Raw genomic sequence first — 81,548 nt, forward strand, 5'->3', positions numbered from 1 at the left:
GCCAATGCCCTTGGCCACCGAAATCACGTCCGGACGGATGCCATACCATTCATGCGCGAATAGCTTGCCCGTCCGGCCAACACCGGTCTGGACTTCATCAAAACCCAGATACAGCCCGTATTCATCACAGACGGCGCGCAGCCCTTCCATGAACTCGCGGGTCGCAGGCTTGATGCCGCTCTCGCCCTGAACGGGCTCGACGATAATGCCCGCCGTGTGCGGCGTAATGACCTCACGCAGCGTGTTGGTGTTGTTGAACGGCGCATGGTCGAACCCCTCCACCACAGGGCCGAAGCCTTTCTGATAAGCGGGATTGCCCGTCGCCGAGATCATGGCGAGCGTCCGGCCGTGGAAGGCTCCGTCGAAACACAGGATGCTGGTCCGTTCCGGGTGCCCGTTCTCGAACTGGGCGCGGCGGATCATCTTGACCATGCCTTCATTGGCTTCGGCGCCCGAATTGCAGAACAGCACGGAGTCCGCGAACGTGTTCTGCACCAGCAGTTCTGCCAGTTTTTCGGCCTGCGGAACCCGGTATAGGTTCGAGACATGCATGACCTTTGCGGCCTGTTCCGCAATGGTTTTAACCAGTTTCGGATGGGCATGTCCCAGCGAGGTCACGGCAATTCCGGCCCCGAAATCCAGATATCGTCGCCCGTTCGTCGCCGTCAGCCAGACGCCTTCGCCCTGCTCGAAAGCGAGGTCGGCACGTTTGTAGTTCGGCATCAGCGCGGGGATCATGATGGATCTCTGAATATCTGGTTGAAAACGAAACGGTTTATGCGGAATCGCAAAACCCTGCTCCGGTTGCCCGGAGCAGGGCTTCAAATTCCGCCAGCGCATAGTGAAGCGCAGAACGGGGTTCCGTCAAACCCCGGCGTGCTGGAATGTGGCGGTCAACCCGGCAGATCAGACCCGCTGATACAGCAGATCCCGCGCCAGCCAGCACCCGACCCGTACCGCCGTCACGCTGCCGCCCTGCCGCTCGAACGCTAGGCTCCAGTCTCCGGGAGCCGTATGATCCAGCGCGCGCGGGCAGGGCAGAACCCACACATCCTTTGCCAGACGCTGGAGCATTTCCATCCGTCCATCGCCCAGAATTCCCGAAAAACCGCCATAAACCACGCCACCCGCCAGTGTGATGGTGACTTCGGCCTCGTCCAGCTCCTCGCAGCGATAGACGCCCGCCAGTTCGGCAATATCCTCGCCGGGCGTTTCGTTGCAGCACGTGAGGATGCTCGTCCGGTTTTCGCCCGGACGCTCCACTACGACTTCCGGACCTTCCGCAGTCTCCTGCGCTTTTACGACGACCGATCCTGCTTCGGCCCGGGTTGCCGAAATCCCTTCCAGAGCCTCCGGCACCATCAGATAGCGCAGCGTTGCTCCACCGAATGCGGGTTCGATTCGGGCCGACAGACCCGTCTCCCGCTCCAGATAGGTCCCATACAGCGCGGTCGGAGGCTGCGTGCTGCGGTCAGGCTCGTAAGGCACGCCCAGAGCCGCGGCTAGAATCTGCGCCGCCGCAACCTGTGCCGCGCTCATGTGATTGAACATCACCACGACCGACAGGCGGTCGGACGCGACATGCAGCCGATGGGAGCGCCAGCCCCGCAGCGCGCCGCCATGCATCGTGACGTCCCGCCCGAACATCGTGCTCCGTTGCAGGCCGAATCCATAAGGCGCGGCCTGACCGTCGCTGAACGTCACCGGCGCGGTCAGACGCCGGTACAGACTGTCCGGCGCGTCGCGTGTGGCATCAATGAACCGCTCCCAGGCGATCATGTCGTCCAGAGACGCCCCAAGCCCGGCATCCCCCGTCCAGATGACATTGTTGACCGCCGGGCGGAAGCCACTCTCCACGTTTCCTTCATAGCCGACTGTTCCATCCGGCATGGCGCGCGTATCGGCGGCCAGAACGGCCCGTTCCATGCCAACCGGATTGAAAATGTATGTCTGAAGCAGTTCGGCGAAACTGCGCTCCGTTCGATCCTGAAGAATATCGGACATCAGCCGGAAATTCTGGTTCACATAGGAATAGGACGTGCCGGGCTGAAACTGGAGCGTCCGCGTTCCCTCAATAACGCGCCGGGCCTCGCGGTCTCCGAAGTCGCCTTCGATGGGCGCGCCATGCAGCATCGCCACGGCCCAGTAATCCCTAAGCCCCGACTGGTTATGTGCCAGATGCAGCATTCCCGGCGAAGGCTCGTCGAGCTGTGGCAGGCGCGCATCCACATCCGCGTCCAGCTCCGACGGATCGTCATACAGATCGAGCAGCGTCCCGCAGGTGAACTGCTTGGTGATGGAGCACATGCGGAACAGTGTGGAGGGCGTGAACGGAATGCGGCGCTCCACATTCGCATAGCCCCAGCCATGCCGGATCAGAACCTCGCCGTCCTTCAGAACGGCCACAGCCCCGCCGGGGCCGGGAAAGCGGGCAGGGAGGGCGGAGACGGCCGCTTCAAGACGGGTCAAAAGTGAATCGCTCATGGATGGAATGATGGCTCCAGACCGTCTTGCCGTAAATGCCTTTCACCCGGCATAATTGTCCGATCATGGAGGACAATCCCGCCCCGCCCCCCGTTCCGGATGCCGCGTCCCTGCGTGAGGCCGCGCTGGCGCATCTCGCCCGTTTCGCCACGACCGAACAGGGGCTGCGTCAGGTGCTGGACCGTCGCCTGCGCCGCTGGGGCGTGCGTGCGTCGCATGCAGGTCTGCCGAACGAAGATATCGAATCCGCCATCGCCGCCCTGCGCCCCGCCATCGATGGAATCGTCGCGTCCATGACCGATCTGGGCGCCGTGGACGATGCTGGGTTTGCCCGCAGCCGTGCCACCAGCCTGACCCGCACCGGCCGCTCCCGGCGCGCAGTGGAAGCGCATCTCGCCAACAAAGGCGTCGATCAGGAGACTGTCCGCGACGCCCTCAACGACTCGCTGGGCGAACGCTCGGACAGCAGCGCACGAGAGGCGGAACTCGCCGCCGCCCTCGTTCTGGCCCGCAAACGCCGGCTCGGCCCGTTCCTGCGGCCTGATCGCGAAGACGACGATCCTCTCAAGACCCTTGGAATCTTTGCCCGGAACGGCTTCTCCCGCGATGTCGCGCAGAGCGTGCTCGACATGGACCCCGAAGAGGCGGAAGACCGCATCATCGCCTTTCGGAGTCTGTGAGCATGACATCTCGCTTTCTGCCGCTCGGTCTTCTCGTGATGCTCGCGGCCTGTGGCAACCGCTACGAATACAGCCGTGCCAGCTTCAACGGCCCGCTGCAATGCGCGCCCTATGCCCGTGAACGCACCGGCCTGAAACTGAGCGGAAGTGCGGCTTCATGGTGGGGGCAGTCCAGTGGACGCTATGCCCACACCCATACGCCCCGTCCCGGAGAAGTGCTGGTTTTCCGCGCCACGTCCCGGGTTCCCAGCGGCCATGTCTCCATCGTGCGCAGACAGGTTTCAGACCGCACGATCCTCGTCGATCACGCCAACTGGGAGCCGGGACGCATCGACCGTGCGGTGCCCGTCACGGACGTCTCCGCCCGCAATGACTGGACGCTGGTGCGGGTCTGGTGGGCGCCGGTTCACGGTCTGGGAAGGCGCGCTTATCCGACCTATGGCTTCATTTCATCGCATGACAGTGACGATGCTTCCTGAGAGGAATGCTTGCACAATCGTCCAAGCCTTGCCACATGATGAGGCCTCGGGTGGATCCCCTCGCTTTTCGGAGTAACACACTATGGGTAGCATGAGCCCCGTTCACTGGCTGATTCTGGCGGTTGTCCTGCTCGTCGTGTTTGGCGGCGGCGGCAAGATCAGCGGCCTGATGGGAGACTTTGCGAAGGGCATCAAGTCCTTCAAGAAGAACATGGCCGACGATGAATCCATGACCGCGACGGACGCTCAGCAGGCTCCGGGTCATATTTCGCCGCCGAACCAGAACCCCGGCTACAGCCAGACGACCAACAGCGACACACACCGCAATCAGGTCTGATGCAGAACCTCAAGGTTGATGAAAGCTGGGGCAATGCCAGCCGCCAGATCGTACGCGCTGGCCAGCGGATGGACCAGCGCGGCTGGGTTCCGGCAACGGCGGGCAACCTGTCATGTCGCCTGCCGGATGGCCGGATCGCCATTACCCGCTCCGGCGGCCACAAAGGCTTTCTGACGGACAGCGACGTCATCGAGATCACGCCGGACGGCGTGCCGGTCGATCCCGCCAATCGCGCGAGTGCGGAAACGCTGCTGCACACGCAGCTTTACGCCCATGATCCCGCGATCGGCGCCGTTCTGCATGGCCATTCCGTCGCCGCGACCATCCTCTCCATGGATGAACCCTCCGACGCGATCACGCTGGCAGGCTATGAAGTCCTCAAGGTTTTCGAGGGCCAGACAACCCATGACACAAGCCTTGAACTACCCTTGTTCCACAACGATCAGGATATCGCCCGGCTGGCCACGGTCGTCGCACCAAAGCTCGGGGACATGCGCCTTGGCTATCTGATCCGTGGCCACGGCGTCTATGTCTGGGGCAAGGACATGTTCACGGCCTTGGCCCGTCTCGAAGGGCTTGAGTTCCTGCTGGCCTGCGAACTCGCCCGTCTGCAGAGAAAGGCCTGACCATGAGCCGCCTGACCGTCTATCGCGACGATGCACCCGATACGATCCTGCTGGACGTCACCACGCCCGGCGAGATCGCGGAGACCCTGCGACCGCACAACATCCGCTTCGACCGCTGGTCGGCGCCCGTCACACCGGCTCCCGACGCTCCGGCGGAAGAGGTTCTGGAGGCTTATCGCCCCTATCTCGACACGCTGATGGGCGAGACGGGCGCAGGCAGTGCGGACGTGGTGCGGATCAACGCGTCCACGCCAAACCTTCCGGAACTCCGGAAAAAATTTCTCTCCGAACACACCCACAGCGAAGACGAAGTCCGCTTCTTCGTGCATGGGCAAGGCGCTTTCGTCCTACATATCCGTGGGCGCGTCTATTCCGTTTTATGCACCCAAGGGGACCTGATCTCCGTTCCCGCAGGCATCCCGCACTGGTTTGACGCCGGGCCGAATCCGGACGTGGTGGCCCTGCGCGTCTTCACCGACACGACCGGCTGGATCGCGCAATATACCGGCGATGACATCGCCAACCGCTTCCCCGCTGAAGTTCCCTGAAAGTCTCCCATGATCCGTCTCGTCCTGCTTGATATCGAGGGCACAACCCTGCCGATCTCTTTCGTGCGGGACGTCATGTTCCCCTATGCCGCGAAAGCCCTTCCGGCCCTGATACAGGACCACACGAACCCGACGGTCGTGGCGGCGCGGGCGGATATCGTCATGGAATATCCGGGGCAGGACCCTTTGAAGGTCTGCGAGGACTGGATGAAGACGGATGTGAAGGCAGCCCCTCTCAAGACGCTTCAGGGCCTGACCTGGCGTCAGGGTTTCGAGGACGGCACCCTTCAGGCCGATCTGTACCCGGACGTCCCGCCTGCCTTGAAAGCATGGTCGAAAGGCGGCCTGCGTCTGGCTGTCTATTCGTCCGGCTCCATCCCGTCGCAGAAACTGCTCTACAGCCATACAGCACAAGGCGATCTGACGCCTCTGTTCGAAGACTTCTTCGATCTTTCGACCGGCGGAAAAAAAGACGCGGCCTCCTACGAAAAGATCACGGCCGCTGTCGGTCTGCCCGCAGACGACATTCTGTTCCTGTCCGATATCGGCGCCGAACTGGATGCCGCCCGGATGGCGGGTATGAGCGTCTGCCAGCTCGTTCGCGAACAGGACGGCACTGTCCCGCATCCGGGTGTTGCACAGGCGCCGGACCTGACCTCGGTCTCTAGCCAGTTCGGCCTGCCCGTCGCATGATCCTGCACACGGACTGGCGCCATATCCCTGCCTCCGCCCGCAATACGGTGGCAGCGCTTGGCAATTTCGACGGCGTGCATCGCGGTCATGTCCACCTGCTCGATACATTGCGGATGGCTCGTCCCGATCATCCGCTGTCAGTCGTTACGTTCGACCCGCATCCCCGCACGCTGTTCCGCCCGCAGGACCCGCCGTTCCGCCTGATGCTGCCGGATGTCCGCGCCGCAGCCCTCGGGGGGCAGGGCGTTGAACATGTCTTTCAGATCCCGTTCGATGCGGAATTCTCCCGTCTGAGTGCCGACCGGTTCGTGAACGATGTTCTCGTGAAAAGCCTAGGGGTGGCGCATGTCGCCTGTGGTGCAGATTTCGCCTTCGGCCATCGCCGACACGGCAACATCGACCGTCTTGAGGCTCTTCTCGTGCCTCATGGAATCGGCCTGACCATCGTGCCCCAGCTTGTCGATGACGGCGGTCCGATCTCCTCCAGCCGCATCCGTCGCCTGTTGCAGGAAGGTTATCCAGAGCGCGCCGCCGAGGAACTCGGTCGTCCGTGGAGCATCACCGGTCCCGTCATGCACGGAGACCAGCGCGGGCGGCTCCTCGGCTTCCCGACGGCCAATATTCCTCTGACCCAGCATCTCGAACCCGCGCGCGGTGTTTATGCCGCCCGCGTTACGCTGCCGGATGGCCGGGTGATCCCCGGCGTTGCCAATATCGGCCGTCGTCCCACGATCAATGATGGTCGGGAAAGCCGCCTCGAAGTCCATCTCTTCGATTTCAACGAAGACCTGTACGGCCAGATCCTCAGCGTCGCCCTGATCGCACTGCTGCGTGAGGAAAAGCGTTTCTCTGGTCTGGACGAACTCAAAGCCCAGATTGCCGCCGATGCCGCGCAGGCTCGCGCCATTCTGGCCAACTGAGCCTTTTTCTCAATCCCCTGAACCTCGATGGACCGCGGCCCTTCTCCGTTTTCGGGGAAGGGCTTTTTCTGTATGACATTGTGTGTCATTTCGGTCACTTCTTTAAAGAGAGAATGAGAATCCTTCGCATTTTTGCGAAATCTGTATTGAGAATAGTTCTCAATAAATCTTTAAGGACAGCATCAGTTTTCGTTTGCAGGATCGTGATCCGATGTCGTCCAGAATACCTCGCCCTCCTCTGGGCCCGCTCTCTCTGGCCGCTGGTCTGACGCTTGTCTGTACCGCAGCCCATGCCCAGCAGACTGATGCCCGGCATCATCACAAGGGTCGCCGTCAGCCCGTTCCCAAAAATACCGTACTCCCGCCGCAGGCCGCCAAATCCGCAGCCCCGAAGAGTGCAACACCCACTCCGAAAACGGCGGATAACAGCGTCAGCGCCGCCCCCGGTGAGGACGAGCATCTTCAGGTTCTGGGCTCGCCCATGAACATCCTGCACGAGACCATGGGTCTGAGCCGGATGCCGGAAGATGCCCTGCACACCCCGCAGACGATCAACATCGTCCCTCAGTTGCTGATGCAGCAGCAGAACGTCAAATCCCTCGACGAAGCCCTGCGCAACGTGCCGGGCATCACAGCCTCCGTCGGTGAGGGCGAGGGCGGCATGGCGGGCGACCAGTTCCTCATCCGTGGCTTTCAGGCCCAGAACGACATTTACGAGAACGGCCTACGCGATTTCGGCGTCTATACCCGCGACAGCTTCGATTACGATCATGTCTCGGTCATCAAGGGGCCGTCTTCCGAGGTCTTCGGTAATGGCACCACGGGCGGAGCCATCAACATCACCACCAAGGTCGCCCATCTCGGCGACAGTTATGGCGGCAGCTTCTCAGGAGGCTCCGCTGATTATTACCGCGGCACACTAGATTTCAATAAACAGATCGGGGACTCCACGGCCGTCCGCATCACCGGCATGGGCAACGAGAACAACACGGTTGGCCGCGACAACGTCTATTCGCATCGCTGGGGCATCGCGCCGTCGATCGCATTCGGTCTGGGCAAGCGCACGACGTTTACGCTCGAATATTTCCACCAGACGGACAACCGCGTGCCGGACTATGGCGTGCCGGTCGTGACCAAGCCGGGTACGCGGATTGCAAAGCCCCTGACGGAATACGGCCTGAACCGCAACAACTGGTACGGCACGACCTACGATCAGGATGCCTCGAACGTGGACATGCTGACAGGCCGCCTGAAATTCGATCTGAACAAGCATATTACGCTGTATGACGACCTGCGCGGCGGCATGTACAGCCGGTATTTCTCCGCTTCACAGCCTGGCTGCGATACGACCTGCGTGGCCAATTACTTCAATAATCCCGAGGCGGCGACCATCAACCGGCGCGGCCATCTGGGCGGCCCGGAGCCCTATCAGCAGGACGACTGGTCCGTGCAGAACGTCTTTTCGGGCGTTGCAAAGTTCTCTACAGGCAGCATCCGCCATCAGATCATCGCAGGCGTCGACGTCGCGCATATCTATGACCGGCGCACCAACTACGCCTATAATTTTAATGGCCAGAACGGCACGCGGACCGATACGACAAGCCTGACCAATCCTTCCGCCACGCAGCCCGGCCTGCTGCTCGGAACGCTTGGTCAGTATAGCGGGAACCTCGTGAACATTTCCGGTGTTGGTCATGCCATGTACAAGACGGGCGATGCCACGGATGTCGGTGCGTTCTTCTCCGAACAGATGTGGCTTCTGCCGGAATTTTCGATCCGTGGTGGCTTCCGCTGGGACCATTGGGACAGCCATTACTCTGCCAACGGTGGAACCACAGGCGCCGGGGTATCGTACGGACAGCAGCAGGACACGTTCAACCCGACCGTCAGCCTGATGTACACACCGACCAGCGATCTCATGGTCTATTTCAACTGGGCGCAGTCCACCACGCCGCTCGGTCTGTATGTGACGAACAGCTCCGAACCTTTGAAGTCCTCGACGCAGGGGTTCAGTCCCGAACGCAGCAGCCTGTACGAACTGGGCGCGAAGTATAACGCCTTCCACGGCCGCATGGGCTTTACGGCCTCCGTGTTCCGTCTGGAGAAGGGCAACGCCCTCATGACCGATCCTTCGACCGGGGATGTGTCGTCCTCCAGCGATCGCCAACGAAATCAGGGTGTCGAACTCAGCGTCTCGGGCGAGATTCTGAAGAACTGGACGATGATCGGCACCTACGCCTATTACGACGCTACGACCGTCTGGTCCCAGACGGCGGCCGATCTCGGCAAGCGTATCCAGTACGCCCCGAAAAACTCGGCCACGATCTGGTCCACCTACACGATCGCGCCCAACCGCCCGTGGAATGTCACGTTCGGTGGTGGCCTGACATGGCGTGATGGCGTGTATCTGAATGCCGCCAATACGGGCTGGGTGCCTGCGACCATGGAGTGGGATGCCGTCGTCTCGCATAATTTCGGCAAGCACTGGCGCGTGGCCATGAACGGCTACAACCTGGACAACCGCCTGAACTACAGCAACCTGTTCAGCGACCGCGCCACCCCTTCCGTCGGCCGCTCTTTCCTCTTCAATCTTTCGGCGAATTACTGAGCCGAAACAGTCTTGCCTGAAGGAGAAATTCCCATCTCCCTCAGGCGCTCGCGGACCCGCTCCAGCAGGTCCGCATCGCCTTGCGGCTCCAGCGCCGTGAGCTTCTGGTCCATCGCCAGCAGGATGTCGGACGTCGCATCCACAACAGCCTGACGCCACCAGCCCAGCGCCTCTTCGACCTTCCCGGCATCCACGAGCGCCGTCGCGTAATTATGCTGCCCCCGGTAATCGCCGCCCTCGGCTGACTTGCGGTACCAGTCCAGCGCCGCTGCCCGGTCCTGCGGCACGACCCAGCCTTCTTCCAGAAACCGCGCATAGAGGTTCATGGATTTCGCATGACCATGACCGGCGGCCGTGCGGAACAGATCCAGAGCCCGCGGCAGATCCGCTTCCATGCCGATCCCGCGCATGGTGAGGATGCCCAGATTATACCGGCCCCATTCGTCGCCCGCAGCAGCAGCGGCGGCGTAACATTGCGCCGCCTGTTGCAGATCCTTCTCGCAGCCCCAGCCGAACTGGAAACACCGACCGCGCATGTTGTGCCCCGGCCCGAACCCGGCACTGGCTGCGATTGTAAACCACTCCAGCGCACCAGTCGGATCGCGCGGAACATGCACGCTGTTCAGCAGCACCTGCCCCCACTGCACGATCTGAAGGTGCTGACCTTTCAGCGCTCCCTGCCGGATTTCCTCGATCTGCGGCGGCAGCACAGGAGCCTCGGGACGACGGGGACGGGATTTGCGCCCCAGAAATTTCCGAACGATTCGCTTCATCAGAGTGCCGGCACGATCTGCTGGACCGTGAACCCGTCCTTCCGCAGAAGAGCGGGCAGTCCTTTCGGCCCCGCCATATGAAGGGAGCCCACCGCCACGAACAGCGAGGTTCCGCTTTCATGGATTTTCGCAATTTTCGTGGCCATGCCGACATTCCGATCGTCCAGAAGCCGCGACATGAAGCGCCGTTCCTGCGCGGTGTTCAGACAGTCACACCAATCCCGGTACGCATCCAGCCGCTTCACGTCACTGGACGCCCACATTTCCGCAAGCCGCCGGTTTTCGGCCTGTGTCTTGCCCGATGATACGCCCTTGACGATGTCGTCGATGAACGCATCTTCATCCGCCTGATCCGGTCCGATCAGCAGGTCACGCTGCATCTGCACCGTCTCCAGCCCGATCAGCGGTTTTTTCAGACTGCCCGCCATGCCTTGAAGCACCGCATCCACAGCATAATCCGGATAATATCCATCCCCGCGCGCCGAAAGCGCTTCGACGCCCGCCGCTTCTACGCCCACAGCCACATGCGCAAACGCCGCACTCGGCACGCATTGCTGATCCATGAGGGCATCCACCTTCGCCTTGCGTCCGGACTGCACGAGATGCGCCCAGCGCGCCGCATCTTCGGGTTGGCGCAGGCTGGTCGCGGTCTCGGGGGCGTTCAGATCAAGCTCCAGCGCGACCTCGCTGCTCTGCAAGATCGCAGCCCGCGTCAGCGGACCGGGCATCAGCCAGTCCTGCTTCGCGACATGCAGCGTTCCGTACAGCCAGGATGAATGCCCGTCCTTCGTCACTTTCCACAAAAAGCCCCGGTCCGGAGCTGTCCTGAACATCTGCCCCATCCGGGCCCTGTCCGGCATGCTCGCGGCGGCCGGGCAACGGGGGGCCTGTGCCTGCGCGGCGATGCCGAACCCTGTCCAGACAGCCAGAACGGCTCCTGCAACGGACCGGAAGAAACGAAATGCGTTCACGGACCTGCCTTCTGAAAAAAGCGTCATATCCTGCATCATCCGCCAGTCCCGCTGTCCCGGCAACCCGCTTTGAGGCGGCCCCGCATTGCTGCCGCCCTCAACCCCGGACTTGACCGGATTGGCTCCCGATCTCCATATGGTCCCCCTTAGTGTGAATGACCGAAACTGGCCCGTCCCCCATGTCCGATAAGACTCCCGATCCTTCCGTCGCCGCATTCAAGGAACAGCAGGACCGCTACCGCGACACTGTGTTCCTCCCCCGTACCGGCTTTCCGATGCGCGGCGGTCTGCCCAAGCGCGAGCCCGAGACGCTCGCCCGCTGGGCCGAGACGGGACTGGACGACCGGATCCGCGAAGCCGGGAAGGGACGTCCCGTCTTCACGCTGCATGACGGCCCTCCCTACGCCAACGGTCATATTCACATCGGACACGCCCTGAACAAGGTGATGAAGGACGTGGTCAACCGCGCCCATCGCATGTCGGGCTACGAGGTCCGTTATCTTCCGGGCTGGGACTGTCACGGCCTGCCGATCGAATGGCGGATCGAGGAACAGTACCGCAAGGCGGGCAAGGACAAGGACCAGGTCCCCCTGCTCCAGTTCCGCGCCGAGTGCCGCCAGTACGCTGCCGAATGGGTCCAGAAACAGGCCGAAGACTTCAAGCGCATCGGCGTACAGGCCGAATGGGCCAACCGCTACGTGACGATGGACTTCAGCTCCGAAGCCAAGATCGTCGACGAAATCGGCAAGTTTCTGCTCAATGGCAGCCTTTATCGCGGCCTGCGCCCCGTCATGTGGAGCCCGGTCGAGAAGACCGCCCTGGCCGAAGCCGAGATTGAATATCACGACATCGACTCCACCACGATTTTCGTGGCCTTCCCGGTCATCAAGGACCCGACACCCGCCCATGCCCTGAGCGGCGTCTCTGCGGTCATCTGGACGACCACCCCTTGGACCATCCCGGCCAACCGCGCGCTCGCTTATGGCCCGGACATCACCTATGTCGTCCTGCGCATTGACGAGACCAACGAAAACAGCATCGTCCCGCAGGGCGCAAAGCTGCTGGTGGCCGAAGACCGTGTGGAAGCCTTCTGCACGGAAGCGGGCATCATCGCCCATCACACGCTCTACACCCTTCCGGGCACGGCCCTCGAAGGCGCGGTCTGCGCCCATCCGCTGCGTGGCCGTGGGTATGAATATGACGTGCCGATGCTACCGGGCGAGTTCGTCACGACCGATGCCGGTACGGGCCTCGTCCACATGGCGCCGTCGCACGGTCAGGACGACTTTGCACTCTGCCGCCAGTACGGCATCGAAGTCCCCGAACTGGTGGAAGACGACGGGCGTTACGCGCCGTGGGTTCCGCATCTGGCCGGCATCCATGTTTTCAAGGCTGCCGATCCGGTTTGCGACCTGCTGACGGAAGCCCGCCAGTCCGCCGAACATGACGACGCACCCGCCACCGGCCTCATGGCCCGCGGCTCGGTCCGCCATTCCTACCCGCATTCCTGGCGCTCCAGAGCCCCGATCATTTTCCGCGCCACGCCGCAATGGTTCATCGCGATGGATGGTGAGACGAAGCTGCGCGAAAAATCCCTGAGCGCGCTGGATAACGTTACTTTCGTCCCCGAAGCGGCCCGTCGTCGCCTCACGTCGATGATCGAACAGCGTCCGGACTGGTGCATCTCCCGCCAGCGCGCCTGGGGCGTGCCGATCGCGGTGTTCGTCGAGAAGCGCACCGGCGAGGTCCTGCGCGATGCCGCCGTCATGCAGCGCATCGTCGACGCCTTCCGCGAGAAGGGGGCTGATGTCTGGTATGAAGCCGACCCGGCCGTGTTCCTTGGCGCCGACCGTAATCCGGCCGATTACGAACAGGTCTTCGACATCGTGGACGTCTGGTTCGAGAGCGGCTCGTCCCATCGCTTCGATCTGGGGCAGGAGGGGCTGAACTTCCCAGCCGATGTCTATCTTGAAGGCTCGGACCAGCATCGCGGCTGGTTCCAGTCCTCCCTGCTGGAAAGCGTCGGCACGATGGGCGTCGCGCCCTACAAGGCCCTCGTGACCAACGGCTTCGTCATGGACGAGCAGGGCCGCAAGATGTCCAAGTCTCTGGGCAATGTCGTGGCCCCGTCTGACGTGACCGACAGCCTCGGCGCGGACATCCTGCGTCTGTGGGTCCTGAACTCCGACACGAACGAAGACCTTCGCATCGGGCAGGAAATCCTCAAGCAGCAGGGCGAGCTCTACCGCCGCCTGCGCAACACGCTGCGCTGGCTCCTCGGCGCGCTCGATGGCTTTACGCCCGAAGAGGCCGTGCCCTATGCCGATCTGCCGCCGCTGGAGCAGTATATCCTGCACCGCCTGTCCGAACTGCGCGGCCTGATTTCCAGCGCGGTTGAGACGCATCAGTGGGTTGGCGTCTATCCGGCTCTGCACGGCTTCTGCACCACCGATCTCTCGGCGTTCTATTTCGACATCCGTAAGGACGCGATCTACTGTGACGCCAAATCCGATCCGACGCGCCGCGCGGCCCGCACGGTTCTGGACGTCCTGCACCGTGCGCTCTGCACCTGGCTGGCACCGGTCCTTGTCTTCACGGCGGAAGAAGCCTGGCAGGCCCGTTTCGGCGAGGACGACAGCGTGCATCTCGCACAGTTCTTCGAGCCGGACGTTGAATGGAACGATCCCGAACTCGGCAATCGCTGGGAAGACATCCGCGCCTATCGCCGCCTTGTCACGACCGAGTTGGAAACGGCCCGCCGTGACGGCACGATCGGCTCCTCGCTCGAAGCCAGCGTCACGCTGCCGCTGTCGCAGGAAGAAGCCGGAATTCTGGGGGGTCTCGACTGGGCCGAACTTCTCATCACGTCCCATGCCGAAACCGAACTGCTGCCGGGCGACACGGCCCATGGTGGCCCGCAGGTCGAGCGTGCACCGGGCCATAAATGCGCCCGCTGCTGGAAGGTCCTGCCGGAAGTTGGGGAAGACGCCGAACATCCTGCCCTGTGCCGCCGCTGCATCGATGCGGTGAGCGCCTGATGTCCCTGTGGCATGACGGCATGAGCCGTACAGGGCGTATGGTTCTGGGCTTCGCCCTGTTGGTTCTGGTTCTCGTTCTGGATCAGGCCAGCAAGGACTGGATTCTGTACACCTATCACCTGCCGGATCGTGGTTCGGTCGAGATCCTGCCGTTCCTGAACTTCACGATGGTCTGGAACCATGCCGTGACCTTCGGCATGTTCGGCGGCCTCGGCAGCCGGGGGCCGTGGATTTTCTGCGCGGTCTCGCTGATTGCGGTGGGGCTTCTGGTCTGGACCCTGACGCGGACGAAGCGCACGCTGGTTGCGGCGTCCTGTGGGGCGATCGCCGGAGGCGCCATCGGCAATGTCATCGACCGCCTGCGCTATGGCGCGGTCGTGGATTTCCTGCACGCCCATGCGTTCGGCTGGTCATGGTATGTCTTCAACGTCGCGGATTCCGGGATCGTCTGTGGCGTCATTGTCTGGCTGATCGACTCCCTTCTTGCCGAACGTCAGGCCGCCAGAGCGTCGAACGCGAAGTGATACGCTGGCGGAACTTGTTTCCACGCTCCGCTCCGGCCTTGCTCCCGCGCCGCGCGGACTGTAGGAGTGTTCCAATCATGATCGCGTCCCAGGGGCCCTCCATGCGTCGTAACCGTCTTTTCGTTGCCCGTCTCAGTGTCCAGATGGGTGCCATGGCTTCCGTCGGCCTGCTGCTTTCGGGCTGCTCGGGCGCCGATGTCTCCCGCGCGATCGGTCTCGAACGGGCCATGCCCGACGAGTACACCGTCACAACCCGCGCCCCGCTCTCCATGCCGCCTTCCGAGCAGATGCAGCTCCCCGGCGCGGCGGATGCCCATCGCCCGGACGAAAGCCCGCGGATGCAGGCGCTCGAAACGCTTTCGCCGGACACGGCCCTGCATCCGGATTCCGGCAAGGGCAGCACCGGGCAGACCGCGCTGGTCGGACAGGTGGATAAGTCCGCCAATGCGCCGAACAACGCCGAACTCGGTGCGGCCGATGCCGGTTTTGTGGACAACCTGATGTTTTGGAAAGGCGGCAATGCCGGGTCCGTCGTCGATGGTGACGGCGAAAACCGTCGCATCCGCGAGAACTCGGCTCTGGGCCGCAACCCCGCAACGGGCGCCACCCCGACGGTCCGCAAGAAGAAAGCCTTCCTCGGCGTTCTCTGAGTATGCTTGTTCCTTCCGCTCCCTGATGGGGCGCAAGGAACGGCCCTGTCTGCCGTCCGGCTCCAGTCCGGACGATGAGGAGGCATCGTGACCGAGGCCCCGTCCATGTCCCGCCCCACAATCCGTCGCCTGTCCGGTCATGTCATCGACCTGATCGCGGCGGGCGAGGTCATCGAACGTCCCGCCGCCGCGCTCAAGGAACTGGTCGAAAACGCCATTGATGCCGGTGCAACCCGCATTGTGGTCGCGCTGCGTGCAGGCGGGACGGACCGGATCGACGTTACGGATAATGGCTGTGGCATGAGCCCGGTCGAACTGGAACTGGCTGTCGAGCGGCACTGCACGTCCAAACTTCTGGACGATCATCTCGTCCAGATCCGCACGCTCGGGTTCCGGGGCGAGGCGCTGCCCTCCATCGGCGCCAGCGCGCGGCTCTCCATCACGTCCCGTACGCCAGAGTCTGACACCGCCTGGTGCATCCGCGTGGACGGCGGTGTCATCACCCCGCCGCAGCCCGCCTCCGGCCCGGTCGGCACGCGCATTGTCGTAACGGACCTGTTCTTCGCCACTCCGGCGCGGCGCAAGTTTCTCAAGAGCGCGCGCGTCGAGAGCGGCCATGCCGAATCCGTCATGCGGCGGCTGGCTTTGTCCGCGCCCCATTGCGCCATGCGTGTGCTGCTGGACGACAAGGTTCTGTTCGACCTCCCCGAACAGAGTCCGATCAGTCGTGCGGCGTCCATCCTTGAGACCACGCCCGATACGCTGATCCCGCTGGACGAACAGCGCGGGGCCGTGCGTCTGTCGGGGTTCGCCTGTGGTCCGGCCCGAACCCGCGCCACCGGATCGGGTCAGTTCATTCTGGTCAACAACCGCCCGGTGACGGACCCGATGCTCCGGACCGCCATTCGCGTAGCCTATCGTCCCGTCATCGAGCGCGGCCGCTTCCCGGTCATGGCGCTGCATCTGAAAGTGCCGCTGGAACGGTTGGACGTGAACGTCCATCCCGCCAAGACGGAACTGCGTTTCGCCGATGAAGCCGAAATCCGCTCTCTCGTCATCGGCGGTCTGGGCCGGGCGCTGGGGCATGGCTCGAAGGGCGGAGGCGGCATCCATGCGAGTTTCGCCCCGCGGTCTTCCATCGTCTATCCGCCCCGCCCGCCGGAACCCGGGGAGACGATGACGTCGCTCCCGTTACAGACCACTCTGCCCACGGCCTCAGCGCCCCAAACCCCGCAAACCGTCCCTCGTCAGGGCTTCGCAGAAACGGACCCGGCTTTCGCTCCCGCCGCCCGCGCCCCTCAGCAGCCCGAGGCGCTCGATCCGGCATTTCCACTCGGCGCGTCCATCGCGCAGGTTTTCGACACCTACATTCTCGCGCTCGCACCCGATGGCGACCTGATCCTCGTGGACCAGCATGCGGCCCATGAACGCCTGACCCATGAGCGCCTGCGCGAACAATATGCGAGCGGCGGCACCCTGCGCGCGCAGGCCCTGCTCCTGCCCGAAGTGGTGGACCTGCCTCGCCGTGAGGCCGAGGCCCTCATGGCGCGGGCGGAGGATCTCGCCAAACTCGGGATCGACCTCGAATCCTTCGGCCCCGGCAGTGTTCTGCTGCGCTCGGTTCCAGCCCTTTTGGGCGCGAAGGACATTCAGGGTCTCCTGAAAGACGTTGCCGACGAACTGGCTGGCGATCCGGATCTGGATGCCGCCAGTACGGGAAGTTTTGCCCATCATCTGGACGCCATTCTCGCTCGGATGGCCTGTCATGGCAGTATTCGTGCAGGTCGTCGGCTCAAGCCTGAAGAAATGGATGCCCTGCTGCGGGAGATGGAACGCACACCGCGGGCCAATACCTGTTCGCATGGACGGCCGACATGGCTTCGATTGACACGACGGGAACTTGAACGTCTCTTTGGGCGCGTAAAATAACACGCAGGGTTGAAGAGTGGTTTCTTGCAGCCCCATGTTAGGACCAGCGGCGATCACGTTGCCGGCAGGAAAGACAAGAGAATGTCAGCGTCACTACAAGGCAGTTCCGAGGCCAGCTCAGAAGTCAGCGATGCCTCGCTCATCCACTCCCTCCGCGCCATTCTCGGAGCGCGACATGTCCTGACGACCCCTTCGGCGACCTATCGCTTCCGCAAGGGGTTCCGTTTCGGCATGGGAGACGTGGTGGCGGTGCTTCAGCCGGGCAGCCTTGTCGAATTGTGGCGTGCCGCAAAGCTCTGCGCCGAGTCCGGTCGGATCATCATCATGCAGGCCGCCAATACGGGCCTGACGGGCGGCTCCACTCCTGACGGCAACGACTATGACCGTGGCGTGGTCATCATCAGCACAAACCGTCTGGACGGCATCCACCTGATCGGCGAAGGGCGGCAGGTAGTCTGCCTGCCCGGCTCCACCCTGCATGATCTGGAAGACAAACTCGCTGCCATCGACCGCGAACCGCATTCCGTGATCGGCTCGTCCTGTATCGGCGCGTCGGTTCTGGGCGGTGTCAGCAACAATTCCGGCGGCGCGCTGGTTCAGCGCGGCCCCGCCTTCACCGAAATGGCGCTGTTCGGCCAGATGGGCGCGGACGGCAAACTGCATCTCGTCAACCATCTGGGCATCCGTCTGGAGGGTAATCCCGAGGAAATCCTCGCTGCCGTGCAGGCCGGACAGCTTCCCGAAGCCGCCATCGACTGGAACGCCGGACGCGGTCACGACGAAAATTACGCCACCCATGTCCGGGACGTAGACGCCGACACGCCCGCCCGCTTCAATGCCGATCCCAACCGCTGGTACGAAGCCGCGGGATGTGCGGGCAAGCTGGTCGTGTTTGCGGTGCGTCTGGATACGTTCGAGGCGAACAAAAATCCGGCTGTGTTCTATATCGGGACGAACAGCACGTCCGATCTTGAAGACCTCCGCCGTCACGCCCTGACCCATTTTGATGAACTGCCGATCGCCGGTGAGTATCTGCATCGCGATGCGTTCGATATTGCCGAGAAATACGGCAAGGACACGTTTGCGGTCATCCGTTATTTCGGCACGAAATACCTGCCGAAATTCTTCTCCATGAAGTCCCGCTTCGACGTTTTCGCGCAGAAACTACCGTTCCTGTCCGATCATTTCAGCGATCTGGCGATGCAGGTCCTCAGCCGCTTCCTGCCGAAGCAGCTTCCCAAGCGCATGTGCGAGTACCGCGATCGTTTCGAGCACCACCTTATGCTCAAGGTCTCGGCTCCCATGACCGCACCGGTTCGGGCCTATCTGGAACAGTGGGCCTCAGGCACGGGCGGGGCTTTCTTCGAATGTACGCCCGAAGAAGGCAAGCTTGCCTTCCTGCATCGCTTTGCCGCGGCCGGTGCTGCCGTGCGGTACCGCGCAATCCATACGAAAACCGCCGAAGACATCGTGGCGCTTGATGTCGCGCTGCGCCGCAATGATCGTGAGTGGTTTGAGGTCCTGCCGAAGGAGATCGAGGACAAGATCATCGTCAAACTCTATTACGGCCATTTCTTCTGCCACGTGATGCACCAGGATTACGTGATCAAAAAGGGCTACAACGCCATGCAGGTGGAGCACGACATGCTCCCCGGACTGGACGCCCGTGGCGCGCGCTATCCGGCGGAACACAATGTCGGGCATCTCTACAAGGCACCGGACGAGATGGTCGCCCATTACCGCAGCCTCGATCCGTGCAACTGCTTCAATCCGGGCATTGGTCTTGCGACCAAGACCCGGAACTGGGTTGCCGAGAGCGTCTGACGCTCTCGGTTCTGTTGCGGCCCGACCCCTGTTAGAATGCGGCGGTCAGGTTCATGTTGAAAGACCGCCCCATTCCCGGCAACGGCCCCAGAACACCCGTAGCGTCGTAATCCCCCAGTGAGAGGCCGCCTAGCGGCAGATAATATCGCTGATTCAGCACATTCGCGAGTTCGGCATTGAGCGTGAAATACCGCCAGCGATAGCTCCCCCCAAGCCCCAGCAGCGCATAGCCGGGCGTGCGGGGTTCGTTGCGCAGCCAGTCCACGGTGTCCTTGGATTTCACGAGCGTCACCTCGACGCGACCTGTCCAGTTCTCATAGGTCTCGTGTAGCCCGATCAGGCCGTTCGCCGGCATCTGGTGATACAGCCCCGAATGCGTGACCAGATCCACACCGCGCACCCAGTTGATGTTCCCGACCAGCTCGCCCCGTCCATAAGCTGTCCTGTCCCACAGGCGCACGGAGCCTGAGGCGTTGAGGCCGTAGCTCTGGGCGTTGTGATTGACGAAACCCAGCATCGACAACCCGTTCGAGAAGCTGCTCAGACGCCGGACGTTAATGTAGTTGTGCGTGTAGGTATAAAACGGCTGGATCTTCAGGTCCCAGCGCTGGGTCGGGTTCGGATCATGCCAGTCCACCGTCACGCTGGCCGTATTGGCGACCTCGGGAGACAGGTTCAGGTTCCCCACATAACCGTTGCCATCGCCAAACCAGCCGATCATCCGCGTCGCCATGCTCCCCATGCCCCAGGCATAACGTTCATAGAGGTTTGGCGAGCGCGTCTTGCGGGCATAGCCCCCTTCGATGGACAGGCTGTCCAGCGGCTTCCAGCGGCCCGTCGCGGTCACGTCGAAATTGACGTCCGTGCGCCCGCGTGACGCCTGATTGAACCGCTCCGCCGCCATCGCATCGGCCATGGACATCATCCCGGTCCAGGAATACGGCGCGACCTTGCCCGTATTCATCATCACCAGATCGTTGCGAAATCCAAGCTGCGTGGAAAAGCGGGGCAGCCACTGCGCGTCCCATTCCGCGAAATGCCCCAGCCGGTCCCGATGGCCGTTATTGATGTTGTGATAGGTGCCTGGCCCCATCATCATGCTGCCCTGAAGCGGCGGCCACCAGTCGTTCAGTCCGTTATGGTCGAAGGAACTGCCCAGTTTGAGTGTGTGCTTCAGTCCGAGCGGAATGGTCGCCTTGATCGCATAGGTCGCCGTGCGCGCATCCGTGTTCATCGGCATGCCCGTGGTCGCGCTGTGGCCGCCCTTGTCCGAAAGCATGTCCATGACATGCGTCACCCGCTGCCAGGAGCCGCGCACATCGAGTGTGCCCCAGTTGAAGTCGCCCTTGTACTTGCCGTTCACGAAGGTGGAGCGGTTATTGGTCATGTCCATGTACTGGTTGGGAAAGCCCTCATAGGGGATGTCCTGCTGACCGAAAGTCAGGGCCAGAAGATGATTGGCCTTCTTCACGCCCAGCGTCACGGCATGGTTGAAGCTCAGATACTCGGTGGACCGCACGTGCTGCCCGTTCCCACCGGCCTGATAGTCGCTGGCATGGGAATAGGACGCGGTATAGCGCAGGCTAAACATGTCATTGGCGACCGTCAAAGACCCCGAAGCCCCCGAACCGCCCCCATTGCTGCGATAATCCCCCCGCACATGCCCCGTCACGAGGATATTGCCCGTTTTGGCGAACAGCGGGTCTTTGCGCTCGATCTCGACGGTCCCGCCGATGCTGTCTCCGCCCAGACTTACGGGCGTGATCCCCGCAATGGCCACCGCACGCGAAACGCTGTCGGGATCGACATAGGACATGGCGGGATTCATGTGGTTCGGACAGGCGGCATCAATCCGCATGCCGTCCACGAGCGTCGCCACCCGATCGTCGGCCATGCCGTTCAGAACGGGCAGGGCGGAGACGCCGCCTGCGGAATAGGTGCTGTAACCGAGCGCATGGTCCAGAAGATGCGCTGTATCCGCGCTGGTCGTCTGGGGTTGGCGTATGCCGATGACGTTCAACTGTTCGGCCTTGGCAGACTCAACGGAGTCTGGCTGGGAGAGAACATCCTGTGCGGATGCTCCTGAAAAGGCGGTCAGGGTAAAGAAAAGCGCCGTCAGGCACGGGCGCGCATAACCTGCGTCCGTGCGGGTCCTGTAATGGGGAAGCATGATCCACATCCTCGACTGATCTGAAATCCAGTCACGGCGGATCACGCCTCCGCAGGCTGTCCCGAAAAAGACAGACCGCAAGGCAGTTTCGTCCTCCGCCATGACCACAATGGGGGTCAGACGAGGCGAGGTGGTCCTCGGGAAGGGGGAAGCAGTCGCCAGATTGCGGGCGGCGCACGCGGCGTACCGGGCGTCTGGCGGATCTGGCGTCCCAGGGTCCCACAGGCCGGCAGCACAGGCAGACTGGCCAGAATGACCGCCAGAAGCTGTAACAGGGGGCAGAGCGGGCAGGTGCCGTCATGCGAATGATGATGATGTCCAGCCGTCATTCCCGGCATCGGACCGGGCATCACCATGGGGGACGGTGCAATGTCGATGCCCGTCAGGCGCTCGATCGTCGCCCGGGGACTTTCTTCGGGATAGGAACATCCCTGAAGAACGAGTTGCCCCAGAAACCCCAGAAGAACCACGGCGATGACTGCGAGCGCAGGCAAACCGGACCGTCGGTTCGAAGGGGAAAAGAGGCAGGACATGACGCCCGCATCTGGCGCCGACATCCCCTGTCGGTCAAGAGAGCGAAATACGTCCCGACCCTATATTTCTGTCTGTTTTCAGCCGATTATAGGGCCCGCGTTGCGTCAGTGCAGGGACTTCTGCCGTCCGGTCAGCACATTCCCTGCCGAGGCGGCGGCAATACACAACACCCCCATCCAGCGCATTGCGGACAGGGCCTCATGCAGGAACACAAACCCTGACAGAGCGCCCAGCATCGGCTCCATGCTCAGAAGGATACCCAGATCGCGCGGGCTCAGGGTCCGCATCGCCATCATGTCCAGAATATACGGCACCGCCGAAGACAGGACCGCCACGCTCAACGCGGCCCCGCCCTGCCAAGGATGGGTCAGGACCGTCGGAATCGTCGGGATCAGACAAGGCAGCAGCAGGATGGCCGCCGTGCTCATGCCCAGTGTCGTGGCAACGGGCGCCGGGAACATTTTCCCCATCCGCGTGCCGGTCAGGATATAGACCACCCATCCACACCCGCTCAGAAGGGCCGCCGCCACGCCGAACAGATTGAGTGACGCCAGACCCACTGTCGGTCCTTCGGGCCGCAGCAACAGGAACAGCCCCGCAACCACCAGTCCCGCCCAGCACAGATCCAGCCAGCGGCGGGAGCCGACCAGCGCCAGCGTCAGGGGACCGGTGAACTCAAGAGCGACGACCACGCCCAGTGGCAGCCGGACCAGCGCCACGTAAAAGCAGAAATTCATGATCGCGACAGACGCGCCATAGGGCAGCAGCAGCTTCAGCCGCTCGACCGTCAGCGTGCCCGGCGTCGGCCGCCAGATGCACAACAGAATGACCGCAGCCAGACAGACGCGCAGCCCCACCATGCCGGTCGGGCCAAACAGTGGGAACAGTCCTTTCGCCAGCGTCGCGCCGATCTGGAAGGAGGAAATTCCCCCGATCAGACATCCGACCGCCTTGAGCTGGCTATTCGTTTCCGTGGAGCTGACCTGTGACGACACGCTCAGACGTCGAGTTCGTCAACGGAACGGGCATGTTCCTGAATGAAACGGAACCGCAGTTCCGGCTTGCGGCCCATCAGGCTTTCCACACGCTCGCTGGTTGTCAGACGGTCCTCGGGCGGGGTGATGACGCGCAGAAGCGTCCGTCGGGCCGGGTCCATGGTCGTTTCCTTGAGATCCTTCACCGGCATTTCGCCCAAGCCCTTGAACCGGGAGACCTCGACCTTCGCATTGGCCTTGAAATCGGTTTTGATCCGTCGGACGCGGTCCTGATCGTTCATGGCATAGACCGTCTTGGGTCCATGCGTGATGCGATAGAGCGGCGGTTGCGCCAGATGCAGATGGCCCTGACGGATCAGTTCCGGCATTTCGCGATAGAAGAACGTCATCAGAAGCGAGGCGATATGCGCCCCGTCCACGTCGGCATCCGTCATGATGATGACGCGCCCATAGCGCAGACGGCTGATATCGAACGACGCCCCGATGCCGCAGCCCAGAGCCTCGGTCAGATCCCGAAGTTCCTGATTGGCCCGTAGTTTGTCGGTCGTGGCGGAGGCCACGTTAAGGATCTTGCCCCGCAACGGCAGCACGGCCTGCGTCTCGCGGTCGCGCGCCTGACGGGCGGAGCCGCCAGCCGATTCGCCCTCCACGAGGAACAGTTCTGTCTCGGCAGCATTTTCGCGTGTGCAGTCCGTCAGCTTGCCGGGAAGGCGCAGCTTGCGTGTGGCGCTTTTGCGGGCCGTGTCCTTGACTTCACGGCGGCGCAGACGCTCTTCCGCGCGTTCCACCATAAAGGCCAGCAGGCTGTCCGCCTGTTGCGGATTCCCGCCCAGCCAGTGATCCACGCGGTCGCGCAGCGCCCCTTCGACCAGTCGCGATGCCTCCTGAGAAGTCAGTTTGTCCTTGGTCTGGCCCTGAAACTGCGGATCGCGAATGAAGACCGAGAGCTTGGCGGCCACGGAGCCGAGAACGTCTTCCGCCGAAATGGCGGCGGCCCGCTTGACCTTGCGCTGATCGCCCCAGGCACGCAGGCCCTTGACCAGCGCGGCCCGGAATCCGGCCTCATGCGTGCCGCCCTGAGGCGTGGGAATCGTGTTGCAGAACGAGGACAGGGTCGCCGTTCCGCTCTCAAGGAACGCCACGGCCCATTCCACGCGTCCGCCCGTCCGCCCATCGGATGCGATCGGCAGATCCACATCTCCCGCCCAGAGCGGTGTCAGCAGATCCGGATCAGGCCCGAGTTCCGCCGAAAGCGCATCTTCCAACCCGTTGGGGAACTGGATGGTGGCTTCAACCGGCGTCTCGTCGCCCGCTTTGATGAGGGATGCTTCGCATTTCCACTGGATCGTTACCCCCCGGAACAGCGCCGCCTTGGAGCAGCACATCCGGTAGAGCCGGGCAGGGGAGAAATGATGGTTGCCGAAGATTTCCGGATCGGGCGTAAAGCGTACCGTCGTGCCGCGCCGGTTGGGCGCGTTGCCGACTTCCGCCAACGGCGCCAGCGAGACACCGCGCACAAAGTCCTGCCGGTACAGCGTCCTGTCTCGCGCGACTTCGACTTCCAGCTTCTCGGAGAGCGCATTGACGACCGAACTGCCCACGCCGTGCAGGCCGCCGGACGTGTCATAGGCCTTGCCCGAGAATTTTCCGCCCGCATGAAGCGTGGTAAAAATCACTTCAAGCGCGGATTTGTCGGGAAATTTCGGGTGAGGGTCGGTCGGGATGCCACGGCCGTTGTCGCGCACCATGAGCGTGCGCGGGCCTTCCAGCCGCACGTCGATGGTGGTGGCATGACCCGCTACCGCTTCGTCCATCGCGTTGTCGAGGATTTCGGAGGCGAGATGATGATACGCGGTATCATCCGTGCCGCCGATATACATGCCCGGACGGCGCCGGACGGGCTCAAGCCCTTCCAGCACCTCGATGTCGTGGGCACCATATTCCGTATCGACCGGCCCCTTGCGGGATGTTCCGGCCTTGGGTTTGCCTGTCTTGCCTGACTCGAACAGATCGCTCATGTCTGCGTTGTCGCCGCCCCGCTAAGGAACGTCAAGCAAACGCTTCGAGGCAGGGGCGACCGGCGGCTTCAGAACAGGGCCTCAGGCGCGGTTCGTGCGGCGTGTTGCGGCCTTTTTCGTCACGCCCTTGCGGGAATGGCGGTCCACGGTCGCTGGGGCTTCGCAGCTCTCATAGGAAGCAGGCTGGGCCACGTCCTTGGCTTCGGCGTAATGGGCCAGATCGGCAGAGCTTTCGAGAGCGTTGATCTCGTCGAACATTGCTTCGCGCTGCTGGCAGAACACCGTGCCGGATTTCAGTCCACCGAGCGACTGGATGTCGGCAAGCTGCGTGATGTAGTCGTCATGTTCGACCTGTGCGCGACGGCCATAGGTCGTGCGGAAATAGCTGTTCAGACGCTCGTCCGCATTCAGCAGGGCAGGGCGGAACTTGTTGACGAAGGCATTGTAGCGGTCCTGCGCCTTGCACGACAGCGCCGTCACCATCAGTTCGGACTTCAGTCCGGCCACATCGAAAGCCTCATGGGCGGGCGAATTGCCGCAGTCCGCAGCGCGGGCGGAAAGAGGATGAACAGCAGCAAGCGTAGCGCAGGAAAGCCCCACAGCAAGCAGGCCCTTGACGGAACGACGGAAGATCGACGGCATTGACAGACTCCACAAGACCGGATCGACCGGCCACAACCACTGGAACAGACTACCCGCGGTCGACCCCCGGCGAAAGCTGATTCTGCGTCTGAGGAACGTGCGGCAAGCCCTTCATCCGAAACATGATTTCATGGCAGAAAAGGGGCGTGACGGCCTTCAGGGGCAATTTATCGGCCCTGTGGCACAAAATACCGTCAAAATGGTCAGAGCATTCGGATGCAGCCTTTCGCCCCGTGCCGTCCTGCTCTACATGCGAACGTCTGTCTGCTGCGGAAACGCGGCCTGTCCTGTCACGATGCGTTGGAGTTGACCGTGCGTCTGCGAGGTTCTGCCATTACCCTGGGTTCGGCATTGGCCGTGTCCCTGCTTCTCTCCGGCTGTGCCCAGCAGCCGATCGTCCAGCGTTCCGTGGCTCCGAATCCTTTCGGCTACCAGCGGACATCCGCCGTCTGCCACGTCTCGTCCGTCAAGAAGGCTGCCGATGGCACGATGAGTGTGGACATGACGGTCCGCAGCGATGACGGCCTGTGCTCCATCGCCATCCAGCAGCCGCTGGGAGGCAATTATGCCTCTTTCGGTGTCAATCCTCCGCCGTCACACGGCAAGGCCTTCCTCTACAATTATGACGGCAAGACCTATGTGGATTACACGCCCGCTACGGCTTATGCCGGAACGGATTCGTTCACGGCCGAACTGATCCCAGGGAATGGCCAGAAGCGCGAGCATCTGACGATTCACGCCACGGTCGATGCAACGGGTGTGGTCGTCGCAAAGCCGCCCGCAGTCGTTGCCCCCACACCGGTCAAGGCTACGGCCAAGAAGGCGCCTGTCCGTCACACGACGCACCGCAAGAAATAAGACCCATTCCAGTCATGGACAGGGCGGAGAGGCTTCTCTCCGCCCTTTTTTGTGCCTAACAGACACAAAAAAAACCGGCGGCTCCAAAGGAAACCGCCGGTAGACCGGAAAGGCTGGGCTTGTCCGTAGCTCTTACTTGAAATCGATTTCCACGCGCCGGTTCTGCGGCTCGCGTGTATTGGCTGCCGTGACCACCAGCGGATGGCTCTCGCCGAAACCCTGTGTCGCGATCATTCCCGCCGCTACGCCATCCCGCACCAGCTCTTCCTTGACGGCACTTGCACGACGCTGGGACAGCGCCATGTTGTAGGCTTCGCCACGCTGGCCCGGATGCGCTGCCGAACTGTCGGTATAACCGCTGACCTCGATATGCGTGACCTGAACGGACGTGGAGTTGCGCGCTGCTGCCGCGACCACGGCTTTTGCCCGTGCGCTCAGCGTGGCCGAATCCCAGTCGAAGAATACCAGATAGGTCCGGGTCGGTGCAGGGCCCGGGATCGGCATTGGCGCTTCAACCGGCTTCGGCGGTGGGGGCGCCGGATTAAACTCGTAGCGCAGACCCAGCATCAGCGAGTGGTTGAAGTCCGTACGGGTGTCGCGGTTGCCGCTGGACACGCCGAATTCCTTCGTCTTGTCCCAGCCGCCATAGATTCCGGTGGCCGTGGCATGGTGCCCGTTCGGCCCCATCAGCGTGTAGAATCGGTATTCCGCGGTAGCCGACAGACCCACGACCCACGGAACAGGGAAGGAGAGACCGAAAATACCCTGATAGGCAAAGTTTCCGGCCGTGCCGCCGACATGCTGATCAAAGGCGCCGTTCGGAGCATGAACATAAGTGTTCATCGCCTGCCAGCCATAGCCGATACCCGCGCCGAAATACGGGAAGACCCAGGACTTGCCGATATCCATGTCGAACAGAGCATTGGCCATGACGCCATAGCCCTGCTGACGCCCGCCGACAGAGGACGGGAACGTGCTGGAGCGGAACTGCTGCAAGCGGTTGTTGCGGTAGTTGCCTTCGACCTCGACGCGGAAGCCGTTTCCGAGGCCATAGCCCAAGCTGCCGATTCCGGTCACGCCCGCCTGATAGTGGTCACGCCCGCTCGGAAAGACAGGCGACAGGCGTGCCGTCTGGTCCTGATTGAAGCTCGCGCCGCCTTCACCTGCAACATACAGTCCTTTGACGGGCTGTGCGGTTGCGGCACCCATGACGAGCATCGAAACGCCTGCAGTGAACCCGGCACGGGTTAGCCAGGTCCTGACAACGGATCGGTGCGTCATGTCCATTTTTCTCCAACCAGCCAAATCTGCCAACCTTACCGTGTGTGTTCTTGCCGAAAGCTCGGACGATGGCAACGCATCACACAGCATAATGCCGCATCATGCAGTTTTCTTTATGGCAGGTTCGCCATGTGCTGTGTCTTCACTCCCACAGTTTACGCCTCTTCGTCCAGATCGAGCCTGCGTGACCCGAGGGTCCGCTCGATGGGCAGGGAGACGTCGCGCATCTCAAGCTCAACGATCCACAGATCGGGATCATACTGTTTCTGCCGTTCCAGATAGGCGTCCACACTGGCGGCATCGCTCGCATCCACGCGGGTCCAGCCCGATCCGTCCTCCCGCAGAACACCAGTCCCGCCCGAGCGGTCTGTCAGGACGATCAGGACCGCACCGGCATCCTCATCGCCCTTTTTCAGAACCATGGCCGAGGTTCCGTCCGAAGAAATACGGCGCAGGACAGCCCGTACCCAAAGTCCCGTTTTCAATCGTGCGCCCATAACCGTTTCCGTTCGTCCTGCAAGGTTAGTGGAGAGGCGCGCTGTTCTCGTCGGGAACAGACTCCAGAGCCGCCTTATAAGCGGCAGGGGAAGACAGCAGCGCCTTTGCTGCGTCCATGTCGGCATCCGAGCCGATGGCGGCCGGACAGTGCTTGCGGATCTCGAGAATTTTCGCGACCGGGACCGGATAGCGGGCGGCCCGGGCGGTCTGCACGGCCTCGCCCTGAAGGCTGTTTCCTGCTTTCAGGGCGGAAAGCTGTGCCTGAAGCGCGTCCGCTCCAAGCGACGTGCAGATCTGCGGCATCACGCCCAGTCCCTGAATTGGCCAGCCCAGCGGAGCCTGATTGCGACTCCATGTCACGAACAGTTCGCCGCCATTGGGCATCTGCCCGATCACCTGAACCAGCCCCTTGCCCAGAGTTTCGCTGCCGATCACGACGGCGCGCCGGTGATCGGCCAGCGCGGACGCCAGAATTTCGGCAGCACTCGCTGTCCGTCCGTCCACGAGAACTACCACGGGCGTTCCGTTGGTCATGTCGCCGCCCTGAACGGCCCAGATATGGTTGGCCAGAGGATTCCGGCCCTGCGTGGTTACGGCGACGCCATGATCGAGCAGGAGAGCCGCCGTTGTCACGGCCTGTTGCAGGACGCCACCGCGATCTCCACGCAGATCGAGAATGATGCCCGCAGCCTTGCCTTTTCCCGGAGGCGGAGTGGGGGCGTCCGGGGTCGGTTCGTCCACGACCTGATCGATATACTGGCTGATTTCCTCGGCTGTCTGGGTCGAGAAGGACGTGACGCGCAGGACGGTGAAGGGACCATCGGTGGACGCAAACACGGTTTCAGGCGGAACCTGAACCCGTTGCAGTTTGAAGGTCGTGGGTCGGTGTCCCTTCGCGGCGATTCCCAGCGTAACGGCGCTGTGTTCGTCGCCTTCCAGCCACTCTTGAACGGTTGCGGCATCCTGACCGTGCGTGGAGCGTCCATTGACGGACACCAGATGCTCGCCCGTATCGATGCCTGCCTCCCATGCGGGACCATTGGCGTTGACGGCTGTAATTACGATGTTCCGTCCGCTCTGCCCGAGGCTCAGCCCCACTGTGCCGGTGCTGCCCGTGCGCCGCGTCCGGTCCGACGTGGCGGGAGAGGGGCCGAGATAGCGGGAATACGGGTCGAGATGATTGAACAGTTCGTCAAAAAATCCCTGCAACAGCGCGTCTGATCCGGCATCCCGCAAGGTGGAGGAATGCTGCCAGGCCGCCTGCATGGCCGCCGTGACCAGATCCGCCCATGCGGTATGGCTGTTCGTCGAGGGCAGAGTGCGGCTGAACAGAACGGTCTGGCCCTGAAGGACGCTCAGTGTCGTGGTGGACGGCGCATCGGCAGGTTTTTCAGCCGCGACGGCCGTTCCGGACGTATGGACGACGCCAGGGGCTGCGGCCGAGGGCGTGATCGTGACGGATAGGGTCGGGTCGATGGCCGTCAGACCGTCCAGCCCCCAGACGCAGAAATCCCGTGCGGAATGGGCCTCCAGCGTTCGCGGCTCCAGAAAGCCGAGCGCCGCGACCAGAACGTCCCGTGTGATGGGGGACGAAAAAACGGGAGGTGCGGGCGGGGGCGGAGCGGCTGTAGGCGTTGCGGGAGCCGGGGCATTGCCGGTCGGTGTCTGGGCTTTTGCGGTGCCGCTCTGAACTGCGAGAACCATGATGCAGACCGTCAGACACAGCGCCACACGACATGCCGCCTTGCGGCTGCGCGGCATGAAAAAGGTCACAGGGCGGGCGGCATGACGCAAGACGGGGTCCTTGGAGACGGGACGGCAAAAAACGGCTGCTCCCGTAACGCGACCACGCCACAAACTTCAGCCACGGTAAAGACTTGCCAGATCAAATCTGGGGTCGGCAGTGCCATCTGGCAACACTGCCGAGCCGATCTGTTTTCAGTCTTCCGACGACGTGTCGGAGACAGTCTTACGCTTCCGCGGCGTTGTGGTTTTCGTTTTTGTGGCGGATTTGGCCGGGATACGCTTCGTTACCGTCTTCGGAGCGGCCTCATCCCCTTCCGCAGAAGCAACGGTTTTCTTGGCCTTTGTGGTCTTTGGAGCTGCTTTTTTCGCGGAAGTTTTTTTTGCGCCACCTTTCAGGGGCTTGCCCTTTTCCGCCAGAAGCGCCACCGCCTCATCGAGCGTGACCTCGTTCATGTCCTGCCCCTTGGGCAGGTTGGCGATCAGCTGACCATGCTGGGCATAGGGTCCGAACCGTCCCTTGCGGATCATGACCGGCTCACCGTCTTTCGGATGTGCGCCCAGATTGCGGATGGAGGCGAGCTTTTTCGCCAGCGCATCCACGGCCCGGTTCAGCCCGACCGTCAGAACATCGTCATCCTTGTCGAGCGTGCCATAGATCGCGCCCATCTTCACATACGGTCCGAACCGTCCCAGACCGGCTTCGATCTTCTCACCCGTTTCAGGGTGAAGCCCCACCAGACGCGGCAGGGACAGCAGGCCTAGCGCCTGTTCCATGGTCATGGTGTTGCCGTCGATTCCCTTGGGAATCGTCGTCCGCTTGGGTTTGGCTTTCTTGTCCTCAGGATTGGGTTCGCCGCGCTGGATATACAGCCCGTACGGCCCGCGACGGATCGAGATGTCCTCGCCGGTATCCGGGTCCTGACCCAGAATTTTCGGACCGTCATTCAGCCCTTCGGTGTCGCCTTCTTCGGCCACCAGACGGCGTGTGAACTGGCAGGTCGGATAGTTCGAACAGCCGATGAAGGCGCCGAACTTGCCAAGCCGCAGGCCCAGCCGCCCGGTTCCGCAGGATGTGCAGACGCGCGGATCGCCGCCATCAGGGCGGGGCGGGAAGAAATGCGGCGCGAGGTCTTCGTCCAGAGCGTCGATGACGTCCGAGATTTTCAGATCTTTGGTCTGCGCCACTGCCGCCGAGAAATCATGCCAGAACGCGGCCATGACATCATGCCAGTCCGCGCGGCCGCCTGAAATGTCGTCAAGCTGCTCTTCAAGCGAGGCCGTGAAGCCCGAATCCACATAGCGCTCGAAGAAAGACGTCAGGAACGCCGTAACCAGCCGTCCACGATCCTCGGGGATGAAGCGCCGTGCATCCAGCCGCACGTAATTGCGGTCCCGCAGCACGCCCAGAATGGAGGCATAGGTCGAGGGGCGGCCAATGCCGATCTCTTCCATTTTCTTGACGAGCGAGGCTTCCGAATAGCGCGGGGGCGGCTGGGTGAAATGCTGTTCGGCATCCACGGCGCCGGTCGTCAGGCGGTCGCCTTCCTTCATCGGCGGCAGGAGCTTGCCGTCTTCATCCTCGACTTTGGTGTCGTCCCGGCCTTCGATATAGAGCTTGAGGAAGCCGTCGAATGCGATGGTCGAGCCTGTGGCGCGCAGAAGCGTCTGACCGCTGGCATCGGCGAGCGTCACCGCGACCTGATCCAGTTCCGCCGACTGCATCTGCGAGGCGACGGAGCGCTTCCAGATCAGTTCGTACAGCTTCTTCTGGTCGGGTGTCAGCGCATGGCCGACCTGCTGGGGCGTCAGGAAGACGTCCGTCGGACGGATGGCCTCATGGGCCTCCTGCGCGTTCTTGGCCTTGGTGGAATAGGCGCGCGGGAAATCCGGCACATAGTCGTCGCCGAACGTCTCGCCGATATGCCCGCGGATGGAGCCAATGGCTTCTTTCGCCATCGTCACGCCGTCGGTTCGCATATAGGTGATCAGGCCTGTAGTTTCGCCGCGCAGATCCACGCCTTCATAAAGTTGCTGCGCCGTACGCATCGTTGTCTGCGCGCTCATGCCGAGCTTGCGGGATGCTTCCTGCTGGAGGGTCGATGTCGTGAACGGCGGCGGCGGATTACGCTTGGTGCGCTTGCGCTCGACGGAGCGGACCGTGAACTGGCCGCCGAGGACCGTATCGCGCGCTCCGAACGCCAGCTGTTCGTTGTTCAGGTCGAACTGGTCGAGCTTTTCGCCCTTGAGATGCGTCAGGCGGGCCTGGAACGCGGCCTTGCCGGGTGTCGTGAAGCCGCCGGTGACGGTCCAGTATTCTTTCGGGCGAAAAACCTCGATTTCGGCTTCGCGCTCACAGATCAGACGCAGTGCGACGGACTGCACGCGCCCGGCACTCCGGCTGCCCGGCAGCTTGCGCCACAGGACGGGGGAGAGCGTAAAGCCCACCAGATAGTCCAGCGCGCGGCGGGCCAAGTAAGCGTCGATCAGCGGGCGGTCCAGCTCGCGTGGAGCCGCCATCGCCGCCGTGACGGCCGATTTGGTGATTTCGTTGAAGGTGACGCGATGGACGTCCACGTTCTTCAGAAGCTTTTTTTCTTCCAGAACGCTGCGGACATGCCACGAAATCGCTTCGCCTTCGCGATCCGGGTCAGTGGCGAGATAGAGGTTTTTCGCCCCCTTCAGCGCCTTGGTGATGGCCGAGATCTGCTTTGCGCCGCGTTCGTCCGTCTGCCAGCTCATGGCAAAGTTCTCGTCCGGGCGCACGCTCCCGTCTTTGGGCGGCAGATCTCGCACATGTCCGAATGAAGCGAGCACGGTATATCCGCTTCCCAGATACTTGTTGATCGTCTTGGCCTTTGCCGGGCTCTCGACCACCACAACGTCCGTCATCGCCACTCCGGTATTCCGCGTCACTTCAGTTCGGCAGCAACGCCACGCGTCCGCCGGGCACAAACTCCACGACCCCGCCAAGCTCAAGCTCGGCCAGCGTCGCAAGCACTGCCGACACGGAGAACTGGCAGCGGCGCACCACATCGTCAACTGCTACAGGCGTCACGGAGAGAAGAGACCGCACGCTTTGCTGCACCAGATCGGGGTCGATCCAGTCGGCATCGGAGATGTCGCCCCATACAGACGTTGGTTCGGAAAAGCCGGTCAAAGGCGGGGTGTGGCGTGCTGGATGCTGCCATGGTGCAGGCTCACGCTCGGGAAGCTCAAGCGGTAGAGCCTGAAGAATATCGGCAATATTTTCTGTCAGGGTTGCCTGACCCGTTTTCAGCAGATGGTTGCCGCCCCGTGACCGGGGATCGAGCGGTGAACCCGGCACGACCAGAAGTTCACGATTGTAGGACTGGGCAAGATCGGCCGTGATCATCGTGCCTGATTCTAGCGCTGCTTCGATAATCAGGCATCCCGACGAAATCCCGGCGATCAGGCGGTTGCGCCTTGGAAAATGGCGGGCCTGCGGGGCGGTTCCGAGCAGCGCTTCCGTTACCAGACAGCCATTTTCGGCAATCTGCTGCTGAAGGGATGCATTTTCCGGCGGATAGGCATGATCCAGCCCTCCGGCGATCGCACCGACCGTCAGGCCGGGATGCAGTGCGGCGGCGTGTGCTGCCGAGTCGATACCCCGCGCCAGCCCGGAAACCACGCAGATTCCGGCATGAGCCATTTGGGCCGAAAGGCTCTCTGCAATCCGGATTCCCGCAGCCGAGGCATTGCGCGCACCTACCACCCCTACAGACCGCATCGACAGCTTCCGGACATCCCCGAGCGCGAACAGTACCGGTGGCGCATCCGGCACATGGGACAGGAGTAGCGGATAGTCTGCATCCCCCCGGACCAGCATTTTCCCGCCCAGTTTTTCAAGGCGTTCCAGTTCGTCCGTCATGCGAGAAACGGACGGAATGGCAGGGTCGTCCCGCCGCCCTGCTTTACGCATGCGTCCGGGCAGTGCTGCCAGAGCGGCTCCTGCGCTGCCATACTGCGTCATCAGTCGCGCAAAGTTGATCGGACCAACGCCCGTTGTTTGCGACAGGCGCAGCGTGTCGATTCGGTCTGCGGCAGAAACGACGGGAGAGGCGGCTGCGGAATCTGTCATAAGGTCTTTCTCCTTAAGGTAGATTCCTTAATAGGCACTTAAAAACATCAGGAACGGGGCGCTTGGTCCACGTTCACGCGCGGCTCTTGGCCCGTTAGAAGGCGTGCAATATTGCTCCAGTGTCGTGCCCAGATCAGCATCGAGACGAGCAGCGTCGCCACCGGGATCGGGGAGTGCAGCGCGCGTCCGGACAGCAGCACCATCAGCATCGGCGCGAGCAGAAATGCCGCCAGAGCCCCGGCTGAGGAAATCCGGCTCAGGCGCGCCACCAGCAGCCACACCACGCAGCAGGCCAGCCCGACCGGCCAGGACAGAACCCAGATCGTCCCGAGACCCGTCGCAACGCCCTTGCCCCCCTTGAAGCCGAGCCAGATCGGAAAACAGTGCCCGATAACGACAGCGACGGTTGCGACGGCCATGGTCATGTCGCTCGCGCCCGGAAAGAAAAACCGTGCGATTAGGACAGCGGCTGCCCCCTTGAGCGCATCCAGCAGCAGCGTGGCCGCTGCCAGACCGCGTCGTCCCGTGCGCAGGACATTGGTTGCGCCGATATTGCCCGAACCGATTTTGCGAATATCCCCGCCGCCAGAAAGCGCCGTCAGCAGCAGCCCGAACGGAATACTTCCGATGACGTAGGACACGAGGAACAGCAGGATGAGCTGTGCCTGAAAGCCGCTCACGAGCGGGCCTCCGCCAGCCCGTCAGCCGTGAAGACTTCCACGCCGCGCTTGAAGGTCCGCAGGACACGGCCTTTCAGATTCCGGCCGTCAAAGGGTGTGTTTTGCGCGCGTCCCGGCAGGTCTCCGGCGAGCACAGTCCACGAGCCTTCCGGATCGAACAGGCACAGATCGGCATCGCTCCCGACTGCCAGCGTTCCGGCCTCAAGCCCCAGCAGGGCGGCTGGAGCGGAGGTCAGGAGACGCAACGCATCTACGAGTGGCAGTCCCGCGCCGAGCGTGACGCCCAGCAGCGTGACCAGTCCGGTGCCGCCAGCACGGGCCTGCGCGAAAGGCAGCCGCTTGTCATCCGCGTCCGCCGGAGCATGGTCGGAGGCTACAGCGTCAATCGTTCCGTCCGCCAGTGCGGCACAGACGGCCTGTCGGTCCGTATTGTTGCGCAAGGGAGGCGAGAGTTTCGCGTAGGTGCGGAAGTCGCCGATATCGTCTTCGGTCATGGCGAAATAGGGCGGCGCCGTATCGCAGGTCACGCGTACGCCCCGCCTTTTGGCTGCACGGATCAGGTCCAGCCCTTCTGCCGTCGAGACATGCGCGAAATGCAGCCGCGCGCCTGTCATGGCCGCCAGACGCAGATCGCGGGCGATCATGATGGCCTCGGCTTCGGCCGGAACCTGCGGCAGGCCCATCCGCACTGCGCGTGCTCCGGCGGTGGCACAGGCCCCTTTAGCCAGAGACGGATCTTCCGGATGCTGCACCACGATGGCGTCCAGAAAGCGCGAATAGGACAGCAGGTTGCGCATCTGCTTGGCGTCCGAAATCGCGCGGGTTCCGTCCGTGAACGCCACGGCTCCAGCGTTGCGCAGAAGCCCGAGTTCGGCCATCTCACCGCCCTCGCAGCCGCGCGTCAGCGCGCCGTAGGGATGGATCGAGACCATACCCGTCTCTTCGCCCCGGACCCGCAGCAGATGCACGAGCGCCGGGTTGTCGATCGGGGGCGAGGTGTTGGGCAGGACCGCCATGGTCGTGATGCCGCCTGCCACGGCTGCCCGCGCCCCGGAAGACACGCTCTCGCGGTATTCCGATCCCGGCTCTCCGAGGGCCACGCGCATGTCCACCAGACCGGGACACAGGACGGCTCCCGCGCCATCAATGATCCGCGCGCCTTCGGGGACCGGTCCGTCTTCGCAGGCGACGATCTTGCCCTGACGCACAACTAGTCGCCCGATTTCGTCCCGGCTCGAAGCCGGGTCGATCAGGCGGACATTTTCAAAAACGATATCAGTCATACCGGCATCCGTGCCCGGGACAGACGGTCCAGAACCGCCATCCGCACAGCCACGCCCATTTCAACCTGTTCGGAAATCACGCTCTGATCCGAATCCGCCACGTCCGAGGCGATTTCGACGCCACGGTTCATTGGGCCCGGATGCATAACCAGCGCGCCGGGATTGGCCAGTGCCAGACGGCGGCGGTCCAGCCCAAAGAAATGGAAATATTCCCGCGCACTCGGCACCAGACCCGCCCCCATGCGCTCCTTCTGAAGCCGCAGGGACATGACGACATCCGCGCCGTCCAGCGCCTTGTCCATGTCCGAATATAGCTCGACATTGCCGAGCTCAGCCATGGCCCCCGGCAGCAGCGTCGGCGGGCCGACCAGCCGCACCCGGTTTCCGAATGCCGTCAGCAGATGGATGTTGGAACGTGCCACCCGGCTGTGTCCGACATCGCCGCAGATCGCGACCGTAAGGCCCTCAAGACGGCCGAAATGCCGGCGGATGGTCAGCGCATCCAGCAGCGCCTGTGTCGGATGTTCATGCGTGCCGTCGCCCGCATTGACGACGCTGGCTTCGACTTTCTGCGACAGCAGGGCGGGCGCGCCGGACTGCGCGTGGCGGATGACCAGCAGGTCACAACGCATGGCGTTGAGCGTCGCCGCCGTATCCAGCAGCGTCTCGCCCTTGTTCACCGAACTTGTGGCGACGGACATGTTGATGACGTCCGCGCCAAGCCGCTTGCCCGCGAGTTCGAAACTCGTGCGGGTGCGGGTGCTGTCTTCGTAGAACAGATTGATGACCGTCCGCCCCCGCAGCGCATCACGCGGCGCGGAGCGCGAACGGCTCAGCAGCGCATAGCTCTCCGCCAGATCGAGGAACGGCACGAGCTGTTCAGCCGACAGCCCCTCGATTCCCAGAAGATGCCGGGGGACGGAGGGCCGCTCAGCCATCGTTGGATACGGAAGCGAGAACGGCGGCGATGCGGGCCAGAACCTCGTCCTGTCCCAGCGCTGCGAGCGTCAGATCAATGCCCGGAGACGTCGTGGAACCGGTCATGGCCGCGCGCAGCGGCTGGGCCACGGAGCCGAGCTTGATCTCGTGTTTTTCAGCATAGGCGCGCAGCGTCGCATCGACGGTTTCCGGCGTGAAGTCCGAAAGCGCGGCCAGATCCTTGCCGACGCCCTGCAGAACCGTGCGCCCGTCCTCGCCCAGCAGCTTCTCGGCTTTAGGGGTGAAGGTCAGGGGCAGGGTGAAGCCTGCGAAAGCGGCATTGTCCGCCAGTTCCACGAGCGTCTTTGCGCGCTCCTTGAGGCCCGGCATCATCGCAAGGATGCGCGCGCGGGTCTTGTCATCCGTCACAACGCCGTCGCGACCTGCAAGGCGCTGCATGACGTCATCCGTCAGGCGCGCATCATCGGCAACGCGCATCCAGATCCCGTTCAGATGCGCCAGCTTGACGTAATCCATGCGGGACGGGGAGCGGCCTACGCCATCCAGATCGAAGAGCTTGATCTGTTCCTCGCGGGACAGGACTTCGGCATCGCCATGACCCCAGCCCAGACGCAGCAGGTAGTTGCACAGGGCTTCCGGCAGATAGCCTTCCTCGCGGAAATCCACGACCGACTGTGCGCCATGGCGCTTGGACAGCTTGGCGCCATCGGGGCCGTGGATCAGCGGCAGATGTGCGAAATGCGGCAGGTTCCAGCCCATGGCGCGATAGATCATGGCCTGACGGAACGTGTTCGTCAGATGATCGTCACCGCGCATGACATGGGTGATGTCCATATCGTGATCGTCCACGACCACGGCATGCAGATAGGTCGGCGTGCCGTCCGAACGCAGCAGGATCAGGTCGTCCATTTCGGAATTCGCGACCCGGACTTCGCCCTGCACCAGATCCTTGATGATCGTCTCACCGTCACGCGGGGCCTTCAGACGCACGACATACGGCGCACCGGCGGGCGCTTCGGACGGATCGCGGTCCCGCCATGTGCCATCGTAACGGGGCGGGCGCTTCTCGGCCATGGCCTTCTCACGCATGGCGGTCAGCTCTTCGGGGGTGCAGAAGCACTTGTAGGCCTGACCCTTTTCCAGAAGCTCAAGTGCCACTTCCGTATGGCGGTCCTGCCGGGCGGACTGGAAAACCGGTTCCGCATCCGCCTCGATTCCCATCCAGGCCAGACCGTCAAAGATCACGTCCACGGCTTTTTGAGTGGAGCGTTCCTTGTCGGTGTCCTCGATCCTCAGAAGGAATTCGCCGCCGTGATGACGGGCAAAGAGGAAATTGAACAGGGCGGCGCGGGCGTTGCCGACATGCAGCAGACCCGTCGGGGAGGGGGCAAATCGCGTACGGATGGTCATGCCGCCATCATATCATGCTCTGACCTGCGCTTCCATCCGCCTGCGCCAGCGGGGCTGCGACGCTCCGTCACGAGCCCGCGCTTTACAAAAAGCTAAGGTTCTTCAAGCGCGTGTGATTTCCAGCGGCCTCCCGAAGCGGCCTATTGTGACGTTCAATAGTCCGGGTGGTGCCTTTCCAATGAACAGACGCGATTTTAATGCCCTGCTGGCAGGGCTGGGTCTGACCTTCGGAGAGGGGAAGATCCATCACGCCAGCGCCACGACCTCCCGTGTGGATGTCTTTACGCTGCGCGCCAATGACTGGGTTCCGAACAATCCGGAACTCCCTGTCATCGTCTATCGCAATGCGCTCGAAGCCGGGCCGGATCGCGAAGCGGTGTATGAAGACCTGTTCAGCCGGAACGGCTGGCCGCCGCAGTGGCGCAACGGTGTCTATCCGTTTCATCACTATCACAGCCTTGGTCATGAAGTTCTGGGCTTTTCCAACGGTTCCGCACGCCTGATGCTGGGAGGGCCGAACGCCCGGACGGTCGAGGTGCGCGGTGGCGACATCGCCGTGCTTCCGGCCGGAACGGGGCACTGCAATCTCGGATCGGACACGGAGTTCACCGTCATCGGCGCCTATCCACCCAACCAGTCTTTCGACATCCTCCGCGCCGCGCCTACGGCGGAGCAGAGTGCCCGTATTCACGGCCTGCCATTCCCGAAAACCGATCCGGTTCAGGGTGCAGCAGGCGTCCTCGCACGGGAGTGGCACCCATCATGACGGGTTTTCCTCTCAGGCGGCGTCCGTTCCTCGCAGCGCTTGCTGGTCTGGCCACGGTCAGCAGCGCCAGTGCGGTCGAGGCGACGAGCCAGAAAATGCGGATCGGCATTATCGGCACAGGTCATGTCGGTACGACGCTGGCGGAGCTCTGGGTTCATGCGGGTTATCCCGTCATGGTGTCATCGCGCTCCCTGAGCGAGGCGCAGTCTCTGGCCACATCGCTGGGCCCGCTCGCCACGGCCGGAACCCCGGCGCAGGCGGCGGCCTATGGCGATGTGGTGGTGCTGGCCGTCCCCTATGGTGCTATTCCGCAGCTCGGCCCGCAGCTCAGCCGGACGTTGTTGGACAAGGTTCTGCTTGATCCGTCCAATCCCTATCCCTGGCGGGATGGGGCGATTGCGGACACGGCGCAGCGGGACGGGGCGGGGGTGACGACACAGCGTTATTTCCCTTCGGCGCATGTGGTGCGGGCGTTCAACTCCATCGATATGACCACGCTACGTTCCGAGGCGCATCGCGCTTCGCCGCTTCTGGCGGTTCCGGTGGCGGGGGATGATGCGCAGGCTGTCTCGCAGGTGACGACGCTGGTGAGGGCAGCCGGATTCGACCCTGTCGTGACCGGCAATCTTGCGACCGCAAGGCTGTTTCAGCCGGGGAGCACCGGGTTTGAACTGGAGCGGGATGCTACCGGTCTGAAACAGGCGCTGCACCTTCCGCAGTAGATTGAGCCGCAGGAGGCGCTGACCTTAATCGGGGAGGCGCGTCCTGCGGAAAAATCCGTTACGGTTCTGTTTGTGAAGACAGAACCCCTTTCCGTCCCGGACCTTGATCCGCGCGAACTACTGGAGCGCGAAGAAGGCCTCGACCTTGTGCCGAAGCTGCCTTCGCCCCTGATCCGGTCTATGCTGGATCAGGGGCGGCAGATGATCTGCTGGCTTCCGGTGGCAGTCGGGCTGGGGGCCGTGTTCTATCTCGTCCTGCCGTTTGAGCCTTCCATCCTGTCTGTTGTGTTTGGCACTCTTTCGATGGGGCTGTCAGGGGCAGCGTGTCTCCGGTGGGGCTGGCAGCGGCTGTTTCCGCGCCTGCTGGGGTTTGCGCTGCTTGCTTTTGCGGCTGGTTTTGGTGATCTGGCTTTTCAAGCCTGGATTCAGCCGCCCATGCCGGTGTTGCCGACCCATGCCACCGTTCTGACGGGCCGCGTACAGTCGCTGGAAATCCTACCGCCCCGGAATGATGACGAAGATGACGGCCATCGCATCACTTTGGCCGATGCCGTGTTCGACACGCCCGTTGATGCCGGAATGGCCCCATTGCGCCGGACGCTGCATATTCGCCTGCGGGACGATGACGATCTGTTGCCCGAGCCGGGAAGCACGATCAGTCTGCGCGCGATGCTGCGGCCGCCGCCACCGCCGTCATGGCCCGGCGGACGCGATCTTCAGCGCGAGGCATGGTTTTCGGGACTGGCGGGAAGCGGTTATGCGCTGGGGCCAGTCAGTCTTTCAGGCGCAGCGGTCCGGGCTTCATGGATCGAGACCCTGCGCGAGGCTGTCGCGTTCCGCACGGCAGCTGTGCTGCCCGACCAGACCGCCGCCATTGCCGCCACGCTTCTGGCCGGTGAAGCCGGAGGGATTGACCAGCAGACGCGGGAGGCATTTTCCGCATCTGGGCTGGCGCATCTTCTTGCTGTGGCGGGGTTGCATCTGGGGCTCGTAATGGCGGCTGTGATCGTGACGCTGCGGTGTGGTCTGGCGTCGATTGAATATGTCGCCCTGCGCTGGCCCTGTCGGCAGATCGCCGCCGTTTCGGGGTTGTTGGCCGGGGCGGGCTATGTGCTGTTGACGGGGGCGCATCTGCCCAGCCTGCGGGCACTGGGCATGGCGAGCCTCGTGACGCTGGCCATTGTGACCGGGCGGCGTGTCCTGTCCATGCGGTCTTTGTCCATTGTGGCGTTGCTGATCCTGCTGGTTTCGCCGGTGTCGGTCGTGGATGTGTCGTTCCAGATGTCTTTCGCCGCCGTGATGGGGCTGATTGCGGGCTATGGTGTGCTGCGTGAGCCGCTTATGCGGCTGCGCGGGGAGGGGAAGTGGTACAGGGTTGTGGCGTCCTATGGCGCGGCCCTGACGCTGACGAGTCTTCTCGCCGGCTTGGCGACGCTGCCGGTCAGTATGGCGCATTTCGGGGCGTTTCAGCCGTGGTTTGTGCTGGCCAATCTTGTGGCCGTGCCGCTTGCAGCTGTCTGGATCATGCCGGTTGGGCTTCTGGCGCTTGTTGCCATGCCGTTTCATGCCGAAGCGCCGTTTCTGAAACTCATGGGCGTGGGCATCCGCATCGTGCAGGCGCTGGCGGAGCGGGTGGCGGCGTTTCCGATGGCGCATCAGCCTGTTCCGGCCATGCCGGGCTGGGGGCTGCTGTTCGTGATGCTTGGGCTGTGTTTTCTGTGCCTGTGGAAAGGCCGGGTTTCTCTGGTCGGTCTGCTGCCGGTGGCGATCGGGGTGGCGTCGATCTGGCTGGTCCCGAAACCGGATATTTTCGTGTCGGCGGATGCGGGGCTGATGGCGGTGCGCCGTCCGGACGTTCTGCTGGTCGGTCCGCATTCCGGTCTGGAACGCCGCACGCTGGAAGACTGGCAGCAGGCTCTGGCGCTTCCGGTGGCGCCTCTGCCGCCGGACTGTCTGGCTGGTTTATGCCGGATCAGCGTCGAGGCGCAGACTGTTCTGCTGCGTCCCCGGGACTCATCGGATGGCGCCATTCTCCCGGATGCGCGGCAATGCGACGGGGTGAGCCTGTTCATCAGCGCATCTCCCGCCCGTAAAGGCTGCGCGGATGTGCCGTCCATCGACCGGTTTTCGGTCTGGCGCGACGGGGCTTATGCCGTGTTCGCCGGGCGTGCCCTTACGATTGTTTCGGATCGGAGCTGGCGTGGAAACCGGCTCTGGGTGCCGCCCGTGGGTTGGCACGGCATGCCGAACCTGCCTCTGGCTCAGTCCGAGTAAGGCCTGAATTTTCAGGCCGTGGCTGTTTTGCGTGTGGACGGGGCTACCATGCGTTTGTCTGGATACAGGCACCATGTCGTGGCCGGGCAGCGCCAGCATTCGGGCGCGCGGGCCTTGCAGACATAGCGTCCGTGCAGGATCAGCCAGTGATGCGCCGGGCGGAGCATGTCTTTCGGGATGCGGGCGACCAGCCCGTCCTCGACCTGTCGCACGGTTTTGCCGGGGGCCAGACCGGTGCGGTTACCAATGCGGAAGATGTGGGTATCGACCGCCATCGTATCCGCGCCGAATGCGACATTCAGCACGACATTTGCCGTCTTGCGCCCCACACCAGCCAGCGCTTCGAGCGAGGCCCGGTCGGAGGGGACCTGTCCGCCGTGACGCTCCAGCAACTGGTGGCAGAGCAGGTCCACATTATGCGCTTTCGCCCGCCACAGGCCGATGGTGCGGATATGTCGCGCAATGCCCTCTTCGCCGATCGCTGCCATGGAGGTCGGGTCGGGGGCTTCCTCGAACAGGCCTTTCGTCGCCTTGTTGACGGATTTGTCCGTCGCCTGTGCCGACAGCACGACGCTGACCAGAAGTTCGAACGGATTGCGGAACACCAGTTCGCTTTCCGCATCGGGATTGGCTTCGGCCAGTGCCGTGATGAAGGCTTTGGCGGCCGCCTTGCTCATGGCCCGCTTTGCGGTTGCGGGGGCATCGGTCATGACGGGCACTCCAAGAGGGTGTGTTGCCGGGGGTGTGTTGCGTCTGGTCCGGACACACAGCAAGATACGGCAAAGTTCTGAAAACTCCATGCCATCACACCCCATGCCATTACACCGTGGCCTGTTCTGCATGACATCGCAGACCGGCAGACGGCGGAGCGCCCTGTGCCTGATACCGTGTCCGATACCCCTCTTCCCATGAGTCGCCAGCAGCAGGAGGGCCGCAAGCAGGAGGTGTCCTTCACGGACGTCCTGTCTTTCGTCTGCAGCCGCTGGTGTGACCATCCTCTTCTGCTGGCCAAGACGCTTGGGGGCGTTGCCCTCGCCACGCTGGCCGATGTTTGCACACCGGTTCTCGCGGGCCGTCTGGTGGAGGATATTTCCCGCCATGCCGCAGGCCCGGCTGTGGAGAAAACCTCGGAACTGCTGCATCTGCGCGATGATGCGGGGTTGATGGTCGCGGGGCTGATCGTCCTCGGGCTGGTGGGGCTATTTGGGCGGCGTTCGTCTTTCATCGGGATTTCGCATCTCACGCTTGCCATCATGCACCGCGTTGCCAATCAGGCGTTTGATCGGGTGCAGCGCTTCTCGACGGACTGGCATGCCAATAATTTTGCCGGTTCGACCGTCCGTAAGTTGACGCGTGGGATCTGGGCGATTGATACGCTGGACGATACGCTCCTGCTCCTGATCGCGCCGGAAGTGCTGGTTCTGGGCGGGACGACGGCGGTTCTGATGTTTCGCTCACCGTTGATGGGTTCGGTTCTGGCGGTTTCGGTCGTGCTGTTCGCCACGCTCTCCATCCTGCTGACCCTGCGCTATGTGGCGCCGACGGCCCGCGCGTCCAATGAATGGGACACGAAAATGGGTGCGGCCATGGCGGATGCCGTGACCTGCAATCCGGTCGTTAAGGCATTCGGTGCGGAAAACCGCGAGGACGACCGGCTCGACAGCATCATCCGGGGTTGGCGTCAGCGCACACTGACGACATGGGTCCGGGGCACGAATAGCGCCAATCTTCAGGCTCTGGCTTCGCTCGCCATGCGGATGCTGCTGATCGGGCTGGCTGTCTGGCTGTGGTGGGGAGGGAACGCTGGTCCGGGGGATGTGGCGTATGTTCTGACCATGATGTTTCTCGTGCAGGGGTATCTGCGCGATCTGGGGCAGCAGGTCAGTCAGGTGCAGCGTTCGGTCAATGAGATGGAGGAACTCGTGGCGATTTTCCGTCGCGATCCCGCCATTCAGGACGCAGACGATGCCCAGACGGCGCGTTTCACGACAGGCGCGATCCATTTCGAGCATGTGGACTTCCAGTATCCGGGGCAGGTCAAACCGCTTTACCACGACCTGAGCATCGACATCGCGCCGGGCTCCCGCGTGGCGCTTGTCGGGCCGAGCGGCTCGGGCAAGACGACCCTGACAAAGCTGCTTCAGCGTCTTTATGACGTGAATGGCGGGCGGATCGTGGTGGACGGGCAGGATATCGCGCATGTGACGCAAGACTCCCTGCGCGCGCATATCGCCATTGTTCCGCAGGAACCGGTGCTGTTTCATCGCACGCTTGCGGAAAACATCGCCTATGCGCGCCCCGATGCGAGCCGTGCCGAGATCGAAGACGCTGCCCGTCTGGCCAACGCGGCACCGTTCATCGAGCGGCTGCCCGAGGGTTACGAAACCATGGTCGGCGAGCGTGGCGTGAAGCTCTCGGGCGGCGAGCGCCAGCGTATTGCCATCGCCCGCGCCTTTCTGGCCGATGCACCCATCCTGATTTTCGACGAAGCGACGTCCAGCCTTGATTCCGAGTCCGAATCCCTTGTGCAGGACGCGATGCGTCGCCTGATGCAGAATCGGACCGTCATCGTGGTGGCGCATCGTCTCTCGACGGTCATGGAACTGGACCGCATCCTCGTGTTCAGTCAGGGCGCTTTGAAAGAAGACGGAACGCACGCCGAACTGATTACGCGCGAAGGCGGGATCTATCGCCGCCTGTTCGAGCTTCAGTCTCTGGAGGGCTGAGGCCGGAAGGAAATTGGCATCTTTCCCGGTTTGGGGGCGTTTCGTCCTTCAAGGACGTTTCCGCCCGGAGCACAGGATGCCCGATAAAGAAGCTCGGCGGGAGCCAGACAGGAGACCGCCGCATGACCATTCGTTCCGCTTTCACCGCCCTGCTGCTCGCAACGCCTGCCGCTTTCAGTATCGGAAATGCGCTGGCAGAGCCGGTCGCGTTCGAGCACGCGCGGCTGATTGACGGGACCGGGGCCTCGGCGCAGCCGGACGCCACGGTGGTCATCGACAACGGCGTGATTCTTTCGGTCGGCATCCCGGCTCCCGCCGATGCCCGGCATGTGGATCTGACGGGCAAGACGCTGATGCCCGCTCTCATCAGCGATCACAGTCATGTCGGCCTCGTGAAAGGCACTGGAGCCAGCCGCGACAACTATACCCGCGCCAATATTCTCGCCGCCATGAAGCAGTATGCGGATTATGGCGTCCTGACCGTCACGGCGCTGGGTCTGAACCGTTCTCCGCTGTTCGATACGCTGCGTCAGGAACAGCATGAGGGCCGTAATCCGGGGGCGGATCTGTATGGCGTGGATCAGGGGATCGGTGCGCCGGATGGTGTGCCCCCGGCCGCCATGGTCAAAGGCGTTGGTCCCGATCAGGTCTTCCGTCCGACCACGCCGGAAGAAGCGCGCAAGGACGTGGACCAGATGATTGCGGAACACACGGATCTGGTGAAGCTCTGGGTGGACGACTTCCGCAATGATGTCCCGGATGGCAAGACCTATCCCATGCTGCCGCCCGCTATCTATCAGGCCGTCATCGACGAGGCGCATCAGCATGACACGCGGGTTGCGGTGCATATCCACGATCTTGCTGTCGCCAAGGCCATCGTGGCGGCAAAAGCCGATATTCTCGCGCATGGCGTGCGGGACCAGCCAGTGGATCATGATCTGATCGCGGCGATGCTTCGTCAGGGCACATGGTATATTGCGACGCTGGATCTGGACGAGGCGAACTATCTCTATGCCGAGCAGCCGGAGCTGCTCTCCAATCCGTTCGTTCTGGCGAGTATGGACCCGGCCCTGCGTCGTCAGTTCACAGACCCGAAATGGCGCGCGGAGACACTGGCCAAGCCTCTGACCAAGGCCTCGCACTACGCGCTGTCGGTGAATCAGAAGAACCTCGCCGTTCTGTATCGGGCGGGGGTGAAGGTTGGTTTCGGTACGGATTCCGGGGCCGCACCGACCCGTATTCCCGGCTTTGCCGAGCATCGTGAGCTGTATCTGACGGTGCAGGCCGGGCTGTCCCCCGTGCAGGCCATCAGTCTGGCCACGGGCAATGCCGCGGCCCTGCTGCATCTGTCAGACCGTGGTGTGATTGCGCCCGGCCGCCGGGCGGATCTGCTGATCGTGGATGGCAATGCGGATGAGAACATCGGCGCTGTGGATCAGATTGATCAGGTCTGGCAGCGGGGCACGTTGGTCAGCCACGGCCCCGTCCGTTCGAAGGACTGATTATGCGGTAGCCTCGGGGCGCGAACGTCCCGAGACGAGTCGGAACATCGGCCCGGTCAGCGTCGTGGAGATCACGGCCAGAACCATCAGCGAGGCAAAGGCGAATTCCGAAATCATGCCGTGCGCGTGCAGGATGGTCGCCGCCACGATTTCCATCAGCCCCTTGCACTGCAACAGGGAGCCGATGCCCAGCGCCTGACGGTTCGTCAGGCCCGGAGCAGGCGGGAAAATCCAGACGGCAAGGATTTTCGTGACGATCGCAATGACGACCAGCAGCAGGGAGGCCAGAACGGATGGCCATGTCAGCGCATCGCCGTCGATCCGCAATCCGCTATGGCCAAAGAACATCGGGGCCAGCCAGATCAGCGAGAACGTCCCCACAGCTTCGACCGGCAGGCGACGGACCCAGCGTGGCGGCATGAGCGCGCCTGCGAAATAGGCGCCGATCAGTTCGTGCAGCCCCAGTTCGTGGCTCGCCCAGGACCCGGCGGCCAGATAGGCCGGAACAGCGGCCCAGATGATCCAGATCGGCGGGTTTTTCAGGTTCCGCGTGGCCCAGCTGCTGAGGAGCGCCATGCCGACCAGAAGCAGGACGGCCAGTCCTTCAAATCCGGTCCAGCCATGCAGCGCATCCGATCCGCGTGCCGCGAACTGGAGGATGGCCAGCCCGATCCAGAGGGCCGCATCGTCCACGACTGCGAGTTTGAGAGCAAGCTGTCCGACGGGGCGGTACACAGGCTCCAGTTCACGCACGATCCCGATCAGAACCGGCAGCGCACTGACGGAAATGCACAGTCCGATCGACATGGCACCGATCCAGCTATTGCCATGTGGGGCCTGCCAGCCATGCAGTGGCAGGAAGAACAGTTTGACCAGAATGGTGCCGATGACGAACGGAACGCCCAGCGCCACGAGCGCTCCGCCCAGCAGGCGACCCAGCGTCGGGGAGGGGAGGTTTTCGGCTTCGGGGGAATGGGTGGGGTTCTGCCACATTTCCAGCCCGGCGGTGAACGCCAGAACCAGAACGGCCAGCCAGCCGATATAATCGCCGTAAAGCGAGGGAATACCGACCTTTGACGCTGGAAAATGCAGGACCGCCAGAACAATGCCCACCAGAATGGGCAGGATGGCAATGGGAATGGAACGCCTGAGCAGTTGCCACAGTCCCCACGGAACGAGGACAAATATAAATGCATCCGCAAACAGTGCTGTCACATTCCCCATGACGATCCCTTTTTTGTTTTAGGTCCGGTCAGGGTAACATGGATCAAAAAAATTGGGGTAATTTTTTATTTCCATGTAATAAATAATTCTATGTTTCTGTTTTCAAAGAACTGTTTTTAAAAGGAATGAAAACCCGGAATTTTCTTTTGGAAAGTCCGGGTTTTTTCCAGTCATCAGGCGATGAAATTCTTCAGGAATTGCTCCAGCGCCCGGCCGCGATGACTGATGGCATTTTTCTCGGCTTCGGTCATTTCCGCAAAGGTCCGGTTTCCGCCTTCCGGCACGAACATCGGATCATAACCGTGTCCATGATCGCCCTGTGGGGGCCAGACGACCGTGCCGTGACATTCGCCCTGTACGGTCCGGGTCTCGCCATCCGGCCAAGCCAGACACAGGGCTGCGACGAAAAAGGCCCGATGATCGGCACTGTCGCCCATTTCCTGATGCACACGGTTCATTGCGATCTGCATGTCTTTGGTCGGGCCGCCCCAGCGCGCGGAATAGACGCCGGGCCGGTTGTCCAGCGCCGCGACGCAGAAGCCGGAATCATCGGCCAGCGCGGGCAGCCCTGATGCTCGGGCCGCGGCCAGAGCTTTGATGGCGGCGTTGCCGGTGAATGTCTCTTCCGTCTCTTCAGGTTCTGGGAGGTTCAGTTCGGCGGCTGAGATGACGGTGATCCCGCTCTCGGCCAGCAGGGTGGAGAATTCGCGCAGCTTGCCGGCATTATGGCTGGCCAGAACGATTTTTGAGCCTCGGGACAGTGTCCGCATCATGCAGTCTCCAGGACGTGATTTTGGGCGTCGAACAGTCGGGCTGTGCCGAGCTTTGCCAGTCGGAGGAGTTCGAAAAATTCGCTCTCCTGAAACGGCTTGTCTTCGGCGGTTCCCTGAATTTCGATGATGCCACCATCCGCGGTCAGCACGAAATTCGTATCGGCCTGCGCGCTGCTGTCTTCGATATAGTCCAGGTCCAGAACGGCTCCCGCCTCTGTCAGCCCGCATGAGACCGCTGCGACCTGAGCCGTGAGGGCCTGTGAGCGTTTGATTGTCTTCAGCGCGATCGCCAGTGCCACCCAGGCGCCCGTGATGGAGGCGCAGCGCGTGCCGCCATCCGCGTTCAGGACGTCGCAGTCGAGCGTGATGGTGCGCTCTCCCAGCTTTTTCAGATCCACACAGGCCCGGAGCGACCGGGCAATCAGTCGCTGGATTTCCTGCGTCCGGCCGGATTGCTTGCCTTTGGCCGCTTCGCGCTGGCCGCGCTGATGCGTCGCCCGGGGGAGCATTCCGTATTCGGCCGTGATCCAGCCCTGTCCCCTGTTGCGCAGGAACGCCGGAACACGCTCCTCGACCGTGGCCGTGCACAGGACTTCCGTGCCGCCTACGCGGATGAGCGCGGAGCCTTCGGCATGGCGGGCAAAGCCCGTTTCGATTGAAACAATACGGTTTTCGTCCGGCGCACGCCCGGAGGGACGCTTGCGTGCGGTGTCAGTCATGTCAAAAAAGATCCCGTGGAAGAATATGTCCCGCCTCTAGCGCGTTTGACGCAGACCCATCCAGCCCCGACAGTGGGTTTACCATGATGCGACCACAGCCTCCCCTGTTCCGCCCTTCCATCCCGATGCCGCACGGTCTGGGAGATCGTGAAGCCGCGATTTTGCGTGAAATCGTCGAGGAATATGTCGAAACGGGTGAGCCCATCGGCAGCCAGACGCTGGCCCAGCGCCTCCAACCGGCCCTGTCTTCGGCCACGATCCGCAATGTCATGGCAGATCTGGCGCGGGCCGGGCTGCTGTTCAGCCCGCATGTTTCGGCCGGGCGTCTGCCGACCGAAAAGGGCGTGCGTCTGTTTGTGGATGGCCTGCTCCAGTTTGGCGCGCTGACGGAGGAAGACCGCGCCAGCATCGACAGCCGCCTCGATATTCACGGGCGGTCCTATCAGGACATTCTTTCCGAAGCATCGTCCCTGCTGTCGGGTCTGTCTTCCGCTGCCGGACTCGTGCTCGCGCCGAAATCGGATGCCGCGCTCAAGCATATCGAGTTCGTAGCACTTGGTCCGGGGCGGGTTCTGGTCATTCTGGTGGGTTCGGACGGGCAGGTTGAGAACCGCATCATCGAGACCCCGCCCGGTGTGCCGCCTTCCGCTCTCGTCGAGGCCGGGAACTATCTGAACGCTCGCCTTGGAGACCTGACGCTCGGCACATTGCGTGAGCGGGTTCGCAGCGAAATGGATGCCAGCCGCCATGAACTCGACGCCCTGACAGCCAGTGTGATCGAAAGCGGTCTTGCGACATGGGACGCCGACGGGGGGACGCTGTTCGTGAAAGGGCAGGGGAAGCTGCTGGCCGACATCACGGAAATCGAGCGTCTGACGACGATCCGCATGCTGTTCGACCATCTGGAGACGCAGGAGACCATGCTCCAGCTTCTGCAACTGGCCGATGCGTCCGAAGGGGTGCGGATCTATATCGGGCGTGAAAGCGGCATGTTCGGCATGTCGGGCGTGTCCATGATCGTGGCGCCTGCCCGTAACGAGGCCCAGAAAATCGTGGGGGCGATTGGCGTGATCGGCCCGACCCGTCTGAATTACGGGCGGATCGTGCCTGTTGTGGACTACACGGCGCGGATGGTTGGTCGTCTGCTTGGCTGAAGGCTGCTGAACGTGTCGGGATGATGGTCCCGGGGTTACGCCTCTTTCATGAAATGACCTTGTTTAGACGGGGCGACGGAAGGGGCGGAATAATGCTATGCAGGGGGCATGACGCGACGCTCTCTCCGCTCCCGTAACCCTCAAGGTCCGGGCGCCACGCCACCACGCCCTCCCCGTTTTCGCCGCTACCGGCAGTCCCTGGCGATCATCGCCGGTGTGGGGCTTGTGGGCGTGGCCGGGGCGGGCATTCTGGGCTGGACGACCTATGCCAAGCTGGTGGCGGATCTGCCCAGCGTGGACAGCCTGCGCGCCTATCAGCCGCCGACCGTCAGCCGCATCTATGCTGCCGATGACCGTCTGATGGCCGAACTGGCGAACGAACGCCGGATCTTTGTGCCGATCAACGCCATCCCCGAGCGTGTGAAGAATGCCTTCATCGCCACGGAAGACCATAATTTCTACACGCATGGCGGTGTGGATTTTATGGCGATCGGCCGTGCGGGCCTGACGGACATTTTCGCGCGTCATGGCCGCCGTCCGCTGGGAGCTTCGACCATCACCCAGCAGGTGGCGAAGGTCATGCTGCTTAACAGCAACGTCGTGAGCCTCGATCGCAAGATCAAGGAAGCTCTGCTCGCCATGAAGATGGAGCAGGTGCTGTCCAAGGACAAGATTCTCGAAATCTACCTGAACGGCATCTATCTCGGGAACGGCGCTTATGGTGTCGCCGCGGCCGCGCAGAGCTATTTCAACAAGCCGCTCGACCAGCTTGATGATGCCGAAGCCGCGTCCCTCGCAGCGCTTCCCAAGTCGCCCACGAACTACAATCCGTTCCTGCATCCGCAGGCCGCGATGGGACGCCGCAACCTTGTGCTGGACCTGATGGTTGAGGCTGGCGTTCTGACGCGTGAGCAGGCCGATCAGGAAAAGCAGGAGCCGCTGGTCCCGCAGCAGAAGCAGCGTTTTGGACCTCTGCCGGATTCCGAATGGTTCGGCGAGGAAGTCCGCCGTCAGTTGATCGCCCAGTATGGTCAGGACCGTGCGGCACAGGGTGGTCTGGAGGTCCATACCAGTCTGGACCAGAACCTTCAGACCACCGAAACGCGTCTGCTGCATGAAGGGCTGATGAATTACGACCGCGCCCATAGTGGCTGGCGGGGGCCGTTGCGCAACCTGCCGGATATTCAGGATGACGGCTGGGAGAGTGCGCTCGATCATGTCACGCCGCCCGGCGGGATGCTGCGCGAGTGGCGTCTGGCGGTTGTGCTGCCGGGTGGCACGCATATTGGCTGGATCGAGGACGGCAGCCCCCGCAAAGGCGCGCTCCTTGCGACCGATATCGGCTGGGCGCGGCGGGCGCATCCGCTGCGTGCCGGGGACGTCATCATGATCGAACCGCAGGAAGGCGGTTCGGCGGCATTACGTCAGATCCCACAGGTCGAAGGGGCGGCGGTGACGCTGGATGTGCGTACGGGCCGCGTTCTGGCGATGGTCGGCGGCTGGTCGTTCCATGAAAGCCAGTTCAACCGGGCCACGCAGGCGCTGCGTCAGCCGGGATCGTCCTTCAAGCCTTTCGTCTATCTTGCCGCGATGGAACAGGGGATTTCCCCGTCCGAGCGTTTCGACGATTCGCCCATTTCCTATGGCGACTGGCATCCGCAGAACTACGAACATGACAACTGGGGCCCGACGACGCTGCATGACGCGCTGCGCGAAAGCCGCAACCTCGTCACGATCCGTGTCGCCGCCCATCTCGGCATGAAAGCGGTCGCGGATACGGCTATCCGCGCCGGACTCGTGGCGCAGATGCCGCATGTCCTGCCCGCAGCACTCGGCGCCGTCGAAACCACCGTCATGCGTGAGGCCGCGGCCTACGCCACGATTGCCAATGGCGGACATATCGTCACGCCGACCCTCGTGGATGACATTCAGGACCGCTCCGGGAGCGTGCTGTGGCAGGCGGGGGGGCTGAAGCTCGGCACTGCCATGCAGGCTCCGCCCAGCGAACAGCCTGCTCCCACGGACAGAACACCGGCCGATGGTACGACACCGCCCGCCGCGCCCACTCCCGTCTCGGCCACGCCCGTACCCGGCAGCGTGTCTGTCCCGTCCCTGACCGACGCGCGTCCGACGCTGGCCAGCGAGCAGAGCACGTTCCAGATCGTGAAGATGATGCAGGACGTGATCGCCCGGGGCACTGGCCGTATGGCGGGTGTTGGTATCGATCGTCCTATCGCGGGCAAGACCGGGACCAGTCAGGACTTCCATGACGCCTGGTTTGCCGGGTTCTCCCCCGATATCGTCACGGTGGTCTGGGTTGGTTTCGACACACCCCAGACGCTGGGCCGCAATTCGGATGGTGGCCGCATTGCCGGGCCGATCTGGAACAAGATCATGAAGGTCGCTCTGGCCAGCCGTCCGAAGCTCGACTTCCGTGTGCCGGACGGTATTACGCTGGCCAGCTACGACACGGGGCGCATTTCGGCCGTCGATGGCTTCAAGACCGATCAGGTTCCGGGTGCGTCCGTTGAGCTGCATGGCTTCGGCGCTGGTACGGAAGCCCTGACTGCCGCCGATACGGGCGCGGACAGCGTGATTTCGGATTCCGAAAGCGGCATGGCCCAGATGCCGGACCAGCCGGGAGGCGGCACGTCCGGAACCGGGTCGTCCGCAGCGCCGGGACAGGCCCAGAAACCTGCTCCGTCCGATGGTGACATCGGCGTGGGCGGCCTATACTAAGGCCACCAGAACAGACCCCCCTTATGAGTGGAGGACACTATGTCGGCCGAAACCGAGGCCCTTTCCGTCCAGATCAAGCAGTCGGTGGCACTGCTGAGGAGGCATCTTTGACTGGGATGTCGCAACAACACGCCTCGCGGAACTGAACCACCGCGTTGAAGACCCCGACCTTTGGAACGACGCAGACGCTGCCCAGAAGCTGATGCGCGAGCGCACGACGCTTGCCAACCAGATCGAAGGCGTCCAGCAGATCGAAGCCGAGGTCGAAGGCACGCTCGAACTGGTCGAACTGGCGGAGATGGAAGGGGATGACAGCCTCGTTCAGGATGCCGTTCAGACCCTGCGCGCCATTGCCGAAGACGTCCGCAAGCGCGAAATCGAAAGCCTGCTCTCGGGCGAGGCGGACAGCAATGACTGTTACGTCGAGGTGAATGCGGGCGCCGGTGGCACGGAAGCTCAGGACTGGGCCGAGATGCTCCTGCGCATGTACACGCGCTGGGCCGAGCAGCATGGCTACAAGGTCACGTTCATCGAAGGCAGTGAAGGCGAGCAGGCTGGTATCAAGTCCGCGACCATTCAGGTGAGCGGCCCGAACGCCTATGGCTGGCTCAAGACCGAGGCCGGTGTGCATCGTCTGGTTCGGATCTCGCCGTTCGATGCGGCGGCCCGTCGCCAGACGTCGTTCGCGTCTGTGTGGGTCTATCCGGTCGTTGATGATTCGATCGAGATCGAGATCAACGATTCGGATCTGCGCGTCGATACGTTCCGGGCCTCGGGCGCGGGTGGACAGCACGTTAACAAAACGGATTCGGCCATCCGGATCACCCATATCCCGACCGGGATCGTGGTGGCCTGTCAAACCGACCGTTCGCAGCACCGCAACCGCGCCAAGGCGATGGAAATGCTGCGGGCCCGAATGTACGAAGCCGAGTTGCAGAAGCGCGAAGCCGCTGCCGCCCAGACGGAAGCCTCCAAAACCGATATCGGCTGGGGACACCAGATCCGGTCCTACGTTCTGGCGCCCTATCAGCTCGTCAAGGACTTGCGGACGGGTGTGGAGAAGGGAAATCCGGGCGCGGTGCTCGATGGTGCCCTGGACGACTTCATGTCGGCCTCGCTGGCGCAGAGCGTGGGGGCGACCCGATCGGAAGCCAGTGCCTCGGCCCAGTAAGTCCTGTTACGTTTAAGCCCTGTCGGCTTTCAGACGGATTCGCTCAGGCGCCGGAACAGAAAAACTGTTCCGGCGCCTTTTTTCTTGAATCTGTCATAACGCGGTGAAGTGACGTTACGTTCTCAGGATTTCGGGGAATATTTTTATTTGCCCGGACAGGGCGCAAAGCGCAGAATATGTCCACAATATGAAAAAATCGTTTCGATAAGAGCAATCACCGGCTTGACAGCATGGGGGTTAGACTGCCCAATCAGCATATCGGGTATGTTCTCACGGCATATGACGCATTCCTATGCGTCTGCAGCGGGAAAGCCTGATGGCAACACAGAAATCGGGGCACCGCACCCGGCAGATGTGGACCAACGCCGGTGTCAGTGAGGGGTAAGAAGGTTTCGACATGAAGAGCTACGCCGCACAGCAGCGCAAGCCGACAGACTACATTGTCGCGATCGTCGTGGCCGTGCTGGCTATGGGCGCTGTGATCTATGCGCTTATGAGTGGTGCTGTGAGCAAACTGGTCCAGGAAAAGCCGCCTATCAAGACGGAAGTGATCAAGGAACAGCCCAAGCCACCGCCGCCACCGCCGCCGCCGCCGCCGCCGCAGATGGAGCAGCCGCCGCCGCCGTATATTCCGCCGCCGAAGATTTCCGTGCCGCCGCCGCCCAAGGCGATCCAGCGTGTCACTCACGCCAAGCCGCCGCATCCGGTACCGCCCAGCCCGACCCCCTCGCCGGAGCCCGTTCCGTCTCCGCCGCAGGGACCGCCAGCTGACGCAGTGCCAGATCATCAGGCAGGCGCGCGGCCGATCAACGGTGCACAGGCTGTCTATCCGGACGAGGCCATGGAAGAAAACCGCGAAGGTCATGTGACCGCATCGTGTGACATTCTTCCGACAGGCAAGACGGCGAACTGTACCATTACCAGTTCGAGCGGTGGCCATGAGTTCGTGGAAAGTGCGCTCGACTTCCTTCGTCGGGCCCGTTACCAGCCCGCCGTTGTCAATGGCGTTCCGGTAACAGAGCATCACCACGTCCTGCACATCGACTTTACGATGGGCGACGACTGATCTTTCGACTGCCGTCAAACAGAATTGCCCTGTCAGGATTTCCAGTCCCTGACAGGGCTCAGAAAAGGGCCGGTCTCCATATGGCCGACACCCCATTAAAAGCTCCGGAAACGGGCATCGATAACGAGGATATGGAGTTCATGACCAGACTGTTCCGCCTTCCTGCCCTTGCCGTTCCGACGAAGGCGCGTGCCGTCCGGGCCAGCGCGCTGGCTCTGACGCTGGCCCTGGCTTCCGGTGCAGTTGCACCGGCCGTCGCTTTCGCCCAGCCGGCTCCTGCCGACCAGAGCGCTCCTGCAGCCGCTCCGGTTGACCCCTCTACCAACCCGGCACCCCCGGCAACGTCCGCCGATCCGGCTGGCGCTCCTGGGGCAGCTGCTCCGAATGATGCGGGTGCACCTGCTGCGCCTGCTGACAGTGCCGCTCCGGCAACGGCTCCGGCCGACCAGTCTCCCGCAGCGGCTGCAACGCCGGGCGAGAGCGCAACTGCGACGCCGGAAGCTCCTGCTCCGCAGGGTAACCCGTATGGCCTCGGCGCTCTGTGGGCCAATGGCGATGCGATTGCCCGTGGCGTTCTGATCATCATGGTGATCATGTCCGCTGGTACCTGGATCATCATGGTCATGAAATTCCTGGAGCAGGGCCGTCTGTTTGCTGCCTCCAAGGAAGCTGCCCGCGAGTTCTGGACCAAGCCGTCCGTTCAGCAGGGTGCTGCTGCTTTGAAGGCGTCTTCTCCGTTCCGCTACATCGCAGAAACGGGTATCGTTGCCGCAGAGCACCACGAAGGCTCCATGCGTGACTCGATCGACCTGCCGTCCTGGACCGAAATGTCCATCTCGCGCTCGGTCGACACCATCAACACTCGTATGCAGGGCGGCCTCGCCTTCCTCGGTACGGTGGGTTCCACGTCGCCGTTCGTCGGTCTGTTCGGTACGGTCTGGGGTATCTATCACGCCCTGACGGCCATCGGCATCTCCGGTCAGGCGTCCATCGACAAGGTTGCAGGCCCGGTTGGTGAGTCCCTCATCATGACGGCTATCGGTCTTGCCACTGCTGTTCCGGCCGTGTTGGGTTACAACCTGCTCGTTCGTCGCAACAAGGGTGCCATGGATCGCGTTCGCAACTTCGCGGCCGACATCCAGTCCGTCCTGATCGGCGGCTTCCGTCACGGCGTCAGCCCGGAACAGGGCAGCATGGCTGTTCCGACCACCATCACCACCAGCGAGCGGATCTGATCCTATGGGAATGAACGTCGGAGGAGGCGGCGGTGACGACGAGGTGGTGTCGGCAATCAACACCACCCCCCTCGTCGACGTCATGCTGGTGCTGCTGATCATCTTTCTGATCACCATCCCGGTCGCCACACACTCGGTGAAGGTCAAGCTGCCGGTCGATGCGAATACGCCTACCCAGACCAGGAAGGGCAACATCGTTCTGGCAGTGAATTCAAACGGCCAGGTGTTCTGGGACACGACGCCGGTTGCGAACCACACTGACCTGCTGAACCGTCTCGTTGAGGTGGCAAAGCAGAAGCCCCAGCCGCAGATCCAGATCCGCGGTGATCAGGCTGCCAAGTATCTGGCAGTCGGCCAGGTGGTCGCGACCTGCCAGGAAGCTGGTATCGCCCACGTGGACTTCATTACCGAGCAGCCTCACTCGAACTGAGGTCGTGTCGGGTCGTTCCGGACAGGGCGGCCCGACAAAGCTTTCACGTCACCTTTTTGGAGAACCGCCGTCATGGGCATGAGCGTCGGATCTGACAGCACGCACGAAGACGAAGGCATTGTCGATATCAACACCACGCCGTTGATCGACGTGATGCTGGTGCTGCTGATCATGCTGATCATCACCATTCCGCTTCAGACACACTCGGTGGCGATCGATCTGCCTCAGGGCAATCCTCCCCCATCGACCGAACAACCCAAACTCGTGACCGTCAGCATCGGCTACGACAACAGCATTTCCTGGAACAACGAGCCGATTACGTCCGAGGCGTCTCTTCAGGCTCATTTTCAGGCCGCGGCCGCAATGCCGGACCAGCCTGAAATGCATATCCACCCGGATCGTCTTGCGGACTACAAGACCGTGGCCCATGTTATGGCAGACGCACAGCGTCTTGGTATGACCAAGCTTGGAATTGTTGGTCTGGATCAGTTCATGGAAGGACAGTAATTCGTGTCTTTGTCCCTTTACCGCCGTCTGAGCGCCCGTAATCTTCTGCTGGCCGGTGTCTTTGGTATCGCCGCGTTTGCTGGCTCCGCCCATGCCGATGACGTTCTCGGTCAGGCTGTTGGCAAGGATCTGCAGCAGGCCCAGAGTGCTCTGGCATCCAAAAATTATGCCAAGGCCATGGAAGCCGTCGATGCCGCAGACGCGGTCAAGGGCAAGACCGATTACGAAACCTACACCACGGCTCAGATGCGCGCCGCGATTGCCGCACAGTCCGGCAACACGGACGCCGCGATCAAGGCCTATGACGTTCTGATCAACAGTTCGCGTACGCCGAAGGCCGCGAAGGGCCAGATGCTGATGGCACAGGCCACCATGGCCTACAGTGCCAAGCAGTACGCCCGCGCCATTCCGGCGACCGAGCGCTATCTGAAGGAATACGGCGCCGACCCTCGCATGCAGACCATGTTGATCCAGTGCTACTATCTGCAGCAGGACTGGAAAGGCACGGCCAAGGCCGCGCAGGAGCAGGTGGACGCCACGATCAAGGCTGGCAAGGTTCCGGCCGAAAATCAGCTTCAGATGCTGGCCACGGCCTATACGAACCTGAAGGATGCGGACGCCAAGACGCATGCCTATGTTCTTCTAGCCAAGTATTATTCGAAGCCTGATTACTGGTCGATGCTGATCCATGATCTGGTCGCGAATCCGAACCTCTCGCCGCCGCTCATTTTCTATGTCGAGCGCCTGCGTCTGGCGACGGGTGTGCTGAAGGATCCGTCCGATTATCAGGACATGGCCGAGCGTGCAGTGCAGATGGGCCTGCCCCAGCTTGCGCTGAACCTGCTCAATCAGGGTTATGCGAATCACTCGCTTGGTAACGGCCCCACCGCCGCTGCTGATGCGAAGTTCCATGCGTTCGTTGCCCAGCAGGCTGCCACGAACCGGAGCCAGCTTGCTGCTGCTGTGACGCAGGCGGCCTCTGCGCCGAATGCAGGACCGGCTCTGACTGCTGGCTACAATCAGGTTCTGAATGGGCAGGTTGATGCCGGTCTGGCCCTGATGAAGACGGGTCTGGGGAAGAATCCGCGTTATCCCGATCTGGCTCAGGTTGAATACGGTATGGCGCAGATGGACGGTGGTCAGAAGGCCGAAGCTATCAAGACGTTTGAGGCTGTTTCCGGAAACGGACCGGCCCGTGATGTGGCGGAACTGTGGTCTCTGCTGCTCTCGCGTCCTGCGAAGTAAGACAGTCTTTCGACTCAGGAAAAAGCCGGGGTTTTCCCCGGCTTTTTTTGTGTTCAGAACGGCAGGACCGTGTCCATGAACTGCTGCCCGTATCGTGGTGTCTGAAGCTGCGTGAGAGTTCCGCGTCCCCCGTAGGAGATCCGTGCTTCGGCCATCCGGTCATGCGTGACTGTATTATCCGCCGTGATGTCCTGAGGGCGGACAATGCCGCTCACGCCCAGCTCGCGTAGCTCGCTGTTGACCCGGACCTCCTGTTTTCCCATCACGACAAAATTGCCGTTGGGCAGGACCTGAGTGATGGTTCCGGCCAGACGCAGGGTAACAGTTTCGTTGCGGGTGATTTTCCCAGTCGCGCTGGAATCGCTGCTACTGGCCGTATTCAGGCTGTTTGCACCGGTGATCGAGCTGATGATCTTGCCCTTGATGCCGAAAAGGTTGGGAATGCCGAACTTTTCGTCAGCGGCCCTGTCAGCCGTCGTTCCGTTGTTGAAAGCGGCGTTGTCGGTGATGTCCACAATGATCGTGACGAGATCCCCGACCTGAGAGGCCCGTTGATCCTTGAAGAAGGCTTTGCTTCCGGATCGCCACAGGCTGGCCGCTTCGTCAGGAGGCGGCTGAAGGGGGGGCATCGGCATGCTGACGGGACGATAGGAGGCCGCCAGCGTCGGGTTGGTGATGGAGGTCATGCGGGGTGGCCGTCCGATTTCGGACATCTGGGCGAGGGAATTGCAGGCTGACAGGACAGGCAAGAGGCCAAGCAGCCCCAGAGTACGCACAGAATGTCGAAAAGGATGCCGCATGGGGAAGTTGAGATCCGTCAGTTCCGTATGGTCTCAAGCAAACACGGTATCGGTAAAAAACCTGTTAAGACGCACGGATTGTCGTGCATTGAAAAGAGCTGATGGACGTCGGATCGTCAGCCGTAGCGGACCTGCTTCCGATGCGGCCTTGCCCTGTTCGCGGATGTGGCCGAAAAGAGTCCGGTCTGGGATGACATTCGGCCAGTCTGGGCCATTCTGCCAGGAGAACGCCCCATGTCGACTGTTTCTGTCTTTGCTGTTGCGGGTCGTTCGTTCGCTCATGGCTCCTGACATGGGGTTGCGGATTCTTCTGACGGGTGGGCAGGGATTTGTTGGGCAGCACCTCGAAGCCCGGCTTCTGGACCGACTGCCCGGGCATGTGCTGCTAGAAGATCCGATGGATATTCGGGATCGGGCTGCCGTCGAGCGTTTTGTCCGCAGCGAAAAGCCCGATGCCTGTCTGCATCTGGCTGCCGTCTCGTCTGCTGCCCGTGCCGAGGCTGATGACGCATGGACTGTCAACCTGGACGGAACGCTCATTCTCGCCGAGACTTTTGAGGCTTATGCCCCCCATGCCAGTTTTGTGTTCGTCTCAACGGCCGAGATCTATGGCGCGAGTTTCTCGTCAGGGCAGCCGCTCGATGAAACGGCCGTTATTGCGCCGGTCAATGCCTATGCGTCCAGCAAGGCGGCGGCAGATCTGGCGATTGGTAATCTGAGTCAGGAGGGGTTGCACGGCGTACGTCTGCGCTCTTTCACGCAGGCTGGAACGGCGCAGGATGAGGCGGCGATTCTGCCATTTCTTGCGGCACAGGTTGCGCGGATCGAGGCTGGCCAGCAGGCGCCGGTCATTACCGTTGGCCAACTGGATGCCGGATTTGACGTTACCGATGTGCGTGATGCCTGCGACGCCTATATCAGTGCGCTCGTTCCGCCTCGTCCGCTGCCTAATGGCAGCGTTCTGAACATCTGCTCCGGCGTGACGCGGACCGTCCGTTCGATGGCGGAGGATCTTCTGGACGTTGCGGGTGTTTCGGCCACGCTCAGGGTAGATCCGGCCCTTGCCTCGCCGTCTGGTCTTGCGGTCATGCAGGGTAATCCGGCGGCGGCGCGTGAGGCACTGGACTGGTCCGCGCGCATTCCGTGGAGCGAGACGCTGGTAACGGTTCTCAATGACTGGCGTTATCGCATCACACTCTGAAAGCCCGTAATACAATCGACAAAGACCATTTTCTTCGCAAAACCGGAGTTCGTATGATGACAGACCCTCATGACACTGAAATCACGGTGCTCGCCACTGCGAACGGACTGGTCATTCCGGTCGAGTTTCATGCAGGCGTGCGGAGCAATCTGGATCTTCTGCGCAATTATGGTGCGCTGATCGAAGGGCTGGAACTGCCTGATCGCCTCGAACCTGCATTCCGGTACGAGCCATGAGCGGCCTTCAACTGCGCACCGTTGCGCTCGCCGCCAGCGTTCGCAAGGGCGAAATTTCTGCTCGTGAACTCGCGGTGAAGGTTCTGGCCGATATCGAAAGCCGGGACGGAGCCTATGGCTGCGTCACGCGCCTTCTGATGCAGCGTGCGCTGGAAGCGGCTGAACGGGTGGACCGTCTGGTGCTTCAGGGGCAGGACCCCGGACCGCTCGCGGGTGTGCCTTTCGGCATCAAGGATCTGTTCGATGTCCGCGGAGAGATCACGACGGCGGGGTCCAAGGTTCTCGCCAATGATCCGCCCGCCACGCAGGATGCGGTTCTGGTCGCGCATATGATCGCAGCCGGGGCCATCCCCGTTGCCCTGACGAACATGGACGAATTCGCCTACGGATTCGCCACGATCAATGCGCATTACGGCAATACCCGCAATCCGCATGCGCCGGACCGCCTGGCGGGAGGCTCCTCAGGCGGGTCGGCGGCGGGTGTGGCGGCGCGGCTGTTTTCCATCGGGCTGGGGTCCGATACGAATGGCTCGATCCGCGTTCCGTCCTCGCTCTGCGGTATCTGGGGGCTGCGCGCGACGCAGGGGCTCCTGTCGACCGAGGGCAGTTACCCGTTCGTGCCGAGTCTCGATACGGTCGGACCGTTTGCGGATAGTGCAGGCGGACTGAAGGCCTGTTTTGAGGCTCTCAGCGCCAAGGCGCTTCCGGCTGTGGAAGCGGGAAGCCTGCGGATTGCCCGGTTGGGTGGCTGGTTCGGTGAAAACATGTCTCCCCCGATGCAGACGGCCATCGACAAACTCTCGATGGCGCTAGGGGTGACGGATGTGGTCGAACTGCCGGAGGTGGCGCGGGCGCGGGCGGCTGCTTTTGTTATCAGTGCGTCCGAAGGGGCCGGGCAGCATCTTACCCGGTTGCGGACACGTGCTGCGGAATACGATCCTGCCGTGCGTGACCGCCTGCTGGCCGGTGCGCTTCTGCCATCCACGCTCGTCTTTCAGGCCCATCGTCTGCGGCACTGGTTCCGGGACCGGATGCACGAAGCGTTTGCAAAGACCGACATCCTGCTGGCTCCGGCGCTTGTCGGAGAAGCGCCGCGCTTCGATCAGCCTGAAATCGAGATCGGGGGCAGGATGGTCTCCGCCCGCGCCAATCTGGGGCTGTATACGCAGCCGCTGACGCTGGCTGGTTTCCCGGTTCTGACGGTTCCGATGACGGTTCCGGGTCTGCCGCTCGGCGCGCAGCTCATCGCGCGTCCGGGGCGGGAAGACCAGCTTTTCGCGCTGGCGGAAAAGCTGGAAGCGGACGGGCTGGCCGAAGCCCGTCTGATCTGACTTAGGGCTGTTTCAGCGCCTCGGCCATTCTTGCGTGGTCGAGGCGCTTTTCCCACGCAGCGATCAGGACCGGGGCCACGCAGTTACCGGCGAAATTGCCGACAGCCCGGGCGATTCCCACGAACCAGTCCACGGCCAGAAGCATCACCAGACTTCCGGGCGGAATGGAGGGAACGCTGGCCAGCGTCGCCGCCAGAACGACGATCGCAAAACCCGGAATGCCGTGCGCGCCTTTGGACGTGATCAGGGCGGTTACCAGCAAGGTTGCGATCTGCCAGAATGTCAGATGCGTCCCGGTGGCATTGGCCAGAAAAATGACCGCCAGCCCCAGATAGATCGACAGTGCATCCAGATTGAGCGAATAGCCCGCAGGCACCACGATTCCGACGACCTGCCGCTCGACGCCCAGTTTTTCGAGCTTGGTCATGAGGCTGGGCAGAACCGCATCGGAGGCCGTGGTGGTGGCGACGATCAGCAGTTCTTCACGGAAATACCGTGCAAATCGCAGCGGGTTTACGCCTGCGAGCCGAAGGCCCCCGCCTAATGCGCAGACGACAAATGCGCCGACCAGCAGGAAGTACAGGACTGTAAATCCGGCCAGATGGCCGATTGTTCCGAGGCCATATCGTGCCGTCGTCGTCACCATCGCTCCGAAGACGCCGAGTGGTGCCACGCGGATGATGAGGCCCATCATGCGTGAAAACAGGTCGGATACGCTTTCGATCAGTCGGACCAGCGGCAGGCCCCGCTCTCCCATGCCGCTCAGGCAGCATCCGACAAGAATCGCGAAAACCAGAATCTGAAGGACATTGCCCTGCGCAAACGCATCGGCCGGGGTGTGGGGGATGAGTGAGAGCAGGAAGCCGCTAAAGCCTTCCGCACGCAGATTTTGGGCATGACCGCCATAGGAGGCGATCATCCGGGCGTCGCTCGCTGTGGGAACGAAGCCCACGCCCTGTCCGATTCCCAGCCCCATCGCCACCATGACTGCCACGACAAGCGCCACTGTGGTCATGAGTTCGAAATAGAGCATCGCGCATCCGCCAAGACGCCCCACTGTCTTCAGGGAGCCCGCACCCAGAATGCCGAGTGTTACGATGCAGAACAGTAGCGGCCCGACCGCCATGATGATGAGGCGCATGAACAGCGCTGTCATCCAGCCCACGTCATCTGCCAGAAAAGGGCAGAACAGCCCCGCACCAAGCCCCAGAACGGTCGCCAGAACGACCTGCGCGAACAGGCTTTCTGCAAAAGACTTCACCATGCTGCGACGGCTCCGTCGCTCCGGGGGTCAGTTGCGCCTTCGAGCCGTCCGTTCTCGTGACGGACTAATGCACCAGCATGGCCCATGATAATGGACTGTTCTTCAAGCGCCTCGACGACGTGGCCGGCCGTTTCAAGCTGCGACATCACATCCGGGCTGAAACCCGGCTCCACCTTGAGCGACAGGCTCTCTTCCCCCCATGTTCGTCCCAGCAGCCAGCGCGGACGACGGATGGCCTCCTGAAGCGGAACGCCGTGGCGGACGTGGCGGCTGAAGACTGCGGCCTGTGTCTGGGGCTGTCCTTCGCCGCCCATGGTGCCGTAAACCATGGTCCGTCCGTCGCGGAGTCGGGCTGCGGCCGGGTTGAGCGTATGAAAGGGCTTTGCGCCGGGGCGCAGGATGTTCCAGCCCGAATGGGCCAGACGGAAGGACGAGCCTCGGTTCTGCCAGAACAGTCCGCTCTGCGGCAGCATCACGCCGGAGCCGAACTCGAAATACAGGCTCTGGATCATGCTGACGGCCATGCCATTGCGGTCGATCGCGCCCATCCAGGTCGTGTCGCCCCATTGCGTTTGTTCCGTCCAGGGCATGGCATGGGTCATGGACATCCGGGCTGTCATCGCCTCCAGCCGTGCCGGATCGGCGAGCAGGCTCCGCGCCAGTGCTTCGGAATGCTCGCTGCCATCCGTGTAATGGTTGCGATAGAGAAACGCCTGTTTGGTCGCCTCGACCAGCCCGTGGATGTGCGAAAAGCTCTCCGGCCCGTCGTCGCGGCTCAGATGATCCGAGAGCGCAAGGATCAGAAGGGATGCCACGCCCTGTGTGGGAGGCGCGGTGTTGTAGAGGGTGCCATCGCTCGTCTGGGCCTGAAGCGGTTCCTTGACCTCCGCGCGATGCGCCAGCAGGTCCAGCGACCGAACCGGGCTGCCTGCCGCCGCCAGATCCGCTGCCAGACTGCGGGCGAGCGGGCCGTTATAGAAGCTCCGCAAGCCGTCCCGGTTGAGCATCCGCAGCGTCTGGGCCAGTTCCGGCGATTTGCGGATGCTTCCCGCTGTCCAGGGTTTGCCTTCGGGAAAGCAGATCCGCGCCAGTGTCGGGTCCGACATCAGTTCGTGCTGTTTCTGCGCGAGAAGGGCGCCTTCGCTTTCGGAAACCACCCGGCCATGTTCGGCGTAATGGATGGCGTCACGCAGCAGCCGGTCCAGCGGCAGGGGATCGCGCAGTTCGGCGCTCAGTTCCAGCGCGGTTTCCCAGCCCGAGACCGTGCCCGCCACCGTATTGGCCGCAAGGCCGCCGCGCCAGGGAATGACGGTGTGCCCGGTTTCGGTATAGATCGTATGTTCGGCGCCCATCGCCAGCGCTCCGCAGGCGTCAATCGCCACGGTGCGGCCGTCCGGATGGCAGATCAGCCAGAATGCATCGCCGCCCAGCCCCGTCATGTGCGGATACACCACGGCCAGCGTGGATGCCGTGGCGACGACGGCCTCAATGGCCGTACCGCCTTCGCGCAGGACATCCAGCCCCGCCTGACTGGCCAGATGGTGGGGCGACGTCACCATTCCGCCAAGAGCGTTGGGTGTGAGCATGGTCTTGTCCTTAAAGAGGAAGGAGTTCGGGTTGAAGGCGCGGGACATGCGCGCATAGCGTCCGGATCAGCAGGTCTTCGGGGCCCTGCGCGGTCTGATGGCGGGTGGAGGCGATGAATTCCACTTGAGGCATGTCCGGCAGAAGGCCCGGCGCGCAATGCGGCAGATGCTCCACATTTCGCAGAAACGCGGGCTGCGGCGTCACGCCATATCCCGCCCGGACGGCGGCTAGAAGCGCTCCGAGACTCCCGCTGGTAAAGGCCAGATGCCACGCTCTTCCGCTCTTGTTGAGCGTCTCGATCGCCAGTCTGCGCGTTACGCTGCCATCGGGAAACGTGACGAGCGGAATGGATTGTTCTGCCGGAAATTCGGTGCCAGCGGGCGCGTACCAGCGCATGTCCTCGGTCCAGAGTTTCTGGCCGCGCGTCTCGCTTGTGCGTCGCATCCCGCACCAGACATCCAGTTCTCCCTGTTCCAGAAGATGCGCCAGATGCGCCGACAGCCCCACGGTCAGCGTGATCTGAAGGGAGGGGTGGGAGGCGCGGAAGGTGCCGAGAATTTCGGGAAAGCGTGTCAGGAGCAGGTCTTCCGTCACACCCAGCCGGATTGTCCCGCGCGGCGCGTCCTGCCGGAAGTGGGACAGGATGCTGTCCTCGCATTGCAGAAGCTGTCGGGCCAGACCGATCAGCGCCATGCCGTCTGCGGTCAGACGCACGCTTTTGGTGCTGCGGGCCAGCAGGCGCGTGCCAAGCTGCTCCTCCAGCCTGCTGACATGCTGGCTGATGGTGGACTGGCTCACCCCCTGGCTCTGCGCGGCTGACGTGAAATGCAGTGTCTCCGCGACGGCGAGAAAGGATTGCAGATGGAACGGATCGAGATGGATCTGATCTTTCATGCCAATATGTGGGACCATATTTATTGGCAGGTCAACTTGATCTGATTCCGTTATGAGCGCAAAGTTCCCCCGCTTGACCCATCACCCCGGACAGGAGCGCCCATGACAGCCCACGGAGCCCGCGCCGTCGAGCGGTGCCGTCTTCTCGCGGATGGTCCGTTCAGCGAGACGCCGGGCAGTCTGTTCCGATTCTGGCTCGGTCCTGCCTATCAGCGCACGCTTGCGCAGGTCGCAGAATGGATGGAAGAGGCCGGTCTCAGCACCCGTCTGGATGCTGCCGGCAGCCTTGTCGGGCGCTACGAGGGGCTTGTGCCGGGTGCTCCGGCCCTGATGATCGGTTCGCATCTCGATACTGTCCGTAATGGCGGTGCGTTTGATGGCAATCTGGGTGTCATGCTGGGGATCGAACTTGTTTCCGCCCTGAAGGAAGAGGGCACTCGCCTACCATTCGCCATTGAGGTCATGGGGTTCGGAGACGAGGAGGGGTCCCGTTTTGCAGCTCCCATGATCTGTTCCCGCGCCATGGCCGGGCTGATTGAATCCATTCCCGAAGGCATGACGGATGCGTCCGGCGTGACCATGGCCGAAGCCATGATCCGTTATGGTCTTGACCCGGCGCGCCTGAGTGAAGCCGCCCGTCGGCCGGATGAGCTGATCGCTTATATTGAGCCTCATATCGAACAGGGCCCGGCGATCGAAAGCGTGGACGGAGAAATCGGCGTCGTCACAGCCATAGCCGCCCAGACCCGCCACCGGGTGACCGTCACCGGTCAGTCCGATCATGCGGGTACGACGCCCATGACCATGCGTCGGGACGCCCTGACGGCGGTGGCTGAAATGATTCTCGCTGTTGAACGTCATGGCCGGTCCGGAGGCGCCACGCAGGTTGCCACGGTCGGGCAGGTTGAGGTCGTGCCCAATACCTCGAACGTCATCCCCGGCGAAGTCCGCTTCTCGCTCGACATGCGGGCTGAAACCGAGGCGGCTCGGGATGCGATGGTGGGCGCCATTCGCGCAGATCTGCACGCCATCGCCGCCAGCCGGGGCGTCGGCATCACGTTCGACACGCCGCAAATCCTGCCTGCCGCTGCCTGTGCGCCCGAACTGGTGGAGCGCCTGTCCCGGGCCGTGACAACCGTGACCGGCCGTCCGGCCCAGCGCGTTCTCAGCGGTGCTGGGCATGATGCCATGGCCATGGTCGATCTGTGCCCGATGGGCATGCTGTTCATTCGCAGCCCCGGCGGCCTCAGCCATCACCCCGATGAAACCGTTCGTGTGGGAGACGTCGCGCTCGCCCACCGCGCCCTGCTTGCCTTCGTCAAGGAGTTCCAGTCATGAGCCAGCCCTCAACTTACGCACAGCTCGACCCGCCGTCCCGTCTGCTGATGGGGGCGGGGCCGACCAACGTCCATCCGCGCATTCTGCGCGCCATGTCCTATGACGTGATCGGCCAGATGGACCCGGAAATGACCGCCTATATGGACGAGGTCATGGCTCTGTACCGCGAAGTCTTCCGCACGAAGAACCATTGGACGCTGCTCGTGAACGGCTCGGCCCGGTCGGCTATTGAAGCCGCTCTGGTATCGCTGGTCTCGCCGGGCATGAAGGTCGTCATTCCGCGTTTTGGCCGCTTCGGCCTGCTGCTGACGGAAATCGTCCATCGCTGTGGTGGCATTCCGTGTACGGTGGATGTGGAATGGGGGGAGGTCGTTGACCCGGACCGCATCGAAGCCGCCATCATCGAACACAAGCCCGGTTTGGTCGCCTGTGTGCATGGCGACACGTCCACCACGACTGCCCAGCCGCTCGAAGAGATCGGCCGGATCTGCCGCAAGCATGACGTGCTGTTCTATGTGGACGCTACGGCAACCCTCGGCGGCATGACGTTCGAGACCGATGCTTGGAATATCGACGTTGCCACGGCAGGGCTTCAGAAATGCCTGAACGGTCCTCCGGGTTCCGCGCCGATCACGCTGTCGGACCGTGCGGTTGCTGCCATTCTCAAGCGCCGTCACGATGAAGCCGGTATTGCCACCGGTCAGGAACAGGGAAGTGGTCCGGTCATCCAGTCGAATTATTTCGATCTGGCGATGCTGATGAACTACTGGTCTCCGGCCCGGATGAACCATCATACCGAAGCGACCTCCATGCTTTATGCCGCGCGTGAGACGGCGCGTCTGGTTGTGGAAGAGGGTGTGGAGGCCCGTGTTGCGCGTCATGTCAGGGCAGGGCGCGCCATGGTTGCCGGGCTGCGGGCCATGGGGCTAAAGGTCTATGGCGACGATACCACCCGCATGAGCAATGTTACCGGCGTCTGGGTGCCGGACGGTGTGGACAATGCCCGCATCCGCGAACTGATGCGCGACGATTTCGGGATCGAGATCGTCTCGTCCTTTGGACCGCTGACCGGGAAGATCTGGCGCATCGGGGCCATGGGTCTCAACGCCCGCAAGGACAAGGTGCTCCTTACGCTGGCCGCGCTCGATTCTGTTCTGGCCGGCGAGGGCGTAACGCTCAACCGTGGCGCCGGCGTGGATGCTGCCCGTGCTGCCTGGGATGCGGCCTGAGCAGTTTTCGGGCCGGGGACTCTATCCGGAAGCTCTATTTCGGATGGTTCTTCCGGCCTGAACCACTTTTCTTCCCGCCACCGTCTTCCTTATTGACCGTGGCCCAGGCGCGGCGCTCCGCTTCCTTTTCGGAGATGCCGCGCTTTTCATAGCTTTCCTCGATATGCTCCGCTTTGCGTTTCTGTTTGTCGGTATAGGCTGACTTGTCCCCACGAGGCATGATCCTGCCCTCCTGCATGAGATCCAGCCTCCTCTACGTCCGAACCCGACATGCGTTCCCCGGCGCTTTGTCCCTACACAAACAGGTGTAAGGGCAGGAGTGCGGGCTTGATCCGAAGCCCTCATGGCGCGAGCATCTCCGGACTTCATTGCCGCCCGGAGAACATGCAGAATGTCGCTCGTCTTTCATCATACGCCCGAACGTGCCGCAGTCTGGCGAGAGAAATTCGCTCGTGCCCGGCCGGATATCCCGTTTCATGTCTGGCCTGAAACCGGCCCGAAAGAAGATGTCCGCTATCTTGCAGCCTGGCAGACGCCGGACGATCTCGGCGCGCTTTTTCCCAATCTGGAAGTTCTGTTCTCGCTGGGCGCAGGGATCGATCAGCTCAATCTGGCCAATATTCCCCCCGGCGTGCAGATCATCCGCATGGTGGAGAACAGTCTGGTTGAGGGCATGATCGAATATGTTCTGTGGGCGGTATTTTCCTTCCATCGGGACATGTTCCGCTACGCGCGCCAGCAGCGCGAGCATGTCTGGAACGGTTCGCATAACCGTCCTGCACGGCTCTACCGCGTTGGCGTCATGGGGATGGGAGAACTGGGGAGCCCGGTTCTGGAGAAGCTCGTCTCTTTCGGATATGAATGCCGGGGCTGGAGCCGCAGCCGCCGGGAGGTCGCGGGCGTGACATCCTTTGCCGGAGAAGCGGAGCTGGGCGATTTTCTGGCGCAGACCGACATTCTGGTCTGCCTTGTCCCGCTCACGGAAGCGACACGCGGCATCCTCAACCGCGACCTTTTTGAAAAACTGCCGAAAGGCGCGTGCGTCATCAACTGCGGACGCGGTGGTCATCTGGTACAGGACGATCTGATCCCGGCGCTCGATAGCGGACAGCTGTCACAGGCGGTTCTCGATGTCGCCACGCCCGAACCGCTGCCGCCCGAACATCCGTTCTGGGATCATCCGCGTATTTTCCTGACCCCCCATATCGCCAGTGCCGCGCAGTCGGACAGCGCGGCCGAGGTCGTTCTGGCCAATTTGCGACGCTACGAAGCGGGCGAGTCCATGACCGGCGTCATCGACACAGGACGGGGTTACTGAAGATGCGGGCCGGTTTTTGCATTTTCCGGCTTGCCAACCCTCAAGGGCTCGGTTAGAACGCGCCCACCTTGATGGGTGCGCCGGTGTAGCTCAGCTGGTAGAGCACGTCATTCGTAATGATGGGGTCGGGAGTTCGAATCTCTTCACCGGCACCATCAAGGTCTTCTTAAAATCCGACTATGATGTTCCGTGTCCTGTCTGTCGGACACGGTGCGGCCTCATGGTGCGGATCTTCACATTTTTTCAAAACATTGCCGATAAAATCTGCGTCCTCTGGGCAATATGCCTGTAATGGGACTACGGTGAGTGTCGATATCCCGATGCAGAGGACTGCCCGGAGGAGGGCAGACTGTCAAAAGACGGCTCCCTGCGCTAGGTTAGGAGCCCGATGTCTGACCGTTTCCATAAACGGCTGTGGCGTAACGCCGTCAGCTTCTCCCGCAGTCAGGAGCCTCACGCCTCCATCCACGCGGTGGAGGGGCTGCGCGAATGCCCGACCTGCGGCCTTTTTCAGCATGTCCCGCGTCTCAAGCCCGGCCATCTGGCGGAGTGCCTGCGCTGTGGCTGTCAGCTTGCCCGCCGCCGCAAGACGTCCCTGATCGGCGCTCCGGCGGCTTTCTGCCTCACCTCCGCCGCACTCTATGCCGCTCTTCTCATCAGCCCTCTCATGACGCTGAATGTTTATGGGCGGGAAAATACCGTTTCCCTCATGAGTGGGCCGATCGAACTCGGACATCAGGGCTATGGTATGATCGGCGTGCTCGTCGCCCTTGTGACGGTGATCATGCCCGGGGTCATTATCGCCCTGATGGCGGCCATCCTGTATGGAGCCTCCCGCCCGCAGATGCCGGACTGGACCCCGCGTCTGCTCACCTGGTACGACCGCCTGCGCGGCTGGTCGATGGTGGAAGTCTATGTGCTTGGCGTGCTCGTGGCCTACACGAAGCTCGTTGACCTCGCGCTCGTCATTCTTCAGCCCGGCGTCTATCTTCTGGGGGGGCTGATGCTGAGTATGGCCGCCGTGGATTCGACGTTCGATGCCGAACGGATCTGGCGCAGCCGGGACATCCGTCCCACCGTTGAAGGCCATCACGGGCATCGTCTGGACGTCGCGCATCTGGATGCCCGCAACGGCGTTATTCCGCCCGTGGAAAACATGCTCTCCTGCCATGCCTGCGATCTGGTTCTGGCGTTCGATCACGCTGTGCCGCAGGAGCAGGACATGGGCGACTGCCCGCGTTGCGGACAGATCCTGCGTCGCCGCAAACCGCAGAGCCTCATCTCTGGCACATGCCTGCTGGTGGCGGGGATCGTGTTCTACCTGCCCGCCAATATCCTGCCGGTCATGACTTATACAAAGGTAGGGCAGGGCGCGCCCAGCACCATCATCAGCGGTGTGATCGAGCTGTGGCAGGCGGGAATGATCCCGTTGTCACTATTGGTGCTCTTTGCCAGTATCACTGTGCCGGTTCTCAAGATCGTCGCCCTGACCATCATGATCATCGGCACCCGGTTCCGCTCCCGTTGGCATCTGCGCAACCTCTCGAAGCTATATCGGCTTGTCGTCATCATCGGTCGCTGGTCGATGATCGATGTTTTCATGATTTCTATCCTCGTCGCTGTTGTGCATTTCGGCTTTCTGGCGAATGTCACAGCCGATCCGGGGATGGTATGCTTTGCTCTGGTCGTGATTCTGACCATTTTCGCAGCAGAGCTTTTCGATCCCCGCAGTATGTGGGATGCAGCCGGTCTCAACGGCGTGGTTGCCCCTCCTCTGGCGGATGGGACGCCTCCTGAGACAGAGTCTCCGACCGAGTCCGTTCCGCAACTGCCTTCTTCTGACCCAAACGACATGGAGCCTGAACGCGCGTGAGCGATTCCCGAAACAACCGGGGGGAGCAGCCGGTCTCGCCCAAGGAAGCCCCGGTGCGCCGCACCCGCTTCTCTCTCATTCTCCTGATTCCCGTGGTGGCCATTCTCATCGCCGGATGGCTGGCGTGGGAGCATTTTGCCACGCGCGGCCCCGAAATCACCATCACGTTTGAAACGGCGGATGGCCTGACACCCGGCCAGACGCAGGTAAAGAACAAGGCCGTAACACTCGGCACGGTGCAGGACATCACCTTGAGCGACGACATGAAGCATGTCGACGTGACGGTGCAGATGAATGCCAACAGCGCCCATATCCTCACCGATCACACCCGTTTCTGGGTCGTGCGTCCGCGGATCAACGGTGCCAGCATCACCGGCCTCGATACGCTGTTCTCCGGTGCCTATATTGCTCTGGACCCTGGAACGGATGATGGCCACTACCAGAAGTTCTTCAAAGGACTGGAATCACCGCCCGGCGTCCGCTCGGACCAGCCGGGTGAGACGTTCTGGCTGGTGTCGCCTTCACTGGGCTCGCTTGGTCCGGGGTCGCCGGTCTTCTTCCGCGATCTGCAGGTGGGCGAAGTGCTGGGCTACACGATGCCGCCGGGTGGCAGAGGGCCAATCGTCATTCAGGCCTTCGTCAAAGCGCCCTACGACCACTATCTGCGGACGGACAGCCGTTTCTGGAACGTCTCGGGCGTTCAGGTGGGACTTGGTGCGGGCGGGTTGAAGGTCCAGCTCAAATCGCTTCAGGCTCTGTTCTCTGGCGGCATTGCCTTTGGTCTGCCGGAACAACGCCTTGCCATTGACCTGCCCACTGCCCCCGCCAATTCCGTCTTCAAGCTCTATGCCAGCGAAGCCGATGCCGATAACGCCCGTTATCACAAGCGTCTGCGGGTCGTGACGTATATCAACTCTTCCGTCAAAGGCCTGACGAACGGCAGTCAGGTAACGATGTTTGGCCTCCAGATCGGCACGGTTACGGATGTCCGACTCCTCCTGCAGGGACCGACAAAGCTGCCCCGTGTCCGCGTGGATATGGAGCTTGAGCCCGAGCGCATGCTGTCGAACTGGGATGAGCGGCTTGAGAACAGCAGGGATGCGCCTGTTGAAAAATATCTTCAGGCTTTCGTAGCCGAAGGGATGCGCGCCTCGGTCCAGAGCGCCAGCTTCCTGACTGGCGAGTCGATGATCGCCCTGCAATTCGTCAAGAGTGCGCCGGTCACCACCCTGACCTATGAAGGGGATGTTGCCGTTCTCCCCAGTCAGGCGGGCGGTATGGACGGGATCATGGAATCCGTCTCCACCATTACCGATAAGATCGCAGCAATGCCGCTGACCGAAATCGGTGGGCACGTGAACGATCTTCTGGCGCATGCGGATGGTCGTCTGAACAGTCCTGAAGTGACGCAGTCTCTCGCGGCCCTTCGCGATTCGCTTCAGAACCTGAACAAGCTGACGAAAACCGCCAACCAGAACCTGCCGGAACTGATGAAGAGCCTTCAGACCACAATGAACAGTGCGCAATCGGTTCTGGGGTCTTACGGCGGCGACACGGATTTCCACCGTAGCCTTCAGGGCATGATCGTCCAGCTGACCCAGATGTCACGGTCCCTGCGCTTCCTTACGGATTATCTGGATCACCACCCCTCTGCTCTCATTACCGGCCGCAGGAACTGAGCCATGACACAGTCTTCGACGCCCCGCCTTCGTTTCCTGTCCCTGATGGGTGCTCTGGGGATGAGCGGCCTTCTTACAGCATGCAGCAGCGACCCGACGCTCTATACGCTCGCACCCGTGCCGGGAGTGGCACAGGCGGGCGGCCCTGTCGTGGTCGAGGTCCGGACGCCTGTTGTGAGCACACGGCTGGATCGTGACACGATCGTCAGAGCCAATGAGGATTACCAGACGCGTCTCGCAACCGGTACAAGCTGGAGCGAGCCGCTTTCGGATATGGTCGGTCAGACGCTGACAAGTGATCTGGCCCAGCGTCTGCCCGGCACGACTGTTTTTGCCGAGAATGATGCGGTGAGCACGACTCCGTCAGCCTATGTCGAACTGACCGTTCGTAATTTCGAAGCCGATTCGGCAGGACATGCGCTCGTGACGGGCACGCTGTCAGTTCACCCGGCAGGGAAGATGATTGGTCCTGTGCTGACATCGCCTGTCGTCTGGCAATCGCAGGATGCGGTGGCGTCCAGTACGACAAAGCTGACCGCAGCCCTGAGTCAGGGAGTCGCCGCGATTGCCGATCAGGCCGCCGAAAAGCTGCGTCTCCTTCCGTCCCCGGTCACGAACTGATGGGGTTTAGCAGAAGGTACAAACAAAAAAGGCTCCCGGAATGGGAGCCTTTTTTGTTGGAAGAACCGACAGACTGAAAAGCGTTAGAGCTTTTCAACCTGCGTGAAGTCGAGGTCCACAGGGGTCGAGCGACCGAAGATGGACACGCTGACCTTGAGGCGCTGACGCTCGTCGTCGACGTCTTCGATCATGCCGGTGAAGGACGTAAACGGACCATCGGCCACGCGGATCTGCTCGCCAATCTCGAAAGACAGGCTGGAACGGGGGCGCTCGACGCCTTCCTGAGCCTGCTTCATGATCCGGTCGGCTTCGGCTGCCGTGATGGGGGTCGGACGGTTGCGGGTTCCGAGGAAGCCCGTGACCTTGGGGGTGTCCTTGACGAGATGCCAGGCTTCGTCCGTCAGTTCCATCTTGACGAGGACATAGCCCGGAAAGAACTTGCGCTCCGCATTGACCTTACGGCCACGGCGCATTTCCGTCACGTCTTCGGAAGGGACGAGGATCTGTTCGAAATGGTCCGAAAGGCCCTTTTGTGCCGCCTGTTCCTGAATGTGACTCGCGATCTTTTTCTCGAATCCGGAATAGACGTGAACAACATACCAACGCTTCGCCATGGTGCGAACCTAGCCTCCGACGCCAAAAAGTCCGCGGACGCCAAGGCCGATCAGCTGGTCCACGATGAAGAAGAAGATGCAGGTCACGGTGACCATGACCAGCACGGCACCTGACGTGATCAGGGTGTTGCGACGGGTCGGCCACGTGACGCGCTTCGCTTCGGCGCGGACGTCACGGACGTAAGCGACCAGATTGAAGCCGGATCCGTTCTTTTGAGGCGCTGTTTTCCGCGACTCGTCTTTCGGGGTACTGACCGACACCATCGTCCTCGAATCAAGTGAAAGTCCCGCTCCCGGTGTCGGGGGGGACATCCGGCGAGAAGGAGTGGCAGGGGCGGAGGGTCTCGAACTCTCAACCTCCGGTTTTGGAGACCGGCGCTCTAGCCAATTGAGCTACACCCCTATCGTCGTGCAAGGCGTCTTGTGAACGTCATGCCAGCGACAGTGGTCGCAAAAGAGAATGTTCAGGACTGAAAGTCAAGTGCCCTGAAGATCTTTGTTGTGGAATTTCCATTTTGGATTTTCCCCTCTTGCGGGCTCGACAGGAGATGGAGTAAGGACACTCCCAATCCGAGCGGGCGTAGCATAGTGGTAATGCAGTAGCCTTCCAAGCTTCTTAGGAGGGTTCGATTCCCTTCGCCCGCTCCAGATTTCCAGAAAATTCAGTTCCTGCCCTCACTGCCACTGGCAGGGAGTATGCGACGGTGTTGCGTCTCCGAACTGGAGAACCTGAAGCGCCACGGCGGCATCACCGACATTTCCGGATAGATGGCCTTTGGGGTCCGAGCCGTGAGCAATCGGCGCCACGTCCTCATTGAGCAGGATGTCTCCCGGATTCAGTTCGACGCTGGTCCCGTCCATGGCTTTGACGAAATAGATTCCTGAAAGCGGCACGATCCACTGCACCCGATGACTTTCGCTCCATCCTCCCTTCCAGTGCGGAGGCTGAACGCGCAGGGTCACGGTTGCCGGTCCGTCATGGGGGCTGCTGAGCATGATCTTGTCGCCATCAGGCGTGAGAGAATCTTCATGGAAGGTCGACATCTTGCATTTGGTCAGATGCGTGGTTCCCTGCGGATCGGTCCAGTTGTCCCAATAGGAGATGGTGGGGAAGGAGGGTTTGTCCTCAATGGGGGTCGCATAAGCCACTGGACCCAGGACGGGAACGGACAGGGCGCCGAGCAGGAGAAAAAGGCGCTTCTGGATAGACATCGAATCTCCATATGTTTTTTGTTGGGGAGGGCGTGACGGGGCAGAAGAAAATCTGCCGGAAAGCCGCTGTGAAACGCCCGTCATGCCAGTTCGGCAGCATAAAACGCAAACCCGCGTCACGATCCTTCAGTCTGAGGAGGCTATTTGCGATCCTCTTGGTTGCGCAGGGCTGGGACAGCGTGCTAGAGGCGGCGCCAAGTGGAGGACCGGGTTTCAGACGAATCCTGCGCAGGGACGTCTATGCCCGGTCCGGACAGTTTTGATGCAAGGGACCGGATAAGCCGGTTCCGGCCGCACTCTGCGGCGGATTTAGTGAGACGGAACACGCGTGTGACGGTGACACAGGTGCCGCAGGTTGGACAGACAGGGGGCTTGGCCCAGCGCTACGCCCGTGCGCTTTATGATCTCGCTTCGGAGCAGGGAAATCTTCCCGATGTTCTGGGTGAAGTGAAGGCGCTGCGTACCGCCATTTCCGAAAGCGACGACCTGCGGAAATTCCTGGCTGACGCCCGGATGGACATCCGCCAGAGTCAGACGGTTTCGAATGTCCTGATGTCGAAGCTCGGCTTTGGAGACGTCCTGCGTCGGTTCGTCGGCGTCATCGCCGAAAACCGCCGTCTGCCTGATCTCGCATCCATTCTGGACGGTGTTCTGGCGCTCGATGCCGCCCTGCGTGGCGAAGTCGTGGCCGAAGTCCGCTCCGCACAGCCTCTTAACGACACGCAGCGCAGCCAGCTTCAGGCCCGACTGGCCGAAGCCGGTTACAGCCGCGTGTCCATGACCGAACATACGGACGCTGCCCTCCTTGGTGGCATGACCGTACGGATCGGTTCCACACTCTTTGACACTTCGATCGCCGGGCGCCTGACCCGCCTGCAGAACGCCATGAAGGGAGCCGCGTGATGGATATCCGTCCCGCCGAGATTTCGGACATCCTCAAGCAGCAGATCGCGTCTTTCGACCAGGTCGAGACCGTTTCCGAAACGGGAACGGTCCTGTCCATCGGCGACGGTATCGCCCGCGTCTACGGCCTGAACAATGTCATGGCCGGTGAAATGGTCGAGTTCGAAGGAACTGGCCTCAAGGGCATGGCCCTGAACCTCGAAGCCGACAATGTCGGTGTGGTTCTGTTCGGCGATGGCGACGGTATCCGCGAGGGCGACACCGTCCTGCGTACGAAGTCCGTGGTTGAAGTTCCGGTCGGCAAGGGCCTGCTTGGACGCGTGGTTGACGGTCTGGGCAACCCGATCGACGGCCGTGGCCCGCTGACGGACGTTGAGTACCGCCGCGCCGAAGTGAAAGCTCCGGGCATCATGCCGCGCCAGTCGGTCAGCGAGCCGATGCAGACCGGCATCAAGGCGATCGATGCGCTCGTCCCCATCGGACGTGGCCAGCGTGAGCTGATCATCGGTGACCGCCAGACGGGCAAGACCGCGATCCTGATCGACACCATCGTCGCCCAGAAGCCGGTCAATGCCGAAGGTGATCCGAAGAAATCCCTGTACTGCATCTATGTCGCCATCGGCCAGAAGCGCTCCACGGTGGCCAACCTAGTCCGCACGCTGACCGAGCATGGCGCGATGGAATACTCCATCGTTGTTGCCGCTACTGCTTCCGATGCGGCTCCGATGCAGTATCTTGCTCCGTACACGGCTTGCGCCATGGGTGAGTATTTCCGCGACAACGGCATGCACGCTCTCGTCTGCTACGACGATCTGTCCAAGCAGGCTGTGGCTTACCGTCAGATGTCCCTGCTGCTGCGTCGTCCGCCGGCACGTGAAGCCTTCCCGGGTGACGTATTCTACCTGCACTCCCGTCTGCTGGAACGTGCGGCCAAGATGTCCGACGCCAATGGCGGCGGCTCCCTGACGGCCCTGCCGGTCATCGAGACGCAGGCTGGTGATACGGCTGCCTACATCCCGACCAACGTGATCTCCATCACCGACGGTCAGATCTTCCTTGAGACGGATCTGTTCTACAAGGGCATCCGCCCGGCCGTGAACGTCGGTGGCTCTGTGTCCCGTGTGGGTTCCGCCGCTCAGATCAAGGCGATGAAGCAGGTTGCCGGCAAGATCAAGCTGGAGCTGGCGCAGTATCGTGAAATGGCTGCGTTCTCGCAGTTTGCTTCCGACCTGGACGCCGCAACCCGCAAGCAGCTTGATCGTGGTGCCCGTCTGGTCGAGCTGCTGAAGCAGCCCGAGACGTCCCCGCTGCCCGTCGAAGAACAGGTTGTTGTTCTGTACGCCGGTACGCGTGGCTACGTTGATCCGATCGCCGTGGACAAGGTTGTGGCCTACGAAGCTGCTCTCCTGTCCGAGCTGCGCGGTGCGGGCTCTGACATCCTGACGGCCATTCGCAATGACCGCCAGATCAAGCCGGAGACGGAAGGCAAGCTCAAGGAGCTGCTCGAAGCATTCGGCAAGCGCTTTTCGGCCTGAGGATAGCCCATGGCTTCGCTGAAGGAACTGCGTGGACGGATCACGGGCGTCAAATCGACGCGCAAGATCACGAACGCGATGAAAATGGTTGCAGCCTCCAAGCTGCGACGCGCTCAGATGCAGGCCGAAGCGGCTCGCCCCTATGCCGACGCCATGCGTCGCATGATGGCAGAGCTGGCGACGGCGACCCGGGGTGAGGACGCGACAAGCCTGCCGCGCCTTCTCGCGGGAACGGGCAAGGACCAGACCCATCTCGTGGTGGTGCTGACCTCTGACCGTGGCCTTGCTGGCGGCTTCAACGCCAATATCGTCCGCAGTGCCCGTCAGCTGGTCGATACGCTGGTATCGGAAGGCAAGACGGTTCGTATCCTGCCGGTCGGGCGCAAGGGAGCCGATATCCTCGTGCGTCACTATCCGGACATGATAGTTGATCGTCTGGCCGGAACCGAAGGCAAGGATGTCGGGTTCGACAAGGCTACCGACATCGGAAGCCGGATCGTGACCCTTCTGGAAGCTGGCGACATCGACCGCTGCACGCTGGTCTATAACCGCTTCCTCAATGCCATGACGCAGGTTCCGGTCCAGGCACCTCTGGTTCCGCTCGCGGTTCCCGAGAACGACAATGCCGCTCCGGATGCCGACACGGCCCAGTACGAATTCGAGCCGGACGAGACGACGCTTCTGACGCAGCTTCTGCCGCGCAACCTTCAGGTCCAGATCTTCTCGGCCCTGCTGGAAAGTGCTGCTGGCGAGCAGGGTGCGCGCATGACCGCGATGGACAATGCCAGCCGCAATGCCAGCAAGGCCATCGACCGTCTGTCGCAGAAGTACAATCGTACGCGTCAGGCCAACATCACCAACGATCTGATCGAAATCATCTCCGGCGCAGAAGCCGTTTGAGATCACGCAGGAGACGAATCCGATGTCCGAAACCCTTACCCCTTCTGCCGGAGCTGCCAACAACGTGGTCGGCCGCGTCACTCAGGTGCGTGGCCCCGTCGTGGACGTGCAGTTCGAAGGCGATCTTCCCTTCATTCTGAACGCCCTGCACGTCCAGAACGGCGATCATACGCTGGTTCTGGAAGTTGCACAGGAAATCGGCGAGCGTCAGGTCCGCTGCATCGCCATGGACACGACCGACGGCCTGGTCCGTGGCGCCGAAGTCCGTGACACGGGCACGCAGATCATGGTGCCGGTTGGCCCGGCAACGCTCGGCCGTATCCTGAACGTCGTTGGTGAGCCCATCGACGAGCGCGGCCCGATCAGCAGCGAACTGCGCTTCCCGATCCACCGCCCGGCTCCGGCTTTTGAAGATCAGGCCGCTGCGTCCGAGATCCTCGTGACCGGCATCAAGGTCGTCGATCTGCTCTGCCCGTACCTCAAGGGTGGCAAGATCGGTCTGTTCGGTGGCGCCGGCGTCGGCAAGACGGTCATCATTCAGGAACTCATCAACAACATCGCGAAAGCCCATGGCGGCGTGTCCGTCTTCGCCGGTGTCGGCGAGCGTACGCGTGAAGGTAACGACCTGTATTTCGAAATGCAGGACGCAGGTGTCATCAAGATCGCCGAAGATGGCTCGACCGAGGGTTCCAAGGTTGCGCTGGTCTATGGCCAGATGAACGAGCCGCCGGGAGCGCGTTCGCGCGTCGCCCTGACGGGTCTGTCGCTTGCCGAATATTTCCGTGACGAAGAAGGCCAGGACGTCCTGTTCTTCGTGGACAACATTTTTCGCTTCACGCAGGCTGGTTCTGAAGTTTCCGCACTTCTGGGCCGTATCCCCTCCGCAGTGGGTTACCAGCCGACGCTGGCCACCGAGATGGGCGCCCTGCAGGAGCGTATTACCTCCACGAAGAAGGGCTCGATTACGTCCGTTCAGGCCGTGTATGTCCCGGCTGACGATCTGACCGATCCGGCTCCGGCTGCGACCTTCGCTCATCTTGATGCAACGACGGTTCTGAACCGTTCGATCGCTGAAATGGGCATCTATCCGGCTGTTGACCCGCTGGATTCGACATCCCGTTCGCTCGATCCGAAGATCGTTGGTGAAGAGCACTATCAGGTCGCCCGTCAGGTCCAGCAGACCCTCCAGACCTACAAGGGTCTGCAGGATATTATTGCGATCCTTGGCATGGACGAACTGTCCGAAGACGACAAGAAGATCGTTGGTCGCGCCCGTCGCATCCAGCGCTTCCTGTCCCAGCCGTTCCATGTGGCCGAAGTCTTCACGGGCGCCCCGGGCAAGCTGGTCTCTCTTGAAGATACGATCCGTTCCTTCAAGGCTGTCGTGGCTGGCGAGTACGATCACCTGCCGGAAGGTGCTTTCTACATGGTCGGTGATATCGACGAGGCCATCGCGAAGGCCGAGAAGATGAAGCAGGAGGCCTGATCCGATGCCGCTTCGCATCGAGATCGTCAGCCCGGAAAAGCGCCTTGTCGAACGTGATGTCGACATGGCCGTGGTCCCGGGCATGGAAGGCGATATTGCAGCCATGCCGGACCGCGCACCGCTGATGCTTCAGCTGCGGGGCGGCGTTGTGGCCCTTTATCAGGGCGACAAGATCGTGGACCGTTACTTCGTGACGGGTGGATTCGCCGATATGGGCGCAGATCACTGCACCATTCTGGCCGACTCCGCGCAGCTCATGAGCGAGCTGTCCGTAGACGAGGCCAAGGCCCGTCTGCGGGATCTGGAAAGCCGTTGGGCCGAAATCGGTCCGAATGACGTCGACATGCACGACCAGATCAGTCGCGAGCTTCAGTCGGTTCGCGCCGAACTGGAAGCTGTTCAGGATCGCAGCCAAGCCTGAGCCTTCCGTTTAGATCAAATTTGAAAAACCCGCTTCATCGCAAGGTGAAGCGGGTTTTTCTTTGCCATTTCTCCAAGATTTTTCTTTCGTAGAAATGCATGCTCCCGTGCCTGAAAGACACCGTACTCAAACACCAAGCGTATTGTCTGGGCGTGGAGAGGAGCTCTTGGAAGGTGCGGACCTGATTGGCTTATTCTCAGAAGCCTAATGCTTAAGGGTTTATCCCGCAGGCAGGGGAGGGCTTTCTCTGCAAGAACGCTGTGTGAGGCGTAAGACGCGATAGGACGCCTCTCGGGGAACCCGAGAGACGTTGAACAAGCGCTAAACTGGGTAATTCAAAGAAAACGACCGAAAAAAGTGCCGTAAAGGCGCTTTTTTCATGTTTTCTTCATTTCGGATTCTCAATGGATTATGGGGATAAGTGGTTTTTGTGAGGGAATTCAGGGTATTGGCTGTGTGAGTAAGTGCGAGTCTGAATGTGTTTGACAGTATGCTGAGGTGGTCCTATAAGCCCGTTCACCGACGCAGCGGGGCCCACTTCGAGGGGCTCTGGAGCGGCGGGGATGACGGTCTTTGAAAATTGAATATGGAATTGGAAGGGATATGTTGGCGGCGT

The 81,548-nt window shown here is 62.1% G+C and carries 72 protein-coding genes and 3 tRNA genes (1 of these 75 only partly in view); 43 read left to right on the top strand and 32 right to left on the bottom strand.

Features of this window, described 5'->3' with window-relative positions; genetic code table 11:
* Both HKD28_RS13030 and HKD28_RS13035 read right to left on the bottom strand, forming a co-directional pair.
* A protein-coding gene (locus HKD28_RS13030; protein ID WP_194268688.1) for an aspartate aminotransferase family protein crosses the window boundary here: on the bottom strand, nucleotides 1–738 show its 5' portion. Its footprint begins 459 nt before the window's first position; the window shows 738 of its 1,197 coding nt (coding positions 1–738); its start codon is at nucleotides 736–738; the stop codon falls past the left edge of the window.
* Nucleotides 739–906: 168 nt separating this feature from the next.
* Nucleotides 907–2,484, bottom strand: a complete 1,578-nt coding sequence (locus HKD28_RS13035) for a D-aminopeptidase (RefSeq protein WP_194268689.1) — start codon at nucleotides 2,482–2,484, stop codon at nucleotides 907–909.
* Between the two features lie 65 nt (nucleotides 2,485–2,549).
* On the opposite strand from HKD28_RS13035, the gene HKD28_RS13040 reads away from it, so the two are divergent.
* The 8 genes from HKD28_RS13040 to HKD28_RS13075 all read left to right on the top strand — a co-directional run bounded on the left by HKD28_RS13040 (nucleotide 2,550) and on the right by HKD28_RS13075 (nucleotide 9,375).
* Nucleotides 2,550–3,164 (top strand): regulatory protein RecX, encoded by a 615-nt coding sequence (locus HKD28_RS13040; RefSeq protein WP_194268734.1) that lies wholly within the window; start codon nucleotides 2,550–2,552, stop codon nucleotides 3,162–3,164.
* A gap of 2 nt (nucleotides 3,165–3,166) precedes the next feature.
* Complete coding sequence (locus HKD28_RS13045; protein ID WP_194268690.1) at nucleotides 3,167–3,643, top strand: CHAP domain-containing protein; 477 nt, start codon at nucleotides 3,167–3,169, stop codon at nucleotides 3,641–3,643.
* A gap of 82 nt (nucleotides 3,644–3,725) precedes the next feature.
* Nucleotides 3,726–3,980 carry a twin-arginine translocase TatA/TatE family subunit gene (locus HKD28_RS13050; RefSeq protein WP_194268691.1) on the top strand — a complete coding sequence of 85 codons (255 nt, stop codon included), beginning with the start codon at nucleotides 3,726–3,728 and terminating at the stop codon, nucleotides 3,978–3,980.
* Entirely contained in the window at nucleotides 3,980–4,606 is a 627-nt protein-coding gene (locus HKD28_RS13055; RefSeq protein ID WP_194268692.1) for a methylthioribulose 1-phosphate dehydratase, read from the top strand. Before HKD28_RS13050 ends, HKD28_RS13055 begins: the two co-directional genes overlap by 1 nt.
* Nucleotides 4,607–4,608: 2 nt before the next feature.
* A complete protein-coding gene (locus HKD28_RS13060; protein ID WP_099286046.1) occupies nucleotides 4,609–5,154 on the top strand; it encodes a 1,2-dihydroxy-3-keto-5-methylthiopentene dioxygenase in 546 nt (181 codons plus the stop codon).
* Between the two features lie 9 nt (nucleotides 5,155–5,163).
* Nucleotides 5,164–5,847 carry an acireductone synthase gene (gene mtnC / locus HKD28_RS13065; protein WP_194268693.1) on the top strand — a complete coding sequence of 228 codons (684 nt, stop codon included), beginning with the start codon at nucleotides 5,164–5,166 and terminating at the stop codon, nucleotides 5,845–5,847.
* The gene (locus tag HKD28_RS13070; RefSeq protein ID WP_194268694.1) at nucleotides 5,844–6,767 is read left to right on the top strand and encodes a bifunctional riboflavin kinase/FAD synthetase; all 924 of its coding nucleotides are present in this window, start codon (nucleotides 5,844–5,846) and stop codon (nucleotides 6,765–6,767) included. The genes mtnC and HKD28_RS13070 overlap by 4 nt, the downstream gene beginning before the upstream one ends.
* A gap of 211 nt (nucleotides 6,768–6,978) precedes the next feature.
* Nucleotides 6,979–9,375 (top strand): TonB-dependent receptor, encoded by a 2,397-nt coding sequence (locus HKD28_RS13075; protein ID WP_194268695.1) that lies wholly within the window; start codon nucleotides 6,979–6,981, stop codon nucleotides 9,373–9,375.
* On the opposite strand, the gene HKD28_RS13080 is transcribed toward HKD28_RS13075, so the two are convergent.
* A complete protein-coding gene (locus tag HKD28_RS13080) occupies nucleotides 9,369–10,148 on the bottom strand; it encodes a tetratricopeptide repeat protein (RefSeq protein WP_194268696.1) in 780 nt (259 codons plus the stop codon). The two genes, HKD28_RS13075 and HKD28_RS13080, sit on opposite strands and share 7 nt — an antisense overlap.
* Complete coding sequence (locus HKD28_RS13085; protein WP_328750556.1) at nucleotides 10,148–11,119, bottom strand: TraB/GumN family protein; 972 nt, start codon at nucleotides 11,117–11,119, stop codon at nucleotides 10,148–10,150. The genes HKD28_RS13080 and HKD28_RS13085 overlap by 1 nt, the downstream gene beginning before the upstream one ends.
* Before the next feature lie 179 nt (nucleotides 11,120–11,298).
* On the opposite strand from HKD28_RS13085, the gene ileS reads away from it, so the two are divergent.
* The 5 genes from ileS (at nucleotide 11,299) to dld (ending at nucleotide 19,084) form a co-directional block, all read left to right on the top strand.
* The gene (ileS, locus tag HKD28_RS13090; protein ID WP_194268698.1) at nucleotides 11,299–14,157 is read left to right on the top strand and encodes an isoleucine--tRNA ligase; all 2,859 of its coding nucleotides are present in this window, start codon (nucleotides 11,299–11,301) and stop codon (nucleotides 14,155–14,157) included.
* Entirely contained in the window at nucleotides 14,157–14,681 is a 525-nt protein-coding gene (lspA, locus tag HKD28_RS13095) for a signal peptidase II (RefSeq protein WP_194262782.1), read from the top strand. The genes ileS and lspA overlap by 1 nt, the downstream gene beginning before the upstream one ends.
* Nucleotides 14,682–14,758: 77 nt before the next feature.
* Nucleotides 14,759–15,331 carry a DUF3035 domain-containing protein gene (locus tag HKD28_RS13100; RefSeq protein WP_062030712.1) on the top strand — a complete coding sequence of 191 codons (573 nt, stop codon included), beginning with the start codon at nucleotides 14,759–14,761 and terminating at the stop codon, nucleotides 15,329–15,331.
* 105 nt (nucleotides 15,332–15,436) lie between these two features.
* Nucleotides 15,437–17,260: a DNA mismatch repair endonuclease MutL gene (gene mutL / locus HKD28_RS13105; RefSeq protein ID WP_194268735.1), complete on the top strand. Its 1,824-nt coding sequence runs from the start codon at nucleotides 15,437–15,439 to the stop codon at nucleotides 17,258–17,260.
* An 81-nt stretch (nucleotides 17,261–17,341) separates the two neighbouring features.
* A complete protein-coding gene (dld, locus tag HKD28_RS13110) occupies nucleotides 17,342–19,084 on the top strand; it encodes a D-lactate dehydrogenase (protein ID WP_194268699.1) in 1,743 nt (580 codons plus the stop codon).
* A gap of 31 nt (nucleotides 19,085–19,115) precedes the next feature.
* Here dld and HKD28_RS13115 read toward each other — a convergent pair whose 3' ends face one another.
* From HKD28_RS13115 to HKD28_RS13135, 5 genes are all read right to left on the bottom strand, one after another.
* Nucleotides 19,116–21,254, bottom strand: a complete 2,139-nt coding sequence (locus HKD28_RS13115) for a TonB-dependent receptor (RefSeq protein ID WP_194268700.1) — start codon at nucleotides 21,252–21,254, stop codon at nucleotides 19,116–19,118.
* 116 nt (nucleotides 21,255–21,370) lie between these two features.
* Nucleotides 21,371–21,811, bottom strand: coding sequence for a DUF2946 family protein (locus tag HKD28_RS13120; protein ID WP_407925773.1), 441 nt, complete (start codon nucleotides 21,809–21,811; stop codon nucleotides 21,371–21,373).
* 81 nt (nucleotides 21,812–21,892) lie between these two features.
* Nucleotides 21,893–22,783 (bottom strand): EamA family transporter, encoded by an 891-nt coding sequence (locus HKD28_RS13125; RefSeq protein ID WP_194262787.1) that lies wholly within the window; start codon nucleotides 22,781–22,783, stop codon nucleotides 21,893–21,895.
* Between the two features lie 2 nt (nucleotides 22,784–22,785).
* Nucleotides 22,786–24,801: a DNA topoisomerase IV subunit B gene (parE, locus tag HKD28_RS13130; RefSeq protein WP_194268701.1), complete on the bottom strand. Its 2,016-nt coding sequence runs from the start codon at nucleotides 24,799–24,801 to the stop codon at nucleotides 22,786–22,788.
* Between the two features lie 81 nt (nucleotides 24,802–24,882).
* The gene (locus HKD28_RS13135; protein ID WP_099286058.1) at nucleotides 24,883–25,443 is read right to left on the bottom strand and encodes a hypothetical protein; all 561 of its coding nucleotides are present in this window, start codon (nucleotides 25,441–25,443) and stop codon (nucleotides 24,883–24,885) included.
* A gap of 216 nt (nucleotides 25,444–25,659) precedes the next feature.
* On the opposite strand from HKD28_RS13135, the gene HKD28_RS13140 reads away from it, so the two are divergent.
* Nucleotides 25,660–26,301 carry an Ig-like domain-containing protein gene (locus HKD28_RS13140; RefSeq protein ID WP_235993469.1) on the top strand — a complete coding sequence of 214 codons (642 nt, stop codon included), beginning with the start codon at nucleotides 25,660–25,662 and terminating at the stop codon, nucleotides 26,299–26,301.
* 132 nt (nucleotides 26,302–26,433) lie between these two features.
* On the opposite strand, the gene HKD28_RS13145 is transcribed toward HKD28_RS13140, so the two are convergent.
* The 9 genes from HKD28_RS13145 to gltX form a co-directional block, all read right to left on the bottom strand.
* Nucleotides 26,434–27,582, bottom strand: coding sequence for an OmpA family protein (locus tag HKD28_RS13145; RefSeq protein WP_194262789.1), 1,149 nt, complete (start codon nucleotides 27,580–27,582; stop codon nucleotides 26,434–26,436).
* A 155-nt stretch (nucleotides 27,583–27,737) separates the two neighbouring features.
* The gene (locus tag HKD28_RS13150) at nucleotides 27,738–28,079 is read right to left on the bottom strand and encodes a DUF1491 family protein (protein ID WP_194262790.1); all 342 of its coding nucleotides are present in this window, start codon (nucleotides 28,077–28,079) and stop codon (nucleotides 27,738–27,740) included.
* A gap of 25 nt (nucleotides 28,080–28,104) precedes the next feature.
* Complete coding sequence (locus HKD28_RS13155; RefSeq protein ID WP_235993470.1) at nucleotides 28,105–29,874, bottom strand: S41 family peptidase; 1,770 nt, start codon at nucleotides 29,872–29,874, stop codon at nucleotides 28,105–28,107.
* Between the two features lie 144 nt (nucleotides 29,875–30,018).
* On the bottom strand, nucleotides 30,019–32,715 hold the full coding sequence (gene topA / locus HKD28_RS13160) for a type I DNA topoisomerase (protein WP_194268702.1): 2,697 nt from the start codon (nucleotides 32,713–32,715) through the stop codon (nucleotides 30,019–30,021).
* A gap of 25 nt (nucleotides 32,716–32,740) precedes the next feature.
* A complete protein-coding gene (dprA, locus tag HKD28_RS13165) occupies nucleotides 32,741–33,925 on the bottom strand; it encodes a DNA-processing protein DprA (protein WP_194268703.1) in 1,185 nt (394 codons plus the stop codon).
* A 47-nt stretch (nucleotides 33,926–33,972) separates the two neighbouring features.
* Nucleotides 33,973–34,605 (bottom strand): glycerol-3-phosphate 1-O-acyltransferase PlsY, encoded by a 633-nt coding sequence (gene plsY / locus HKD28_RS13170; RefSeq protein WP_194268704.1) that lies wholly within the window; start codon nucleotides 34,603–34,605, stop codon nucleotides 33,973–33,975.
* On the bottom strand, nucleotides 34,602–35,888 hold the full coding sequence (locus HKD28_RS13175) for a dihydroorotase (protein WP_194268705.1): 1,287 nt from the start codon (nucleotides 35,886–35,888) through the stop codon (nucleotides 34,602–34,604). The genes plsY and HKD28_RS13175 overlap by 4 nt, the downstream gene beginning before the upstream one ends.
* Nucleotides 35,885–36,826: an aspartate carbamoyltransferase catalytic subunit gene (locus HKD28_RS13180; RefSeq protein ID WP_194268706.1), complete on the bottom strand. Its 942-nt coding sequence runs from the start codon at nucleotides 36,824–36,826 to the stop codon at nucleotides 35,885–35,887. The genes HKD28_RS13175 and HKD28_RS13180 overlap by 4 nt, the downstream gene beginning before the upstream one ends.
* On the bottom strand, nucleotides 36,819–38,237 hold the full coding sequence (gene gltX, locus HKD28_RS13185; RefSeq protein ID WP_194268707.1) for a glutamate--tRNA ligase: 1,419 nt from the start codon (nucleotides 38,235–38,237) through the stop codon (nucleotides 36,819–36,821). Before gltX ends, HKD28_RS13180 begins: the two co-directional genes overlap by 8 nt.
* Nucleotides 38,238–38,415: 178 nt before the next feature.
* Here gltX and HKD28_RS13190 point away from each other — a divergent pair, with 178 nt between their 5' ends.
* The 3 genes from HKD28_RS13190 to HKD28_RS13200 all read left to right on the top strand — a co-directional run bounded on the left by HKD28_RS13190 (nucleotide 38,416) and on the right by HKD28_RS13200 (nucleotide 41,999).
* Nucleotides 38,416–39,003 (top strand): cupin, encoded by a 588-nt coding sequence (locus HKD28_RS13190; protein WP_194262835.1) that lies wholly within the window; start codon nucleotides 38,416–38,418, stop codon nucleotides 39,001–39,003.
* Nucleotides 39,000–39,725: an NADPH-dependent F420 reductase gene (locus HKD28_RS13195; RefSeq protein ID WP_194268708.1), complete on the top strand. Its 726-nt coding sequence runs from the start codon at nucleotides 39,000–39,002 to the stop codon at nucleotides 39,723–39,725. The genes HKD28_RS13190 and HKD28_RS13195 overlap by 4 nt, the downstream gene beginning before the upstream one ends.
* A gap of 72 nt (nucleotides 39,726–39,797) precedes the next feature.
* On the top strand, nucleotides 39,798–41,999 hold the full coding sequence (locus HKD28_RS13200) for a ComEC/Rec2 family competence protein (RefSeq protein WP_328750568.1): 2,202 nt from the start codon (nucleotides 39,798–39,800) through the stop codon (nucleotides 41,997–41,999).
* A gap of 11 nt (nucleotides 42,000–42,010) precedes the next feature.
* Here the strand turns inward: HKD28_RS13200 and nth are convergent, their stop codons facing one another.
* On the bottom strand, nucleotides 42,011–42,709 hold the full coding sequence (nth, locus tag HKD28_RS13205) for an endonuclease III (RefSeq protein ID WP_194268709.1): 699 nt from the start codon (nucleotides 42,707–42,709) through the stop codon (nucleotides 42,011–42,013).
* A gap of 198 nt (nucleotides 42,710–42,907) precedes the next feature.
* On the opposite strand from nth, the gene HKD28_RS13210 reads away from it, so the two are divergent.
* Together HKD28_RS13210 and HKD28_RS13215 are read left to right on the top strand one after the other, a co-directional pair.
* A complete protein-coding gene (locus tag HKD28_RS13210) occupies nucleotides 42,908–44,725 on the top strand; it encodes an ABC transporter ATP-binding protein (protein WP_207729003.1) in 1,818 nt (605 codons plus the stop codon).
* A gap of 122 nt (nucleotides 44,726–44,847) precedes the next feature.
* A complete protein-coding gene (locus HKD28_RS13215) occupies nucleotides 44,848–46,227 on the top strand; it encodes an amidohydrolase family protein (protein WP_194268710.1) in 1,380 nt (459 codons plus the stop codon).
* Here the strand turns inward: HKD28_RS13215 and HKD28_RS13220 are convergent, their stop codons facing one another.
* The 3 genes from HKD28_RS13220 to rph form a co-directional block, all read right to left on the bottom strand.
* On the bottom strand, nucleotides 46,228–47,451 hold the full coding sequence (locus HKD28_RS13220; RefSeq protein ID WP_194268711.1) for a cation:proton antiporter: 1,224 nt from the start codon (nucleotides 47,449–47,451) through the stop codon (nucleotides 46,228–46,230).
* A 173-nt stretch (nucleotides 47,452–47,624) separates the two neighbouring features.
* Complete coding sequence (rdgB, locus tag HKD28_RS13225) at nucleotides 47,625–48,221, bottom strand: RdgB/HAM1 family non-canonical purine NTP pyrophosphatase (RefSeq protein WP_194268740.1); 597 nt, start codon at nucleotides 48,219–48,221, stop codon at nucleotides 47,625–47,627.
* Complete coding sequence (gene rph / locus HKD28_RS13230; protein WP_194268712.1) at nucleotides 48,221–48,943, bottom strand: ribonuclease PH; 723 nt, start codon at nucleotides 48,941–48,943, stop codon at nucleotides 48,221–48,223. The genes rdgB and rph overlap by 1 nt, the downstream gene beginning before the upstream one ends.
* An 83-nt stretch (nucleotides 48,944–49,026) precedes the next feature.
* Between rph and hrcA the strand changes: the two genes are divergently transcribed.
* From hrcA to HKD28_RS13270, 8 genes are all read left to right on the top strand, one after another.
* Complete coding sequence (hrcA, locus tag HKD28_RS13235; RefSeq protein ID WP_194268713.1) at nucleotides 49,027–50,097, top strand: heat-inducible transcriptional repressor HrcA; 1,071 nt, start codon at nucleotides 49,027–49,029, stop codon at nucleotides 50,095–50,097.
* Between the two features lie 108 nt (nucleotides 50,098–50,205).
* Nucleotides 50,206–52,836 (top strand): penicillin-binding protein 1A, encoded by a 2,631-nt coding sequence (locus HKD28_RS13240; RefSeq protein WP_194268714.1) that lies wholly within the window; start codon nucleotides 50,206–50,208, stop codon nucleotides 52,834–52,836.
* 39 nt (nucleotides 52,837–52,875) lie between these two features.
* Nucleotides 52,876–54,007, top strand: a protein-coding gene (gene prfB / locus HKD28_RS13245) for a peptide chain release factor 2 (protein WP_194268715.1) whose coding sequence is annotated in 2 segments (ribosomal slippage) — nucleotides 52,876–52,944 and nucleotides 52,946–54,007 — 1,131 coding nt in all. Because the reading frame shifts where the segments join, the coding sequence is not laid out codon by codon here.
* 397 nt (nucleotides 54,008–54,404) lie between these two features.
* Entirely contained in the window at nucleotides 54,405–55,073 is a 669-nt protein-coding gene (locus HKD28_RS13250) for an energy transducer TonB (protein ID WP_194262805.1), read from the top strand.
* Between the two features lie 140 nt (nucleotides 55,074–55,213).
* The gene (locus tag HKD28_RS13255; protein ID WP_194262806.1) at nucleotides 55,214–56,308 is read left to right on the top strand and encodes a MotA/TolQ/ExbB proton channel family protein; all 1,095 of its coding nucleotides are present in this window, start codon (nucleotides 55,214–55,216) and stop codon (nucleotides 56,306–56,308) included.
* 4 nt (nucleotides 56,309–56,312) lie between these two features.
* Nucleotides 56,313–56,738 (top strand): ExbD/TolR family protein, encoded by a 426-nt coding sequence (locus HKD28_RS13260; protein ID WP_062028222.1) that lies wholly within the window; start codon nucleotides 56,313–56,315, stop codon nucleotides 56,736–56,738.
* Nucleotides 56,739–56,810: 72 nt separating this feature from the next.
* Entirely contained in the window at nucleotides 56,811–57,245 is a 435-nt protein-coding gene (locus tag HKD28_RS13265; RefSeq protein WP_099286074.1) for an ExbD/TolR family protein, read from the top strand.
* Nucleotides 57,246–57,248: 3 nt separating this feature from the next.
* Nucleotides 57,249–58,490 (top strand): tetratricopeptide repeat protein, encoded by a 1,242-nt coding sequence (locus tag HKD28_RS13270; protein ID WP_194268716.1) that lies wholly within the window; start codon nucleotides 57,249–57,251, stop codon nucleotides 58,488–58,490.
* Between the two features lie 53 nt (nucleotides 58,491–58,543).
* Here HKD28_RS13270 and flgH read toward each other — a convergent pair whose 3' ends face one another.
* The gene (flgH, locus tag HKD28_RS13275) at nucleotides 58,544–59,290 is read right to left on the bottom strand and encodes a flagellar basal body L-ring protein FlgH (protein WP_194262808.1); all 747 of its coding nucleotides are present in this window, start codon (nucleotides 59,288–59,290) and stop codon (nucleotides 58,544–58,546) included.
* A 33-nt stretch (nucleotides 59,291–59,323) separates the two neighbouring features.
* Nucleotides 59,324–59,572, bottom strand: coding sequence for a hypothetical protein (locus HKD28_RS13280; RefSeq protein WP_194268717.1), 249 nt, complete (start codon nucleotides 59,570–59,572; stop codon nucleotides 59,324–59,326).
* Between HKD28_RS13280 and HKD28_RS13285 the strand changes: the two genes are divergently transcribed.
* The 3 genes from HKD28_RS13285 to HKD28_RS13295 are packed head-to-tail and all read left to right on the top strand — an operon-like array spanning nucleotide 59,571 to nucleotide 62,058.
* Nucleotides 59,571–60,491 (top strand): GDP-mannose 4,6-dehydratase, encoded by a 921-nt coding sequence (locus tag HKD28_RS13285; RefSeq protein ID WP_235993471.1) that lies wholly within the window; start codon nucleotides 59,571–59,573, stop codon nucleotides 60,489–60,491. The genes HKD28_RS13280 and HKD28_RS13285 overlap by 2 nt on opposite strands.
* Before the next feature lie 53 nt (nucleotides 60,492–60,544).
* The gene (locus HKD28_RS13290) at nucleotides 60,545–60,727 is read left to right on the top strand and encodes a DUF4089 domain-containing protein (RefSeq protein WP_235993473.1); all 183 of its coding nucleotides are present in this window, start codon (nucleotides 60,545–60,547) and stop codon (nucleotides 60,725–60,727) included.
* A complete protein-coding gene (locus HKD28_RS13295; protein WP_194268718.1) occupies nucleotides 60,724–62,058 on the top strand; it encodes an AtzE family amidohydrolase in 1,335 nt (444 codons plus the stop codon). The genes HKD28_RS13290 and HKD28_RS13295 overlap by 4 nt, the downstream gene beginning before the upstream one ends.
* A 1-nt stretch (nucleotide 62,059) precedes the next feature.
* Here the strand turns inward: HKD28_RS13295 and HKD28_RS13300 are convergent, their stop codons facing one another.
* Genes HKD28_RS13300 through HKD28_RS13310 form a run of 3 tightly spaced genes read right to left on the bottom strand, consistent with a single transcriptional unit; the run spans nucleotide 62,060 to nucleotide 65,803 of the window.
* Nucleotides 62,060–63,322, bottom strand: coding sequence for a cation:dicarboxylate symporter family transporter (locus tag HKD28_RS13300; protein WP_194268719.1), 1,263 nt, complete (start codon nucleotides 63,320–63,322; stop codon nucleotides 62,060–62,062).
* The gene (locus tag HKD28_RS13305; protein WP_328750595.1) at nucleotides 63,316–64,881 is read right to left on the bottom strand and encodes a gamma-glutamyltransferase family protein; all 1,566 of its coding nucleotides are present in this window, start codon (nucleotides 64,879–64,881) and stop codon (nucleotides 63,316–63,318) included. The genes HKD28_RS13300 and HKD28_RS13305 overlap by 7 nt, the downstream gene beginning before the upstream one ends.
* A gap of 37 nt (nucleotides 64,882–64,918) precedes the next feature.
* On the bottom strand, nucleotides 64,919–65,803 hold the full coding sequence (locus tag HKD28_RS13310) for a LysR family transcriptional regulator (RefSeq protein WP_194268720.1): 885 nt from the start codon (nucleotides 65,801–65,803) through the stop codon (nucleotides 64,919–64,921).
* 102 nt (nucleotides 65,804–65,905) lie between these two features.
* Between HKD28_RS13310 and HKD28_RS13315 the strand changes: the two genes are divergently transcribed.
* Nucleotides 65,906–67,141 (top strand): allantoate amidohydrolase, encoded by a 1,236-nt coding sequence (locus HKD28_RS13315; protein WP_194268721.1) that lies wholly within the window; start codon nucleotides 65,906–65,908, stop codon nucleotides 67,139–67,141.
* Nucleotides 67,138–68,370 carry a pyridoxal-phosphate-dependent aminotransferase family protein gene (locus tag HKD28_RS13320; protein ID WP_194268722.1) on the top strand — a complete coding sequence of 411 codons (1,233 nt, stop codon included), beginning with the start codon at nucleotides 67,138–67,140 and terminating at the stop codon, nucleotides 68,368–68,370. Before HKD28_RS13315 ends, HKD28_RS13320 begins: the two co-directional genes overlap by 4 nt.
* A gap of 34 nt (nucleotides 68,371–68,404) precedes the next feature.
* On the opposite strand, the gene HKD28_RS13325 is transcribed toward HKD28_RS13320, so the two are convergent.
* On the bottom strand, nucleotides 68,405–68,590 hold the full coding sequence (locus HKD28_RS13325) for a hypothetical protein (RefSeq protein ID WP_194262814.1): 186 nt from the start codon (nucleotides 68,588–68,590) through the stop codon (nucleotides 68,405–68,407).
* 171 nt (nucleotides 68,591–68,761) lie between these two features.
* On the opposite strand from HKD28_RS13325, the gene HKD28_RS13330 reads away from it, so the two are divergent.
* From HKD28_RS13330 to HKD28_RS13350, 5 genes are all read left to right on the top strand, one after another.
* The gene (locus tag HKD28_RS13330) at nucleotides 68,762–69,688 is read left to right on the top strand and encodes a 2-hydroxyacid dehydrogenase (RefSeq protein WP_194268723.1); all 927 of its coding nucleotides are present in this window, start codon (nucleotides 68,762–68,764) and stop codon (nucleotides 69,686–69,688) included.
* A 79-nt stretch (nucleotides 69,689–69,767) separates the two neighbouring features.
* Nucleotides 69,768–69,843 (top strand) — tRNA-Thr (locus HKD28_RS13335).
* A gap of 233 nt (nucleotides 69,844–70,076) precedes the next feature.
* Entirely contained in the window at nucleotides 70,077–71,561 is a 1,485-nt protein-coding gene (locus tag HKD28_RS13340; protein WP_194262816.1) for a paraquat-inducible protein A, read from the top strand.
* On the top strand, nucleotides 71,558–73,240 hold the full coding sequence (locus tag HKD28_RS13345; protein WP_194262817.1) for an MlaD family protein: 1,683 nt from the start codon (nucleotides 71,558–71,560) through the stop codon (nucleotides 73,238–73,240). Before HKD28_RS13340 ends, HKD28_RS13345 begins: the two co-directional genes overlap by 4 nt.
* Nucleotides 73,241–73,243: 3 nt before the next feature.
* The gene (locus HKD28_RS13350; RefSeq protein ID WP_194268724.1) at nucleotides 73,244–73,861 is read left to right on the top strand and encodes a PqiC family protein; all 618 of its coding nucleotides are present in this window, start codon (nucleotides 73,244–73,246) and stop codon (nucleotides 73,859–73,861) included.
* A gap of 83 nt (nucleotides 73,862–73,944) precedes the next feature.
* On the opposite strand, the gene nusG is transcribed toward HKD28_RS13350, so the two are convergent.
* The 3 genes from nusG to HKD28_RS13365 form a co-directional block, all read right to left on the bottom strand.
* Nucleotides 73,945–74,475 carry a transcription termination/antitermination protein NusG gene (gene nusG, locus HKD28_RS13355; RefSeq protein ID WP_062028195.1) on the bottom strand — a complete coding sequence of 177 codons (531 nt, stop codon included), beginning with the start codon at nucleotides 74,473–74,475 and terminating at the stop codon, nucleotides 73,945–73,947.
* 9 nt (nucleotides 74,476–74,484) lie between these two features.
* Nucleotides 74,485–74,739, bottom strand: a complete 255-nt coding sequence (secE, locus tag HKD28_RS13360) for a preprotein translocase subunit SecE (RefSeq protein ID WP_208611655.1) — start codon at nucleotides 74,737–74,739, stop codon at nucleotides 74,485–74,487.
* A 62-nt stretch (nucleotides 74,740–74,801) separates the two neighbouring features.
* Nucleotides 74,802–74,878: transfer RNA gene (locus HKD28_RS13365), tRNA-Trp, on the bottom strand.
* A gap of 171 nt (nucleotides 74,879–75,049) precedes the next feature.
* Between HKD28_RS13365 and HKD28_RS13370 the strand changes: the two genes are divergently transcribed.
* A tRNA-Gly gene (locus tag HKD28_RS13370) sits at nucleotides 75,050–75,123 on the top strand.
* Nucleotides 75,124–75,150: 27 nt separating this feature from the next.
* Here the strand turns inward: HKD28_RS13370 and HKD28_RS13375 are convergent.
* Nucleotides 75,151–75,687: a cupin domain-containing protein gene (locus HKD28_RS13375; protein ID WP_194268725.1), complete on the bottom strand. Its 537-nt coding sequence runs from the start codon at nucleotides 75,685–75,687 to the stop codon at nucleotides 75,151–75,153.
* 330 nt (nucleotides 75,688–76,017) lie between these two features.
* Here HKD28_RS13375 and atpH point away from each other — a divergent pair, with 330 nt between their 5' ends.
* The 5 genes from atpH to atpC are packed head-to-tail and all read left to right on the top strand — an operon-like array spanning nucleotide 76,018 to nucleotide 80,932.
* A complete protein-coding gene (atpH, locus tag HKD28_RS13380) occupies nucleotides 76,018–76,590 on the top strand; it encodes an ATP synthase F1 subunit delta (protein WP_194268726.1) in 573 nt (190 codons plus the stop codon).
* On the top strand, nucleotides 76,590–78,125 hold the full coding sequence (atpA, locus tag HKD28_RS13385; RefSeq protein WP_062028188.1) for a F0F1 ATP synthase subunit alpha: 1,536 nt from the start codon (nucleotides 76,590–76,592) through the stop codon (nucleotides 78,123–78,125). The genes atpH and atpA overlap by 1 nt, the downstream gene beginning before the upstream one ends.
* A 9-nt stretch (nucleotides 78,126–78,134) precedes the next feature.
* Entirely contained in the window at nucleotides 78,135–79,025 is an 891-nt protein-coding gene (locus HKD28_RS13390) for a F0F1 ATP synthase subunit gamma (RefSeq protein ID WP_194268727.1), read from the top strand.
* Nucleotides 79,026–79,047: 22 nt separating this feature from the next.
* The gene (gene atpD / locus HKD28_RS13395) at nucleotides 79,048–80,511 is read left to right on the top strand and encodes a F0F1 ATP synthase subunit beta (protein WP_099286092.1); all 1,464 of its coding nucleotides are present in this window, start codon (nucleotides 79,048–79,050) and stop codon (nucleotides 80,509–80,511) included.
* Nucleotides 80,512–80,515: 4 nt separating this feature from the next.
* Complete coding sequence (gene atpC / locus HKD28_RS13400; protein WP_194268728.1) at nucleotides 80,516–80,932, top strand: ATP synthase F1 subunit epsilon; 417 nt, start codon at nucleotides 80,516–80,518, stop codon at nucleotides 80,930–80,932.
* The last annotated feature ends 616 nt before the right edge of the window (nucleotides 80,933–81,548 follow it).

Origin of the sequence: Gluconobacter cadivus, from assembly GCF_015244745.1 — a bacterium.
GTDB classification, from domain to species: Bacteria; Pseudomonadota; Alphaproteobacteria; order Acetobacterales; family Acetobacteraceae; genus Gluconobacter; species Gluconobacter cadivus.

Excerpts from the sequence above, each read along its gene's own strand:
- HKD28_RS13035 (WP_194268689.1), bottom strand. The coding sequence starts at position 2,484 with ATGAGCGATTCACTTTTGACCCGTCTTGAAGCGGCCGTCTCCGCCCTC.
- HKD28_RS13040 (WP_194268734.1), top strand. The coding sequence starts at position 2,550 with ATGGAGGACAATCCCGCCCCGCCCCCCGTTCCGGATGCCGCGTCCCTG.
- HKD28_RS13045 (WP_194268690.1), top strand. The coding sequence starts at position 3,167 with ATGACATCTCGCTTTCTGCCGCTCGGTCTTCTCGTGATGCTCGCGGCC.
- HKD28_RS13050 (WP_194268691.1), top strand. The coding sequence starts at position 3,726 with ATGGGTAGCATGAGCCCCGTTCACTGGCTGATTCTGGCGGTTGTCCTG.
- HKD28_RS13055 (WP_194268692.1), top strand. The coding sequence starts at position 3,980 with ATGCAGAACCTCAAGGTTGATGAAAGCTGGGGCAATGCCAGCCGCCAG.
- HKD28_RS13060 (WP_099286046.1), top strand. The coding sequence starts at position 4,609 with ATGAGCCGCCTGACCGTCTATCGCGACGATGCACCCGATACGATCCTG.
- mtnC (WP_194268693.1), top strand. The coding sequence starts at position 5,164 with ATGATCCGTCTCGTCCTGCTTGATATCGAGGGCACAACCCTGCCGATC.
- HKD28_RS13070 (WP_194268694.1), top strand. The coding sequence starts at position 5,844 with ATGATCCTGCACACGGACTGGCGCCATATCCCTGCCTCCGCCCGCAAT.
- HKD28_RS13075 (WP_194268695.1), top strand. The coding sequence starts at position 6,979 with ATGTCGTCCAGAATACCTCGCCCTCCTCTGGGCCCGCTCTCTCTGGCC.
- HKD28_RS13080 (WP_194268696.1), bottom strand. The coding sequence starts at position 10,148 with ATGAAGCGAATCGTTCGGAAATTTCTGGGGCGCAAATCCCGTCCCCGT.
- ileS (WP_194268698.1), top strand. The coding sequence starts at position 11,299 with ATGTCCGATAAGACTCCCGATCCTTCCGTCGCCGCATTCAAGGAACAG.
- lspA (WP_194262782.1), top strand. The coding sequence starts at position 14,157 with ATGTCCCTGTGGCATGACGGCATGAGCCGTACAGGGCGTATGGTTCTG.
- HKD28_RS13100 (WP_062030712.1), top strand. The coding sequence starts at position 14,759 with ATGATCGCGTCCCAGGGGCCCTCCATGCGTCGTAACCGTCTTTTCGTT.
- mutL (WP_194268735.1), top strand. The coding sequence starts at position 15,437 with ATGTCCCGCCCCACAATCCGTCGCCTGTCCGGTCATGTCATCGACCTG.
- dld (WP_194268699.1), top strand. The coding sequence starts at position 17,342 with ATGTCAGCGTCACTACAAGGCAGTTCCGAGGCCAGCTCAGAAGTCAGC.
- HKD28_RS13115 (WP_194268700.1), bottom strand. The coding sequence starts at position 21,254 with ATGCTTCCCCATTACAGGACCCGCACGGACGCAGGTTATGCGCGCCCG.
- HKD28_RS13120 (WP_407925773.1), bottom strand. The coding sequence starts at position 21,811 with ATGTCGGCGCCAGATGCGGGCGTCATGTCCTGCCTCTTTTCCCCTTCG.
- parE (WP_194268701.1), bottom strand. The coding sequence starts at position 24,801 with ATGAGCGATCTGTTCGAGTCAGGCAAGACAGGCAAACCCAAGGCCGGA.
- HKD28_RS13135 (WP_099286058.1), bottom strand. The coding sequence starts at position 25,443 with ATGCCGTCGATCTTCCGTCGTTCCGTCAAGGGCCTGCTTGCTGTGGGG.
- HKD28_RS13140 (WP_235993469.1), top strand. The coding sequence starts at position 25,660 with ATGCAGCCTTTCGCCCCGTGCCGTCCTGCTCTACATGCGAACGTCTGT.
- HKD28_RS13145 (WP_194262789.1), bottom strand. The coding sequence starts at position 27,582 with ATGACGCACCGATCCGTTGTCAGGACCTGGCTAACCCGTGCCGGGTTC.
- HKD28_RS13150 (WP_194262790.1), bottom strand. The coding sequence starts at position 28,079 with ATGGGCGCACGATTGAAAACGGGACTTTGGGTACGGGCTGTCCTGCGC.
- topA (WP_194268702.1), bottom strand. The coding sequence starts at position 32,715 with ATGACGGACGTTGTGGTGGTCGAGAGCCCGGCAAAGGCCAAGACGATC.
- dprA (WP_194268703.1), bottom strand. The coding sequence starts at position 33,925 with ATGACAGATTCCGCAGCCGCCTCTCCCGTCGTTTCTGCCGCAGACCGA.
- HKD28_RS13175 (WP_194268705.1), bottom strand. The coding sequence starts at position 35,888 with ATGACTGATATCGTTTTTGAAAATGTCCGCCTGATCGACCCGGCTTCG.
- HKD28_RS13180 (WP_194268706.1), bottom strand. The coding sequence starts at position 36,826 with ATGGCTGAGCGGCCCTCCGTCCCCCGGCATCTTCTGGGAATCGAGGGG.
- gltX (WP_194268707.1), bottom strand. The coding sequence starts at position 38,237 with ATGACCATCCGTACGCGATTTGCCCCCTCCCCGACGGGTCTGCTGCAT.
- HKD28_RS13190 (WP_194262835.1), top strand. The coding sequence starts at position 38,416 with ATGAACAGACGCGATTTTAATGCCCTGCTGGCAGGGCTGGGTCTGACC.
- HKD28_RS13195 (WP_194268708.1), top strand. The coding sequence starts at position 39,000 with ATGACGGGTTTTCCTCTCAGGCGGCGTCCGTTCCTCGCAGCGCTTGCT.
- nth (WP_194268709.1), bottom strand. The coding sequence starts at position 42,709 with ATGACCGATGCCCCCGCAACCGCAAAGCGGGCCATGAGCAAGGCGGCC.
- HKD28_RS13210 (WP_207729003.1), top strand. The coding sequence starts at position 42,908 with ATGAGTCGCCAGCAGCAGGAGGGCCGCAAGCAGGAGGTGTCCTTCACG.
- HKD28_RS13215 (WP_194268710.1), top strand. The coding sequence starts at position 44,848 with ATGACCATTCGTTCCGCTTTCACCGCCCTGCTGCTCGCAACGCCTGCC.
- HKD28_RS13220 (WP_194268711.1), bottom strand. The coding sequence starts at position 47,451 with ATGGGGAATGTGACAGCACTGTTTGCGGATGCATTTATATTTGTCCTC.
- rdgB (WP_194268740.1), bottom strand. The coding sequence starts at position 48,221 with ATGCGGACACTGTCCCGAGGCTCAAAAATCGTTCTGGCCAGCCATAAT.
- rph (WP_194268712.1), bottom strand. The coding sequence starts at position 48,943 with ATGACTGACACCGCACGCAAGCGTCCCTCCGGGCGTGCGCCGGACGAA.
- hrcA (WP_194268713.1), top strand. The coding sequence starts at position 49,027 with ATGATGCGACCACAGCCTCCCCTGTTCCGCCCTTCCATCCCGATGCCG.
- HKD28_RS13240 (WP_194268714.1), top strand. The coding sequence starts at position 50,206 with ATGACGCGACGCTCTCTCCGCTCCCGTAACCCTCAAGGTCCGGGCGCC.
- HKD28_RS13250 (WP_194262805.1), top strand. The coding sequence starts at position 54,405 with ATGAAGAGCTACGCCGCACAGCAGCGCAAGCCGACAGACTACATTGTC.
- HKD28_RS13255 (WP_194262806.1), top strand. The coding sequence starts at position 55,214 with ATGACCAGACTGTTCCGCCTTCCTGCCCTTGCCGTTCCGACGAAGGCG.
- HKD28_RS13260 (WP_062028222.1), top strand. The coding sequence starts at position 56,313 with ATGGGAATGAACGTCGGAGGAGGCGGCGGTGACGACGAGGTGGTGTCG.
- HKD28_RS13265 (WP_099286074.1), top strand. The coding sequence starts at position 56,811 with ATGGGCATGAGCGTCGGATCTGACAGCACGCACGAAGACGAAGGCATT.
- flgH (WP_194262808.1), bottom strand. The coding sequence starts at position 59,290 with ATGCGGCATCCTTTTCGACATTCTGTGCGTACTCTGGGGCTGCTTGGC.
- HKD28_RS13285 (WP_235993471.1), top strand. The coding sequence starts at position 59,571 with ATGGCTCCTGACATGGGGTTGCGGATTCTTCTGACGGGTGGGCAGGGA.
- HKD28_RS13280 (WP_194268717.1), bottom strand. The coding sequence starts at position 59,572 with ATGAGCGAACGAACGACCCGCAACAGCAAAGACAGAAACAGTCGACAT.
- HKD28_RS13290 (WP_235993473.1), top strand. The coding sequence starts at position 60,545 with ATGATGACAGACCCTCATGACACTGAAATCACGGTGCTCGCCACTGCG.
- HKD28_RS13295 (WP_194268718.1), top strand. The coding sequence starts at position 60,724 with ATGAGCGGCCTTCAACTGCGCACCGTTGCGCTCGCCGCCAGCGTTCGC.
- HKD28_RS13300 (WP_194268719.1), bottom strand. The coding sequence starts at position 63,322 with ATGGTGAAGTCTTTTGCAGAAAGCCTGTTCGCGCAGGTCGTTCTGGCG.
- HKD28_RS13305 (WP_328750595.1), bottom strand. The coding sequence starts at position 64,881 with ATGGTGACGTCGCCCCACCATCTGGCCAGTCAGGCGGGGCTGGATGTC.
- HKD28_RS13310 (WP_194268720.1), bottom strand. The coding sequence starts at position 65,803 with ATGAAAGATCAGATCCATCTCGATCCGTTCCATCTGCAATCCTTTCTC.
- HKD28_RS13315 (WP_194268721.1), top strand. The coding sequence starts at position 65,906 with ATGACAGCCCACGGAGCCCGCGCCGTCGAGCGGTGCCGTCTTCTCGCG.
- HKD28_RS13320 (WP_194268722.1), top strand. The coding sequence starts at position 67,138 with ATGAGCCAGCCCTCAACTTACGCACAGCTCGACCCGCCGTCCCGTCTG.
- HKD28_RS13325 (WP_194262814.1), bottom strand. The coding sequence starts at position 68,590 with ATGCCTCGTGGGGACAAGTCAGCCTATACCGACAAACAGAAACGCAAA.
- HKD28_RS13330 (WP_194268723.1), top strand. The coding sequence starts at position 68,762 with ATGTCGCTCGTCTTTCATCATACGCCCGAACGTGCCGCAGTCTGGCGA.
- HKD28_RS13340 (WP_194262816.1), top strand. The coding sequence starts at position 70,077 with ATGTCTGACCGTTTCCATAAACGGCTGTGGCGTAACGCCGTCAGCTTC.
- HKD28_RS13350 (WP_194268724.1), top strand. The coding sequence starts at position 73,244 with ATGACACAGTCTTCGACGCCCCGCCTTCGTTTCCTGTCCCTGATGGGT.
- nusG (WP_062028195.1), bottom strand. The coding sequence starts at position 74,475 with ATGGCGAAGCGTTGGTATGTTGTTCACGTCTATTCCGGATTCGAGAAA.
- secE (WP_208611655.1), bottom strand. The coding sequence starts at position 74,739 with ATGGTGTCGGTCAGTACCCCGAAAGACGAGTCGCGGAAAACAGCGCCT.
- HKD28_RS13375 (WP_194268725.1), bottom strand. The coding sequence starts at position 75,687 with ATGTCTATCCAGAAGCGCCTTTTTCTCCTGCTCGGCGCCCTGTCCGTT.
- atpA (WP_062028188.1), top strand. The coding sequence starts at position 76,590 with ATGGATATCCGTCCCGCCGAGATTTCGGACATCCTCAAGCAGCAGATC.
- HKD28_RS13390 (WP_194268727.1), top strand. The coding sequence starts at position 78,135 with ATGGCTTCGCTGAAGGAACTGCGTGGACGGATCACGGGCGTCAAATCG.
- atpD (WP_099286092.1), top strand. The coding sequence starts at position 79,048 with ATGTCCGAAACCCTTACCCCTTCTGCCGGAGCTGCCAACAACGTGGTC.
- atpC (WP_194268728.1), top strand. The coding sequence starts at position 80,516 with ATGCCGCTTCGCATCGAGATCGTCAGCCCGGAAAAGCGCCTTGTCGAA.